Source organism: Pseudomonas sp. FBCC-B1667 (assembly GCF_059133255.1).
In genome coordinates this window covers 1613229-1726330 of the sequence record NZ_CP101437.1, presented here as the reverse complement: position 1 = coordinate 1726330, position 113102 = coordinate 1613229, and the positions used below count along the sequence as shown (strand labels likewise).

The window sequence follows — 113102 nt, the reverse complement described above, 5'->3', positions numbered from 1 at the left end:
ATGAGCAACTTCGGCCAGACCCTGCGCGGGCGCAACATGCTGGTATTGATCGACGGCGTATCGCAGAACGCCACACGCGACAACTTCCGCCAGCTCAACAGCGTCACCCCGGCAAGCGTCGAACGCATCGAAGTGGTTTCCGGCGCCAGCAGCCTCTATGGCGCCGGTGCTTCAGGCGGCATCATCAATATCATCACCAAGCGCAATCAGGGTCAGGACATTGCCTACAGCAGCAAACTGGGCCTGACCAGCGGCAACAACCTCAACAGCAAAGGCTTCGCCTACGAAACTTTTCAGAGCGCGACCGGGCGCAAGGATGCCCTGGACTGGTACGTCGCCGCCGACCTGATCCAGCGTAACGATATGTACGACGGCAACGGCAACCGCATCCCTCAGGACACCTCTCAGGGCAGCAGCATGGACACCGAAACCTATGACTTGCAAGGTCGTTTCGGTTACGAACTGGATGCCGACAAAAAACTCAGCCTGTCGCTGCAGGACTACAAGGATCAGCAGGACACGGGTTACACCAAAGACCCGAAAAACCTGCAGCAGGCCGTGGCAGTCAAGGGATTGAAGCTGGATGAGCAACCCTACACCCACAACCAGGCGGTCAACCTCAACTACACCGACGCGGACTTCTACGGTCAAGGCCTGCAATTGGAAAGTTACTGGCGCCGCGCCGATGCCCTGTTTTTCCCTGATCTGTCGCGGGGCAAGGCCGGTATCTCCGACAACAACAGCGTGCAGGATGTCTACGGCCTGCGCGCTGCCATCGACACACCGCTGCCGGCCATCGGGAGTGCCACGGGCAACCTGGTCTGGGGTGCCGATTATGACAATGAGCGCTCCCGCCAACGAGGTGATCAATACACGCTCAATGGTCTGACGTACTCCAAAACCGGCAACACCTACGAGCTGGGCCCGGACATCGAAACCACCACCAAGTCGCTGTTCGGGCAGATGTCCTGGGACATCGGTGACTGGACCTTGCGTGGCGGTGTGCGCCGTGAATGGATCGAAAGCGACGTCTCCGACAGCATCGCTTATGGTGAGATTGTCCAGACCGGCGTACGCGCAACGCTGCCCGGCGACACCCTCAAATACGATGCCACGCTGTACAACCTGGGGGCGGTTTATCACCTGAGTGAGAGTCAGGACGTATTCGCCAATTTCAGCCAGGGGTTTTCGTTGCCGGATATCCAGCGCTTCATGCGTGACGTCAACAGCACCTTTGACATCCAGAGCCTCAACGCCCAGGCCATCAAGGTCAACAGTTACGAGCTGGGCTGGCGCGGTAACTGGGACCAGTGGCAGGCCGACGTCACCGTGTATGAAAACACCTCGGACGTGACCCAGTTCTACGATGCCAATGATCGCGTATTGCGTCTGATCAATCAGAAAGAGCGCGTTCGCGGCATCGAAAACAACCTGACCTACCGCGTGACCGATCAATGGTCGGTGGGTGGCACTTACGCCTGGGCCAAAGGCGAGACCGAGCAGAACGGCAAATGGATCGATCTGCCGGCCACGCGCATCTCACCGGCCAAGACCACACTGTTCGTCGGTTATATCGAAGACGATTACAACCTGCGCCTGCAAGGCATGCATTTGGCCCGTTATGACGCCGCCGCCAAGGACAACAACGGACGCGACATCGACGGTTATACGCTGCTGGACCTGCTCGGCTCCGTGCAACTGCCGGTCGGTCGTCTTGAAGGCGGGGTGTTTAATCTGACGAATCGCACGTACGTAAACCTGTTCACCCAGGCCAACGCCAGAATGCCGTTCGCCAACGCCGAAGGCCGCACACTGAGCATGAGCTACTCGGTCGACTGGTAAACGCAGGAGCCGGTTTGTCAGCGATGCGATCTGCCAGACATACCTGTCGCGGCAATCGCCGGCAAACCGGCTACAGGGTTACAGGCCTCGAACATCCCGGTCTTCAATCGGCCGACTCTGGCGCAGGCGTTTGCCGCCCAGCACCACCCAGTCGATCAAGCGGAACAGGCATTCGATGCCGAACGACAGCAGCATGGCGCCGCTCATGCCCCAGATCATCGCTTCCGGTGTCAGCAGGATCTGGTAGCTGTAGCCATTCCAGGTTTCCTTGCGGATGTCCGGGTCGGCGGCCAGTACCACTTGCAGGAAGCGGATGTACCACGGGCCTTGCATGGCATGGAATTGCTTGTCCAACGCCAGTTGGCGGGTCAGCAGGTTGCTCAGGCTGTCGGCATCGCTGCGAAAGATTGGGTCTTCGCTGGCGCGGTAATGGGCGACCAGCGCCTGCATGTCACCCTTGAAAAACTCGTTGGCCGTGCCCTGAAAACCGCTCAAACCGGTCTGCGCCTCAATCAGGTGTGCTTCGACCCGCTTCGCGTAATCATTGATAAAACCCGGCACCTGGACACCGATCAACAGGCCCGCCGCAAACAACACCAGCCGTAGATAACTGAGCAACATCGGGGGAGATCCTTATTCGGTCTTGCCCTGACTGACGCATTCGCCGCGTCGCCAGAGGCTCCATTGGCCCGGTTCGTAACGGGTCCAGGTTTCGTTTTCGGTCAGGGGTTCGGTGGCAATCACCGTCACCACGTCGTTGGGCGTGGTTTCGGCCTGGAAGTCGACGATCACATCGACATCCTTCAAGCGCGCCGGACCGAATGGCGCCCGACGGGTGATCTGGGCCAATTTGGTCGAGCAATAGCAGAACAGCCAGTCGCCGTCACTGAGCAGGCAGTTGAACACGCCTTTGCTCCGGTATTCGGCGCAAGCCGCCACCAGGTCTGGCAGCAGCTTTTCAACCTCGACCGGCTCCGGGAACGCGGTGCGTATGCGATTGAGCAAGTCGCAGAACGCCGCCTCGCTGTCGGTATCGCCGACCGGGCGGTAAAAACTGGCGGCCGGTTGAAAGTCCGCGAGTTGCCCGTTGTGAGCGAAACACCAGTTGCGCCCCCACAGTTCACGTACGAACGGGTGGGTGTTGGACAGGCAGACCTTGCCGACATTGGCCTGGCGGATGTGCCCGATCACCACTTCACTTTTGATCGGATAGCGCTGCACCAGGTTCGCGACTTCAGACTCGGAGCTGGCGGCGGGGTCCTGAAACAACCGAAGACCGCGCCCTTCATAGAACGCGATTCCCCAGCCATCACGGTGCGGCCCGGTACGGCCGCCCCGCTGCATCAGCCCGGTGAAGCTGAACACGATATCGGTCGGCACATTGGCGCTCATGCCCAATAACTCACACATGCTCGGATTCTCGATGAAAAGGCAGGGGCAAGGTTATAAACGCGGCTCGACGCGCAATCGTTGCGGATTGCTCGGCACCGGTGGGCGACCGTAACGATCATCGCCGGCACCGCCAAAAGGATGATCATCGTCCGGGTCTTCGGCTTTGGCCGCGGCCTTGGCGGCGGCGGCCTGTTCCTTGCGAGCGTTGGATGCGCGCTCGATAGGGAAGCGGATCACAACCATGACCAGATAAAGACCGAAGGCGATCATGCCGTACATCAACAGATCGGAAATCGCCCGCCAGGCGTTGTTGCCGACCTTGAACAACAGGTCGAGCGCCGTGATGGCGATGGCCGGCGCGACTTTATCCTTCACTGGATCGATGATGGTCGGGCTGAATAGCAAGACAGCCACCAGCAGCCGCAGCGGCTCGCGTAGCCAGCGCCACATCCAGCGGGTCAAGCGCATCCACACCAACAGGCAGCCAAAAGCGGCAAAGGCGTAGAAGCCCCAAGCGATCAGATAGTCGTTCTCGGTCATGGTGTCCATGGCAAGGCAGGCAAAGAGGCGCTTATAGTAACGACTTTTCGCCCATCAGGCTTGCCCCAATACCAGCAGGTCAAGGCACCCAACCTGTGGGAGCGAGCTTGTGTGGCGAGGGGGCTTGCCCCCGTTGGGTCGCAAAGCGGCCCTAAAATCAGTCAATGCGGTATTTAGTCAACACTGCAGTGTCTGAATTACGTCTGCTTCGCAGCCGAACGGGGCGATGCGGCGTTCCGACAAGCCCCTCGCCACACAAGACCGACTCCAGAGGTTGCGAGCGTTCCTATTTCGTACATTCCACGAGAGCCATCCATGCCCTTATCCGCCAACGTTTCCGCTGCACCGATTGCCCTCAAGGCCGAAGGCGATGACCCGTATGCCTGGCTGCAGGAGCGCGACACCGACGCCGTGCTCGACTACCTCAAGGCTGAAAACAGCTATCAAGAGGCGCTGACCGCTGATCAGGCCGGCCTGCGCGAAACCCTGTTCGAAGAGATCAAGGGCCGTATTCTCGAGACCGACCTGTCGCTGCCCTCCCCCTGGGGCCCGTACCTGTATTACACGCGGACCACCGCCGGTGACGAATACGCCCGGCACTATCGCTGCCCGCGTCCGCTCGATGACAGCTTGCAGCTCGACGAAAGCCAGGAACAGTTGCTGCTGGACCCGAACGAACTGGCCAACGGCGGCTTCTTTTCCCTGGGCGCGTTCAGCATCAGCCCCGACCACCAGCGTCTGGCCTACAGCGTCGACTCCACCGGCGATGAGATTTACACGCTGTTCGTGAAGGAGCTGTCCGACGGCCGCGTCAGCGAGCTGGAATTCCAGGACTGTGACGGCAGCATGACCTGGGCCAATGACAGCCTGACCCTGTTTTTCGGCGAACTGGACGACACTCATCGTCCGCACAAACTGTTCCGCTATCGACTGGACGGTACAGCCGCCGAAGAAGTGTTCCATGAACCGGATGGACGCTTCTTTCTGCATTGCTACCGCTCAAGCTCCGAACTGCAACTGCTGCTGTCCCTGGGCAGCAAGACCACCAGTGAAGTCTGGGCGCTTGACGCCGCCCTGCCGCATCAGGCCTTCACCTGCCTGGCGCCACGGGTCGAAGACCATGAATACGACGTCGACCACGGCGCCCTCGACGGCCAATGGGCCTGGTTCATCCGTACCAATCGCGACGGCATCAACTTTGCCCTGTACAGCGCCATCGATACCGGCGTGGCGCCAAGCGAAGCCGATTGGCAAAACCTGATCCCCCACAGCGACAGCGTGATGATCGAGGGCATGAGCCTCAACACCGGCGCCATGACCCTGAGCCTGCGCGAAGGCGGCTTGCCAATCATCGAAGTCCACCCACAAGACCTGGCGCCTTATCGCGTGCAATTACCGGATGCGGCCTACAGCCTGCACGTCCAGAACAGCCTGGAGTTCGTCAGCGACAGGATCCGCCTGCGCTACGAAGCCCTGAACCGTCCGGCGCAAATCCGCCAGCTCGACCTGAGCAACGGCGAACAGAAAGTGCTCAAGGAAACCCCCGTGCTCGGCCCGTTCGACGCCGATGCCTACGTCAGTCAGCGCCTGTGGGCCACCGCGCCGGACGGCACACAAGTGCCGATCAGTCTGGTGGTCAAACGCGAACACCTGGGCCAACCCGTGCCGTTGTATCTCTACGGCTACGGCGCCTACGGCGAAAGCCTCGACCCGTGGTTCTCCCACGCCCGCCTCAGCCTGTTGGATCGCGGCATGGCCTTCGCCATCGCGCACGTGCGCGGCGGCGGCGAATTGGGCGAAGCCTGGTATCGCGCCGGCAAGCAGGAACACAAGCACAACACCTTCAGCGACTTTATTGCCTGCGCTGAACATTTGATTGCCAACGGCTTCACCACCGCGCCGCAACTGGCGATCAGCGGCGGCAGTGCCGGTGGTTTGCTGATTGGCGCGGTACTCAATCAGCGACCGGAATTGTTCGGCGCGGCGATTGCCGAAGTGCCGTTCGTCGACGTGCTCAACACCATGCTCGATCCGGACCTGCCGCTGACTGTCACGGAATACGACGAATGGGGCAATCCGCAGGAGCCGGACGTTTATGATCGGATCAAGGCCTACGCCCCGTACGAAAACGTCACTGCGCAAGCCTATCCGGCGACCCTGGTGATTGCCGGCTACAACGACAGCCGTGTGCAGTACTGGGAAGCGGCCAAGTGGGTGGCAAAATTGCGCGCGACCAAAACCGACAGCAACACCCTTCTGCTCAAGACCGAACTGGGTGCCGGGCATGGCGGGATGAGCGGTCGTTATCAGGGATTGCGTGACGTAGCGCTCGAATACGCATTTTTGTTCAAGGTTTTGCGGATCGCCTGAGGAACTTGGCGCGGCGTTCCGGTCTTAAGACCAGACCGTGGGCCCGGCACAACACCTACCCCCTGTGGGAGCGAGCTTGCTCGCGATAGCGGTGTGTCATTCAACATTGATGTTGAATGTGATGGCCTCATCGCGAGCAAGCTCGCTCCCGCAAGGAATAGCGGTGAGCTCAGGACCTTGACCAGCAACAGACACAAGAAAAAGACCGTGACGACATGTCAGAACCGACCTTACTGAACAACGAAATTCGCGATTGGCTGATGGACTGCGGCCTGTTCGACCAATTGCTGCCCGCCGACTTCGCGGCGGCCTCGGGTTACTTCAGCATCAGCACCGTGGCGCAGGGCGAGGAGATTTTCCACGAGGGCGATGCCGGCAGCTTCATGTGCATCATCCACACCGGCCAGGTCGCGGTACAAAAAACCAACGGTGACGGGCAACTGGTGACCATGGCCACGTTGCGCAGCGGTCGCTCGTTCGGCGAGATGGCGGTGCTGGATGGCGAACGACGCTCAGCCAGTTGCGTGGCCGCGAGCAACTGTCAGTTGCTGAACCTGGGCAAGGACTCCCTGGAAAAGATGATCAATGACGCGCCGAAAATCGCCGCCAAGATCATTCGCGCCCTCGCCGTTTCCCTTTCCAAACGCTTGCGCATGGCCGACGGGCAACTGCTTTCGCAGCAGGTTTAACCGCCCGGCGACTTGGCTTTCGACGGGTTTTGCTCGATCCCCGGCACGGGCTGGTCCTTGGTTGGCGGGCTGGGCATTTCAATCGGCACCAATGGCGGACCACCACTGCCAGGGCCGGTTCTTGGCAACGACGGCGCGGTGATTTGCGGGTACGGCGTCGGCGTCGCGGTGCCGGGCGAACCCGGCATGGGTGCGGGGCTGACGGGAATGGATTGCAACTGTTGCGCTTGTACAGCAGTAATCGAGAGCGCGGCCAGAGCAATGGCCGTTAGAATAGTGCGCTTCATCAATGGCTCCGTTGGCCTTGTTGTCACTTTCAGGCTACTCCCAACGGCGTCCGTTTGCTTTCACCGTTTATGCCAATCCTTCTCAAGAGAGCCCCATGAAACGTTTCGTTCTGCTCGACACTGCCCCTATCCCTGAAAACGGCGGTGCCCTGTGCCTGTTCGAATACGGTGAGGATTTCGTCATCAAGATCCAGGGTGGCGACGGCGGACAACTGATGAACACCCGCATGCACGGCTCCGAGGATGCATTGGCCGAGATTCCGTGCCGCAAAGTGGCGGGCCGGCCGAATTCGCGGGTGCTGATCGGCGGCTTGGGCATGGGTTTCACCCTCGCCTCGGCGCTCAAGCATTTGGGCAAGACCGCCGAAGTGGTGGTCGCCGAACTGGTGCCCGGCGTGGTGGAATGGAACCGCGGCCCGCTGGGCGAGAAAGCCGGCAATCCGCTGCAGGACCCGCGCACCGTGATCCGCATGGAGGACGTCGCCAAAGTCCTGCAAGCCGAGCCCCAAGGCTTCGACGCGATCATGCTCGACGTCGACAACGGCCCCGAAGGCCTCACCCAGAGAGCCAACAGCTGGCTCTACTCCGCCGGCGGCCTGAATGCCTGCGCCAAGGCCCTGCGGCCAAAAGGCGTGCTGGCGGTGTGGTCGGCCAGCGCCGACAAGCAGTTTTCCGACAAATTGAAGAAGGCCGGTTTCAAGGCCGAGGAAGTCCAGGTCTTCGCCCACGGCAACAAGGGCACGCGCCACACCATCTGGATTGCCGAGAAGCTCAAGGGCTGAGCTAAACTCACGTCATAACCGTCATTAGTCTTTTTACAAAGGTGAACCCATGAGTTCGTCCACCCCGACCAACACTTCGAAGCTGGACCGTATCCTCGCCGACAACCAGCGCGACAAAGAAATGGGCTACCGCGACAAAGCCCTGAAGATGTACCCGCACGTGTGCGGCCGCTGCGCCCGTGAGTTTTCCGGCAAGCGCCTGAGCGAACTGACCGTGCACCACCGCGATCACAACCACGACAACAACCCGCAAGACGGCTCTAACTGGGAACTGTTGTGCCTGTACTGCCACGACAATGAACACTCGCGGTATACCGATCAGCAGTATTTTGACGAAGGCTCGCTGAGCACGCCGAAAATCGCCAAGGCGACGCATAACCCGTTTGCGGCGTTGGCTGGGTTGATGAAAAAAGAAGACTGAAGATCTTCAGTGCCTGACCCGGCCCCTTCGCGAGCAAGCTCGCTCCCACAAGGGATCTTCTGTGGACATAATATTTGTGTGCACCCTAGATCCCCTGTGGGAGCGGGCTTGCTCGCGAAGACAATCGTCCGGACACCACCAATCTCAAACTGAACACCCCTCCCCCAATCCCCGTATAATCGCCGTTTTTTCCCCGAAGGCACCCCGCTCGTGGCAGACAAACGGTACAGCTGCATTGGTTTGTATAACCCCAAATCACCGGAAAACGTCGGTTCGGTCATGCGCGCCGCCGGCTGCTATGGCGTGGCGTCCGTGTTCTACACTGGCAAGCGTTATGAACGCGCCGCCGACTTTGTCACCGACACCAAGCGTGTCCACTATGACATCCCGCTGATCGGCATCGACGACCTGAAAAAAATCCTGCCACTGGGTTGCGTTCCGGTCGCCGTGGAACTGGTCGAAGGTGCGCGCTCTCTGCCGGAATACACCCACCCCGATCGCGCCCTCTACATCTTCGGCCCGGAAGACGGCTCGCTGGATAAAGAGATTCGCGACTGGTGCGAAGACGTGGTCTACATCCCGACCACCGGTTGCATGAACCTGGCGGCCACCGTCAACGTCGTGCTCTACGACCGCATGTCCAAAGGGCTCAACACCCGTTCCGGGGCGAAATTTCGCTGATTCGACGCATATCCAATGGAACAAGCCGCCCGCCTCGGCAGTCAGCTTAACTATCCACGATGACGCAGCCCTTCCTGCCAGGAGAACAATCATGAGCGAACTCAAACGCGTAGAACGCATCGAATCCACCCCGTTCCAGACCCGCTCCGAGCACAACGTTCACGGTTGGGAGCGCGCCGGTTCCGTGGCCGGTGGCGTGGTGATGATGGGCAAAGGCCTGCGGCGCGGCGGGATTCTCGGCTTGATTCAAGTGGCGATCGGCGGGGTGGCGCTGGCGCGCGGGATTACCGGGCACAGTTCGGTCAAAAGCATGATCGAGAAGAGCCGCCAGGACATGGACAACGTGCGGGCGAAGATTGAGCGGGCCGGGGAAGAATTGCGCACGTTGAAGGCGAATGCCGAGGCGGCGACCAACACGGCTACGGTGACAGGGAATGATTCGTTGAAGTCGCCGAAGACTGGGGTTTGATCCCAGAGATGAAGTGGGGCTTAGGGCCTCATCGCGAGCAGGCTCACTCCCACCGTTGATTTGCGGTGGACTGCAGGAGTGAGCCTGCTCGCGATGGCGGTGTCACTGAAGCAACTCGGTATCAAGCACTTTAGAGGGCTCGCCTATGACGCTCTCGGCGAGTTGAACAAATACCTTGGTATCGACTTTCTCCAGATGCATCGCCCCGCGCAACACATCATCCAGTGAACGCTTGTTACGCGTCTTCAAGCGGATCTCGCGATCCAGTTCCTGTAACAACACCACCGCTTTCGACACCTGCGCCGGACTGATCTGGTCGCCACGCACGGTCGTGACCTGCTGGCTGTCCTTGACCAGCTTGGCGTGCAAGCTTTCATACCGTTCATCACTCATGCCACCGGCACGGCGCACCAGTTCGATGGCGTAGTACTCGGCAAACCCTTCGCTGATCCATTCGCTGCGCGGTTGATCGTTGATCCGTGCGAACACCTGCGCCAGTTCACGCAACAGCGCGCTGCTGCCGCTTTCGCTCACCAGCGGCAGGCGCGTGTTCAAGTAGATCGAGTCGTGCGCAGCCAGGCTGCCGCGCCACATCGGGTCATTGGCGCCGACTATCAGCAGCTTGCCCGGATGACGCGGGAACACGGTCTGGACTTGCGGCCAGACAAAGGTCAACAGCGTCAGCACGTCCATGCGGCGCATGCCTTGTCCCTGAGGCGAAGCAACAGTGACTTCGGTTTCCCCCAACCGCGTGCGACGACTGCCAAGATGACCGGCGAGCATCCAGCCGGTGGGTCGGTCGAACAGCCGGGAAACGTTGTCGATGCGGAATTTGTTTTTGCCGATTCGCGGCCAAGCGGTTTCGACGCTTTTCCAACCGGTCGGCAATTCGAACTCCAGGCGCGAAACCAGCTCGATACCGTCCTCCTGGTCGAGTTTGGCAGCAGGCACCAAATCGTCACCGCGCATCAGCGCCCAGGCTGGCGTCATACGCGTGTCGAAGCTGCCGTTTTTGCGCCCATGGCTGATGCGCACGCGATAGGTCAGGCTGGCCTTGTCGGCGGCGGGATGCCAGACGCCCCGCGTCGATTGGCCCGGCGTAAGTTGCCATTGGCCGTCGGCCTTGAAGTCGCTGTAGTGGCTGCCGTCGCCCAGGTCAAAATCCAGGCTGCGCACCGCCGAACCCTGTGACAGCGTCAGGCGAACTTCCACCTGATCATTTTGCGGTAACAGGCGCACGTGATAATCCAGATCGACTTTCTTCGCTGCCCACACGGAAGAACTCAGGACCAGAAGCCCAACCGCCAATCCCAGCCGCCATCCCACAGCCATACACACTCCCTCGTGACGCTAAATCTGTCAGCCATTCAACCTGCGCGGAATATCAGGTGATCTTCCCAATCATCTTCAGGCACGCTGCCTTCGGCAAGCATGCGACCGGATTGTGAAATCCGTTGGTGGTGCACCGCATCACGGTCACCGCACACCAGATGGTGCCAGAGCGGCAGGTCCTTGCCTTCACTGACCAGGCGATAGCCGCAGGTCGGTGGCAGCCACTTGAACGCGTCGGCCTTGCCCGGCGTGAGCTGGATGCAGTCCGGAACGAAATCACGCCGGTTGGGATAATCGGTGCACTGGCAGGTTTTCAGGTCCAGAAGCTTGCAGGCGATGCGCGTGTAATAGACGCTGTTGTCGTCTTCATCCTCGAGTTTTTGCAGGCAGCACAGGCCACAGCCGTCGCACAGCGACTCCCATTCCTCTTGATCGAGTTGATCGAGGGTTTTGCGTATCCAGAACGGTTCGACTTTGGCGGCCATGGCTCAAGCATCAACATCAGGTGGTGAAAAGGCCGCCAGTCTAGTGCCAAGGCCCTTGCGGGCCAAGCATTGGCGACTGCCGGTAGAACGGACTTGTCAGTTTTTGCGCCGCCCAGTAGGGTTTTGCGTCGCTCCCTCACTTCAAACGTAGCAAGGAAACTCTCGATGAGTGCCAATCCACGCGTTGCCGACTATGCCATCCACCCACAATTCACCGATCGCTGGTCGCCCCGGGCGTTCACCGGCGAAGCGATTCCTGAAGAAACCCTGCTGAGTTTCTTCGAAGCTGCCCGCTGGGCGCCGTCGGCCTATAACTCGCAGCCTTGGCGGTTTCTCTACGCGCGTCGCGACACGCCAAACTGGGAGCGCTACCTGGGGCTGCTGAACGAATTCAACCGCAGCTGGGCACAACACGCCTCGGCGCTGGTGATCGTGATTTCGAAAACCACCTTCGTCGCACCAGGCGCGACCGAAGAAACCCCGGCGCTGTGGCACACCTTCGACACGGGTTCGGCGTGGGGGCACCTGGCGTTGCAAGCCAGCCTTAGCGGTTGGCACACCCATGGCATGGCCGGTTTCGATCAGGATCTGACCCGCAAAGAGCTGAATATTCCCGAGGGTTATGCCCTGCACGCGGCGGTGGCGGTGGGCAAACTGGGGGATAAAGCGACGCTGGCGGATTACCTGCAAGCGCGTGAAGAGCCAAGCCCGCGTCGCCCGTTGAGCGAACTGGCCGCTGAAGGCGACTTCACCCTTTAAGCAACACCAGAACCCATGTGGGAGCGAGCTTGCTCGCTCCCACAGCTTTTTTGCAAACCATTCGAGTGAGCGGTGGGGCTCAGTAACCGCGTTCGAAATCCACTTCCCCGCGCAACGCTTCGCCCGCTTCATACGCCCGCAGATTCTCGACAAACAAATTCACCATCATCGACGGCGAGGTCGGTGCCGAGCTGTGGCCGGTCAGCAGCAAGCCCCAGGCGGTCCAGAACGGATGACGTTGCGGCAGCGGTTCCTGACGGCAGACATCAATCACCGCGCCCGCCAGATGCCCTTCTTTCAGAGCTTCGACCAGGTCGGCGTCGACCACCGCCACGCCACGACCGACGTTGATGAACAAGCCGGTCGGCTTGAACTGCTTGAACAGTGCCGCGTCGTACAGATCGTGGGTGTTCGGGGTGTTGGGCAGCAGGTTGATCACGTAATCCACCTCGCCGACCAGACGCGGCAGGTCCGCCAGCGCACCGACTTCGACAAACGGTGCCTGCTCGCGAGCTTCGCTGGCGATGCCGTACAGTTCGACGCCAAACGGCAGCAGAAATTTCGCCACCGTCTGGCCGATATCACCGGTGCCGACGATCAATACTTTGCGACCCGCCAGGCTTTGGCCATGGCGGCTGTCCCATTTGCGCTCGACCTGGCTGACCAGGCGCGCCAGCACTTCGCGTTCGTGTCCGAGCATGTAGGTCAGCACGTATTCGGCCATGACCTGACCGAAAATGCCGACCGCACGGGTCAGGCGATAGTGACGTGGCAAGCCATCGGCGAGCAGCGGCGTGATACCCGCCCAAGTCGACTGCAGCCATTGCGGCTCATGGCCCTGACGCAACAGGGTGGCCAGCAAATCCGGTTGACCCAGCCAGACCGGGCAATCAGCTGCCAGACGTGCCAGTTCAGCGGAGTCGCCACTGGTGAGCACTTCCAGCTCAGGCGCCGCCTGACGCAACAATTGTGCATACACCGGGTGGTCGTGTTCAGCAATCAGAACGCGCATGTTTCAAACCTTTCAAAAACCGTGCAGACGACCACCGAGTGAGTACGGCTCCCTCGTCGCGGTCATCGCCAAAAATCATTCCAGTGTTTCACACCGACTCTGAACAGAGCCTGTCTGCCGCTTACATCGGGTCGTTGCGGCGCAGCAATTCTTCCGGCAAGTGTTCGATGTATTCGTCTTCGGCCGGTGGCATTTGCAGGTGGTAGCCCTGCTTTTCGAGGTTTTCCAGGACCACCGTGATGTCCTCGCGCGACAGTTTGCGTTCGGGGGTCAGCACCAGATCGAAGGCGTGGTGCGGTTTGCCGAAGGCGGCCATCAATGATTCCGGTACGCGCTCCAGTGCATCGCTTTTGAGCACATAGAGGTACATCTCGTTTTTCTTCAGGCTTCGGTAGATCGAGCAAATACGTTTCAAGGCTGTTCTCCGGCGGTGGCCAGGCTGTCGAGCAACGCCTGGCCCATCAATTCGCGGCGCCAGCCACGCAGCGAATCAGGCAATTGATAAGGACCATTGGGGAAGCCGCTCTTGAGCAGCGCTTCCAGGGTTTTCTTGCGCAGCATCAGCTCCGGCGCGATGTTCAAGCGTTCGGCTTCGGCCTGACCAATGGCGCGCAGCTGTTTGACCAGCACGGCAGCATCCACCGGTAGCGGCTCGGGCACGGCGGGCGGCCATTGATCGGGCGACACACTGCCTGCGCGCTTGATCAGATCCAGCAGAAACTCGCCATCCTGACGCACAGTGCGCGGGTGCATGTCTTCGATTTTCGCCAGCGCGCCAAGGTTGTCCGGCTGAGTCCGCGCCAGCGGCCACAGGGAGTGCTCACGGACAATGCGGTTGCGCGGCAGATCACGGGCACGGGCCTCGCGCTCACGCCAGGCGCACAGTTCACGCAACACGGCGAGTTGGGCGCGGGACAGCTTCCAGGCCAGCTTGGCCTCGCGGTAGACCTCGTACGGGTCGACCTCGCGGCGCAGGTTGGCTACCAACTCGGCGCCGTCATCCAGGACCCAGTTGTATTTGTCTTCAGACAGCTTCGGACGAAGCTGTACGAAAACTTCCGCCAAGTGCAAGGCATCTTCGGCGGCGTAGCTGATCTGGGTGTCCGATAGCGGACGTTGCAACCAGTCGGAACGGGTTTCGCCTTTGGGCAGGTCGATACCGAGCACCTCTTGCACCAATCGCGAGTAGCCCATGGAGAAACCCAGGTTCAGGTAGGCAGCCGCCAGTTGCGTGTCGAACAGCGGCGCCGGCAGGCTGCCGGTCAGGCGCAACAGGACTTCGAGGTCTTCGCTGCACGCATGGACGACTTTGACCACCGCCGGGTTTTCCAGCAACGCGGCCAGGGGCTGCCAGTTGTCGATGGTCAGCGGATCTATCAGGTAAGCGCGTACGCCATCACCGATCTGCAGCAGGCCTGCAATCGGGTAAAAGGTGTCGACCCGCATGAATTCGGTGTCGAGGGCAACGAATGGCAGCTGCTGCCACTCGGCGCAAAACTGACCGAGGCTATCGTTGTCGCGAATCCAGTGAATATCGATGGCCACACGGCTCTCCCTTGAAGAATGGCGCGCAGTATATATCGCCCCCGGCGATTTCCGCGCATCACTCAACAAGAGCTTTAGCGAAAAGACCTGCCCGACAGCAAGAAATGTCTGACAAGCGGAGACTAACTGGTCTTACTGAGTACATAGACCCGCATCCACGTGCAGCCCGGCAGGACATCCTGATGGCTCAGCACCCGGAAACCGGCTTGCTTGAATTCTGCTTCAATCTCGACCTTGCTGACCGGGTGCGGGGCATGAGATGCCTCCGTCTCGGGTCGGCGCAGGTTGAAATAGCCTTTGACCCGAGCCGCCACGATCACAGTATCGCGGCTGACCCGGTGGAACTCCTGGAGCATGGCCAACCGATGCTCGGCGCAGGTGATGTGCTGAAACAGTTGCATGCAAAAAATGCAGTCCACCGCGTTAACGGACAAGCCCAGGCTGAAGGCTGAGCTCTGGAAGGTCTTAATCCGCTTGAGCAGGCTCTGCGGATGGTGAGTCTGCGCGTGGTTGAGCATGTCCTGCGACGGGTCCGACGCGAGAATCACGCGGTTCGCGTGCTCGGCCAGCACCGGCCAGAGGCGCCCGGCACCGCAGGCCACGTCAAGGATCAACCCCGGTTCGCCCGCCACCTTGAGCGCATTGCGCACCAGGTTTTCTTCGCGCCAGAACGCCAGGCGCCCCATCAGGCTACGCGGTTGCGGCTGACGGCAGACGCGAGCGTGTTCCTGATCGTAGCGCCGGGCGAACTCAAGTTCGATGGCGGATGTGGGTTGCGCAGACATGTGCAATTGACCCTTGGTGATGACTCTTGCGGCCGCCAGTTAGCGGCCAGTGCCTGAAAAAGTTGACGCGTTCAATCCTTGGCCAACACGCCGTCAACCGCCGTACCGCGACAGCCGGAAAACATATCCAGATTCTGGTTGTAGACCTTGCTGTTGACTTCCAGCAGACCCAGCATCGAATGAAACAGGTTGTCCTGGCTCAATGGCTTGTCGCGATTCTGCTGCAGGCAATGTGTGTCCACCGAGAACGACTTCTGATAACTGTCAGAGAACCACGCCAGCATGGCCACGTGCTTCTGTTGTTCCGGCGCCAGCATGTAAGGCGTGCCGTGCAGGAACAGGTTGTATTCACCCAAAGATTCGCCGTGGTCGGACAGATAGAGCATCGCGGTGTCGACTTTCTCCTGGTTCTTGCGCAACAGATCGATCAGGGTCGAGAGTACGTGATCGGTGTAGACCAGCGTGTTGTCGTAACCATTAACGATACTTTCGCGACTGCAATTATTCAGGGCATTGCTTTCACACACCGGTGTGAAATGTTCGAACTCTTTTGGATAACGCTTGAAATATTCAGGGCCATGGCTACCCATTTGATGCAAGACCAACACGGTGTCTTTATCGAGCGTGTCGATGAAATGTTGCAAACCTTGCAGCAGAATTTCATCGCGGCATTCGCTGTTGGCGCACAGCACCGGGTCTTTCAGGTTGCTCACATCGTCGATGGTCACCCGATCGCACGTGCCTTTGCAGCCCGACTGGTTGTCGCGCCAGATCACGTCCAGGCCGGCCCGTTTAAGCACGTCCAGCAGACCTTCTTCATTCTTCGCCTTGCTGGCGTTGTAGTCCTTGCGGCCCATGTTGGAGAACATGCACGGCACGGACACGGCGGTTTCGGTGCCGCAGGAATGCACATCGGTGAACGCGATCAAGCCGGCTTCTTTACTCAACTTCGGCGTGGTGTCGCGGCCATAGCCCAAGATGCCGAAGTTCTCGGCCCGGGCGCTTTCGCCCACCACCAGTACGGTCAGGGATTTACGGCCATGGGACTGCCAGACCGAATTCTTCTGCGCGTCTTCGCCGATTTTGACAAAAGGTTGATGGGCGGAAGCGACTTGTTCACGCAAGTAGCCAGCGGAGGCACCGATGTAGTTGCTCGGCACGACCATCAGGCGTAACTCGTGGTGATTGCGGAACAAAGAGGACAGGCCCTGGTAATTAATCAGTGCGACGCCGCCGATGACAGCAGCCGACGCAACACTGACTAATACCTTACTTAATAACTCATGGTGCCAGCGACGATAGTTAATCGGTGTTTTCCACAACAACCACGACGGCAAAATTCCCAAAAAGAAGATATAAGCCAGTAGTTTTAACGAGAGCAAGTCTCGAACTTCCGTCGCATTGGTTTGCGCGAAGTTACGCAACATACCGGTGTCAATCAGTACGCCGTATTGGCTCATGAAGTAGGCCACCCCGGCGCTGATCATGAAGATCAGCGTCAGGACCGGCTTCAGAACCCGCTTGAACGCCAGCAACGTCAGCACAATGTTGAAAGCCGCCAGAATCATCGCCCCGAACGCCACGCGCATAACGATGCCTTTGCCATCGGCCGTGGTGATTTCAAACAGGTGCTGCCACAGCACGAAATTGAAGGCAGTTAACAAAAAGGCGCTGGCAATCAGTGTCACCCATTCCGGGCGCACGGCTTTAATCTTCAACATGGTGATCGGCTGTTCCTGAAAAGAAGTGCCTGCGGCAAATGTGAAAATTTCATTGACCGTGACAACACTTATGTTAGGCACTCAACCATCAATTTTTTGTGAAAAAGAAGCCAACGATTAGTTGGCTAATAAAACCCGCGACCCACGTTTTGATTATTTGAGAATAATTCAGGCCTGGTTCAGGTACCAGCGCCAATCCTGCTCACTCACCTCGCCCATGAACTGTCGGTACTCGGCGCGTTTCACGGCCAGGTAGACGCCGAGGAAGGGTTGGCCAAATGCTTCACGCGCCCAGCTCGAGCCTTCCAGCGCCCGTAACGTGGTCAGCCAATCGGTGGGCAACAACTCCTTGGCCTGAGCGTAACCGTTGCCCTCCACCGGCGCACCCGGGTCGAGTTGTTCGCGGATACCGCGATGAATACCGGCCAGGATCGCCGCGGCAGCCAGGTAAGGGTTGGCATCAGCCCCGCAAATACGGTGTTCGATATGCCGGGAAAACGCCGGCCCGCCTGGCACGCGCAAACTCACCGTGCGGTTGTCCACGCCCCAGGTCGCCGCCAGGGGCGCGTAGCTGTTGGTCTGGAATCGACGGTAGGAGTTGGCGTTCGGGCAGAACAACAGCAACGAATCGAGCAAGGTACTGAGCATGCCGCCGACCGCTTGCCGGAGCAACGGCGTACCGTCCGCGGCTTCACTGGCAAACAGGTTGTTACCCTCCTTGTCCTCCAGGCTGACGTGCATGTGCATCCCGGTACCCGCCAAGTCGTCGAAGGGTTTGGCCATGAAGCAGGCCGTCATCCCGTGCTTGTGGGCCACGCCCTTGACCAGCCGTTTGTATCGCACCGCTTCGTCCATCGCCTGTAGGGCATCGGTGCGGTGCTCGAGGGTAATTTCCACTTGCCCCGGTGCATATTCGGAAATCGCCGTGCGCGCCGGAATGCCTTGCAGCTTGCAGGCGCTGTAGAGGTCGGCCAGAAACGGCTCGATCTGCTCCAGTTCACGCAAGCCATAGACGTGCGTCGTGCGCGGCCGCCCGCCATCGACATCGCGTGCCGGTTGCGGCCGCCCGCTGCTGTCGCGCTGCTGATCCAGCAGATAAAACTCCAGCTCCGCCGCCATCACCGGGTAGTAACCGTCAGCCTGCAAGCCTTCGATCACTTTCGCCAACAGGTGCCGGGGATCGGCGATCGTCGCCGGCATGCCTTCCTTGGGGTGCATGCTGACCTGCACGGCCGCCATCGGAATCAATCGCCACGGCATGCGCGTCAGACTGCCGCTGATCGGGTAGGCACGGCAATCAATGTCGCCAACGTCCCAGACCAATCCGGAGTTTTCCACGTCGTCGCCATTAATGGTCAAGCCCAGAATGGTGCTCGGCAGCGGCCGCCCGCTTTCGTACACGGCCAGCAGTTCATCGCGGTGCAGCAACTTGCCCCGGGGCACGCCGTTATTGTCCAGGATGAACAGCTCGAACATTTCAATGTCCGGGTTCTGTTCGAGAAAGATCAGGGCTTCTTGCGGGGAGGCGAACGAGGTCGTGGCACAACTCATGGGAATTCTCTTTTTTCCGCGTCAGGCAAACGCGCAGGCGTCGCCAATTCAATCCAGCGCATGGCGCGGGATCTGTCAGACCAATCAACGGGAAATGCAGGAATCCGGGGGGCGTGCGTGACGACAATGCCACAGCGCCCAGAAGGCCAACTCGGAGGGAAGTGCGACGGGACAATCGCCCATAGGTAAAACCGTAGAAGACAGATGAGTGGCAGCGTCACACGGGCGGTCAGGTCTTTAAATCGGGATTTGAAGAACCTTGGTTGCAGAGAGACTAAACAATCATCCCCTTAACACTGAATCTCCCACAGGGGGACGCGGGCGCGGCTGGGTTATTTAATTTTTAAATAGCGCTGCGGATTATCTGGTTTGTGTCCGCCAGCCTTGGCGCGCCTAATCGGGGCCTTGTTCTGGAAGGCCTGTTTGATGGAAAACGTGCGTGCAACGACCCGCCCTGCCCTCTGGCTGATGTTTAGCATCATGCTCGTCGCCCTCAACCTGCGTCCGTCGATGGCAGCGGTCGGGCCTCTGCTTTCGTCCATTCGCGCGGACATTGCGCTGAGTTTCAGCATGGCCTCACTGCTGACGATGCTGCCGGTCATGACCATGGGCCTGGCGATGTTTTTCGGTTTGCGGGTGTGCCAACGTTTCGGTATGCAGCGCACGGTGGTGCTGTCGCTGTTGATCATTGGCGCGGCCACGGCGTCGCGGTTGTTTCTCGATTCAGCCGCCGAACTGATCCTCAGTGCGGTGCTGGCCGGTATCGGTATCGCGCTGATCCAGGCCTTGATGCCGGTGCTGATCAAAGCCCGGTTCAATGACAACGTCGCCCTGTGCATGGGGCTCTATGTCACGTCGATCATGGGCGGTGCAGCGATGGCCGCCTCGTTCGCGCCGCTGGTGATGAATCAGAGCGGCAGCTGGCGCATCGGTCTGGCGATCTGGGCGGCGCTGGCCGTGGTGGCCCTGCTGCTGTGGTCTGGCCTTCGCGATGAATCAAGGGCACACCCGACGCAATCAGCCCACCAGTCGAGCTTCTTTGCCAATTCCCGCGCCTGGTTACTCGCCATCTTCTTCGGCCTGGGCACTGCGTCCTACACCTGTGTGCTGGCCTGGCTCGCGCCGTACTACGTGGAACTGGGCTGGAGCGAACAGAACGCCGGGTTGCTGCTGGGCTTTTTGACGGCCATGGAAGTGTTGTCCGGGCTGGTGACGCCCGCCATTGCCAATCGCAGCCGTGACCGACGCGTGGTGCTGGTGGTGTTGCTGGCACTGATCATGACTGGTTTCTGCGGGCTGATTCTTCGCCCGCAACAGCTGAGCCTGCTCTGGCCATGCCTGCTGGGGCTGGGCATCGGAGGATTGTTCCCGATGAGCCTGATAGTGTCGCTGGATCACTTGGATGATCCGCAACGCGCCGGCGCGCTGACCGCATTCGTGCAAGGCATCGGGTACTTGATTGCCGGCCTCTCGCCGCTAATGGCCGGGATGATTCGCGACCAACTGGGCAGTTTCGAATGGGCGTGGTGGGCGCTGACCGCGGTCGTTGGGTTGATGATCCTGATGGTCCTGCGCTTCAACCCGCGGCATTACCATCAACACATCCGCTGATCAGAGTAGAAACTTCCTGCAAGGCATTCTCCTGGCACCATCGTTCCGTTAGGATCTTTCGCACACGATGCGCATTGATCGCGCACGGAACACAGCGAGACAGAACGGATGCTGAACAGTAACTTGCTTAGAAAGCTCGACATGCAAGACCTCATGGTGTTTGTCGCCGTGTACGAGCAAAGCAGCGTCACCAGCGTGTCGGAGGCGCTCTGCGTCAGCCAGTCCACGGTGAGTTACTGCCTGAAAAAGCTGCGCACCAGTTTTGAAGACGAGTTATTCCTCAATACCCGCACCGGCATGCGTCCCACCTACAAAGCCAGCACCATGTACACGCATGTGCGGAAAATTCTCGAAAGCATCAACCTGTGCCACGCCGGCGCCCCAGCCTTCGACCCGACCTTGCAAGCGGTGACGTTCAATATCTGCGCGCCGGAGTACTTCGAGCAGCTGATTCTGCCGCGACTGCTCAAGCGCTTCGATTTCGCCGACCTGCCGGTGATAGTCAACATGCACAAGTTTGAAACCGACATCCCGGCCGATGAGTTGCGTGATGGCAGACTCGATCTGGTGATCTGTTTCGGCCCGAATCACCACCGTAGCCACACCGATTTCAAAACCCGGAAGTTGCTGGGAGATGATCTGGTCTGTGTATTCGACAAGCGCGCCACGCCACTGGAGCCGCGTTTAAGCCTGCAAGCCTTTGTGCAACGCCGGCATGTGTTTCCAACGCCATGGACGTCCACCACCAACATGGTCGACGGCTGGCTGGCGCAACAGGCGCACAAACGGCAGATTGTCGCGCGTTCCAACAGCTACAGCGCGGCATTGAAGACGATCACCGGCACCGATTTCATCCTGACCCTTCCTCGTCGCATCCAGCAATTGCTGGCCAACGAGGCGATCTTCAATCATTGCGAAGCCCCCACCGGCCTGCCGGGGTTCACCCTGGACATGCAATGGAGTCAACGCGCCGATCAGGACAGCGCCAACACCTGGCTGCGCGAGCAGGTCATCGACGTTTGTGCCGAGCAGGCACTTGCCTGAGGTTCAGAGGCTAATGGCGGTCTTGGCGTAAGAGTCGCGATCGATATCGAGAATTTCCACGCACAGCTGCACGTCGACGCCGGTTGGCCATTCACACAGGTCCTGCACCACCGCCAACAGGCTTTCCGAGAGCTGCTGTTTGATCTGCGGTGAGCGACCACTCAACAGTGCCAGTTTCACATGCACAAACGCCCGTTCATTCAACGCAGTGCCAACCTTGAAGGTCTCCACCTTCAGCGCCCGACTCTTGATATCGAACTCCGCCGCAAATTGACCGGAAGCCACCAAGGCATTATTGAGCCGGATCAACGCCACGTCGGCGTTCAGCCCGGGCAGATTAGCGGTGTATTCCATGTGCAGGTGTGGCATGAGGCGGCTCCAGGTAGAGGGCAGAAAGATCCTACATATAACACAGCGCCGTCTGACTCACTCCGGCAGCGGCAGGGGTGGACGTTCACTCATGAACACCTCCAGGCGCGAACGCAGCCAGCGTTCGGCAGGGTCGGTATCGACATGGCTGAGCCAGACCATCGACAGGTCCAGGGTCGGGGTCTTGAACGGGAACGGTTCTTTGAACAGCAGACCGGTGGCCGCCATGGCGTCGGCCGCGTAATCCGGCAGACTGGCAATCAGATCAGTGCCCGCGAGCAAGGCCGGCAACGAGCTGTATTGCGGCACCGACAGGACCACCTGGCGTGTACGGCCAATCTCTGCCAGCCACTCATCGGCGTAACCACTGACATTCGCGGTGTGGGAAACCAGCACATGAGGGCGTGAGCAATATTCATCGAGCGTCAGCGGTGTGTCGGACGCATCGGCGCGCAGGATACTTGGTTGAATGTGGCGCAACAATTTGCGCTTGGCGTTGGCTGGCAGTCCGCGGGTCTGGCTGATGCCGACCGTGATGTCGCCGGACGCGAGCAAGTCCGGAATGCGCCAGTAATCGACGTGCTGAACCACGAACACCACCTTCGGCGCTTCCTGGCGCAAGGCACGCAGCAACGGTGGCAGCAGGCCGAACTCGACGTCATCCGACAGCCCGATGCGAAAGGTCATGGTGCTGCTGGCCGGTTCGAAACTGTGGGTCAGGCTCAACGCGACCGACAACGAATCCAGCGCCGGCGACAGGTACTGGATCAACTCCTCGGCGCGGGCCGTCGGCTCCATACGGTGGCCGACGCGGATGAACAGCGGATCGTTGAACATCGCCCGCAAGCGGTTGAGCGCCGAGCTGATGGTCGGCTGACCGAGAAACAGCTTCTCCGCCACCCGTGTCACGTTGCGCTCGAGCATCAACGTTTCGAACACCACCATCAGGTTGATGTCCGCCTTGCGCAGTTCATTACGATTCATTCCTTGTCCCCGTTCCCCGACACTTGAGGCAGTGTAGAAAGGCCCGACGCAAGCGTCTATGTCCAGCGGGCATCAATTAACGGTCAAGGACTTCAACCCAAATGCAAGCGGTCGAACGTCCGGCCCCATCCCGACCTGTTTCGGGCTGACGGCATCGGCGAACTGCAGTTGCACAATCAACACCCCCTCACTGGACACCCGTTGCTGCATCTCGGCCGTGAGGGGCACATCAATGATGTTGCCATCAGCCTGCTCAAGCCGGGTATTCATGGCCGGTATGCCATTGATGTTGATGACGACACGTTGCCGCGCATGCCCTGGCGGCAGGAACGCCGTGGCTTCCATACGCAAGGCATGCACGGGCGCCGGGACGCGAAACATGACGTCGGCGTCGGGACCTTTGGACCAGGTGCCCCAGAGTTCTGGCTCGGACCACCCATTGGCGAGCAGCGCAGCCCCCGTGCCGCCGTAATTGAACAGTATCTTTTGCCCTGGCTCGACGGAGGGCACCTGTTCCAGCGGATTAAGCTGCGAGGCCAGCTGCAAGCACGTGCTGCATTGTTTCCAGCCCGGAGCCAGCACGGTGAATCCGTCGATCCTGGCGAAGAGGTCCGTCCGGGTATCAACGTTTCTCGCCGACTGGATCACCGCCCGCTCATCAAGCAGGTACAACGAGTCGGCGGCATATTTACCCGAGGCCATTTCACTCGCCGCCTGCTGCTCGGATTTGATGGCGTTGGCGGTGTCCACCCGTCCAAGGTAAACGGCATTCGTTGCCAGGCCATGGGCACCGGCAAAAGCAGCCACTGACACCCACTGCGGGGACTGGTTTTGCGGAACAATCCAGCGAATGTTCCGGTAATGGGCCGCAGCACTTTTCCAGAATGGATCGACCATGGGCGACGCCCACTGCGACGCCGGTTCAACCATCAACTGCTTGCGCACGCCCGTCCAGCCGGCGTGTGTGTCCAGCACCTGGATTACCAACGCCAGGGACAACAGGCTTACGGCAGTGCGGGGCGTATTGGCACGAATCACCAGGAAAATGATGGCGAAGATAATCGCGTAGTAGACCGGCCAGAACATCCGCCCCGAAGCCCGGAAAATGTTGGCGATCGAAAGCACCCACTGCGGTAACGCCAATGTCCATTCAACCGAGCCCAGCGCTATATGGTTCGACATCGAGAACAGGCTCAACCCCAACAGCGCCGCCAGTAAAACCGGCCGCTGCGCCAATCGCTGAGCAAAACCGGTATGACCGCGCAGCAGCCCCACCAGTGCACACAGGCCAAGCATGATCAATCCGAGCCCCAGGAAGAGAAACCCTTCGACGTCACCTAATCCTTGAACCCCGGGCACATCCTTCAATACGTAGGACCACTGCCCTGCCCAGTTGCCTGGATCGACCAATGACAGCAGGTTCATGGCGTACAGGCCAAAACCATTCGATACCGCGCCACTGCCCACTGAAAAATAGCCGGCCTGCCAGCAGCAGACACTGACCAGCGAAAACAGCCCGATCAGTTCGATGGCAGCAGACTGCAGCGTCAGTTTCTTCCTGAAAAAACCGGCCGTGAGGTCAGCGATCCAGATCATGGCCACCATCGCCAGAAAGTACGCGTGAATCAGCGCGGCCGCCGCCAGCAATGCACCCCAGGCCAGTCGTCGACGGCACAAATTCGGGTGCAGCCCCAGGTACAAAGAGGCCAGAACCAGAAATTGCCCACCGAGGGACAAATGGAACGGCAGGCGCATGATCATCGGTGGCGCGAAGAGAAACAGCGCCGTACTGACGGTGCGTATACCCACGTGCGAGGACACCAGCCCCACCAGTTTCCAGGCAAACCAGGCCTGCAAGACGAAGCAGGCGAGAAACCACAGCCCGAAATACTGGAAAGGCGTCGGCAACACCGAGGCGAACGGTTTGAACAAGAGGGCCAGCAGCGGATTGGAATCAGAGAAAATGATGCCATTACCCAATTCCAGCCCGTAGGAAGGATTGAGCCCGACGGGAAAGGACCACGGCGACTGGCGGAAAAACACCCACCCCAGATAATGAGTCGACGGATCACCGCTCCCTAGCCACGCAATGTTTTGCGGATTCAACGCCCTCGGCCCGACCACGATGAAAAAAGCCACAACACCGATCAACAAGGGCAACAGGTTAAGCGGCAGGCGTTTAACCAGATCCTTCATCGATACGTCCAGAAGTTATGGAGTACGAAGGTGAAGGCCGGAATCGTCAGCGCCACGGCGCCAATCCCCATCAAGTAATGCAGCCCGGCCATCTGTGCAACCCAGGCCACCAGCATCGCCAGCAGGAAACCGGCAACGGACACCATCATGAAGCGCAGCAGCGTGCGGCCATGCACGCTCGCGGAAAAACTCCAGGTGGTATTGATCACGTAGGACACCATGGTCGCCACAGCAAATGCCACACCATTGGCCAGCGGCGGCAACGGCGACACGTAGTTGATGAACAGCACAGCCACCAGCGCATGCAGGGCGGTGACGAACAGCCCCGTGACGGCAAAGCGCAGGCCGCGCTTGATCAGGGCGGATTTTTCGGCCGGCGTCACGGCTTCTGCGCCAGGACAAACACCGTCAATCCGGCCAGCCGATTGGCGTTCATGAACGGCAACTCAATGCGGCACAAGGTCTTCAACACCGAGTTCACCAGCGGGTGATGACGCTTGAGCTGCGAACGTGGCGGCGACGAATGCGCTCCTTGGGGCAGCAGTCGCAGGATCGCGGCAATCGGGAACACCAGGCCGAAATAGTAAGCACCCTGCTGCACCGTCAAACCGGCCGTCCGGGCCACATGTTCCAGTTGTGCCAGGGTGTAGCGGCGTTTGTGTTCGAGAAAATCATCGTGCCCGCTCCAGAGAAACGTGAACGCTGGCACCGTCATCAGGAATCGGCTGCCGGAGGGGACTTTGTCGACATAGGCCTTGAGCAATCCGACGTCATCGTCGACATGTTCCAGCACGTCCATCAGCAACACCAGGTCGGCGTCCACCGTGCCGATGGTGCGACGGTAATGCACCGGTTTGCCGGCGGTGATGGCGTCCGAGTCGACGTCATAACTGATGTCCACGCACCATGCTTCGCTGGCCGATGAATGACTCAGCAGATGGTGAGTGAAGAACCCGGAGCCTGCGCCCACATCGAGAATTTTCCTGATCGGAGTGCTGCCGAGCAACCGTGTGGTCGCCGCCGCTTTGGAGGCGTAATACCAATGCTGATTGATGCTTGAACCGAGAATGTCGGTTTCCTTGAGATCCACGGTTCAGTCCTTGGGGTCATAGACACGCCGCACCAGATACACCGGCCGGCGTTTCGATTCGATGTAGGTTCGGCCCAGGTACTCACCCAGCACCCCGATGCCAATCAATTGCAGGCCGCCCAGAAAGGTGACCGCTACCATCAGCGAGGCATAACCCGGAAGGTCAATACCGGAAATCAGGGTGCGCACGATGATGAAGATGGCGAACGAGAAGGAAATCAGCGAAACGACCAGCCCGAGGTAGGTCCAGATCCGCAGCGGTTCGGTGCTGAAACTGGTGATGCCCTCCAACGCGAAGTTCCACAAGCGCCAGCCATTGAACTTGGTCGCTCCGGCCGCCCGCTCCGGGCGTTCGTAGTTGACGTGGGTGGTGCGAAACCCGACCCAGGCGAACAAGCCTTTCATGAACCGCCGGGACTCGGGCAGGGTCTGCAGGGCATCAATCACGCAGCGATCCATGAGGCGGAAATCACCGACGTTCTCCGGCAAGTGTTGCTCGGCGATTTTGTTGTGCAGGCGGTAGAACCAGTTGGCGGAGGTCTGCTTGGCCCAGGAATCGGTTTTACGACTCACGCGATGACCCAGCACCACTTCAAAGCCTTCACGCCAGCGGGCAATCATCTCGAGAATGACCTCCGGCGGGTCCTGCAAATCCACGTCGATCGGCACCACGACCTGGCCGGTAGCGGTCTGCAAACCCGCGGTCAACGCGGCTTCCTTGCCGAAATTGCGGCTCAGATCAACGATGCGCAGGCGCGGATCCGTCAACTGGCGTTCCAGCAACAGCTCCAGCGTTTCGTCGGTACTGCCGTCATTGACGAACACCAGTTCCAGACCGATCAGCGCCTCATCCTGGAAGACGTCATTGATCCGCGCGAGGAACAAGTCGACGGCGGCGGCTTCATTGAACACCGGGATGACGAGCGATAACGCCAAATGCCCGGCCAGTTGCGTTCCGTGCTGATGAGTCAATTGATTGCTCTTTTTTAGAGTGATCTTTCTACAATCCGGGGGCATCGCCGGTTTCTCGACGCCATGAGCCGAGTCGTATTAAGCAGGACCGAGGGTGGTGATGCAAGGGCGAATCCGAGGGGGTTTTGGCCATTTCCATGGGGCCGCGGGTGCAGGCAGAAATATTTTCAAATGCCTGGAAACAAATGCCCGGTGGCCAAAACAACCTGCTCCGCTAGGCTTGCCCCTGATGCGTCACACAGGTTGTCGCAATAACCCATCGCATGGAGCGAGCAGTATGTATTTCGAGATTTACAGGCAATCCAAAGGCACCCCGAGCACTGGTAAAGGACAGTGGCGCTGGCGGTTGAGGGCGGGGAATCACGAGACCATCGCCAGCGGCGAGTCGTATGTGAACAAGGCCGATTGCCTGCATGCCATCGGGCTGATCAAAGGGGTTGAGGGTGAGACGCCGGTGAAGGAGATTTAAGCCTGACCGCCAATGCCCGGGCTGTTCGGCTTGGGCATGTGGCTAGCCATTGGTTTTTCGGTTGGGTTCACTGGCCTCATCAAAATGTCGGGTAAATCACCGGCTCAGACCGGCAACGGATACAGCCCCTCGTCAAACTGCGCCAACCGCGGAAACTGCATCGGCTGGTCATCGCTCAAGTGGATCAGTCGCTGCTGGTAGCTCACCAGAAATTCCTTGCGCGCCTCGTCGCTGATGTAGGGTACATGCCACGCCACAAACGGCTCCAGCACATCAAAACCAACATACGCCAGCGTGCCACGCAGGATCGGCCGCAGCATGTCTTCCAGCGGACCGTGAATCGCGCCCTCACCGAACATGTGCTCGCGCCCGCCCAGGGTCACGGTTACCAGCGCCTTCTTGCCGCTCAAACCGCCCTGATCGTAAAAACGCTTGCCACCGTAGCAAATCCCGGACACCAGCACCCGGTCGATCCAGCCCTTGAGCATGGCCGGGGCCGAGAACCAGAAAATCGGGAAGTTGAGGATCAGCAGGTCCGCCCACAGCAACTTGTCGAGTTCTTGCCGAATGTCCGGCGCCAGCGACTGGCTTTTCACACCCAGCCGTTGTTCCAGCGCATACACCAGGTACTCCGGGTTTTCCCGCGAAGAAAAGTCATCCGCACTGGCTATCGGGTTCCAGTTCATCGCGTACAAGTCGCTGACCTGAACCTCATGCCCTTGGGATTCAAGGGTCGCGACAGCCTGGTCACGCAGGGCGGCGGTGAAGGATTTTGGCTCCGGGTGAGCGTGGACGATCAGTACTTTCATGACAATTCCTTAAACCATTGAGCAGTAGTGAGTCTGGAGTGGGTAACGCGGACATTCAATCAGCGATCACACCTGAATCGCCTTCACTGCAACAAACTCGTTGAGCCCTTCCTCGCCCCACTCGCGGCCATTGCCCGATTGTTTGTAGCCACCGAACGGCGCCTGATAATTGAACGCCGCGCCGTTGAGAAAACACTGCCCGGCACGCAACTGCCGCCCAAGCGCCAAGGCGCGTTCTGCGCTGCCGGCCCAGACACCGCTGGACAGGCCGAACGGCGAATCGTTGGCGAGCTGAATCGCCTGCGCTTCATCGGCGTAGGGAATCAGGCACAGCACCGGGCCGAAAATTTCTTCCTGGGCGATGCGCATCCGGTTGTCGACATCGGCGAACAGCGTCGGGCTGACATAGAAGCCACGCTCGAAGGCGTCGGTCGTGTCGCCGCCGCACACCAACCGGGCGCCTTCCTGCTGGCCGACCTGAATGTAGTCACGCACGGTGCGCCGTTGCGCCGCCGAACACATCGGCCCAAGGAAGCTCTGCGGGTCCAGAGGATCGCCCATGCGCAGGCTGTGGGTCTCGGCGATGGCCAGTTCCACCGCTTCGGCGTAGCGACTGGCCGGCAGCAACATGCGAGTCAGCGCGGTGCAGGTCTGCCCGGAGTTGATCATCACGTCTTGCACGCCGTAGCGCACAGCGGCGGCGAGGTCGGCGTCTTCGGCAATCAGCAGCGGCGACTTGCCGCCCAGTTCCAGGCACACGCGCTTCACCGACGGCGCGGCGGCTTGTGCCACGCGAACCCCGGCGCCGGTGGAGCCGGTGAACGACACCATGTCGACGTCCGGGTGTTTGGCCAGCGCTTCACCGACCTTCGAACCCGGCCCGCTGACCAGGTTGAACACCCCGGCCGGCAAGCCGATGGTGTCAATCATCTGCGCCAGCAAAAAGGCGTGCAGCGGGGTTTCCTGGCTCGGCTTGACCACCACCGTACAACCGGCGGCCAGCGCCGGGGCGAGCTTGCCGATCAGTTGATGCAGCGGGTAATTCCAAGGATTGATGAAGGCGCACACGCCCACCGCTTCGCGAATCACCAGCGAGTTACCGACCTCACGCACTTCGTCCATCAGGCCGGCGAGTTCGACGTACTGCTCAAGCCCGATGATCGGGCCGTCGACCTGCACCGAGCGGCACCATTGCACCGGCATGCCCAGTTCAGCGGTGATGACCGAAGCCATCTCGTCAGCCCGCGCGCGCAACTGCTCGGCGAGGGAGCGGATGTAACCGGCACGTACACTCGATGGCGTGCGCGACCATGAACTGAACGCCTTGCGAGCAGCGGCCACCGCGTTATCGACATCACGCTCATCGCCCAGCGGCACCGAGCCTGCGACTTCTTCAGTGGCCGGGTTGATCACTTCGGCGATACCTTGCCCCGACGGGGTTTGCCAGCGGCCATCGATGAACAGCGTTGTGTGGTTATGCATAAACCTGAGACTCCAGCAATTCAGTGGCGCAACGGGTGATGCGCTGGCAAGCGTCACGCAACGGTTCCGCGCCTAATACCAACCCCAGGCGAATGTGCCCGGCCGCGCTCGGACCGAAGGCTTCACCGGCCAGCACCGACACGCCATGGCGGTCGAGCAAGCGGTCGGCAAACGCCTGCGCACTGAGCCCGGTGTCGCGGATATCGACCATCACGAACATCCCGCCATCGGGTTTCAAGGCGCGCACGCCGGGGCAATCGGCCAGGCATTCACAGACCAGATCACGGCGTTGGCGATAGGCTTCACGCATGGCTTGCAGCTCGGGCAAATTGCTTTCGAGGGCGACGACGGCGGCGTCCTGCACGAAATCCGGCAAGCCGTAGAGCATGCACAGCGCGAGGTTTTCCAAGTGTGCCGCGAGGGCCGGCGGCGCCACTGCCCAGCCGATTCGCCAGCCGGTCATGGCGTGGGATTTCGACAGGCTGTTGAGCGTCGCGGTGCGCTCGGCCATGCCCGGCAAACTGGCCGGGATGACGTGCTCGCCGTCGAACAACAGCTCGCTATAGACCTCATCGGAAATCAGCCACAAGTCGTGGGCAATGCACAGATCTGCCAACGCCTGCCAGGTGGCGCGGGACAAACTGGCGCCCGACGGGTTGTGCGGGCTGTTCAGCGCCAATGCCCGAGTGCGCGGCGTGATACGGGCGGCGACGTCTTCGGGCAGCACGCGGAAACCATTCTCCGAACGCACCGGCACCGGAATCACCACGGCACCACAGGCACCGAATACGGCTTCATAGGTCACGTACATCGGTTCGGCGACGATCACTTCATCGCCGGGGTTGAGCACGCATTGGGCGACGCTGAACAATGCGCATTGCGCGCCGGCCAGGACGATCACCTGATCGGCCGAGACCTGCTGGCCGCTACGCCGTCCGTAGTGCCTGGCGATGCTTTCACGCAGGGCGCGTTTTCCACGCACGTCGGCGTAGTGGGTGTTGCCGGACAACAGGCTGTCGATGGCCGCCTGTACGATCGGCGCCGGCGTGTCGAAATCCGGGTCGCCGACCGACAGCAGCAGAATGTCTTCACCCTGCTCCTGCAGCGCGAGTGCACGGTAATGAATGTCCCATGCAGCCGCGCCGTCACCGGCGATACGTTGAGTCAGATCGGAAAAGCGCATGGCGGTACCTCTGCCAGAAAATGAAAATCAGTGCGCGTACGCCTGCTTGAGTTCGATCAGGGTCACGCCGTTGCGCTTGAAGCCGTGGCGCAGATCGGTTTGCAGCTCGGCCAGGCTTTGCGGCTGGCTCACGGTGCAGCCGAACGCGCGGCCGAGGGCGGCGAAATCCGGGTTGCGTGGCAGCACGCCAATCGGTTCGATGTCGAGCCCGAGCATGTCGTCGCGGATCTGGCCCAACGCGTCGTTGTTCCACAGCAGCACCACCAGCGGGCTGTCGAGTTCTTCGACAGCGGTCGCCAGCTCTTGAGCGGTGTAGAGGAAACCGCCGTCGCCGACCAACACCAGCCCCGGCCGCTGCGGTGCACCGAACTTGGCACCGATGCCCGCCGGCAAGCCATACCCCAACGTGCCGTAACCGGTGGGGTGCAACCAACTGCGCGGGGCCAGGCTGTTGAAGGCGTAGTTGCCGGTGTAGGCCAGTTGGGTCATGTCGGTGCTGATGAACGCACCCTCCGGCAACTCGGCGGCGATACGCTCGAGAATGGCTTGGTGGATCGACTGTAACGGGCCATGGCTTGCCTTGACGGCTTCGCGCAATGCCGCGACGGCAGTCGTCGCTGCACTGGCATCACGCGCAGCGGACGGCAGGCGATCCAGCAACGCGGCGAGGGTTTGCTGCGCATCGCCGTGCAACGCCACCGCGCACGGGTAGAAGTCGTTGAACTTGCGCGGGTCGATGTCCACGCGCAGCAACGCTGCGTTCAGCGGCAAGCGCTCGCGCCAGAAATCGGTGTCGGCCATTTCAGTACCGACCGCCAGCACCACGTCGGCCTCGGCGATCAGGTTCCAGCCGGGTTCGACGCACAGGGTCGAGCCCGCGTTCAGCGGTGCATCCGGCGGCAACAAGCCTTTGCCGGCGACGCTGGTAAACAGCGGCGCAGCGAGTCGGGTGCTGATGTCCTGCAGTGCTTGTTGCGCATTCAACGCGCCGCCGCCGGCAATGATCATCGGCCGCTTGGCGTTTTTCAGCGTGGCCACGGCATTGTCCAGCGCGGTGGTTGAGGCTGCACCGCGCCCTGGGCGACGTACGACGTCGTTGCTCCAGTCACGGGTAATTTTTGCCGACAACACGTCCAGGGGCACCGAGATGTGCACCGGGCGTGGACGCTCGCTGTCGAATACCGCGTAAGCACGGGCGATCAATTCGGGCAGGTCTTCGGTACTTAATGCGACCGCCGAGAACGCGGTGATCGGCGCAGTCATCGCACGCTGGTCCTGGGTTTCGTGAAGGCAACCCCAGCCTTTGCCGAGGCTGGCGGTGTGGTTGACGCTGGAAATCACCAGCATCGGAATCGAGTCGGCATAGGCTTGACCAATACCGGTTGCGGCGTTGGTCACGCCGGGGCCGGTGATGATGAAGCACACGCCCGGTTTGCCGCTGACGCGCGCGTAGCCGTCGGCCATGAAACTGGCGCCTTGCTCGTGGCGGGTCAGGACGTGGCGAATGCCGCTGCCGGGCAGGCCGCGATACAACTCCAGCGTGTGTACGCCGGGAATTCCGAACACGGTGTCGACGCCGTAGTTGGCCAGCAGACGCACCAGGGCCTGGCCGCCGGTCAATGTTGTGGTTTGCATGTTCACATCCTCACTCGTGGCCAAGGCGAATCAACGCATCGACCGCAGTCGTGCCAGCGGCACCGACCAACAATGGGTTCACATCGAGTTCCAGCAACAGCCCGGCGTTCTCGCAGGCGTAATCGGCCACCGCACGGATCGCCGAGACCAGTGACTCCAGGTCCGCCACTTCGCGACCGCGAAACCCTTGCAGCAACGCGGCACTGCGCAGGCTCAATACGGCCTTGCGAATGGCCCCGTCGGTGGTTGGCAACAGCAGGCTGCAACTGTCCTTGAGCAACTCCACCAGAATGCCGCCAGCGCCGATAACCAGGGCGAGGCCGAAGTCGTTTTCGCGCTTGATGCCGACGATCAATTCAGCCAGCGGCGGTTTAGCCATCGGCTCTAGCAGAATCTGATCGAACGGCACCTGCGGTGCGTAGTCGGCAATGCTGGCGCGCATTTTTTCCAGGGCCGCGCTCAGGGCGGTGGCGTCCTTGATATTCAACGCCACGGCACCGGCTTCGGTTTTGTGTGGCAGTTGCGCGCTGACCGCTTTCAGGACCAGCGGATAACCCAGTGCGTTGGCGTCACTCAGGGCTTTGTCCGGCGTGCTCAGTACGCCGTTGGGCGTTGGCAGGCCAAACGCGCGCAATGCCGTTTTGGAATTCCACTCGTTGAGCAGGCGTCCTTCGCCGACCAACGCATTCGGGCAATGCGGTACCAGCGCCGATTCACCGAGCGCCAGCAGCGCCTGACGATTGCGCTGATAACCGGCGATCCGGCCCCACGCCGCCAAGCCATCCTCCACACCTTGCAACGCCGCCACGCCTTGCGCATGCAGACGTTCGCGAGCGTGGGCCGGCAGCAGTTCCGGAAACGCCGAGGTGACGAAACCGGTCTTGCCGTGGCGCAGCAGTGCGGCGCAAAACAGCTCCAGCAGCAGGTCGCACTCCTTGCGCTCACCGGTGAACTCTGCCGGGTAATCAAGCACCAGCATCGCGGCATCGGCTTCGGTGCGCAGGGCGCTGTCGAGCATGCGGTTCAAGGCTTCGCCGTCGCCCCAGATCGCCGTGGTGAAATCCAGCGGATTGACCAGGTTGGCGTAGGTGGGCAGCACCTGCGCCAGCTCCCCGACTTGACCTTCATCGAGCGTGGGCAGACTCAAGTCGTTGCGTTCGGCGTAGTCGGCGATCAACCCGGCGTCACCGCCGGAACAGGCCAGTGCGATCAGGCTGTTGCCCGCGGGCAATTTGCCGCATGCCGCCGCTTTCAGGGTTTCGACAAAACTCACCGGACCACTGACGCGGATCACGCCAAGGCGCGCAAACAGGCTGTCATACAGCGCATCCGAGCCGGACAGCGAACTGGTGTGACTGAGCGCCAGTTCGGCACCGATCTGCGACACGCCGGTTTTCAGGGCGATGATCGGGATGCCCTTTTCCAGCGCCTTGTGGGCGGCCCGAGCGAAACCCGGCACGTTTTTCAGGCCTTCGAGGTGCAAACCGATGGCGGTGACGCGTGGCTCATCGAGCAACACGTCCATCAATTCGGCGATGCCCAGTTGTGCCTGATTGCCGACCGAGGCCATGTAGGCCACCGGCAGCGAGCGGTCGCTCATCGACAGGTTATAGGCGAAGTTGCCGCTCTGGGTCAGCACGGCGACGCCCTTCTCTACCGGTTTGCCGCCATGGGCCACCGGCCACAGCGCGGCGCTGTGCAGGTAGTCGAGCAAGCCGTAGCAGTTGGGGCCGAGCAACGCCATGCTGCCGGCCGCTTTGAGTAATTGTTGCTGCAAGGCCTGGCCCTCGGCGCCGGTTTCGGCAAACCCGGAGGCGTAGCAAATCGCCCCGCCCGCGCCCTTGGCCGCCAGTTCGGCAACACAAGTCAGGGTCAGCTCGCGGTTGGTCGCGATGAACACCGCGTCCGGGCCGCACGGCAGTTCGGCGATGCTGCGCACACACGGCACGCCTTCAAGCGTGTCGTGCTGCGGATTGACCAGCCACATCTCGCCCAGGTAGCCGCCTTCGGCGCAGCGCTTGAGCGCGCGGGCCATGCTGCGGCCTCCTATAAACGCCAAGTGGCGCGGTGCGAGCAGGCGTTTGAGGTTGTCACGAATCGTCTGCGACATAAAAATTCTCCGGGCGATCAGCGCAACAGCGGCCGCAGCAATTCGCGGGAAATGATGTGGCGCTGGATCTCCGAGGTGCCTTCCCAGACGCGCTCGATCCGCGCGTTGCGCCAGATGCGTTCCACCGGGCATTCATCCATCAGGCCCATGCCGCCGAAAATCTGCACCGCCTCATCGGCGACCTTGCCGAGCACTTCACTGGCGAACAGCTTGGCCATGCCGGCCTCGCCATCGGTCATGCTGCCCTGGTCCATTTTCCAGGCGGTGTGCAGGGTCAGCAGTTCAGCGGCGCGGATCTGCGTGACCATGTCCGCGAGCTTGAACGAGATGCCCTGATAGGTGCCGATCGGTTGGCCGAACTGCTTGCGATCCGCCGCCCATTGCAGCGATATATCCAGCGCCCGTTGCGCCTGACCGACGCAGTTGGCGGCGACCATGACGCGCCCGGCGGTGAGCCAGGCGTTGGCCACGTCCCAGCCCTTGCCGACTTCGCCGAGCACTTTGGAAGCAGGGACGCGGCAGTCGTCGAAGAACATTTCAAAGGTGTGGTAACCGCGATTGCTCACGCACTTCGGACCGCGGCGGATGGTCATGCCCGGCGTGTTGCGGTCGACCAGGAACGAGGTCACGGCGTTACGCGGTTTGCCATTGTGTTCGTAAGTGTCAGTGACGGCGAAAACGATGGCGAAATCGGCGTGGCCGGCGTGGCTGATGAAGTGTTTGCTGCCATTCAGAATGAAGTCATCGCCGTCGCGCACGGCGCGGGTCTTGATCGCGTTGGCATCGGAACCGGCGCCCGGTTCGGTCAGTGCGAAGCAGTCGATTTTCTCGCCCTGGATGCACGGCAACAGGTAGTCGTTGATCTGGTCGCCGGTGCAGGCCATGAGGATTTTCGACGGCCGTGCGACGAACACATGCAGCGCCCAAGACACCTTCGACAGTTCACGCTCGATCAGCGCCTGGGACAGGTAGTCCAGACCGCCGCCGCCGACTTCTTCCGGCATGTTGAAGGCATAGAAACCAGCGGCGATGGCCTTGCCGCGAATCTGTGCCGCCAGCTCCGGGGACACTTCGTCGGCACGGTCGACCGCCTCCTCATGGGGCAGCAGTTCCTTGGCGACAAAACTGCGTACCGCGTCCACCAACATGTCTTGTTCTTGGGTCAGTTGGAAATTCATGGGGCTACCTGTTGTTCGTGTGCTGAAGGTGGTGTCGGGGTTTAACGACCGATGAAATTGGCCGGGCGTTTTTCGAGGGCGGCGCGCAGGGCTTCGTTGCCGTCTTCGCTGCGACCACACAACAGGCCGGCGGCGAGTTCGGCTTGCAGTTGCTCGGGAAGGCTGCGCCGGGCACCTTCACGCATGAGTTTTTTGGTCTGGGCAAACGCGAACGTCGGGCCGTTGGCCAGGCGGTTGGCCAGTTCAGTGGTGACATCGAGCAGTTGCTCATCAGCGCAGACTTCGCCCACCAGGCCGGCAGCCAACGCACGATCGGCGCCCCACAATTCGTCGAGGAACAACAGGCGTTTGGCTTGTTCGGTACCGATCAGCCTTGGCAGATGCCAACTGGCGCCCGCGTCCGGCGAGTAGGCCATGCTCGTGTAACCGGCCTTGAAGCGCGCCGATTGCGCAGCGATGCGCACATCGCAGCACAGCGTCAGGTCCATCCCGGCGCCGACGGCGGTACCGTTGATGGCGGCGATGGTGGGTTTTTCCAGGCTGTACAAACGGCTCATCAAGGCGTGAGCGGTCTCGGTCCAGCCGTAGGTTTCGAGGGCACCTCGGGCTTCGGCTTCGGCCCACTCGGCAAGGTCAGCACCAGCGCAGAAACTGCGACCGCTGCCCGTCAGCACAACAACTCGCACGGCGGGGTCGGCGTCGAATTGGTCCAGCAAGGCATGGAGGTTTTTCAGGGTCGGAATGTCCAGCGCATTGCGCTGGGCGGTGCGGTTTAGGGTGATCCAGGCAATGCCGGCTTCGACCTGACTGAGCAGAGAAGATTGAGTAGTCATGCGAATCCTCGAATTATTGTGATGGGCCTGAGGTGTTGCGACTTGAGGCCATACTAAACGAGTGTTCAGCAAGGCGGCAATCGGCAGGAAAATTGGCTGTAACAGCACAAAAATTTATCTATCTATCTGTATTTAAAGGATTTATTTGATCAAGCCTGTGCCCTGAAGATGGCGCTGTTACAACTTCGAACAACTGCCTACAGCCCACCGCAAAACAACTGTGGGAGCGAGCTTGCTCGCGATGAGGGCTTCACATTCAACATCTCTGTTGACTGATCGTCCGCTATCGCGAGCAAGCTCGCTCCCACAGGAGTACGCGTTGAATCAAGGATTTAGACGGTCGGCAGACTCGGCGCCAGCACCGCTTCGCGTTTGCGATGAATCAGGAAGTACGCGCCATAACACAACGCTATAAATCCAAAACCCCAGTACAACGAAGGCCGTTGCGTTTCATCCAGCGCCAGGAACACAAACAGCGAGCAGCACAACGCAATGCACGTCAGCGGCAGCAGCGGGAACCACGGCGCACGGTATTTCAGATCGCTGAGCTTGCCGCCATCACGCAGATACGCCCTGCGGAATTTGTACTGCGCCAGCGCAATCACAATCCAGGTCACGGTGCCGGACATGCCGCTCACGGCCATCAGCACCATGAACAGCGTGTCTGCCGCGACAAAACTGGTCATCAGCGACACCAGCGCAAAGCACAGAGTGATGCTCAGCGCCCGTAACGGAACGCCGCGCTTGCTCAAGGTCGACAGGCTTTTTGGCGCCATGCCGGTCTTCGACATTGCCCACAGAATGCGTGTCGAGGCATACAAGCCGGAGTTGCCCACCGACAGAATCGCGGTGAGGATCACGAAGTTCATCAGGTCCGCGGCATAAGGGATGCCGACCATGTCGAACACCTGCACAAACGGACTTTCCATCAACCCGGCCTGCCGCCACGGCACAATCGCCGACAACACCACAATCGCCAGCACATAGAAAATCAACACGCGAAACACCACATTGCGTACCGCGCGCGGGATGCTTTTTTCCGGTTGATCGGTTTCGCCGGCGGCCACGCCCATGATTTCGCAGCCCTGAAACGCGTAGACCACCGTCATCATCACTGCGAACACCGCCGACAGGCCATTGGGGAACAGTGAGTCACCGATCAGGTTGTTCATCATCGGCGCCGGAGCACCACTGGTCAGCGGAATGGCGCCGAAAATCACCAGCACACCGACGACGATGAAGCCAAGGATCGCCGCGACCTTGATCCCGGAGAACCAGTACTCCGCTTCACCGAAGGCGCGGGTCGCCAGTGCGTTCAAACCGAACAGCACTACCACGAACAGCGCCGACCAATACCAGATCGGCACCGCAGGAAACCAGCGCGTCATCAACATGCCCGCCGCCGTGAATTCCAGGCCCACAGTGGTCGCCCAGCTCATCCAGTACACCCAGCCGATCATGAAGCCGGTGGCCGGCCCGATGAACTGGGTCGCGTGGGCTTGAAAAGAGCCGGACACCGGCATTTGCACGGACAGTTCGCCCAGGCAGACCATCACCAGGTACATCAGAAAACCGGCGACCAGATACGCCAGAATCGCGCCCACCGGCCCGCCCTGGTTGATGGTCACGCCGGAGCCCATGAACAGCCCGGTGCCGATCACGCCGCCCAGCGACAACATGAAAATGTGCCGGCTTTTCAGGGCGCGGGTGAGTTGGATGCCTTTGGTTTCAGTAGATTCGCTCATGTCCGCCCCCTCAATAGTCAGCAAGGTGTGCGGCATGGCGCGGGGAAGAATCAGCTTTACGGCAGTTCATTATTATTATCTCCAATAAGCTTCGAAGACCGCGCTGTGGCGGTTGCCTCGATTATTGGAAGCGCATGTAAGGTCCGGTTGACCGTAAAGATCGAAGTTGTAAAAAGTCGTAACGAACTTGTATCTCAGCGGTGCAAAAGGTCCGCCAGCGTCTGTTGCGAGTCCCGCAATTGCGCCTGAACCTTGGGCGCCAACGTCCGCAATGCCAACTCGTCGTTGACCATCGCGGCCGCCTCCAAGTCTCGCAGCACATTGGCCAACGCACGAAAGCCCAATGAGTCGCTGCTGCCTGCCAGTCGGTGCGCCAGGTGGGCGACTTCAGTGCAGTCGTCGGCCTGGATGGCTTCGGTGATTGCGTCGCGATGCTGATTGATCGAGTCGCGCAAGACCGCCAGCAACCCCTGAAGTTTCTGTTCACCGAGCAAGGTGCGATGGGTGTCCAGCAGCGGCCAGTCCATCGCCTCGTCATCCGGTTGTGGCGTGGGCACCGACCGTTGCCCGGCCAGCACTTGTCGCAGGTTTTCGAGCGTCAGCGGCTTGGCGAGAATGCCGTCCATCCCGGCCTCCAGATAGCCGCGCATCAAGGCCGGCTGCACGCTGGCGGTCAAGGCGAAGATCCGCGCCTGACGGTTCGGGCCTTGGTTGTGACGGATCAGTTTGCACAGCTCGACACCGCTGATGCCCGGCAGATGCACGTCGAGCAAGATCAAATCGAAGGCCTGCCCGGCACATTGCACCAGTGCCTGTTCGCCTTCTTCGGCAAGCCAGACTTGATGCCCGTCGCGCTGCAACAGACCGCTGACCACTTCGCGGTTCAACGCCACGTCCTCGACCACTAACACTTTCAGCGCCTGCACGGATGCGCTGCTCTGCGCCACGGTGGTGATGCCGGTAGACGCCTGCAACGTCAGTTCGAACCAGAAACAACTGCCCCGTCCGACGTCGCTTTCAACACCGATGCGTCCGCCCAGTTGCTCGACCAGATGTTTGCTGATAGCCAGTCCGAGCCCGGTTCCGCCAAAGCGTTGCGCCACTTCTTCGCTGGCCTGGGTGAAGCGCTCGAAAATCTTTTCCTGCATGACCGGGGCGATGCCGATGCCGTTGTCCGTCACGCTCACGCGCAAACGTTGCCCGGCCTGTTCCGGGCCTTGGGCCAACAGCGCGATGTCGACCTCAACCTTGCCGCCTTCGGTGAACTTGATCGCATTGGCCAGCAAGTTGCTCAGCACCTGACGCAAGAATTGCTCGGCGCCGTGGTGCCGTTCGGCGACCTGCGGATCGATTCGACAGCTCAGCGTCGTGTCGTTGCTCAACGCCCGCGGCTCCAGCAGCGTCAGCACTTCGTCGAGCAGTTGCCGGATCGAGAAATCGACCGGTTCCGGGTGGCTGACGCCCTCCTCCAATCGGGCGAAATACAGCACTTCATTGAGAATCGACAGCAGCCCTTCCCCGGCCTTGTACAGCGCATCCAGACGTTTGCCGTCACGCTCATCCAGATGTGCGCCGCGCAGCAATTCGGCCATGCCGAGAATGCCGTTGAGCGGGGTGCGCAACTCGTGGCTCATGGTCGCCAGAAAACGCGACTTGGCGAGGTTGGCCGCCTCGGCTTCGTCCTTGGCGCGCATCAGGCTGGCGGTGCGGCGCTCGACCAGCCGCAGCAGTTCATCGCGGTTGTCTTGCAGGGCGAGCCGATCGGTTTCTCGGCGGTCAATGTCACTGAGAATCGCCCGGCGCATATCGTCCAGTGCATGGGCCACGGTGTCGATTTCGTCTTCGTGGGCGTGACGGCGTTTGTCCAGGTGCAACGGCTCGTGCCAGTCACCCGCAGCGATGCGCCGGGCAAACTCGGCCATGACTTGCAGGTGCCGGGTGACCAAGCGGTAGAACAGCCCCGACAACGCCACGGCCAGACCGCACAGAAACACGCTCATCCACAGCAGGCTGGTCAAACCGGTGGCGAACAGGCGCTGATGCACCGCGCCCAGATCGGTGCTGACTTCCAACTGGCCCAAGTGCCGTGAAGGCCCGGTCGGCGGTTGATAATCCAGTTCAAAACGCTCGACGCGCAATGGCCCGACCGGCTCGGAGTTGCCTTGCAGCAGATCGAAATCAGGGCTGATCAGGTGCACCCGCGCCACGTCGGAAAAGTCCACCAGCCCCCGCAACTGCACGTTCAGTTGTTCCTGGTTCAAGTCCCAGAGACTGCGCTCGAGGCTGGCCAGGTAACCGGCCCGAATCAACTCCATGCGCGAGTCGATGTCGCGCATTTCGCGGCGGTATTCGAAGTACAGCTGCACGGTGCTCGCCAGCACGGTGAAACACAGGCTGAACAACAGAATGAACAGCAGCAGACGCCGCAACAGGCCACCCGGACGTGCGCGGATCATTGGGAATTCGCCGGCAGGTTGATCATGTCGCGGTAGGTGACTTCGCTTTCATTCAACAGACGCTCGACCTCCCCGGACTCGACCATGCGTTTCAGTTGCGCGTCGATCTCCGGCATGCGATTGGCCAAGGGGGATTGGCGTGAAACGGCCACTCGCAAATAGTCGACGCTCAAGGCATTGGGCAGCGCGACGATGTCTTGCGCGCCCGGCAGGCTCTCGACATACAGCTGGCCGGTGCGCCGTTCCGAGGTGATGAAATCGATGCGCCCGCGAATCAGTTTGCCGAAGTTCTGGCCGCTGTCAGAGACCCATTCGATGTTCTGGTGCTGGGCGACCAAACGGTCGAAATCCACGCCGTAACTTTCACCGAACAGCAACCCACCACGGTAGTTGGCCAGGTCTTCAAGACGCTCGAATTTCACCGGGTGCTGACGGTTGATGAACAACGCGACTTCCTCGCGCAACACTGGCACCGTCGAAAAAACCATGCTCTGTTCACGTTGCGCGGTGCTGTAGGCCAACACCACATCGACCCGGCCTTCGGCGGCGTCGAGCAGGCAGCGTTTCCAATTGCCGAGCACGATGATGTCGACGTCATAGCCCAAACGACCGAAGAGGTTTTTCACCACGCTTGGGGCCAGTCCGCGCACTTGCTTGCCGTCGCTCCAGGAAATCGGCGGGTACACCGGATAGTCGCAATAGCGAACGCTTTCCGCCGCCATCGCGCTGTTCGCGGCCAGCGCCAACAGCAGGCCAAACACCCGCAGCATCGGGCTCAGGCCGCCACGCTGGCGGTAAACAGATAACCGGCACCGTGAATGGTAATGATCAATTGCGGCTCGGCCGGGTCGTCGTGCAACTTGCGGCGCAAGCGTCCGACCAGCACGTCGATGGAGCGATCGTTGGGCACCCATTCGCGATTGCGGATCTGGTCCATCAGTTGATCGCGGCTCAAGGTGTGACCGCTGTTGCGCAGGAACACGCTGAGCAATTGGTATTCGCCGTGGGTCAGCAGGGTTTCGCTGCCGGCCGGGTCGATCAGCCGTCGACGGTCGGTGTCGAGCGCCCAGTCGGCGAACTGTTTGACCGGTTTGGCGATGACCGCTGCCGGTTGCGGCGTTTGCGCGTGACGCACCCGACGTATCAGGTTTTTTGCCCGGGACACCAGTTCGCGTGGATTGAGCGGTTTGATCACGTAGTCATCGGCGCCGCATTCAAGGCCGACGATGCGGTCGATTTCGTCGTTGCGCCCGGTGATCAGAATGATCCCGACTTCTGAACGCACCCGCAGCTCCCGGGTCAGGGTCAGGCCGTCCTTACCGGGCAAGCGGATATCGAGCATCACCAGATCGACCGTCTGGCTCGCCAGGAACGTGTCGGCCAGCTCCGCCGTGGCGGCGCAATGCACCTCGTAACCCTCCCGGGACAAGTAGGCCTGCAGCAGTTCGCGAATCAACGGATCGTCGTCGACGATCAATACCCGAGGAGTCATCGCATGGTGTCCCGCGTGTGCCCGAAGGCCTGTTTCTTATTAGAGTGTTTTGTTGCTGTGGCGCCAGAGAGTATCGACAGCTGAACGACCGATCAACAACCCGTCGTCTGGACGCAAAACCGCTGGCGACCGCCTGCTTGCAATCCGTCGACCCAGGCTTCGCAAATCTGGATGCCTTGCTCGGGGGTGAAGGTGCCGGGGTTGAGGCCCGACTCCAGCCACAAACCGTCGAGCAAGGCGCTGAGGCTGATAGCGGCCAGGTCGGCGTCGAAGTTTTCCCAGTTTTCTTCTTGGGCCAGTTCGGTCAGGACCTTGCGCAGGATGCCGCGGTATTCACCATAGGAGTGTTCGTGAGCGAGGTTGATTGACTCGGCCGTGCGCACTGCGCCCCAGAATGCAAGCCAGGCGTCGATCAATTGCGGGTCGAGCAATTCAGCGGAGAACGAACCGCGGAAGAACGCCGACAGACGCTCGCGGGGATTGGGGGCCGCATGGGCCATGGCGTTGCGTAAAAGGCTCATGACCCGACCGGTGATTGCCCGGTAGGCTTCGGCCACCAGCTCATCCTTGCCGGAATAGTGATGGCTGATCAGCCCGACCGAGACACCGGCCTCGGCAGAAATCTTGCGGATCGAGGCGCCCTGGAAACCGTGGCGCTTGAGACACACCAGCGTCGCCTCGATCAGATTGGCCTTGCGCAGCTCCGGCTCCATGCGGGAAAAACGGGCTTCCTGACTCATGCGCGACACTCTCCGTGGTTCAATCGTTAGGGGCGCGGCGGGTTAATACGCGCGCTGAACGACTGTACAGCAAGCGGATGGGAAGTCTCTAGTCGGTTGCATGGGTCTGAGACCGAGTCGACCCCATCGCGAGCAAGCCACGCTCCCACATTTGATCTGTGTGTTTTCATTTTTTGCGTCCAACACATAACCCTGTGGGAGCGAGCTTGCTCGCGATGGGGCCGTCACATTCAACATTGTTGCCGCCTGACCGTCCGCCATCGCGAGCAAGCTCACTCCTACATTTGATCTACGTTTCACCCGGTTATTTGTGCCCAACGCATAACCCTGTGGGAGCGTGGCTTGCCCGCGATGGCGCCAGCCGATTCACTCAGGAACACAGGTCAATCCCGATAACCCGGTGCCACCCGATCAAGCAATCGCAGCATCGCAGCCCAAGCTAACTGCATGGCGTCCGGGTCACTCAACTCGCCCTCTTCCAGCGGCCGGCCCGGATCATTGAATTGCCGCTCGGTGTGTTCGCAAACCTCAGCCGACGGCAACACCAACTCACCCGCTGCCTGCGCGGCGAGCTGGATTTCGCAAGCTTTCTCCAGGTAATACATGCGCAAAAACGCCTGGCTAACGGTCTCCCCCACCGTCAACAAACCGTGGTTGCGCAGCATCAACACCGGCTTGTCAGCGAGGTCCTGCACCAGACGTTCTTGCTCACTCATGTCCAGCGCCACGCCCTCATAGTCGTGGTACGCAACTCGGCCATAGAACTCCATCGAGATCTGGTTCACCGGCAACAAACCACACTTCAATGCAGCGACCGCGCAACCGGATTTGGTGTGAGTGTGCAGCACGCAATGCGCGTCTTCACGAGCCCCGTGAATCGCGCTGTGAATCACAAACCCCGCCGGATTCACCGGGTACGCAGACGCCTCCACAGCCCGGCCATCCAGGCCGATCTTCACCAGATTGGACGCGGTGATTTCATCGAACATCAAGCCGTACGGATTGATCAGGAAGTGATGCTCAGGCCCCGGTATGCGCACCGAGATGTGGGTGAAGATCAGATCGGTCATGCGAAAGTGCGCGATCAATCGGTAACAGGCGGCCAATTCCTCACGCAGGTGTTGCTCGGTGGCGCTGCGCTGAGAAAACGTGGCGATCTCGTTCATTGTTTTAGGTCTCCAGGCTGATCGACTGGGCGAAACAGTAAGGCTGGGCGCGCTCCCACGTCCAGCCGTTTGCGACTACTTGCTGGCCCAGGCATTGAATCGCTCTTCAAGCTCTTCGCCGTGATCCACCCAGAACGCCACGTCCATCGACAGCGCACCCTTCAGGTTTTGCGGCGAGGTGGGCACCCATTGCGCGAGTTTGCTGTCCAGTTTGGCGGCGGCTTCAGTATTGGTCGGGCCGTAAGGGATCTGCTCGACGTACTTGACCTGAGCGTCCGGCTGATTGGCGAAGGCGATAAAACGCTGGGCCTGATCGACATGTTTCGAGCCTTTGATGATCGCCCAGTAATCCATGCCATACAAACTGCCCGGCCAGACCAATCCAAGGTGACTACCACTTTGCGCAGCAGCGGCTACACGTCCGCTGTAGGTCGAGGTCATCACCACATCCCCCGCCGTCAGCCATTGCGCCGGTTGCGCCCCGGCTTCCCACCACTGGATGTACGGCTTGAGCTGGGTGAGTTTGGCGAAGGCGCGGTCGACACCTTGCGGGGTGTTCAGCACGGAATACACGTCCTCGACCTTCACGCCGTCGGCCAGCAAGGCGAATTCCAGGTTGTACACCGCGCGTTTACGCAAGCCACGCTTGCCGGGGATTTTTTGCACGTCCCAGAAGTCCGCCCATGATGTCGGGGCCTGAGCCAGCTTCTGCGTGTCGTAGGCAATCGCCACGCTCCACACCAGCGCCGCCGAACCGCACGTCTGCGCCGCATCGGGTATCAGTTGGTCGGCGTGACCGAGTTTGGTCCAGTCGAGTTTTTCGTACATGCCTTCATCGCAGCCGCGCATCAGGTCCGGGCCTTCGATCTGCACCACGTCCCAATCGGCATTGCCGGTGTCGACCATCACTTTGATCCGGGCCATCTCGCCGTTGTATTCGCTCTGGATCAACTTGCTGTGATCCGCGACGCTGAACGGCTGGAAAAAAGCCACATCCTGGGCTTTCTGGCCGGCACCGCCGTAACCCACCACCACCATGTCCGGTGCTGCCTGCGCGCTGCCCAGGCCCATGGCCAAGGACAGCATCAAGGGATAAAAACCGTGCTTGAGCGTGTTCGATTTCATCAGTGGTTCCTCTTGCAGGTGCCACGCGACTCAACGCCGCCGAGACCCATTTTTATTGTTGTGAGGTTCGCCCCAGGTGCGGGCGCCAAATGAATCTACTGCGAGCGCCAGTAAAAAAACAAGTTGATTTTTTACTGAAGGTAAATTTCTATAGGTAAATAATAACAACGCCGAAAACCCGGCCTTTCGGCTTCAGCCCGCCTGGAGTACCCGCACCATGCCGTCCTCTTCCGCCGCTTTTGCACACCTGTTCGAACCCTTGCAGCTGCGGGGCAAACGCCTGAAAAACCGCATCATGTCCAGCGGTCACGACACGTCGATGCCCACCGACAACCTGGTCAACGAGCAGCTGATCGCCTATCACACCGCGCGAGCCGAAGGCGGTGTCGGGTTGATCGTTTTGCAAGTGGCCGGGGTACATGACAGCGCGCGGTACACCTCGCACGTGTTGATGGCGACCGATGACGCGTGCATCGAGGGTTATCGGAAAATCGCTGACAGTTGCCATGCTCACGGCACGGTGGTGCTGTCGCAGATTTTCCATCCGGGACGCGAAATCATGGAGTCCAGCGATGGCCTGCTGGCCGTCGCGTACTCACCGTCGGCAGTGCCCAACGAGCGCTTCCGGGTGATGCCGCGTGCGCTGGATCAGGCAATGATCGACGAGATCGTCGCCGGTTACGGGGCGGCGGCCCGGCGCTTGTATCAGGCCGGAATCGACGGCGTGGAAGTGGTCGCCAGCCACGGTTACCTGCCGGCGCAATTCATCAACCCGCGGGTCAACCGCCGCACCGATGGCTACAACGGCGAACTGGAACAGCGCCTGCGCTTTCTGCGCGAAGTGATCGTCGCGGTACGCGCCAACACCGATGAGCATTTCATCATCGGTCTACGCATCTCCGCCGACGAGCGCGATCCCGAAGGGCTGACCGAAGACGAATCCCTGGCCGCCGTGCAATCGCTGCAACCATTGCTGGATTACGTGCACATCGTCGCGGGCACCTCGGCTTCATTGGGGGGCGCCGTGCACATCGTGCCGCCGATGGCGATTGAAGCCGCGTACCTGGCCAAGGAGGCCGGAACGTTCAAGGCCGGCCTGTCGATTCCGCTATTCGTCACCGGGCGCATCAACCAGCCACAGGAAGCCGAGCTGATTCTGTCGCGCGGTCAGGCCGATGTCTGCGGCATGACCCGCGCGCTGATCTGCGACCCGCAAATGCCCAACAAGACCGACACCGGCCACGTCGAAGATGTGCGCGCCTGCATCGCCTGCAATCAGGCGTGCATCGGCCACTTCCACAAAGGCTTGCCGATCTCCTGCATCCAGTACCCGGAAACCGGGCGCGAATTGATCTTCGGCCAACGGCAACCAGCGAAGCAACGTAAACGCATCATGATCGCGGGCGGTGGTCCCGCCGGCATGAAAGCCGCCGCCGTTGCCGCCCAGCGCGGACACGACGTGACCCTCTACGAAGCCAGCTCGCAACTCGGCGGCCAGGTTTTGCTCGCGCAACTCTTGCCGAAACGCTCTGAATTCGGCGGCGCCAGCACCAACCTGCAACGCGAAATGGAATTGGCCGGCGTGCGCGTGGTGCGCAACACCCACGTCGACCGGGCATTGGTGGAACGCGAACGGCCGGACAGGGTGATCGTCGCCACCGGCGCCGAACCGTATTGGCCAGCGTTCGAGCGCGGCGGCGAATTACAGGTGGTCGACGCGTGGCAAGTGCTGCGTGACGAGGTGCAAATCGGCCGTTCGGTGGTGGTGGTCGACTGGCGCTGCGACTGGATCGGCCCCGGCATCGCCGAACGCCTGGTCCGTGCAGGGCATCAAGTGCAACTGGCGGTCAACGGCACCCATTGCGGGGAAAACCTGCCGCTGTACGTGCGCGATCAACTGGCCGGCGAACTGCACAAGCTCGGCATCCCGATCACCCCCTACGCCCGCCTGTATGGCTGCGACGACAACACCGTCTACCTGCAACACACCGCCAGCGGCGAACCGATGATCTTCGAAAACATCGACACCCTGGTGCTCTGCCAGGGCCATCAACCCGTCGACACCCTCGGCGCAGAGCTGCAAGGCCTGGTGGAGTTTCGCCGCATCGGCGACTGCCTCGCCCCACGCACCGTCGAAGAAGCCATCTACGAGGGTTTGAAAGTCGCGTGGGAGCTTTAAGGCTGTTTATACTCCGGGGTTTGACAGACCCCGGGTTGGAGCACGCCATGAGCAACCGCAGCAAGATGCAGCCTGCCAACGGCGCGCCCACACAGGACGGCGCCGCCGCGCCGCACTTCCTTGGCACCCGGATTCGTGGCCTGCGTAAACGTCGGGGCATGACCCTGGCCGAGTTGGCGCAGATGAGCGAATTGACGGCGGGCTACATCAGCCAGCTCGAACGCAACCTTGCCTACCCTTCCATCCCCGCCCTGTTCAACATCGCCCGGAGCCTGGGCGTGACCATTCAATGGTTCTTCGCCAGCGAAACGCAAACGGCGCCGGAAGATGACGGCATTGTCGTGCGTAAAAACACCCGCATGAGTGTGCATTACGAAGACGGCATTGTGGATCACCTGCTGACGCCGCAGCCGAATCGGCAGCTGGAGATGCTGCACTCGCGGTTTCCACCGGGGGCGTATAGCCAGCAGAGTTACAGCCATGAAGGCGAAGAGGCTGGGTATGTGCTGTCGGGCAGTTTTGAATTGTGGGTGGGGGAACGGCATTTTTTGCTGGGTGAAGGGGATAGTTTCAGTTTTTCCAGCCAGGAACCGCATCGGTATGGGAATCCGGGGGAAGTGGATGCGGTGGTGATTTGGGTGGTGACGCCGCCTACGTTTTGAGGGTTTGGCATTGGCCGCCGAATGTCAGCTCACAGGCTCTTCTGTTGAGTTGAATCATCAGCAGACAGGATGAGCGGCGGCTGCGCTACCAGCTCTGAATCGGTGTCAGCGTTCGCTTGAGGTTGGGGTTTGGCGGTGAACAATGGGGCTAATAGTCGCCGTATACCTCCTTCAATGATTGAGAGGAGCCCGAAGGTGATGAAGCCGAAGATCAGCCCGGCAACCAGAATACTCAGCGGGTGTATTCGGGAGGCGTCAGTGCTGTCCATCATGTAAAAGAAGGCCTGAACACCGGCGGCTACGCAGGCCGCTACGGCAGCTATGAGCTTTACAGACAACCAAAGCCGTTGCCATCTGTTCATGCGTCCTCCGTCATCCGGTTACTTGTTGTGTATTGCATGATAGCTAATGACGTGGATTTGCCTTCGAGCAGTCGCTTCCTGTTTTGGCGTTCAGGTTTTGCGATGCTCGGTTAGCAGACTATCCGGGTGACTCTTGATGAAGTTGTAGGCAAAATCCGAGAGTTGCGTAAGAGGGTACGCTTGCTCTGCTTTTGGGCAAGTTGCCTCCTTGTTGGTCATATCTACGTCGGGATACTCTCCAGACGTCGCTGCACATTCAGCGATCGGGCGTGAGACCCCGGATACCAATCAAGGCGCAAAGCGCCACAGAACCCATCGCGGTGTTTTTTTCGACTGCGATACGGTTTTATGGCGGCTGTGCGTGGAAGGCCTTCGGGCCTACCGGTTGCCTTGATTGCCGGGTCTCACACCACGCATGGCTGCCACCCAAGCTTTTGAGACGGCTAAGTGGCAGTTCCTCAAATCAAGGGAACTGATAATGAACAAAGTAAATCCGCCTAAAAATCATCCTTTCGCTCACCGCTGCTCTGCGCAATATAGCTTCCCGCTTCGTCGCCTTCACCTGTGCATCAATGGAGGTGGCAAATGAGCGAACCAACGGAAGCAAAAACCATTGGCTTCACCCCTATCTATTGCTCAGACAATGCAATGTTCCACGTCAGCGCGGGTGTGCCCATCAGTGTTGCATTGGAACAGGCCTCGGATTTCCTGTTCCTGGCCAAGGTGCTCACAGAAGATGCAGCTTATGCAAAAGACACCGACCGTCATGCTTGGGCTGCGCACTATTTGACTTCGATGGGAAAAGCGCTGATCGATGATGTGGTAAAGGCTGTTTCGCCACGGCCTGTTCGGAAGAGTGAAAAGACAGCAAGTTAGTGCCCCGCCACTCTGAGTATTCGCCCGAGATATCAGGGGGCCTTCAACTCTGGTTGAAAGCGCAACTAAAAAACACCCTGAGCGAAACGTCAGAAACGAAAAAGCCCCGTAACTTTTCAGCTACGGGGCTTTTTCTATGTAATGGCGGAGAGATAGGGATTCGAACCCTAGGTACCGGTGAAGGTACAACGGATTTCGAATCCGTTTTCGCCCAAATAATCATTGGGCGCCCTTCCTCACAACCCCTTCAGGGCCTCATTTGAGACGCAGACCAACACAACGTGATTCCACATCATTTGGGGGAATGTTTCCCCGTTTTTCCCCCACCATCGAAATTCCGAGTCAGCCGCCATTTATGAATGCCTGCAGCGCCGTTTGGCTTCCCTCATAGAACTTCCAAAAGGAACCAAGGACCAGAAAAACTCCAACCCAGCGCAACCATTCCCCGATCTTTTCGCTGTGCTTTCCAAGATCGCCGCCGAATGCTGCTTGGCAGAGATACGCCACGCCCGCTCCAACACCCGTGAACATAACCCCTATAACGAAATGCTCAAGCGACAAGGCCAAAAGTTCCTTGACCGCTGCGCTACTGAATCGCGACCAAGCCGTTCCCAGAAATGCCAGGAATGCTACAGCAGCGCCACCATTAATCAGCAAGGCACTCTTGATAGCTAAATGTGAGGTCGAAATAGTCGCCCGCAACATCTCCATCCGACTTTCATGATTGCGCTGATTGTCATTTTGCCAATCCACCAAGCTAGACTTGAATTGCTCAATGCGTGCCTGTAAGTGCTCAACATTTTCTGGTGATCGTTGTGACTCTGCATCAATCATGTCTACCAGTTTAGTAAGGCTGTCGAGCGAAACGTCAGATAAACCGCTCCCTTTTGCGGAATCAATTTCTTTGCGTAAAATCGATACAACGTCCGATGCCAGCATTGAGTAATATTCTCTAAATGGGTGGAGAAAGTTTGTCGGGACACAGGATTTTAGGCAATGCCCCTCAACTGGACCTGCCGCAGGTCATGCCAAGGCCGCCCGTGGGCGACTACGAATAGCCAACCGATCGGCCTGGCCATTCAAGCCGCCATTCACCTTCCGAGTGATCGCCTCGAGCTTCTCAGCGTCCGCCAGTTCGCTCAGGCTATTGCTCGACCAGAGCCAGGCGACAGACAGCGCAGCATAGAAAGGCTGCTCCAGCAATCAGGTTTGGTCAGCAGGTCAAGGCTCAGGGCCGAGCCGCACGCCTGATATTTGACTCAGCCAGTAATCTGAATCAGCCCCCCCTGCCCCGGTACCACCAGCCGTCACCGGTTGCAGCAGGCCCATTGCCCAGCCGCGAGGCGTAGACGATGTTCGAGATCTGCTCGGGCCTAGGGGCAACAGAAGTTGCCGTCAGCAGATTGAACCGCTTCGACCAATCCCTGACCAAGCCCTGGCGCTGTAGTTCAGGCTCGACCAAGTTGCGCAGATGACCAGACTCATGACCGACCTGAGCCAAGAAGACAGCGACACGTAGCCGCCCCTGAATCTGGAAGCGCGCCATCGCGCCGTTTAGCGCGGACACAAAAACGCCGACAACTGGGCCGACGTTTGGAAGGATCTGCAGCAGTTACTGTTGGGTGATAGGCAACACTTTTCTCCAGGCAAAAAAAATACCCGCTCATTGGCGGGTCGGATGTCGTCGTCAATCTACACGGGCGAATAGGCTGAGTGGTGATGTCAAGAAAGCCTGCGGCGCCCTCCTAAGCCCGCGGAAGCGGGCTACAAATTCAACTTCTACTTATAGGCAGCTTTGCAGAGCGTCCAGTCGCATCTCAGATATCCAATTGTTCAGTACAGCGTATTACTTGCCGACTAGGCCAGATGCGCCCGGCTCGATGTGGACGAAATACTCGGAGCCTGCCGTGAAGATCGTATAACCGCTATCCCGGCCTAGCTGAAGGGTGGTTTCAGGTGTTACCCCAAACAAAGACTGGTTCTGCCACTCATACTGCACGCACTGGGCAACTGCCTTGTCTGATTTTTTCGAGTAAAGAACTTTGCGCGGACCTTCCTGCCTGGCCTCATTCATCGTGGAGCTATGTACCCCGCCAGCAGCATCACCGCCATCTTCCCTATCAAAATCTGCATGATTCTTCCTCATCCTGATAGGGGTGAAAGAAACGAAAAGGCCCAGCGGGTAGGCTGGGCTCTGTTGCGATCAGGCTGCGCGGGCTTCGATCCAGTGATCTCCGCAGAGCTGGAATGTAGCACCTTCATCTGGCGGGATATCGGCTTCTACCTTAACCGGCCCATAGTTCGCATGAATATATGCCGAGTACCATGCACGCATAGCAATGTCGGAAGCACCTGGCACAGGGTCGCTGCCCTTCTTTTCCCAATTTGCAATTGTTTGCACGTCAACTCGGAAAAGCGCCGCCGCTTCCTCTTGAATCAGATCCTGCTCTTTCCTTAGAAAACGGAACTGATGCCCTGTCATAGGCTTCTTCTGTTGGACAATGTCCATTGCAATCGCGCGGTGCAGGCCCTCAACGTCCCGAATCTTCACGCCACTGCCGTACGACGTCTCAACAATCGTATAGCCGTTTTTCAGGTAGATGCCTTCCAGGCCGCTCCCTGTATATTCAAACATTACTTCACCTCCCATACGGTGATGGCGATCGTCTCGCCGGGGTCAGGAACTGGCTTTACTGCCGCGACAACGCAAACGATATCCCGCGGCGCAGGCTCGCACATCCTGAACTCAAAGCTATTGTGTTCCGCGCTGTACGTTGGACCTTTGATTATGGCACCGCGTTGCAAGCACCTCAGCGCCTCACCTACAGTCACTCCTCGCTGCGCAAGCCTTTCGAGGAAGTGATCGGTCATAACCACTCTCGCTGAGTCCCGCGCAAGCACGTGGATCAGGTTTTCGAGCTCCTGTGGCGACCATAACGGTGGAATAGTGCTCATACATACCTATAAGATTTATAGGTAGCGCAATACTAGTGCGCAACCCCATATTGTCAACACGTGCGTAAATCATCGATCTTTACTGGCGTACAAGGTGCCCAAGATCAGCGGCGCTCATCATCATCAACCAAATACTGAAGCGACAAACGGTATAGCGGCAGGGATTAGGATAGTCAAAATTTTTATCGCGCTGCACTTGTACTCTGATTTGTGCCGCGGTGCCTCAAAATCAAACGTGTGCGCTAATGCCAAGGGCCACCGTATACGATGATCTCGTCGGGCGCCCATACAGGTGGTGCAGCAGGAAAGGACCGGGGCCGAATGTGTTCGACTCTTCGCCTGGTAGCGCCGGATCGATGCTGAGGTAGATCCCCGCATGGTTCGGGTGAACCGTGCAGCCAACCGTCATGACGATTATGCCGCCGTGCGGGGGCCGGTCGACCTTGTAAAATCCGGCCGCCGCATAGTTCGATTCGTATAGGCTGACTGCGTCCGCACTTTCCCACCAACCGTCTTTACGCTTGAACGCCTTAACTCAAGGCCGCATCGCGCTTATACCCGTCGGCGCAAACCTGCCGGCAATCCCGCGCGCCGTAAGGTTTGTTCCCTCGCCCTCCGCCTTGGCGTTCGCCTCAATTTGAGCTTTGGACCGTTTGGGTACGGCGACCTTTTGGGGCGAAGGTCAGGACGCATATCCTTTGCGACGGATCTGGGCTCGCCAGGCGTCACCGCGTTTTTCGTAAAAGGCCAATTGCGGATAGTAGCGTGTGTCTGCGGGAATGGCACGGAGAGCGATTCCCCCATATCTCCCCCAAATGCAAAAAGCCCCGTAACTTTTCAGCTACGGGGCTTTTTCTATGTAATGGCGGAGAGATAGGGATTCGAACCCTAGGTACCGGTGAAGGTACAACGGATTTCGAATCCGTCCCATTCGGCCACTCTGGCATCTCTCCAACGGCGCGCATCATAACAACACTTTCGCAGGAAGCGAACCCCCTAAGCAAAATAATTCTGTGCTATCAGATGCTTGCGTCGATTAAAGCGGTACGCCCAGACGATTGGCGACTTCTTCGTAGGCTTCGATGACATCACCGAGGCCCTGGCGGAAGCGGTCCTTGTCCATTTTCTTGCCGGTGGCCTTGTCCCACAGGCGGCAGCCGTCCGGACTGAATTCGTCGCCCAGGACGATGGAGCCGTCGTGGAATACGCCGAATTCCAGTTTGAAGTCGACCAGCAGCAGGCCGGCGTCGTCAAACAGTTTGCTCAGGACTTCGTTGACCTTGAGCGACAGTTCTTTCATGCGAACCAGTTGCTCGGCGGTGCCCCAACCGAAGGCCACGACGTGGGATTCGTTGATGAACGGGTCGCCCTTGGCGTCGTCCTTCAAGAACAGTTCGAAAGTGTAAGGGTTGAGCTTCATGCCTTCTTCGACGCCCAGGCGCTTGACCAGGCTGCCAGCGGCGTAGTTACGCACGACGCACTCGACCGGGATCATGTCGAGCTTCTTCACCAGGCATTCGTTGTCGCCCAGCAGTTTGTCGAATTGGGTCGGCACGCCGGCAGCTTCGAGTTTCTGCATGATGAAGGCGTTGAACTTGTTGTTCACCATGCCTTTGCGGTCGAGCTGCTCGATGCGCTTGCCGTCGAACGCCGAGGTGTCGTTGCGAAACAGCAGGATCAAGCGGTTAGCGTCATCGGTCTTGTAAACCGATTTGGCTTTGCCGCGGTAGAGTTCTTCACGTTTTTCCATGATGGGCTCCGCTTGCTAAGTAGATGGGCTAGGCGATGTGTCGCCAGTCGAGCCCTGAATTTTGATCGGCCAGTTGCAGCCAGTCCGGGTCGCACCCGAGGGTGTCGACAAAACATTGCCGGGCCAGCTGCGGCAGGTTGTTCTTGCTGCTCAGATGGGCCAGGACCAAATGTTGCAGGCCTTGCCAGCCCAACTCAGACACCAGGAATGCCGCCTGGTGGTTGTTCAGATGTCCCAGTTCACCGCCTACCCGCTGTTTGAGAAAGTACGGGTAGTGACCGCGAGCCAGCATGTCACGGCAATGGTTGGACTCGATCATCAACGCATCGAGGTCCCGATAGCCGTCCAGCACCGTGTCGCAATACGAGCCCAGGTCGGTCAGCAGGCCGAAGCGTCGCTCACCGTCGCTGAAGACGTATTGCGTCGGCTCCTGTGCATCGTGGGCCACGGCAATGACGCCGATGCTCAGAGCGCCGATCTGCAGTTGCTCGCCGCCGGCCAGAAGGCCAGCCGGTTCAATCGGTTTGCGCATCCCGCGCAGGGTCCCGCGACTGAGGTAGACAGGCAGATTGTAGCGCCGAGACAGCAAACCCACGCCATGCACGTGGTCGGCATGTTCGTGGGTCACGAGTATCGCGCTCAACTGCGCCGGATTCACACCCAGGCGCAGCAGGCGTTTTTCGGTTTCTCGCAGGGAGAAACCACAATCCACCAGCACGTACGTGTCATCGCTGGCTACCAGCGTGCCGTTCCCTTGGCTACCGCTGCCGAGAACGGCAAAACGCATGTGATCAGCCCAGTTTGTCCTGAATCTCACTCAATACCTTACGCGCCACGTCTGCTGGCGCCACGGTGTTGATGTTTTTCTCGACGGTTACCTGGACGTTTTCACCGACCTTGCTCAGGCGAACCTGATAACGCTCGGCACGGGCTTCAACTTCTTCCTTGCTCGGCGCACTGCCGAACAGGCCGCTGAGGAAGCCAGGCTTCTCGTCTTTCTTCTCGGCTTTTTCAGACAGGTTGATGTAGTACAGGCCCAGGCTGCGGTTGATGTCTTCAACGCGCCATTCGCCTTGCTCCAGCGCACGACCGACGCTCGACCAGGCACGGTCCAGGTCGTTGCCGACGTTCAGAACCGGGTTGCCGCTACCGTCTTCGCTCAGGCTGATACGACTTGGCGTATCGAAATCACGCGAAGCCAGCATGGAGACCGAGCCGCCCTTCTCCGAAATGCGGCTCATGCTCGCGAGCATGTCGTCGACCAGTGCTGCGTCCAGGCCGGTGTTGACCGAACGGTTGGTGAATTCCACATCGGCGGTGCTGCCGGCAGGACGCTCGGCACTGACCACATAGATTTCACTGGTGTTGCGCTGCACGCCCGGCTCGATTCGCACTCGCACGCGGGTTTCGCTGTCGGTGCTGACGCCGGCTGCGCTCAGGCGTTTGGCCATCGCCGCAGACAGTTCGTCGGAATGCTGCCAGGTGGTAGTGAATTCGCCGGTTTGCGGCTTCTGTTCATCCAGACGGAAACCATTGTCCTGGAAGAACTGCACAGCCACTGGCCAGGCTTCGGCCGGAGGGTTCTGCGCCAGGATCGAACGCGAATCGCCAACTTTCTGCAGGGTGTATGGGCTGGCATCGGCGGACGCCGACAACGGCTGCGGACGAGGAACGATGTATTCGCCCTTGACGGTGTCATCGGCCACGTTGCGCGGGATCGGCAGCAGAGGATCCAGACGTTTGGCGTCTGTGATATTCGCTGGCAATTGCATCGGTGCAGTCTGTTGCGCTTCCAGGTAATCGCTACCACGGTCACGAAAATAACCTTCCGGGCCCCAGACCCATCCACAGCCACTGGTGCTGGAGATAATCAAGGCAAGTGCGGAAAGTCCGGCCATTCGCTTCATGCGTTGTACTTCCTCAATTAAACCAGGACGCCGCACTGGCGCAGGGCCGAGCGAAGCGTTTCATGACAAGGTGCGCTCAGCCAGGTCAACGGCAGGCGAATGCCTTCGTGCATCAGGCCCATTTCGACCAAAGCCCACTTCACCGGAATCGGGTTGGCTTCGATGAACAGATCCTTGTGCAGCGGCATCAGTTTTTCGTTGATTGCCCGTGCAGTCTCGGCGTCGCCCTTGAGCGCGGCCTCGCACAGGACAGCCATTTCGCGCGGGGCGACGTTGGCGGTGACGGAGATGTTGCCCTTGCCACCCATCAGGATCAGCTCGACAGCGGTCGGATCATCGCCGGACAGCACGATGAAGTCCTTGCTCACGCCATCAAGGATTGCCTTGGCACGCTTCAGGTCGCCGGTGGCTTCCTTGATACCAATGATGTTCGGCACGGTGGACAGGCGAATCACGGTCTCGGCCTGCATGTCGCAGGAGGTGCGGCCAGGAACGTTGTAGAGGATCTGTGGGATGTCGACCGCTTCAGCGATGTGCTTGAAGTGCTGGTACAAGCCTTCCTGAGTCGGCTTGTTGTAGTACGGAACGACCAGCAGGCAGGCATCGGCGCCGGCTACTTTGGCGTTGCGGGTCAGTTCGACGGCTTCACGGGTCGAATTGGCGCCGGTGCCGGCGATCACCGGAATACGGCCATTGACCTGCTTGACCACGGCCTTGATGACCGCGATGTGCTCATCGACATCAAGGGTTGCCGACTCGCCGGTAGTACCGACCGCGACAATGGCATGGGTGCCGTTTTCAAGGTGGAAGTCCACGAGTTTGCTGAGGCTGTCCCAGTCAAGACGCCCTTGTGCATCCATGGGTGTGACCAGTGCCACCATACTGCCCGCAATCATGAAACCGCTCCTGCCGGAAAAAGAGAGCGGTAATGGTACTGGCGCCAAGATGCTTGCACAAGCAAAGTACTGCGCTGCTGCCATTCCCCTTGGCGTTGCTTTTCGCTACCCTTCAGACTTTGATCGGTACTGACAAGCTCGTACGCCAGGTTCCAGCCTCCATTTACGGCATCACAAGCCCGATCCAGCGTTGCCACCCCTCGCTCCCGCCTCACTGGAGCACGTTGCAACTTGTGGCTCGGGTTTTCTGAATTCGCATCCGCAGGCTCGTTCCGGGAATAGCCCTTAGTCGTACCGACCGCTCATCGCTTTAGGAATGCTGCATGTCCACCCCCACAGTTCGCGAACAATTCCTTGTCATCAGTGCCCTCGGCGCCAACCCCATGGAGCTGACTAACGTCCTGTGCCGCGCCAGCCATGAAAATCGCTGCGCCGTGGTCACTTCCCGCCTGACCCGTCATGGCGAGTGCAGTGCGTTGATCCTCGAGATTTCCGGTAGCTGGGACGCCCTGGCGCGCCTGGAAGGCAGCTTGCCGAGCCTCTCCAAAAAGCATGCGTTCACCGTCAATGTGGTGCGCAGCGCGGCCCTGGAGAACCGTCCTCAGGCACTGCCCTACGTGGCTTACGTCAGCTCGGCCTACCGGTCTGACATCATCAATGAGCTGTGCCAGTTCTTCATGGACCACAACGTCGAGTTGGAAAACCTGACCTGTGACACCTATCAAGCGCCACAAACCGGCGGCACCATGCTCAATGCCACGTTTACCGTGACCTTGCCGGCCGGCGTGCAAATCAGCTGGCTGCGCGATCAGTTCCTGGATTTCGCCGACGCGCTGAACCTGGATGCCCTGATCGAACCGTGGCGCCCACAAAACCCAATGTAAGGAAGCTTTCATGGCCGTTGCCATCGACCAACCGGTTGCCGACTTCGAAGCACCCGCCACCAGTGGACAGACCGTCAGCCTCGCGGGCCTTAAAGGCAAGCAAGTGGTGATTTACTTCTATCCAAAGGACAGCACGCCGGGTTGCACCACTCAAGGTCAGGGTTTTCGCGATCAGCTTGAGGCGTTTAAAGCGGCCAACACCGAAGTGTTCGGCGTGTCGCGTGACAGCCTCAAGTCCCACGAAAACTTCAAGGCCAAGCAGGCGTTCACCTTCGAGCTGATTAGCGACAAGGAAGAAGCGCTTTGCCAGCAGTTCGATGTGATCAAGCTGAAGAAGCTGTATGGCAAGGAATACATGGGCGTTGATCGCAGCACGTTCCTGATCGACAAGAACGGTGTGCTGCGTCAGGAATGGCGCGGTGTGAAGGTGCCAGGGCATGTGGATGCGGTATTGGCGGCCGCTCAGGCTTTAAACAAGGCCTGATTCATCGGGCGCCTGTTCGGACGCCTTCGCGAGCAAGCCTGCTCCCACATTAGACCGAGTTTTTCCTGAAGGAATCCGATCAAATGTGGGGCTTGCTCGCGAAGAGGCCGTCAGCCTCACAAAAGGGCTAAAGCAATGGCGCGACTTCCGGCTCCTTGCGCGGCCACGCATCCAGCACAGCCTTGAACAGCGTTGCCAGAGGGATTGCAAAGAACACCCCCCAAAAGCCCCACAACCCGCCAAACAACAGCACCGCGCAGATGATCGCGACCGGGTGCAGGTTGACTGCCTCCGAGAACAGCAACGGCACCAGCACGTTGCCGTCCAGCGTCTGAATGATCCCGTAGACCGCCATCAAATAGATGAACTGATCACTCCAGCCCCACTGGAACAGCGCAATCAGCATGACCGGCACGGTCACCACCACGGCGCCTACGTAAGGCACCACCACCGACACGCCCACCAGTAACGCCAGCAGCGCGGCGTAGTTAAGCCCCAGCACGACAAAACCGATGTAGGTCACGCCACCACAGATGAAAATCTCGATGACCTTGCCACGAATGTAATTGGCGATCTGGCGGTTCATTTCGTGAGCGACGCGGGTGATCAGCGCCCGTTCGCGGGGCAGGTAACCGCGCACCCACTGACCGATCATCTCCCGGTCCTTGAGAAAGAAGAACACCAGAATCGGCACCAGAACGAGGTAGATCATGATGTTCACCAGCAGCGGCAGACTCGACAGAGAGAACGTCAGCGCCCACTGGCCGAATTTACCGATCTCGCCCCGCGCCACTTCGATGGCCTGCAACACCTGCTCATCGGACACCAGATGCGGATAGCGCTCCGGCAGCAGCAATAAAAGCGACTGCCACTTGGCGAGCATGCCCGGCAATTCGTTGAACAGCGTAATCAGCTGATGCCACAGCAGCGGCACCAACACAATCATGAAGACCAGCAGTGCCCCCATGAACAACGCAAACACCAGTCCAACGGCTACGCCACCGGGCATGCGCAGGCGTTCGAGGGTGACCACCAGGCCTTGCATGAGGTAAGCCAGCACCATCCCGGCCAGTACCGGCGCGAGCATGCCGCCCAAGGTGAGCACAGCGGTGAATGCCAAAACCAGCAGCACCGCCAGTACCACTGCTTCTTCATCGGAAAAGTAGCGCTGAATCCAGTTGCGTAACACCTTGAACATCAATATTCCTTAGAAACGAACGCAGCAGGTTTCAGGCTTTTTTTAACCAGTAGCGGTAAACGCCCGCCTCATCTTCTTCACGAAGCAGCGTATGACCGGCCAATCGGGCAAAGGTGCGGAAGTCGCGCTGGGAACCTGCGTCCGTGGCGATCACCTTGAGCACCGCGCCGCTGGCCAGTCGATTGAGCTCCAGCTTGGCCTTGAGCAACGGCAACGGACAATTAAGGCCGCTGGCGTCCAGTTCGGCGTCATGGGCTACAGCGTCGATCATTGTTTCACTCCGGGGTGGTTGAGTTGCCTAGAATATCTGGTCCCAAGCACAGTGTCCGGCTACAGTAAGGTCTTTGTCGACTAAGGCTTTGTGCATGACTTTTTTGCGCCCTACCCTGCTGACGCTCGCTTGCCTGCTCGCCTCACCGGGCTTTGCCGACGACCTGCCGTCACTCGGCGACGCCAGTTCTGCCATCGTCTCGCCGCAACAGGAATACCAGTTGGGCCGCGCCTGGCTGGCGCTATTGCGCAGTCAGGTCCCACAGCTCAACGATCCGCAGCTCAAGGATTACGTCGAATCCAGCGTTTACCGACTGGTGGAAACCAGCCAAGTCAATGACCGGCGCCTGGAATTCATCCTGATCAACAGCCCGCAACTCAACGCCTTCGCGGCGCCTGGCGGGATCGTCGGGGTCAACGGCGGCTTGTTCCTCTATGCGCAGACCGAAGGCGAGTACGCGTCGGTTCTGGCTCACGAATTGGCTCACTTGTCACAACGTCACTTTGCCCGTGGCGTTGAAGCGCAACAGCGCATGCAAGTGCCGATGATGGCCGCCTTGCTGGCCGGGATCGTGATTGCAGCAGCCGGTGCCGGCGATGCCGGGATTGCCGCCATTGCAAGTACGCAAGCGGCGGCGATTCAGGAGCAGCGGCGTTTCTCACGCCAAAACGAACAGGAAGCCGACCGCATTGGCATCGTCAATCTGGAAAAAGCCGGTTACGACCCGCGTTCGATGCCGAGCATGTTCGAGCGCCTGGGACGCCAGTACCGCTTCGACGCCAAGCCGCCGGAATTCCTGCTGACTCACCCGGTTACTGAATCGCGGATCGCCGACACCCGCAACCGCGCCGAACAGGCCCCACAGGGCGGTATCGAAGACACTCTGCGCTATCAGCTGATTCGCGCGCGAGTCCAGTTGTTCTATGAAGAAACCCCAGGCCTTGGCGCCAAGCGCTTCCGTGCCCTGCTTGAAGAAAACCCGAAAAACGACGTCGCGCGCTATGGCCTGGCAATCGCCCAGATCAAGGGTGGCCAGTTGAATGAAGCTCGGGAGAATCTCAAGCCGCTACTGGCCAAGGCGCCGAACGAGATCATCTATAACCTGGCGGAAGTCGATCTGGACATCACCAACAATCGCCTGCCGGATGCTCAATCACGCGTCGACCGGATGCTCACCCAATACCCTGGCAACTACCCACTGAATCAGATGCGTGTCGATCTGCTGCTGAAACAGAACCGCACCGCCGAGGCTGAAAAGGCGCTGGAAGGCCTGCTCAAGTCACGCCCGGATGATCCGGACGTGTGGTATCAGGTGGCCGAGACACGCGGCCTGTCGGGCAACATCATCGGCCTGCATCAGGCTCGCGCGGAGTATTTTGCATTGATCGGCGACTACCGTCAGGCCATCCAGCAATTAGACTTCGCCAAGCGCAAGGCCGGCAGCAACTTTCCGTTGTCTTCGCGTATCGATGCACGTCAGCGCGAGTTGATGGAGCAAGAACGCATGATCAAGGACATGATGGGCTGACGGCTCGGTTGTAAATTACGCGCACAAAAAAACCGCCTCTTTCGAGGCGGTTTTTTATTTAGCCAACAACCGGTTTATTCAGCCAGTTTGAAGGTGATGAAGCTGGCCCGACCTTGACGCAGAACCCGCATCGATACCGAACGGTTCTTCGGCAGAGCCTTGGCAATCTCGGTGAACTCCTTGCTGGAGCCGATAGCCTGATTGTTCAGGTGAGTGATGATGTCACCTGGTTGCAAACCAATCAGCGAGGCAGGACCGTCCTGAACTTCCTTGATCACCACACCACCTTTGAGGTCGTAGGTTTTCTTCTGTTCATCGGACAGCTCGGCGACGGAAACGCCGAGACGATTGCTGCTGATCTCAACGCCCGATTTAGGCAGTGTATCCAGCTCCTTGCCTTCGTCAGGAATCGCGCCGACCGTCAGTTCGACGTTCTTGCGCTTGCCTTCACGAATCACTTCAAGATTTGCCTTGGCGCCAGCCTTCAGTGCGCCTACAAGGTGTGGCAGATCAGCGGACATGACGATCGGCTGACCGTTCATGCTCAGAATGACGTCGCCAACTTGCAGGCCACCCTTGGCAGCCGGGCCGTCGTCCTGAATCTGTGCCACCAGCGCACCGGCCGGTTTCTCAAGACCAAACGACTCGGCCAGGTCCTTGTTCACTTCCTGAATTACCACACCCAACCAGCCTCGGCTGACTTTGCCACCGTCTTTGAGCTGATTGGAAACGTCCATGGCGACATCGATAGGGATCGCGAACGATACGCCCATGAAGCCCCCGGAGCGGGTGTAGATCTGCGAGTTGATCCCGACCACCTCGCCATTCAGGTTGAACAACGGGCCACCGGAGTTGCCCGGGTTGATCGGCACGTCGGTCTGGATGAACGGCACATAGTTTTCATTCGGCAGGCTACGCCCGATGGCGCTTACGATACCTTGCGTCACGGTGTGGTCGAAACCGAACGGCGAACCGATGGCTACCACCCACTGACCGGCTTTCAGGTCCTGGGATTTCCCGAGTTTAAGCACCGGCAGATCCTTGCCCTCGATCTTCAGCAGCGCCACGTCGGAACGGGGATCGGTGCCAACCAGTTTCGCTTTCAGCTCACTGCGATCAGCAAGACGCACGAGGATTTCATCGGCGTCGGCAATCACATGGTTGTTGGTCAGGATGTAGCCATCAGGCGAAATGATGAAACCCGAACCCAGTGACTGGGCTTCACGCTGGCGATCACCACGAGGGGAACGCGGTTGAGGCATGCCCCGCTCGAAAAACTCGCGCAGCTGTGGCGGCAGGCCTTCAAGGTCCGGCATTTGCCCGGAGACTTTGCGGTCCGGCAGTTTCTGGGTCGTACTGATGTTCACCACGGCAGGCGAGGCCTGCTCGACCAACTGGGTGAAATCGGGCAGCTCGACCGCTTGCGCAGTGACGGCCTGACCGAGTACCAGCACGGTGGCGAAAATGGAAAGGTAAGACTTCAAGCGTGGTATCGACATACGGCTCCCGTTACGACGAGCATGGTTAAGCGATATGGAGCAAGGAACACCGGGAACAATACGCCGGTATTTTTGTTCCGGGAACAAAAAACAAGGCCAGAGCCGTGAGGCTCTGACCTATAGAAAGATTCACAATTTTTTGCAAATTGAAATGCTCACCAAACATTTCGACAATGACTCACTACTTGGTTGCAGTGACATCGGTGCGCATGGACAGCGCAATCCGTTCTGCAGTGCCTATCGGAATCTCACCGACCACCGTCACCATCATTTCGCCCTGAGGCGTGGTCAGACGGCGGGATACAGCAACGGTGGGGCCCAACTGTGTACGGGTGTCCGTCACGGTTGCGCCATTCAATGGCTCAAGGAAAACCGAAAAACGCGCCAGGCCGTCGTCATACATCAGACTGTTAACCTGGGTCTTGGTCTCCGGATCCTTACGAGCACTGCTGCTGGTCAACTCGAAACCAGGTGGCAACCAGTCCGAATGCCAAACCTGTGCGGCCTTGATGGCGGAAGCCTTGTCGCTGTCGAGGGTGACAGCCTTGCAATCATTGCCCGCCTGAAGGTCTTTGTCAGACGGCACGTCAGCGGTGTCCAGTTGTGTGAACTGGAATCGCTCCAGCAACTGCCCTTTGTCATTAAGCAGCAATGACTTCAGCGGCAGGCCGGTTTCTTTATCCAGATGAAGCTCAAAACCGTATCGGTGCTGATCACGTGGCGTCAGCGATACAATCACCGCCGCACGCCCAGCCACACGCGACTTGCCGATGACGGCAAGGTCATACCAATTCTTTAACTTTTGTGGATCCAGTGCACGAGCCGCAGAATTCGGTGAATCTCCCAATCCTGCTATCAGGGTGCCGCTGACGCATTGAGTACGCCCATCAATGCGCACGACTTCCTGAGCGGAGCCATCGAGCTGGAGTAAACGCTCTCGGACTTTGCCATCCTGGACGCGATGCCAGATGTTATGGGTAGAAAAACTACCGTTACGCTCGTAAACGAATGTACCGAAAAAGCTTTGCTGTTGCTCGGCCCGGCCCAAACGGGTCAGCCAGTCCTGGGCGTCATCAGCGTGGGCTGGTACGACAAACCAGCCTGCGAGCAGAAGCGAAAGTAGAGGTAGGGGGCGCATGATCCTCCTTAGCGGTTTTCCAGGCTTGCTGCACGAGCATAAGGCAGAGCACTTTCAGTGCCTTTTAATGCAGCTTGTTGAGCATGTTGGCGCAAGTAGCTTGGCAGACGCTGATCGTGCCAGCCTGGCTGACCTTGCAATACACCGCTGGCCATAGGGCCAGTAGCATCCGAACTCTCATTGTAGCCTGCCAATACAGCTGGACCTTTGACCTGAGGAACGGCCAGACCTGGCTGATTGGATTGCTGAGCCAGCTCGACACCCGCGATCTCGTCCTGATTGTACAAACGAACACCCGCCAACACGGCCAGTGTGACCGAAGCGGCTACTGCCAGGCGACCCAGGCTGCGCCATGGACCACGGGAGGCTTTTGCCGGTACGGCTTCGTCGGCCAATGCAGCAGACACTGCCGCAGCGATATCCAGGCGTGGAAGCAGCAAGTCCTTGTGCATGACTGCCCGAGCGATTTGATAACGAGCCCAGGTTTCCCGGGTTTCAACATCGTCAAAGGCATTCAATACCCGACGCAATTCCAGTTCGTCCGCTTCGTTATCCATCACTGCGGACAGCGATTCCTGCAGGGCTTCACGACTCATGGCGTTCCTCTCTTGGCTATCGCCGCTGTCTCAGTTTTCCTGCAACAACGGCTGCAGGGCTTTATCGATGGCCTCCCGAGCGCGGAAAATCCGGGAGCGCACGGTACCCACCGGACATTGCATGACGGCCGCAATGTCCTCGTAACTCAGACCATCGAATTCACGTAAAGTTAAAGCGGTACGCAAATCTTCTGGCAGTTGCTGGATGGTCCGATGGACGGTGCCTTCGATCTCATCCCGCAGCAATGCCCGTTCTGGCGACTCGAGATCCTTGAGGCCGTGATCGCCATCATAGAACTCTGCATCCTCGGAACTAACATCGCTATCCGGCGGCCGACGGCCGCGTGAAACCAGATAGTTTTTCGCCGTGTTAATGGCGATGCGGTAAAGCCACGTATAAAACGCGCTGTCTCCGCGAAAATTTCCAAGGGCTCGGTATGCCTTGATAAAGGCTTCCTGCGCCACATCCTGGGCTTCATGGGTGTCGTGCACGAAACGCACGATCAACCCGAGAATTTTGTGCTGGTATTTCAGCACTAGCAGATCGAAAGCTCGCTTGTCGCCACGTTGAACGCGCTCGACCAGCTGCTGATCCTCTTCCTGGGTTAGCATGAACACTCCTCGATAAGCTCGGAGGAAGCTTGCATAACTAAACGACCAGACTTGCAAACATAGACTCGGGCTTTTCGCAAAAGTTCTCCCCTCCAAGCAAGTTTCCTGCGGACTCTGATTTGGCACGCACGAAAAGCGCAGCGCGGGTTACCCGGCTGCGCGAATAATCTTGTCGTCGGAATCGCCAGCAAGGATCAAACTGCAGATCCTGCCCTGAAGCCGACACTGTTCCTTGAATCAGGCAACCGTCTATTGATCTTGAGCCTTTGGCAAAAGTTCCATTATTTATAACCAATCAGCGCCAACACTGTGCAACCGTGAATAGAAAAATACTGTTAAATCCACGATACAGTCGCCTTCTCATCGAACTGGTCAAAAAACCATCCGACGAAGCGTCGAGTTTTTCCCGTCACAGTAGTTTCACAATGCCATATGCGCTCGGGTATTGTGCCGCTCCCCCCCTCTATATACTAGTGGGCTGTGTGGCCGACTTGACTCGCCGTTCCAGCAGTCTTGCGCCAACCCCGACCCGGGTCGCTTTGAGCGGAATCCTGAAATGAGCCAACAGTTTCAACACGATGTTCTGGTGATTGGCAGCGGCGCTGCCGGTTTGAGTCTTGCGCTGACCTTGCCCGGTCACTTGCGCATCGCGGTACTGAGCAAAGGCGACCTCGCCAATGGCTCGACATTTTGGGCCCAGGGCGGCGTCGCTGCCGTGCTGGATGACTCCGACACTGTTGAGTCCCACGTCGATGACACCCTCAATGCCGGCGGCGGCCTGTGCCATGAAGACGCGGTGCGTTTTACCGTCGAGCACAGTAAAGAGGCGATCCAATGGCTCATCGACCAAGGCGTACCGTTCACCCGCGATGAGCAATCCGGCACCGAAGACGGCGGGTTCGAGTTTCACCTGACCCGCGAAGGCGGCCACAGCCATCGGCGCATCATTCATGCCGCCGATGCCACCGGCGCCGCGATATTCAGAACGCTGCTGGCCCAGGCCAGACAACGGCCCAACATCGAACTGCTGGAGCAGCGCGTTGCGGTCGATCTGATCACCGAAAAACGCCTCGGGCTGGAAGGCGACCGCTGCCTCGGCGCCTACGTACTCAATCGCGGGACCGGTGAAGTCGACACTTACGGCGCACGCTTCGTCATCCTCGCGTCCGGTGGCGCGGCCAAAGTTTACCTCTATACCAGCAACCCCGACGGCGCCTGCGGTGATGGCATCGCCATGGCCTGGCGCTCCGGCTGCCGGGTGGCGAACCTAGAGTTCAACCAGTTTCACCCCACCTGCCTTTACCATCCGCAGGCAAAAAGCTTCCTGATCACCGAAGCCCTGCGCGGCGAGGGTGCGCATCTAAAGCTGCCTAACGGCGAACGCTTCATGCAGCGATTTGACCCCCGCGCAGAACTGGCACCACGGGACATCGTTGCCCGGGCCATCGACCATGAAATGAAGCGCCTGGGTGTCGACTGCGTCTACCTGGACATCAGCCACAAACCTGAAGCGTTCATCAAGACGCACTTTCCGACGGTGTACGAACGCTGCCTCGAGTTTTCCATCGACATCACCAAGCAGCCGATCCCGGTAGTTCCGGCGGCGCACTACACCTGCGGTGGTGTGATGGTCGATCAGAATGGTCGCACCGACGTGCCGGGGCTGTACGCAATCGGCGAAACCAGCTTCACCGGCCTGCACGGCGCCAACCGCATGGCCAGCAACTCGCTGCTGGAGTGCTTCGTTTACGCGCGTTCCGCTGCGGCGGACATTTTGGAACAATTGCCACACGTGTCGATTCCAGCCGCCCTGCCCATCTGGGATGCGAGCCAGGTCACCGATTCCGACGAAGACGTAATCATTGCGCATAACTGGGATGAACTGCGGCGATTCATGTGGGACTACGTCGGTATCGTGCGCACCAACAAGCGCTTGCAGCGCGCTCAACACCGCGTGCGGCTGCTGCTGGACGAAATCGACGAGTTCTACAGCAACTATAAAGTCAGCCGTGACTTGATCGAATTGCGCAACCTGGCTCAGGTGGCAGAGCTGATGATTCAGTCAGCCATGGAGCGCAAGGAAAGCCGGGGCCTGCATTACACCCTCGACTACCCGAACATGCTCCCGGTTGCCCTCGACACTATTCTGGTGCCGCCCACCTACGTCGACTGAACGTCAATCGAACCCGCAGGCGTCGGTGCACATCCGCCGTCTGCGAGTCGTGGGGCACGCAGATCGATCTGACCTGTCGTTCACCGCGCAGGCGAAACCGCAGCACCACGATCAAAGGCAGCGCCAGGCTGTCCGGTCGCAGTTGCACCGGTTGCCAACCCCGCGCCTGATTCCACAACTGCCAGCCCTCGACATCACGTCGCAAGCCGCGAAATGACAGCGGGTGTGTCAGCAGAATCTGGCGGGGCAAAACCCAAACGCCGTGCGCCAGACAGCAAAAAGCGCCGAGCACACTGGCCCAGACCGGTATAGACAGAAGAAACAACGAACCCAGCGCGAACAGCTGGGCCAGAACATACGCCGCCAGCAACTGCCGCGAGGCATGCCAGCGACATTCGAACGTATTACTTGGGCTGGACACGGTCCAGGATCATGCGAACCATGCGCTGAAGCTCCGGATCTTCCGATTCGGCGCGTTCCATGAACCAGCCAAACATGTCCTGATCTTCGCACTCAAGCAGCTTGCGGTAGCAATCGCGATCGACATCATTGAGGTGCGGGTAGACTTCTTTTACAAACGGCACCAGCAATACGTCCAGTTCAAGCATGCCGCGGCGGCTGTGCCAGTAGAGGCGATTCAGTTCAACATCTTCGACCATGGAGCGCTCCTCAAATAGGCGGCAAGTATACAGCCCCGCGCTTCGTCGAACAGTCGGCTTTGGTCGGGCACTGTCTTCCTTTTGTGAACTACCCATTTCACGGGCGCCCCCTTATGATGTCCCCCAGACTTTTTATCCTGCGATGACCCATGGCCGATTCTGCTTTTTTCTGCACCCTGTCTCACGAAGGCGTTCTCGCGGTCCGCGGCGCGGATGCCGGCAAATTCCTGCAAGGCCAATTGACCTGCAACCTCAATTACCTGAGTGAAACCCAGTCCAGCCTTGGCGCCCGCTGCACGCAAAAAGGCCGGATGCAGTCGAGTTTCCGCATCCTGCTGGAAGGTGACGGCATTGTGTTGGCCATGGCCACCGAACTGCTGGAGCCGCAACTGGCGGACCTGAAAAAGTACGCCGTGTTCTCCAAATCCAGATTGACCGACGAAAGCACCGCCTGGGTCCGCTACGGCGTCGATCATGGCGATGTCGCGCTAAGCAGCCTCGGTCTTGAGTTGCCGGCAGACACCGACAGTGTCGTGCGTCACGAGGGCCTGATTGCCCTCCGGGTCTCGCCGGATCGCGCTGAACTATGGGTCGCCGCCGATCAGGCCGACGCAATCAAGAGCAGGCTGTCCGCCATGCTCGCCGAAAGCAGTCTGAACCAATGGCTGCTGGGCCAGATCCGCGCAGGGATCGGTCAGGTCATGCCACAGACACGCGAACTGTTCATCCCGCAGATGCTCAATCTGCAAGCCGTTGGCGGCGTAAGCTTCAAGAAAGGCTGCTACACCGGCCAGGAAATCGTCGCGCGCATGCAGTACCTGGGCAAACTCAAGCGCCGCTTGTACCGTCTTATCCTGGATGCCAGCGAACTGCCCGTCCCTGGAACGCCGCTGTTTTCCCCGAACCACGGCAGCTCCATTGGCGAAGTAGTCCTGGCGGCCAACGCAGAGCAACACATTGAACTCCTGGCCGTACTTCAAGCCGAAGCAGCCGAGGGTGGCGACATTCATCTCGGCACCCTCGAAGGACACGCCCTGAACTTGCTCGACCTGCCTTACTCACTGGACCGCGATCGCGAGATCCAGCGTTAACCGCAGCATTTGTGGCAACACCTAGAGAAACGAAATGAGCGATCTGGCGGAAAAGGTCCAACAGGATTTGGTTGAGGCCATCGATAACGATGACCTGGTTCTGCCAACATTACCGGAAGTGGCCATGCAGATTCGCAAGGCCGCCGAAGACCCGGAAATCAGTGTCAGCACCCTGAGCAAAGTGATCGGCCGCGATACGGCGCTGTCCGCGCGCCTGATCAAAGTGGTCAATAGCCCGCTGCTGCGCGCTACTCAAGAAGTCAACGACCTGCACACGGCTATCACGCGGCTGGGCGTCAACTACAGCAGCAATCTGGCGATCGGCCTGGTGATGGAACAGATTTTCCACGCCCGCTCCGAAGTGGTCCAGCAGAAGATGCACGATGTCTGGCGCAAAAGCCTGGAAATCGCCGGGGTCAGCTATTCACTGTGCCGCAGCTATACGCAACTCAAGCCCGACCAGGCCGCCCTGGGTGGGCTGGTGCATCAAATTGGCGTGTTGCCGATTCTGACTTACGCCGAAGATCACTATGAGCTGCTGTCCGACCCGGTCAGCCTCAACCATGTGATCGACCACATTCACCCCTTGATCGGCGACAAACTCCTCAGAGTCTGGGAGTTTCCGGAGAAACTGGTGAAGGTTCCTGGGCAATATCTGGACTTCAAGCGTGAGTCCGAGCGGATTGATTATGTGGATCTGGTGCAAGTGGCCAGCCTGTATTGCCACAAGGACAGCGACCACCCGCTGGCCCGTTTCGACCTGACCAGCGTGCCTTCATTCAAGAAGCTTGGGATTGATCTGGAGAACGAAGCGGTGATCAAGGATCTGGAAGAATCGCGGTCGATGTTTTACTGATCAGACCACGTCGCGCCCTTCGCGAGCCCGCTCATGACGGGCCATAACAGGCCCCTCACTCTCCGGCAATAAAACTCACCCGAACCTTCAAGCCCGCCGACGTACCATCATGCAGGCTGATCTGCGCCAGATGCGCGCGACAGATCTCGCCGACAATCGCCAGCCCCAGCCCCGACCCGGCCACCTGCTGGTTGCGTCGATAAAAGCGCTCAAACACTCGTTCCCGCTCATCAACCGGAATCCCCGGCCCGTCATCCTCAACCTCCAGGACCGCCGGGGCCGTAACCCGCAGAATCACATTGCCGCCCGACGGCGTATGAGCCAATGCGTTATCCACCAGGTTGCTGAGCAGTTCGTTCAACAGCGTCGGTTCACCGCGCAGCCACACTGGCTCGTCCGCTTCCAATGCCAGGGCCACGCCTCGGGCATGGGCCAGCGGTGCCATGGCCATGCCCAACTCACGGGCCAACTGACTCAAATCCAGCAACTGCGCACCGCCTTCGGCAATTGCGCGGGCACCGTTTTCGACCCGTGCCAGCGACAGCAACTGATTGGCCAGATGCGTCAATCGATCCGTGCCCTGGGCCGCGGTTTCAAGAGTACTGCGCCAGGTTTGCGGCTCACTTGACCGCAGGCCGAGCTCAAGTCGTGCCTTGAGCGCCGCCAACGGCGTACGCAGTTCATGAGCGGCATCGGCGATGAATTGAGCCTGACGCTCGAACTGCCCGCGCAGTCGTTCGGTAAAGTGATTGAGCGCCCTTACCAGTGGCCATAACTCGTGCTGCACTTCCACCAACGGCAATGGCCGCAGATCATCCGACTGGCGCTCTTCCACCGCCGTGCGCAAGCGTTCCAGCGGACGCAACGCCGCACTCACCGCGAACCACACCAGCAGCAGCGCGCCAATCGCCAGCATGCCCAACCGCAACAACGTATCCGCCGCCAGGCTGCGCGCCATGCTGACCCGTGCCTCATCGGTTTCCGCCACGCGAATTTCCGCCATGCCATTCATGTTCGGCTCGCTGACGGGCTTGAGCAGGCTGACCACCCGCACGTTCTGCCCCCGATACGTAGCATTGTAAAACCGGGCAAGCGCCGGGTAATCGTCGGTACGCGGCGTTCCCGGCGGTGGCGCGGGGAGATTCTCGTAACCGGAAATCAGATTCTGGTGGATGTCATTGACCAGGTAAAAAATCCGCCCTGCACTGTCGTAGGCAAACGTATCCAGCGCCACGTAAGGCACGTCGGCACTGAGCGTGCCGTCACGCTGGGAAACCCCCGCCGCGATGGTTCGCGCCGATGCCAGCAAGGTGCGGTCATACGCCGTGTCCGCCGCTTCGCGACCATTCCAGTACGCGCTCAAACCGCTGGCGAGCATCAACACCACCAGCAATAGCGCGAGGTTCCACAACAACCGCCAGCGCAGGCTGCTGGGCTTATGCATCGCGGCTTTCCAGCAAATAGCCAAGACCGCGGAAGGTCACGATAGCGACCGGATGGCCATCCAGTTTTTTGCGCAAGCGATGTACGTAAATTTCGATGGCGTCAGGGCTGGCTTCTTCGTCGAGACCGAACACCTGGGAGGCCAGCTGTTCTTTGCTCATCACCCGACCGGGCCGGGCGATCAACGCCTCGAGGACGGCCTGTTCGCGGGAGGTCAGGGTCAGCAGTTCTTCACCGAGGGTGAAGCGCCGGGTGTCCAGGTCATAGGCCAGCACGCCGCAGCGCTGCTGACGCTCACCGCCCAGCACACTGCGGCGCAACAAAGCTTTGACCCGTGCTTCGAGTTCGGTCAGTTCAAACGGTTTGGCGAGGTAATCGTCAGCGCCAAGGTTCAGACCATGCACCCGATCCTTGACGTCGCTGCGCGCGGTCAACATCAGCACCGGCAGGTTTTTCCCCCGGGAACGCAAGCGCGCGAGCACTTCAAAACCGTCCATGCGCGGCAGACCGACATCGAGAATGGCCATGGCGTATTCCTCGCTGCTCAAGGCCAGGTCTGCGGCCACGCCATCGTGCAGCACGTCCACGGTCAGCCCGGTGCTCTTGAGCGCTTGGGCGACACTTTCGGCCAGCTGCAAATGGTCTTCGACGAGCAGGACGCGCATGGATTATTACCTCATTCAGGGGATGGTCGACGCCATTCTTTGGCGCGGAGTTTACAGCCGCATCCGCTGCTGTGAAGTCCGAAAACCGTGAAAGCCTGCTGAAAGGTTAGTGAAAGGTTGGGCCGTTAGAGTCGGCACACGGAGGGTCTCGACTGCCGACGTTCCAATCGTGCTTTGAAATGTAGCTCCCGAAAAACGCCATGACGCGTTTTCGTCAATAAGAACAATAAATGAGGTACTGCACCATGCTGTCCATACAGCTTCAGGCTTACCCGCCCCACTCTTTTTTCGAAATCCCGTCGTTGATGCTTGCCCGCGCCGTTGTCGGCTGCACGACGCGAAATCGCCGCACCTGAAACATCCCCAAAAACAAAAACTCCCGTGGAGACAATAATGAATCGATCACTGCGCCGTTTCGCCCTCGCCGCCAGCTGCATGCTGTTCGCCGGTCAATTGATGGCCGAACCCAAACGTCCGGAATGCATCGCCCCAGCCTCGCCGGGCGGTGGTTTCGACCTCACCTGCAAACTGGCGCAGAGCGCGCTGGTCAACGAAAAGCTGCTGACCAAACCAATGCGCGTGACCTACATGCCCGGCGGTGTCGGCGCTGTGGCGTATAACGCAGTGGTCGCTCAACGCCCTGCCGACGCCGGCACGCTGGTCGCCTGGTCCAGCGGCTCTTTGCTGAACCTGGCGCAAGGCAAGTTCGGGCGTTTCGATGAAACCAATGTGCGCTGGCTGGCTGCCGTGGGCACCAGTTACGGCGCCATCGCAGTAAAAAGCGATTCGCCCTACAAGACCCTCGACGATCTGGTCAAGGCGCTGAAAGAAGACCCGAGCAAAGTCGTAATTGGCTCCGGCGGCACCGTCGGCAGCCAGGACTGGATGCAAACCGCACTGATCGCGAAGGCCGCCGGAATCAATCCGCGTGACCTGCGTTACGTTGCTCTTGAAGGCGGCGGTGAAATCGCCACTGCCCTGCTGGGCGGTCACATCCAGGTCGGCAGCACCGACATCTCCGACTCCATGCCGCACATCCTGAGCGGCGACATGCGCTTGCTGGCCGTGTTCGCTGAGAAGCGCCTGGACGAGCCGGAAATGAAAGACATCCCGACCGCCAAAGAACAAGGCTACGACATCGTCTGGCCGGTGGTTCGCGGTTTCTACCTCGGGCCGAAAGTCAGCGACCAAGACTACGCCTGGTGGAAAGACGCTTTCGACAAACTGCTGGCGTCCGAAGACTTCGCCAAACTGCGCGATCAGCGTGAACTGTTCCCGTTCGCCATGACCGGCCCGGAGCTGGACACCTACGTGAAAAAGCAGGTAGCGGACTACAAAGTGCTGGCCAAAGAGTTCGGCCTAATCCAGTGATCGCCTCTGTCTAGCGGCTGCGGCCCCGTTTCGCGGGGCTGCGGCACAGGAGTTCCCCATGCTCTTACAACGCATTTTTGCTTCGGTGCTGTTGCTGGCCTGTGTTGGCCTGGCGCTGATGGCGTGGCCGTATCAAGCGGCTTTTTCCTACGAACCAGTGGGGCCGCGAGCCTTTCCTCTGCTGATGCTCGGGCTGATGGGCCTTGCGCTGCTGTACATGGTATTTCGTCCCGCACCGATCAAGCACGACGCTGACGAACCTCCGATGGACCGCGAGACCCTGAACAAAATCGGCATTTGCGTGGTGCTGTTGCTGGTGTTTGCCGGCACCTTCGAACCCCTTGGTTTCATCGTCGCCAGCATCCTGATCGGCATTCCGATGGCACGCCTGTACGGCGGTCGCTGGGTGCCCAGCATTGTGATCATCACGCTAATGGCCGTCGGCCTTTACCTGCTGTTCGACAAGTTGATGGACGTGCCACTGCCCTTGGGCGTGCTTGACGTTCTGGAGAACTGATATGGATACGCTTGGCTATTTGGGTCAGGGTTTTGGCGTCGCGCTGAGCCCGTACAACCTGGTGACTGCTTTGTGCGGCACCCTGATCGGCACCGTGGTCGGCCTGTTGCCGGGCCTGGGCCCGATCAACGGCGTGGCGCTGTTGATCCCGATTGCGTTCGCCCTGGGCCTGCCACCGGAATCGGCATTGATCCTGCTGGCGGCGGTTTACCTGGGCTGCGAATACGGCGGGCGAATCAGCTCGATCCTGCTGAACATTCCGGGCGAAGCCTCCACCGTGATGACCACTCTCGACGGTTACCCGATGGCCCGCAAAGGCCTGGCCGGTGTCGCGCTGTCGTTGTCGGCATGGAGTTCGTTCATCGGTGCATTTATTGCCACCTGCGGCATGGTGCTGTTCGCACCGCTGCTGGCGAAATGGGCGATAGCCTTCGGCCCGGCGGAATACTTCGTGCTGATGGTGTTTGCCATTGTCTGCCTCGGCGGCATGGCCGGCGACCGACCGCTCAAAACTTTTATCGCGGCGTTGATCGGCCTGTTTCTGTCGACGGTCGGCATCGACGCCAACAGCGGCGTATACCGTTTCACCGGAGATAACATCCACCTTACCGATGGCATTCAATTCGTCGTATTGGTGCTGGGCCTCTTCTCCATCAGCGAGATCCTGCTGCTGCTGGAAAAAACCCACCACGGCCAGGAAGCGGTAAAAGCCACCGGCCGCATGATGTTCAACTTCAAGGAAGCCTCGGCGGTGTTCGTGGTGAACATTCGATGCGGCGTGCTGGGCTTCATCATGGGCGTGTTGCCGGGTGCCGGCGCGACCCTGGCCAGCGCCGTGGCCTACATGACCGAAAAACGCATCGCCGGTGCCAAGGGCACCTTTGGCCAAGGCGACATGCGCGGCCTTGCGGCACCGGAAACCGCCATCGGCGGCGCAGCATGCGGCGCACTGGTGCCGATGCTGACCCTCGGTGTTCCGGGATCGGGCACCACGGCGGTGATGATCGGCGCCCTGTCGCTGTACAACATCACGCCAGGGCCACTGCTGTTCCAACAGCAGCCCGACATCGTCTGGGGCCTGATCGCGTCGTTGTTCGTCGCCAACATCATGCTGGTGATCCTCAACATCCCGATGATCCGCATCTTCACCCGTATCCTCGCCGTGCCGAACTGGGCGTTGGTTCCGGTGATCGCCATCATCACCGGGATCGGCGTCTACGCAGTGCACGCCACCACGTTCGACCTGTTCCTGATGATCGGCATCGGCATCTTTGGCTACATCCTGCGCAAGCTGGACTTCCCGTTGTCGCCACTCTTGCTGGGGTTCATCCTCGGCGGCCTGATGGAGCAGAACCTGCGTCGCGCCCTCTCGATTTCCAACGGCGCACTGGAAATCCTCTGGTCCAGCCCGATCACCTTCGGTTGCTGGGTGTTGACCGCGATCATGCTGTTGATGCCGATCATCCGCATCTGGCGCAAGCGTTCGGCCGCTCAGCGCGCGATCGCCGATGTCTGATCGAACACCGCTCAACGCCTGGTGGGGTACGCCGCTGGTCGGAGCGCTGGGCGGTTACCTGGCCAGCCAGATTGGCTGGCCATTGCCATGGATGGTCGGCTCGTTGCTGGCGATCATCCTCGTGCGCTGTCTCACGCCGTGGCAGTTGGCGGAAATCCCTGGCGGCCGCAAGTGCGGCCAGTGGATTGTCGGCATCGGTATCGGCCTGCACTTCACCCCGGTGGTGATGGAGCAGGTGTTGAGTCATTTCGGTTTGATCTTCTTCGGTGCGCTGGTCACCAGCCTGTCGGCCGTGGTCGGGGTCTGGTTGATGCGCCGTACCGGTGAGGATCGCGCCACTGCATTTTTTTCCAGCATGCCCGGCGGCTCCGGGGAAATGGTTAACCTTGGCGCCCGCAATGGCGCGGTGCTCAGCCATGTGGCGGCGGGGCAAAGCCTGCGGGTGCTGGTGGTGGTGCTGTGTGTGCCGGCGGCGTTCAAGTATTTGTTGGGTGACGGTGCGCCGGTTGCTCATCCGACAGCCGTCAGTTGGTGGTGGCTGGCCCTTTTGTTCCCCGCAGGTGCCTTGGCGGCGTGGCTCTGGGAGCGTCTTCGTCAACCCAACCCGTGGCTGTTCGGACCGTTGCTGGTGAGTGCAGCGGTGAGCATCGGTTGGGATTTGCACATCGGTTTGCCACACGGCGGCAGTCAGATTGGCCAATGGCTGATCGGCAGCGGCCTGGGGTGTCACTTCAACCGACAGTTTTTCCGGCGTGCGCCTTCGTTCATGGGCCGGACCTTGATCGGCACGGTGTTGACCATGTTGATCGCCACGGCGGCGGCACTGGGATTGAGTGCGTTGACCCATCTGGACCTGCGCTCGCTGACGCTGGGCATGATGCCCGGCGGAATTGCGGAGATGAGCCTGACGGCGGAGACGCTGCAATTGTCGGTGCCGCTGGTGACGGCGATGCAGGTGATGCGGTTGTTGTTTGTGTTGTTTCTGGCGGAGCCGTTGTTCAAGTATTGGAACCGGATGCCTGAGTCCTCTTGAGACCTGGGTGCCGCCATCGCGAGCAAGCTCGCACACACTGGATCTTCAGCGTTCACAAAAACCCTGTGGGAGCGAGCTTGCTCGCGAAGCTTTTAGAGCGGCGGCAACCGCCACTCAATCGGCGTCTCGCCATTCTGCTCAAGAAACTTGTTGGTCCGGCTGAAGTGCCCACAGCCCAAAAATCCGCGATACGCGGACAACGGCGACGGATGCACCGACGTCAGCACCAGGTGCTTGGTCGCGTCGATCAGTTTCTGCTTGCTCTGGGCATGCGCGCCCCACAGCATAAACACCAGATGCGGCTGCTGCTGGCTGACGACCTCGATGATCCGGTCGGTGAAAAACTGCCAGCCCTTATCCTTGTGCGCATTGGCATTGGCGCGCTCGACCGTCATGGTGGTGTTGAGCATCAGCACGCCCTGGTCGGCCCAGCTCTGCAAATAGCCATGGCTGGGAATATCGATGTTCAGGTCGCGCTTCAACTCTTTATAGATGTTCACCAGCGACGGCGGCGCCGGCACACCCGGTTGCACCGAGAAGCACAAGCCGTGGGCCTGGCCCGGGCCGTGGTAGGGATCCTGACCGAGGATGACGACCTTGACCTTGTCCAGCGGCGTGGAGTTGAGTGCATTGAAAATCATCGGGCCCGGTGGATAGATCTCCTTGCCCGCCGCACGCTCCTGTTGCAGGAACTCACGCAACTGCGCCATGTACGGCTGGTCGAATTCGGCACGTAGTGCTTCCTTCCAGCTCGGTTCGAGTTTGATACGGTCGTCAGCAGTCATGGTTACATCCGGCAAAAACAATGGGGCGAACCCTAGGAAAGCCCATCACGCTTGTCAATTGATCTGACGCACATCCAGCACTTTCCTCAACAGCGATCATACTGAACGCTCAAATTCTCGATCGAGGTCACGATGAATCTGCACTTCGAAGAACTTACCGGCACCGACGGCGCGCGCATCGGCATCGCCAGCCTCGATGCCGAAAAGTCTCTCAATGCCCTGTCCTTGCCGATGATCAACGCCTTGCGCGATCAAATGGACGCCTGGGCCAAGGACCCGCAAATCGTCTGCGTCTTATTGCGCGGCAACGGTGCCAAAGCCTTCTGTGCGGGCGGTGAAGTGCGCAGCCTGGTGGAAGCCTGTCGCGCGCATCCCGGGGAGGTGCCGCCGCTGGCCGCGCACTTCTTTGCGGCGGAATATCGCCTGGACTTCAAATTGCACACCTACCCGAAACCGTTGATCTGCTGGGGCCATGGTTATGTGCTCGGTGGCGGGATGGGGCTGTTGCAAGGCGCGAGCATCCGGATTGTCACGCCGAGCAGTCGGCTGGCGATGCCCGAGATCAGCATTGGCCTGTACCCGGACGTTGGCGCCAGTTGGTTCCTCTCGCGACTGCCCGGCAAACTCGGACTCTTCCTGGGCCTGACCGGCGCACACATGAACGGACGCGATGCCATCGACCTGGACCTGGCCGATCGCTTTCTGCTCGATGAACAACAGGAAGAATTGATTGAAGGGTTGCTGCAACTGAATTGGCAGGAGCAAACGCCGATGCAACTCAACAGTTTGCTCAAGGCCTTGCAGCAGGAAGCGATTGCGCAAATGCCCGAGGCCCAGTGGCTGCCACGGCGCCGGCACATTGATGAAATGCTGGATGTCAGTGACGTGAGTTGTGCCTGGAAAGCCATCAACCTGCAACGCGACAGCGCTGATCCGCTACTCAGCCGCGCCGCAAAGACCATGAGCGAAGGCTCGCCACTGACCGCGCATCTGGTCTGGGAGCAAATCGTTCGGGCCCGGCATTTGTCACTGGCTCAGGTTTTCCAGATGGAATACACCCTGAGCCTCAACTGCTGCCGTCATCCGGAATTCAGCGAGGGTGTGCGGGCAAGGTTGATTGATAAGGACCAGAAACCGCACTGGCATTGGCCGGATATCAATAATGTGCCGGATGCGGTGGTGGAAGCGCACTTTCAGAAGGCTTGGGAAGGTCGGCATCCGCTGGCCGACTTGACGGAGTACTGAACAAAAATGTGGGAGCAAGCTTGCTCCCACAGGTTTTGTATTTAACTCAAATTAACGGTGGCCATCGTGATCGCCACGACCATTGTGATCCCCGCGTCCACCGTGGTTATTGTTGCGTCCACCACCCCGGTAGTCATTACTCCAACTGCCTCGGTTACGCCCCTCCCACCCATGATTCGAATAGCCCCGGTAATCGCCTCGGGACTGGTAATAACGCGGTGCCGGTTGATACACCCTGGGCTGAGAGTAATAGCGCGGCGTCGGCTGGTAATACCGCGCTGGCGGTGAGTAGTATCGGGGCGGTGGTGAGTAGTAACCGCCGCCACCGGAATAGTAAGAACTGCCACCGGCGTAATAGGTGGGCGCTGGTGAGGAGTAGACCTCGGAACTGTAGTAGCTGTCTCCTCCGTCCGAATAGGGCACGCACGCCCCAAGCGACAATCCGGACAGAGCAATCAGAAGCATTCGGCTGAGCTGTTTTCGACAGTTCATGGCGGCCTCCTGGACCGCGAGTGAGCCACACCAGCGACGCTGGCGAGCGACAGTCAATTTTCGGTGACTGTCGAAAGATCAGACATCGATTTCGAAATCTGGTGCGTTCTTGAAACACATTGAAACATCTGCCCGATGAAAGGTTTTTCATCTATTTACACGCTGATCAGTGGTGCCAGCCGTGATATCCACCGCCGTAATAGCGCGCCCCGTGACCTGCGTAAATCGGCGGTGCGGCCATCGCGGGCAAGCCGCGCTCCTACTGGGGGTATGCATTCCAACTGTGGGAGCGTGGCTTGCCCGCGATGACGGAATGACAGGCATAAGCAAGGCGATCCATTGCGGTGCAGGCGCGCACCATCAGAAGGCAAACCGTCTCCGCTTCCAGCGACAGCCCGCACCTCATCTCCCGCGCTAGAGCGCTCACGCCGACTTGGCACGCCTCTCGCTTTAGCAACAGTGTGCAGGAGTTCATCACAGGTTCGCGGCACCACAATTTGCAATGGCTGACTAGGGTTCCGGCTCGCTTGTGCGAGTGGCTGGTCCGAGAGTTGGCGACCTCCAGTTGAGGTTACACGGCGGGACAAAAGCCCGGGAGACAAGCCACCGTTCGCGGTGCCGCGTTGACTCCTGCCCGCCCCTGATCAACTGGAGAATCACCATGTCCCAGCTTCGTTTACCCGCCCTGCTCGCCGCTGCGTTCGCAGCCTTCGTGAGCTTCTCGTCCCAGGCCGCCCAGAAAGACCACTTCAGCGTCTGTTGGACTATCTACGCCGGTTGGATGCCGTGGGAATACGCCGGCAGCCAAGGCATCGTCGACAAATGGGCGAAGAAGTACGGCATCAAGATTGATGTGGTGCAACTCAACGACTACGTCGAATCGATCAATCAATACACCGCCGGCCAGTTCGACGGTTGCACCATGACCAACATGGACGCGCTGACCATTCCGGCGGCAGGCGGCGTCGACAGCACCGCGCTGATCGTCAGCGACTTCTCCAACGGCAACGACGGCATCGTGCTCAAGGGTGACGGCAAGAAAATCACCGACCTCAAGGGCATGGACGTCAACCTGGTCGAGCTCTCGGTTTCCCACTACCTGCTGGCCCGCGCGCTGGATTCGGTCGACCTCACCGAGAAAGACCTGAAAGTGGTCAACACCTCCGACGCCGACATCTCGGCCGCCTTCAACACCGAACAAGTCAACGCCGTCACCACCTGGAACCCGATGCTCTCGGACATCAAGGCCAAGCCCGACGTGACCGAAGTCTTCAACTCCAGTCAGATCCCCGGCGAAATCATGGACATGATGGTGGTCAACAGCGCCACCCTCAAAGACAACCCGGCCTTGGGCAAAGCGCTGACTGGTGCCTGGTTCGAAGTGGTCGAGTTGATGAACGCGAAAAACGCCGCCAGTAAAGCCGCACTCGAACACATGGCCAAGGCGTCCGGCACCGACCTGCCGGGTTTCCAGGCGCAACTCGACACCACCAAATTGTTCGCCACGCCCCAAGAAGCGCTGGACTTTTCCACCAGCAAGCAACTGCCGGAAACCATGCGCAAAGTCGCCGAGTTCTCGTTCCAGCATGGTTTGCTCGGCGAAGGCGCCAAGGACACCAGCGCCGTTGGCATGGCGTTCGCCAATGGCGTGACCAGTGGCGACAAGTCCAACCTCAAGCTGCGCTTCGACCCGACTTACGTGCAGATGGCGGCCGACGCCAAGCTGTAATCACGAGGAGCTGGCCATGCGCCTGATCAATCGCCACCCGGATCGCCCGAGTCGCCTTTTGCTGGTGATCCTGCCGTTCGCCCTGGTGCTGTTCGCCTACTTCATGGGCTCGGCCGAGCGGCTGACCGACAACCCCAACGACAAGCTGCTGCCGAGCGCCGTGCAGATGACCGACGCGGTCAAACGCCTGGCCTTCGTCGCCGACACCCGTACCGGTGAATACCTGCTCTGGCAGGACAGCGCGTCGAGCCTGCGCCGTTTGGCCATCGGCCTTGGCATCAGCGCATTGGCGGGGCTGTGCCTGGGCATGGCGGCCGGGACGTTGCCGTTGTTCGGTGCTCCTTTGTCACCGTTGCTGACGGTGCTGTCGATGGTGCCGCCGCTGGCGATCCTGCCAATTCTGTTCATCGTGTTCGGCTTGGGGGAGTTGTCGAAAGTGATGCTGATCGTGATCGGCATCACCCCGGCCCTGGCCCGTGATCTGGAACAGCGCGCCCGGGAAATTCCGGTCGAGTTGCTGATCAAGGCCCAGACCCTCGGCGCCTCGACCTGGACCTTGATGCTGCGCGTGGTGCTGCCTCAATTATTGCCCCGTCTGCTGATCTCGTTGCGGCTGATGCTTGGCTCGGCGTGGCTGTTCCTGATTGCCGCCGAGGCCATCGCTTCGACCGACGGCCTCGGCTACCGGATCTTCCTGGTGCGCCGCTACCTGGCGATGGACGTGATCCTGCCGTACGTGGTGTGGATCACTCTCCTCGCCTGGCTGATGGACTGGGGCCTGAAGCGCCTGACCCAACGTGCTTTCCCTTGGTATGAAGGAGCGCGCGCATGAGCTTCATCACGGTGAAAAACGTCTGGCAGCAATACGGCGATCAGGTGGTGCTCGAAGGCCTGAACCTGAACGTCAACGAAGGTGAGTTCTGCACCCTCGTCGGCGCCTCCGGGTGCGGCAAATCAACCTTCCTGCGCTTGCTGCTCGGGCAGGAACGCGCCAGTCGCGGCGAGATTCTGCTCGACGGCCAGGCGCTGGCCGGCGAACCGGATTCCAGCCGTGGCGTGGTGTTCCAGCGCTATTCGGTGTTTCCGCATTTGACCGTGCTGGACAACGTCGCCCTCGGCCTCGAATTGCCGCGCTCGCCCTTGCTGGGGCGCCTGTTCGGCAGCGCCAAACATGATGCGCGGGAACAGGCTTCGGTGTTGCTGCACAAAGTCGGCCTCGGCCATTCGCTGGACAAATACCCGGCGCAGCTGTCCGGCGGCATGCAACAACGGCTGGCCATTGCCCAGGCGCTGATCATGAAACCTCGCGTATTGCTGCTCGACGAACCCTTCGGCGCACTCGATCCGGGTATCCGCAAAGACATGCACGCCTTGCTGCTGGAGCTGTGGCGCGAGACGCAACTGACGGTGTTCATGGTCACCCACGACCTGTCCGAAGGTTTCAGCCTCGGCACACGCCTGCTGGTGTTCGACAAAGTCCGCGTCGACCCGCACGCCCCCGGCGCCTATGGCGCGCGCATCACCTACGACATCCCTTTGAACAGCGACCGCCGCACCCACCGTGCCGTCGTCGACGCCTTGCCGATGCCACTGGCAGGCACGCTTCGTATCGCTTAGAGGACTCTGCACATGACTGATTCGACCCAACTGTTCACCCCCTTCGCCGAAGAATTGCTGCCCGGCGGCGGCCATCGTTCGTTCGTGTTGAAACGCGGCCAACTGCTGCGCCTGACCGACCTGCGCGGCGGCGCCAACGTCAGCCTGACGCTGCTCAATGCCAATGAAAAAACCGAGCGCCTGAACCTGCCCGACAGCCTCAAATGCCAACACACCGCCAAGCTCACCCGCGGCCATTGCCTGTACTCGGACATGGGCCGCGTACTGGCCGCGATCACTGCCGACACCTGTGGCTGGAGTGACAGCCTCGGCGGTGTGCTCTGCGCTGAAGAAGTCGCGGAAAAATACGGCGCTGGCCGCTATCAGGAGCTGCGCAACGGCTTCTTTCGCAATGGCACCGACAACCTGTTGGTGGAACTCGGCAAGTGGGGGTTGGGCCTGTCGGACTTGCTGATGACCCTCAACCTGTTCAGCCGCGTCGACGTCGACGAAGCCGGACGCTTCCACTTCGTCGAAGGCAATTCCCGGGCCGGCGACTACATCGAGTTGTACGCGCCGATGGACACGCTGGTGGTGCTCACCGCGCTGCAACACCCGATGGACCCATCGCCCGACTACGCACCGAAGCCACTGAAGCTCAGCTGGATGAACGCCGACGCCAGCGTCGCCGAACACTGCCGCACTTCGCGCCCGGAAAACGAGCGCGGCTTCATCAACACCGACCGTTTGTTCGCCTGAGGATCGCTGCCATGTCACTTGCAATCGCTACCGTTCATAAAGAAGCCGACACCGCGATCTACCGGGCAACCATTCCGGCCGGCGAACCGTGGCTGATGGAAGTCAAGGCCGGTCAGACCTTGCGCATCCTCGACCTGGAAGGCAATCAAGCCGTCGACACCTTGTTCTACAGCGTGGCCAATCCCAAAGAACGCTACGACGTGCAGCGCACCTTGCGCCGGCAAAACAGCGTCTATCTGAGCACCGGCAGCGTGCTGTATTCGAACCTCGGCAAGCCGATGCTGACCATCGTCGCTGACACTTGCGGCCGTCACGACACCCTCGGCGGCGCCTGCGCGCAAGAGAGCAACACCGTGCGCTACGCCCTGGAAAAACGCTACATGCACAGCTGCCGCGACAACTACCTGCGCGCCTGCGTCCACGACGGGCGACTGGGCAAGGGCGACATCGGGCCGAACATCAATTTCTTCATGAACGTGCCGGTCACGGCGGACGGTGGATTGACCTTTGAAGACGGTATTTCGGCGCCGGGCAAATACGTCGACCTGCGGGCCGAGATGGACGTCATCGTGCTGATCTCCAACTGCCCGCAACTGAACAACCCGTGCAACGCCTACAACCCGACACCTGCGGAGTTACTGGTATGGAACTGAAAATCGCGCGGTTGCGCAGATGGTTGTTCGCTCTGTGCCAGGCCCGCTCCGGGCAGTGCCTGAAAAAATAAAACCACCACAACTCGAATGTGGGAGCGGGCCTGCTCGCGAAGAGGCCATCACATCCAGCATTGATGTCGACTGACACTCCGCTTTCGCGAGCAAGCCCGCTCCCACATTTGATCAACGGTGCTTTCAAGATTAGTGATTCTGCCGTCGGGGACGACCCCGGCGCTTATCGAAAAACTGCGGGACGGCCCGCATCCCAGGTCGAGGCTGATGCGCAATCGCCTCCGGGGGTTATGCCATGTTCGAAAAAGTCCTGATTGCCAACCGTGGCGCCATTGCCTGCCGCATCCTGCGTACCCTGCGTGAATTGCAGGTCAACGGCGTCGCGGTGTACTCCGAAGCCGATGCCGCCAGCCTGCACATCCTGCAAGCCAATGAAGCCCACAGCCTCGGTGAAGGCGCGGCCGCCGGCACCTATCTGGCGGTCGACAAGATCCTCGCCATCGCCAAAGCCACCGGCGCCACGGCGATCCATCCCGGTTACGGTTTCCTTTCGGAAAACGCCGCGTTCGCCGAAGCCTGCGAAGCCGCCAACATCGCCTTCATCGGCCCTACGCCGGAACAGCTGCGCGTGTTCGGCCTCAAGCACACCGCCCGCGCCTTGGCCAAGCAACACGGCGTACCGATGCTCGAAGGCACCGAGTTGCTAGACAGCCTCGACGCCGCCCTGATCGCCGGCGAACACGTCGGTTACCCGGTGATGCTCAAAAGCACTGCCGGCGGTGGCGGTATCGGCATGCGCGTGTGCCGCAGCGCGGCTGAACTGAGCGAATCCTTCGAAGCCGTGAAACGCCTCGGCCAGAACAACTTCAGCGACGCGGGCGTGTTCATCGAGAAATACATCCAGCGCGCGCGGCATCTGGAAGTCCAGGTGTTCGGCGATGGTCGCGGCGAGGTGATTGCCCTCGGCGTGCGCGACTGCTCGGTACAGCGCCGCAACCAGAAAGTCCTCGAAGAAACCCCGGCGCCGAACTTGCCCGAAGGCATGGCCGACGACCTGTGCGCAGCGGCGATCAAACTGGCCAAAGCGGTGAACTACCGCAGTGCCGGCACTGTGGAGTTTGTCTTCGACAGCGAAGACCAGCGTTTCTACTTCCTTGAAGTGAACACCCGTTTGCAGGTCGAACACGGCGTCACCGAACAAGTCTGGGGCGTGGATCTGGTGCGCTGGATGGTCGAACTCGCCGCCGGTGATTTGCCGCCGCTGCGTGAGTTGAGCCAAGGGCTGAAAGCCGAAGGGCACGCGATTCAGGCGCGGCTGTATGCCGAGGATCCGGGCCGTGATTTCCAGCCAAGCCCGGGCTTGCTCACTGCGGTGAATTTCCCCGCCGCCAATGGCATCCAACTGCGCATCGACACTTGGGTCGAGGCCGGTTGCGAGATTCCGCCGTACTTCGACCCGATGATCGCCAAGGTCATCAGTTGGGCATCGACCCGCGAAGAAGCGCGCGCCGATCTGCATCAGGCATTGGGCGACAGCCTGCTCTACGGCGTGGAAACCAACCGCGATTATCTGCGGCAGATTCTGCTGGATGCGCCTTTTGCCAACGGCCAGCCGTGGACGCGTTGCCTCGAAGGTCTGGTGTATCAGGCCAACACGTTTGAAGTGCTTAGCGCCGGGACGCAAACCAGCGTTCAGGACTATCCGGGCCGCCTCGGTTACTGGGCGGTGGGTGTGCCGCCGTCGGGTCCGATGGACAGTCGTGCGTTGCGTCTGGGCAATCTTTTACTGGGCAACGAAGAAGGTGCCGCCGCGCTGGAAATCACCATGAGCGGGCCGTTGCTGCGCTTCAATTGTGATGCCGTGGTGGCAGTGACCGGGGCGGTGATTCCGCTGACGCTGAACGGTGAAACCGTCGCGATGAACACCACGCTGTTGATTCCGGCCGGCGCCACGTTGAGCCTCGGCACCATTGCAGGTGCGGGCGCGCGCAGCTATTTGTGCCTGCGCGGTGGCTTGCAGGTTCCGGATTATCTGGGGAGCAAAAGCACCTTCACCCTCGGTCAGTTTGGCGGGCACGGCGGTCGTGCGTTGCGAGCGGGGGATGTGTTGCATCTGCCGGCGTTGGGCGACCGTAGCGCGGGTGCGGAACTGTCTGAAATCGCTGAGTTGCCTGAGGTGCGGACAATCCGCGTGATCTACGGCCCGCATGGCGCCCCGGAATACTTCACTGAAAACTACATCGGCAGGTTCTTCGCGACCCAGTGGGAAGTGCATTTCAACTCCAGCCGAACCGGTGTGCGCCTGATCGGGCCGAAGCCCGAATGGGTGCGTGCCGATGGGGGCGAAGCGGGACTGCATCCGTCGAACATTCATGACAATCCGTATGCCATTGGCGCGGTGGACTTTACCGGGGATATGCCAGTGATCCTGGGCCCGGACGGCCCGAGCCTTGGTGGGTTTGTGTGCCCGGTGACGGTGATCGAGGCTGACCTTTGGCAGTTGGGCCAATTGAAGGCCGGGGACAACGTGCAATTCATCCCCGTCGATATCAAAACCGCCCGCGCCCTCGCCACGAGATGGAACTCCCCTTGTGGGAGCGAGCTTGCTTGCGATGACGGCAGTACAGCCAACATCGATGTGGCTGACACACCGCTGTCGCGAGCAGGCTCACTCCTACAGGGGGTTGTGTCGCCTGTGGTGCTGGATTTGGGTCAGCGGGATACGCGGCTGGTGGCGAGGCTGTCGGGGGATACTCACCTGCTGCTCGAAATCGGCGCGCCGGAGCTGGATCTTGTTTTACGCTTCCGCGCCCACGCCCTCATGCAAGCGCTGGAAAGCAAACACCTGCACGGCGTGATCGACCTCACCCCAGGCATCCGTTCGCTGCAGGTGCACTACCAACCCGAGCAACTGCCACTGGCCGACCTGCTCGGCATCGTGGCCGGTGAATGGGACGCCGTGTGCGCCGCCAAGGACCTGCAAGTGCCCTCGCGCATCGTGCACTTGCCACTGTCCTGGGACGACCCGGCCTGCCAGCTGGCCATCGAAAAATACATGACCACCGTGCGTAAAGACGCGCCGTGGTGCCCGAGCAATCTGGAGTTCATTCGTCGCATCAACGATCTGCCCAACCTCGACGAAGTGCAGCGCACGGTGTTCGACGCCAGTTACCTGGTGATGGGCCTGGGTGACGTTTACCTCGGCGCGCCCGTCGCCACCCCGCTCGACCCGCGCCATCGTCTGGTCACCACCAAATACAACCCGGCCCGCACCTGGACCGCCGAAAACTCGGTCGGCATCGGGGGCGCCTACATGTGCGTCTACGGCATGGAAGGCCCCGGCGGTTATCAGTTTGTCGGGCGCACTTTGCAGATGTGGAACCGCTATCGCGAGGTGGCCGCGTTCGATGGCAAACCGTGGCTGCTGCGCTTCTTCGACCAGATCCGTTTCTACCCGGTGAGCGCCGACGAACTGCTGCGCATCCGCAAGGACTTCCCGCTCGGGCGTTTCGAGCTGAACATCGAACACAGCCAGTTGAACCTCGCGGAATATCAGGCATTCCTGGCCAAAGAAGCCGAGACCATCGCCGCGTTTCGCGATCAGCAGCAAGGCGCTTTCCACGCCGAGCGCGAACGCTGGATCGCCAGCGGCCAGGCGCATTTCGACAGCGAGGAATGGGTCCCGGAGGCGACCGAAGACGCCGCCCTTGCCCACGGTGAAATGAGCGTCGACAGCCACATTGCCGGCAACCTCTGGCAAGTTCAGGTGGAGACCGGCAGCCGCGTGGAAGCCGGCGATGTGCTGGTGATTCTGGAGTCGATGAAGATGGAAATTCCGCTGCTCGCGCCGACGGCTGGCGTGGTACGTGAGATTCGTGTGCAGCCCGGTTCCGCCGTGCGCGCCGGACAGCGCGTCGTGGTGCTGGCACTCGACTGACCCTCTTTCAAAAAGGATTAACGCCATGAACATGAATCTGCAACTCGACGCCCTGCGCAGCGCTTATCGCCTCGGCAACATCACGCCCCGTCAATTGCTGCCAAGTCTGCGCGACAAAGCCGCAGCCCTGAACCCGGACTATCACCTGTTCATTCACTTGCTCAGTGTCGAAGAACTGGAACCGTACCTCGCTGCGCTCGACGGCCGCGACATCGACAGCCTGCCGCTGTACGGCGTGCCGTTCGCGATCAAGGACAACATCGACCTGGCCGGAATTCCGACCACGGCGGCGTGTCCCGACTTTGCCTATGTGCCGGAGCGATCGGCGACCATCGTCGAGCAGTTGCTGGCGCTGGGGGCAATCCCGCTGGGCAAGACCAACCTCGATCAATTCGCCACCGGCCTCAACGGCAGCCGCTCGCCGTATGGCGCGTGTCCGAACAGCGTGTTGCCGGAGTATCCGTCGGGCGGTTCCAGTGCAGGGTCTTCGTTGGCGGTAGCGTTGGGCGTGGCGAGTTTTTCGTTGGGCACCGACACGGCGGGATCGGGACGTGTGCCGGCGGGGTTGAACAATCTGGTGGGATTGAAAGCCACCAAAGGTTTGATCTCCACGGCGGGTGTGGTGCCGGCCTGTCGCACGCTCGATTGCGTCACGACCTTTACCGCGACCGCTCGCGAAGCCAGCCAGTTGCTCGCGCTCACCGCCCACCTCGACCCGCGCGATGAATACAGCCGTAGCAATCCGCAGTGGAATGACGGCGCAGCGTTCGGTACACCGCGCCCGTTCCGCTTCGGCGTGCCGCGCGCGCAAGACCTGGAATTCTTCGGCTGCTCCGAAGGCCCGCTGTTGTTCGGGGAGGCGATCGACCGGCTCAAAGCCTTGGGCGGTGAAGCGGTCGAACTGGATATGTCGCCGTTTCTCGAAGCGGCACGCTTGCTCTACGAAGGACCGTGGGTGGCCGAGCGCTACAGCGTGGCCGGGGAATTGATGGCGCATAATCCACAAGCCGTGTTGCCAGTGATTCGCGCAGTGCTGGCCAAGGCACCGGCGGTGACGGGCGTACAAACCTTCCGCGCCCAGTATCGGCTGCAAGCCTTGAAAGCGTTGTGCGACAAGGCGCTGGAACAACTTGACTGCGTGCTCACGCCGACCATCGGCCGCCCGGTGACACTGGCGCAGCTGGACGCCGAACCAGTGCCGCGCAATTCGGAACTGGGTTACTACACCAACTTCATGAACCTGCTCGACTACGCCGCCGTCGCGGTGCCAAGCAGCTTTATGGGCAATGGCCTGCCATGGGGCGTGACGTTGTTTGGCCGGGCGTTTACCGATCAGTATTTGCTGAGCGTGGCGGACGCTTTCCAGCGCCAACAAGGTCCGAGCGCGGTGGCGTCAACGACGGTTGCGCGCAACGATCGGGCGCGGCTGGTGGTGTGTGGCGCACATCTCGATGGCTTGGCGCTGAACGGGCAATTGAAACGCCGAGGGGCCCGGTTGGTCGAGACGACGTTCAGTTCGCCGGACTATCAACTGTATGCCTTGGCCGGCGGTCCGCCGTTTCGTCCGGGGATGGTGCGGGTGAAGGATGGCGGCGTGGCGATTGCGGTAGAGGTTTGGGAATTGCCGAGCAGCGAGTTGGGCTCGTTCCTGACTGGGATTCCGGCACCGCTGGGGTTAGGCAAAGTGCAACTGGCGGACGGACGTTGGGAGAGCGGGTTTATCTGCGAGGCGTATGGATTGGAAGGCGCCGTGGATATCAGCCACCTCGGCGGATGGCGCGCCTACCTGCAATCCCTTGCCTGAACACCGTCCCCTTGTAGGAGTGAGCCTGCTCGCGATGGCGTCAGCACATCCAATATCGATGTCGACTGACCTACCGCTATCGCGAGCAAGCTCACTCCTGCAAAGTGCGAGTCCGACGCAATGCAGCAGTTATTTCCCGGCAGTGCCGTTAGAATGCCTGCCTTTGGCGCACTGCCAGACAATCCGGCCGTAATCGCACCTGCGTGGAAAGGTCTCACTCCAGCTATGAATAATCCTGCATGAACACGCCTGACTTCTGCCCGGCCTGTGGCGCGTCCAACGCCTGCACCCTGGCCGATCCGAAAACTGCCGATCGCGCCTGTTGGTGCTACGGCGTCAGCATTGACCCGGCCGTGCTCGAAGCGCTGCCGCCGGAACTGCGCGATAAATCCTGCCTGTGCCCACGCTGCGCACAAGTCGAGGCGCAGCTGTAAGCGAGCGTCCGGCCGATCACGTAAGATACGCGGCCCTTTTCCCACGAACCCTTGCCATGCGCGTTGACCGTTTCCTCAGCAACCTGCCGCGCTTCAACCGTAAACAGGTGCGCCTGTTGCTGGTGGAAAAGCGCGTGCGGATCGACGGAACAATCGTCAGCGACCCGCACGCCGAGGTGCTCGAGTTCAGCCGCGTCGAAGTCGACGACGAAGTCCTGCAAGCCGGCAAACCGGCGCGCTACTTCATGCTGCACAAGCCACCCGGCTGCGTCAGCGCCACCCGCGACCCCGAGCACCCGACGGTCCTCGACCTGATCCACGAGCCGGACAAGGACGAGTTGCACATCGCCGGTCGCCTCGACTTCAACACCACCGGTCTGATGCTGATCACCAACGACGGCAGCTGGTCGCGACGCCTGACCCAACCGACGACCAAACTGCCCAAGGTCTACTACGTCGAGACCGAGCAGGACATCGGCCCGGAATATGCGTTGAAATTCATTGAAGGGTTGTACTTCGCTTTCGAAGACCTCACCACCCAGCCCGCCGGGCTGGAGCTGCTAGGGCCGAAATCGGCGCGACTGAGCATTGTCGAGGGCCGGTATCACCAGGTGAAGCGGATGTTCGGCCATTTCGACAACAAAGTCCTGCGCCTGCACCGCGAACGCATGGGCCCGCTAGAGCTCGATAACGCGCTAAAACCGGGCGAGTACCGCGCATTGCGCACCGAAGAGATTCAATTGATCTAAGCCGGCGACCGCTCAGCAGAAGTTGTCGAACAATTTACCAATGACACTTGCGCGAAGACGTCGCCCCTGCTTGAATCAGGTCGTCAGCCGAAATGTGACTGACGAGTCACAACATACTTCTAAGAAACTTTTTGTCGGTTAGAGAACCCTCAGGTTCCGCCTCAGACCGGCAGACTGCCCGCCAATAATAATACCCGTCGACCTGCTGTACGGATCGACATGGGCCTCCAAATTCCAGGCGTATGCCTACCTGTCACAAAGCTCGTGCAATCTCATTGCGCGCATACCCGCTTGCCAGGAGTCTTATGACATGAGGCCAGAAATCGCTGTGCTGGATATACAGGGTCAGTATCGGGTTTACACGGAGTTCTATCGCGCAGACGCCGCAGAGAAGACCATTATCTTGGTCAACGGCTCGATGGCCACGACTGCGTCGTTTGCACAAACCGTGAAAAACCTTCATCCGCAGTTCAACGTGGTCTGCTACGACCAGCCCTACGCGGGCAAGTCCAAGGCGCACAACCTGCACGAGAAATTGCTGACCAAGGAAGTCGAAGGGCAGATCCTCCTGGAGCTGATCGAACACTTTGGCGCCGAACATGTGCTGTCGTTTTCCTGGGGCGGCGCCGCGACCCTGGTCGCCCTCGCCCACCGGCCACGCCGGATCGAAAAAGCCGTGATCAGCTCGTTCTCCCCGGAGATCAACGCGCACATGCTCGATTACCTCGAGCGCGGCGTCGACTACCTCGGCAGCCGGGACGGTGACCGGGTCGGTAACCTGGTGAACAGCACCATCGGCAAACATTTGCCGACCCTGTTCAAACGCTTCAACTACCGGCACGTCAGCAGCCTGGCCGATCATGAATATGGGCAGATGCACTTTCACATCAACGACCTGCTGCACAGTGATCGTCAGTGCTTCCTGAAGGCGGCGGAAAAAATCAGCGTGCCGGTGCTGTTCATGAACGGCGAATGGGACGAATACACCGCCGCCGATGGCGCGCGATTGTTCGCCAACCACGTGCAACACGCCACCTTCACGACACTGGAAGCGACCGGCCACTTTCTCGACATGGAACACAAAGCCGCCTGCCGAGACAGCCGCAATGCACTGCTGGGGTTCCTGAAACCTGAACCACAGCCCAGCCGAACGCGTTACCACTACGTCCAGGATCACCATGCACTGGCAATCTGAAACAGCGTCCTCGCGAGCAAGCGTCGCCCTACAGTAGTTGAACGCATTCCTGTAGGCGCGAGGCTTGCCCGCGATAGACCGTTTTGCGGTGCGTGCCGTATTGCATCTGAGCTAAAGCTGTCCAGCGCAAAGAAAAACTTCATTTCCACGCGCACATCTGGTACAAAGTCAGCCGCTCTGAGCGGGTGTCGTATAATGGCATTACTCCAGCTTCCCAAGCTGATAACGAGGGTTCGATTCCCTTCACCCGCTCCACTATTTTCAAGGCTTCCAGCGCAGTCCACGGACATCCAATCGCGTCTGGTGACAGTTTCAGTGACAGTTTCCAAGAATCCACCGCCCCCCATGCTAGCGAACCAGCCGCATGGTCGGAGCGTGAGAGCCTCGCCCATCAGATAGCCTCCCTCTTCCGGACAGAATCGATTTTCCGGTTGAAGTTTAAAATGACTATTAAAGCTATTTAATTCTCTTCTCTCTACTACAACGCAGACAGAGAAAGGCTTTCAGCGCTTTCAACAATCCTCTTTTTCAGGTTACCCCAGCTATTTATAGGGCAATTAGGGAAGCTATTTACCCACACCTTTCAAACTGTTGATTTATTAGGGTTTTGTATTTGAATACCTTTTTAAATAGCCCACCCGTGCGCCTGATCGCCACCCCCTCAACGCCACGACTTACGCGGGCTGCGGAGCTTTTGTCACTCGGTTTCGCGGCACTCCGTGAAATAGCCAGATGCCTCACAGGCCCTGCAGCTGGCTTGGGCGCCGCCTTGTTTTGCACCACCACCCGCTTTGCACAGAAAAGGAACCCAAAGCCCGTCGGCGGGAGGGGGATAAGTGCTTTTTCCGATGATTTTTTTGAACCGGGGAATTTTTCAGGCTTTGGTGTTCCAACAGCTGGACACGAGCTATTTGCGTAGTCGAGTTTGGGAAACGTCTGATTGTTTTCTACTTATGAGTGTGGGCAAGGTACTGCCTCTATGAAATCTGATATGGAAGTCAAAAATGTCTGGCAAGCCTGCTGCACGCAAGACCGATACCGTGAGCTGTCCTCGCTGTGGCGGAACAGCCATTGAGTCCGGATCACCCAATGTATTTTTTGATGGTCTACCCGCTGCCCGGGTTACTGACTGCACCACCTGCGGCAGTATTTTGACCATGGCCGCCATGTCCTCGGTACAGATCAATGGCCAGGCAGCACTGGTCACCGGCTCACAAGGAACGCATGGCGACACCATTACGGGTGGGTCATCGAGCATCATCATCGGCAACAACTTCACACCCGCACCTGTTTCGCCGGTTGGTCCGATGCTCGCGCATCTGATTGAGCCTTCCAGCTACCAACCCCCGGTCACTGTACCTGCGCCTACCCTACCGCCGGCCGTAACTGCTGATGTCTCGGTTTTAGAGGAGGAAGAAGAGGAAGAAGAGCTGGATGATGAAAAACCGGTGGGCATTACTTTACGCATTGGCGTGTTCTTTGATGGCACATTGAACAATGCGAATAACAGCGTGATGGGGCAGCTGTGTGGTGCAACCCACGCCATCAAGCCTGAGGACCTGGACGCCAGTTGCAGACCGTATATGGCTGATCCGGAAAGCAGCTACGCGAACGATACGTCGAACATAAAAAAACTCAGCGATTTGTATTATGTAAGTGAAGAGATTGACGAGTCCTCGCACCAGGGCAGCTTGTCCCAGATGCTTTACGTTGACGGAATAGGTACGTCGACCGGTCAAGCAGACAGCATGTTAGGCGCTAGCATGGGGCGCGGGACAGCGGGCGTAAGCGGTAAAGTTGAGGATGCTTTCCGTGAAATTGGGAAAAGGATTTTCCGGCTTTTCCAAACCTCCCCCGATTCTAAAATCGTAAGCCTTACTTTTGATGTTTTTGGTTTCAGCCGAGGCGCAGCTGCTGCACGTCACTTTGCCAATGAGGTGGCTCTAGGTCAGCAAGGCCCCTTGGGGCAAACCATTAAGACGTTTCGACGAGCCTTCCACGAAGCATTCAGCGGTGAATACCATCACGATATCAACGTTGGATTTATTGGCTTGTTTGATACTGTGCCGTCAGTAGGTGGCTTGGCCAATCTGGGCTATATACGTAGCCAAACACAACCAGGGCTCAAACTGTACCTATCTCGCAGCTCGTTTCCCAATGTCGTCCAATTGGCTGCTCGGGATGAAATCCGTGCCAACTTCGCCTTGAATCGAGTAAAACCCGATCACCTGGAAATCACATTGCCCGGTGTCCACTCGGATCTTGGCGGCGGGTACTTTCCTGAATCCGAAGAGAACCTGCTGATCAGCCCGATGCAGGCGCTGGATGTTCCCGTCACGACAGACGTGAAATACACCTCGATCTACCGCGACGCGCAACAGGTGAAGGCGCAGTGGGAAGCCAAAGGCTGGCCATCCGAAATGCTGGAGGTCGTGACTCCCTATGTTCGGGGTTTACCTCCATCTCAACAGGATCGTTTGAACCCTTACAAACGTGTCTATGCGGCGTTGCAGCTCAAGAAATCCGTGCGTGGCGAGCTGTCGCGGGTTTACCTGCGAGTCATGTACGAGTTGGCCAAGCAACGAGGAGTTAAGTTTGAGCACCTTGATGAGCAATATCCAACTTACGCCATCCCATCGGAACTTCAGGCGCTGTGTGACCGCTTCGTCGCGGGTGACTACAGTACAACTCCCGCCGAGGAGCAACTGCTCAAATTGAAGTACATTCACACCTCGGCCAGCTGGAACCCACCGACAATCTTGCAAGGTTCAACACCTCGGACCAGTGCGGGTTTACTCTACTTTAATGCCCCAACCACGGACGGGATTCGCGTACAACATCCCCATGTACCCGACTAGGAGTCAAAATTTTGCGATCACTATGGATCTTGTTGGGGGCTTTGCTTATGGGTGCCTGCCAAGCGAAAGAGCTTTCGGGAGAGCATCTGGACCCAGACGCAGTGCCATGGGAACTCGGTTTTACCGAACCCAATTTTATGAGGGTTTGGGTAGAAGACAGTGCGGTAGTTGATATCGATGGCGTCTTGTATCGTCGAGTTGGTAGCGGTGTAGCAGCGGGAGGAAAAAGCAGTAAAGCAGACGCCGCTCGTGGTTGGCGCAAGGGGATTGGTGGTAACGAAAAAACCGTAGTAGGGGCCAAAATTCCTGTTCGCATCTATGTGCGCTGGCAATCGCTTGTCGAGCCGCAAACCTACCAAGGTTGGTTTGAAATACCGGAAAGTGCGCGTCAGATTTTGCGCGATGCAGTGACAAAAGATTGCCTGGAATACCCGAAAGTAAAGGACTTGCGTGCGGGAGGGTCTGTTCAGCTTGGTCTTGCCCCTGGCGGTGTGGTGCAGATCTGGGTGCGAGATCAGTGCCAACGGCCAATTAAAGTCGCACGCGGCCAAGCCACGATTGAACCCAAGGGGCCTGCTTTAGGACTCTCGGGAGGAAGTTATTTCCCTTTGGAAGAAGATTCCAAACGCTATATCGAAAAGAACGGCATACCCTACGGAAGCTGGTGAATTACCGGTTGTTCAGCCCGCCCAATGGCGGGCTTTTTTCTGTCCGGTCTTTTTACATCAGGCCGTAGGCTCGATGCAGCTCAACTGAAGCGGCCTCAATATCGGAGTTGTTAAGCGCTCGATCGTAAGCCCTGATAAACGCGTAACCACCCACCAGCCCGCTGTGGCCAACGCCGATCCTTGCCAGCCCAAATATTCCGCCCCCTCGCACCAGGTGCGAACGGCTTCTACGAAAGTATCTCGGCGGCCAGTCGACTGCCCCGATCAGTTGTGCACGGTAGATAGCCGACAAGCGCTAGTTGGTGGGAGGTTGCCAGGAGGGCACAGCGATGAGGTTTGTTTCAGCGCCTCCGATAGTACGAAAAAGGTATCTGAGCCGACAGAGAATTAAAGATGTTTTGCGACAAAAGCGACGGCGACAAACAGGGTCAGCGCGAATGCAGCACCGATGCTGAACGGCAACAACGTAGTGCGGATTTTGGTCGGGGCCGGGCGTCTCATCTCTTCAGCTAAAGCCTCCATTTCACGATGCAATTGCTCGATGTTTGCTCGATTACTACGATGAGTGGACATGTTTCTTTCTCCTCTCGCAGACCGTGTTGAGTCCGTGAACTGTTCCTGACAATGTGAGCCGTGTGGTTGCAAAGCTCAAGTACCAGCGATGTATGTTGAGTATCGGCGACCAATAGCTTATCGAGTTCTAAATTTTCGCGATCGTTCTGGTGCATTGATCATCCTTCTCGGCTTTTAGCCGCCATCCTAAGCGTCGTTGTCTGCGAAGCCGGCAAAATCTGTCGGACGTCAATCACTCATCACCTATCGTGCAGTCCGTTCTGCGGAGCACTATGTCTCGTCTACCCACCAGTGGATAGCGGGTGATTCACGCTTAGGTCGTAGGCAAAATCCGAGAGCTGCGCATGAAACAGCGTTAACTGTTTTCGCTCAGTTGGTCGTCTTGTTGCCCCTTGTTTCTTCGGGATACTCTCGCATTTTCGCCATCTCCAACGCCCCCTCCCCCCGCGCGACCATCAACGAATACGCGCCACAACGCTTCGAGGGAAACCAATCGGCGCGGCCCAAATTCCGCCCACCAACGATCTCAACGAGAGCAACCCGACATGACTCAAAACATCTACGACGATCCGGAATTTTTCCACGGCTACAGCCAGATGGGCCGCTCCCTTGGAGGCCTCGACGCAGCACCGGAATGGCCAGCACTCAAATCAATGCTGCCGCCGATGAAAGGCTTAAAGGTAGTGGACCTCGGCTGCGGTTACGGCTGGTTCAGCCGCTGGGCCAGTGAACAAGGCGCCGATAGCGTGCTCGGTCTGGACGTCTCGGAGAAGATGCTGGAGCAGGCTCGTAAAACTACATCGGCGGATAATATCCACTATTCACGGGCAGATCTGGAACAGCTTGATTTACCCAAAGGCGTTTTCGACCTGGCGTACAGCTCACTGGCGCTGCACTACATCAAGGATTTGCCGGGTTTGTTCGCCACGATCCACGCGGCCCTTAAACCCGATTCGCGCTTTGTGTTTTCCATCGAGCATCCAATCTTCATGGCCCCGCGCAATCCGGGATGGCTGATCGACGGCGAGGGCCGCAAGCGGTGGCCTGTGGACAGCTATCAGCGGGAAGGCGAGCGGGTGACGAACTGGCTGGCGGAAGGCGTGATCAAGCAGCACCGAACCCTTGGCACGCTGTTCAATACGCTGATTGCCGCGGGTTTCAGCATCGAGCATGTCAACGAATGGGGGCCGAGCGATGCCGAGGTCGCGGCGCAACCGGCGCTGGCCGAAGAGCTGGAACGGCCGATGATGTTGCTGGTTAGCGTTCATCGCTAAGAGCCACGCCGGGTTCTTGTATATTTTACGTATAGGTCTTTGAAATCCGGTAAAGAAGCCGTAGTGCGGCGTTGGACCTGACTACAGGTGCTTTACTCTGTCAGCTCAACATTCACCTAGAGATCGACATGGACAATTCAGAGTTGGGGATCATGATCATTTCGATGATCGGGTTGTTCGGCTTTGCTTCGTTTGTTTTTGAATACTTGAGTGCCAAACACAGGGACAGATAACGCTCAGCGCGATCCGTCCCTTTTTGCACTATCGGGTTGCGACAATAAACAACCGCGGAAACGGCAACAGCACCGAACCATCGCTCAACGCCGGATAAGCCTGCTCAATCGCTGCGTGGTATTGCTTGAGGTATTGCGCCTTTTCCGCGTCATCCAGTGGTTCGAGAAACGGCCGCAAACCGCTGCCCTTGAACCACTCGACCACACCCGATGCGCCACCCGCCAGCGGGTGATGGTAAGTGGTGCGCCACACATCGACGCGCGCACAGTGTGGCCGCAGCATCGAGTAGTAATCGCTGGCACTGGCCATCTCGGTGCGTTGCCCGGCGGCGTCCGCCAGTTTGCTGGCCCATGGGCCTTCGGCGGCTACTTCACGCATCAGGCGATGGGACGGCTCGTTGAGGTTGTCGGGCATCTGGATGGCCAGGCTGCCGCCCTCGGTCAGTCGGGAGGCCAGCGACGGCAATAACGTCGCGTGATCGGGCAGCCATTGCAACACAGCATTGGCGAAAATCACGTCGAACGGGCCGTTATCGTCCCAGGTTCCGATATCAACAGTGTCGAACTGCACGTTTGGTAAGCGCTTACGAGCGGCCTCGATCATGTTGCTCGAACTGTCGACCCCACGCACCGTGGCGCCGCTGAAGCGCTCGACCAGCAATTCGGTCGAATTGCCGGGACCGCACCCGATGTCGATGGCTGAACGCGCATCCACCGGCGGGATAGCGGCGAGCAGGTCTCGTGCAGGGCGGGTGCGTTCATCTTCAAAAGCGACGTATTGCTTGGCGGACCAACTCATTGCGTTCTCCTGTCAATGCGTAGTTGTGGGCCAGAAGCAGACAACTGGTCCGATACGATACCTCGGCAGGAGCTGCCTGCCCTATCCCACCTTTGGCCAGCGCAGTCGTTGGTCGTTTGAATGTAAGTCGAATTTTCAACATGACGTCGCTGTCACACATTCAGGCGCATCCCAATAAGGAACACGGCAATGAAATTCGCAAAAATCTCGCAGAAACTCGCCCTGTGGGCCGGCAGTCCCATGACATTTATGGGCGCGCTGATTCTTATTGCTTTGTGGGCCCTGAGCGGTCCGATTTTTGGTTTCAACGACACCTGGCAACTGGTCATTAATACTTCAACCACGATCATCACGTTCCTGATGGTGTTCCTGATCCAGAACACGCAGAACCGCGACACCGACATCCTGCATCTGAAAATCGATGAGTTGCTGCGAGTGAACAAGGAGGCGCAGAACGCGATGTTGGGGCTGGAACTACTGGACCTCAAACAACTGGAGGCGCTGCGCCGCCACTATCGCGCTATGGGCGAAAAAGATGTGCATGACCTGGCGGGGTTGGCGACGACGAGCCAGCGCAAACAGGGTTTGAATAAGTGTTGAACACAAACAAAACGGCGCGTGATGTAAAGCACGCGCCGTTTGCTTTGAACGTCGTTAATAACCGGGTTATAGACCGGCCTGCAACGCCCTGGCCATTTGCAGATGGTTTTGCAGTTTGGGCAGGGTTTCTTCGGCGAACGCTTTGATTTGCGGAATGTCCGTGGTTTGCGCTTCCTGCTGAAGTTGCTCGATGGCTTGCTGCGTGGTTTTCACCTGACTGGCGGCGTAGGCCTGGTCAAAGGTTGCGCCGTCCATCGCTTGCGGCATCAAGGCTTTGGCCTTGTCGACCACTTCTTCGCGGGGGGCCACAGGCAGATCCAGTTGCCTGGCGATCTTCGCCAGGTGCTGGTTAGCGGTGGTGCGGTCGTTGATGACGACGATGGTGTAGTCCTTGACCTCTTTGGATTCGGTTTTCTGGTGCGCCAGGCGACTGGCTTCGATGTCGGCCATGCCTTGGGCCGAGGCGTCGTTGATGAATTCGGCGGGGGACTGGGCAAAGGCACTGCTGGCACACAATCCCAGTAACGTGGCAAAACCTGCATGACGTATTCGGGTGGCCATCCGGCTCATGGTCGCGCCCTCCTTGTTAAAAAATTCAAGCGGGAGCTTGCGCCCCCGCCTCTCGATCAAAACCACCTGCAATCACTACTTGGACTTCTGAGGACCTTTGCGGCCCATTTCGGGTTTCGTAGAATCTTTATCGACAGTCGTCGTGGTGGTTTTCCCACCTTTGCGACCGGCTTCAGACGCCTTCGTTCGATCGTTGGCGAAGTTTCCCGAGTTCGAGTTTCTTGAATTAGGCATGATTCTCTACCTCATGGTGAATGGCCCAAACGAGCAACAGCCCGCATACATTCAGAATGAACGAGCCCCAAAAGGTTTAGAAAACCTGAAAACGCCGCGACGAATGGCGGCGAATTATCAGACGTCGAGTCGCAGATGATGTTGGCGTTTGGCGGCATACATGGCCTCGTCGGCATGCCTGAACAACTGCTTTTCTTCGATGCCGTGCTCGGGGTAATGAGCCACGCCGATACTCGTGTGGATGTTCAGGTTATGCCCGTCCAGACGCAGCGGCTGAGCGAGGACCTGCAGGATTTTTTCCGCCACGCTGTCGGCGTCTTCCTGGCCATGGATGCTGTGCAACAACACCACAAACTCGTCCCCGCCAATACGCGCCACGGTGTCGGTTTCGCGCACGCATCCCTTGATCCGATTGGCCACCGCTTGCAACAGCATGTCGCCCACCGCATGGCCATGGGTATCGTTGACGTCCTTGAAACGGTCGAGGTCGACGTACAGCAACGCCATCCGCCCGCCATTGGCCCGAGCCAGCGCCAGCGACGCCTTGAGACGTTCACGCAGCAATTCGCGATTAGGCAGTTGAGTCAGCTGGTCGTACTGCGCCATGCGCTGTAATCGAGCATGCAATTGCTTGCGCTCGATGGCGGTCGCGACTTGCGCGCAGACGTACTGCAACAGTTCCTTGTCCCGCTCGGTGTAGCGCTCACCACCCGGAACGCTTTTGACGATGAGCGCGCCAATGGTGCCGTTTTGCGAATTCAGGGGCACGCCCAGCCAGCAAGGTGAATTCGTACCGGCGACCAACATTTGAAAGCCTGCGGGCGAATGGTCCTGGTCCGGGGTCAGCAAAATCGGTTGGCCACTGCGGATCACTTCCGCACACAGGCGCCCGGTGATGGTGCCCGGCTGCTCGGGTTGCAGTTCGTGGTCGTTGACGTGATAGGGGAAATTCAGCTGCGCGCAATGCTCGTCATACAGCGCCACGGAGAAATTCAGCGCGGGCAGCCATTCGCCGATGATCAAGTGAATGCGCTTGAACAGCGCCAGCAAATCCTCCGCCGCGTGGGCCGCTTCGGAAATTGCATACAGCGCCGCTTGCCGAGACTCGGCCTGCTTGCGTTCGGTGATGTCCCGGGCCACAGCAATGCGCAGCTGATCGACTTCCGACCAGCGTGCCGACCAGAGGATATGCACAACTTGGCCGTCCTTGCGCAGGTAGCGGTTTTCAAAATTGAGTTTAGGCTCGCCACCCATGATTTCCCGAGCGGCGTCGAGCGTGCGCTGGCGGTCGCCAGGATGCACCATGTCGATCATCGCTTGGCCGATCAGCTCCTCGGGGGTATAGCCGAAAATACGCTCGCACGCCGCACTGACAAAAACGAAGCGACCTTGCTTGTCGACCGCACAAACGGCGTCCAGCAACAGATCAATGTAGCTCGCCAACGGCGCGGAATTTCTGGATGCCATGGTGTCCTGCATATGGCCTCAAGCCTTGTTTGTGACCAGCCCCGGCAACGCGTGCGCCAGGGTATTAATGGCAAAACCGATAAACATGACCCCGCACAACCGCGTGATTGCCAGTTCGTGGCGCTGATACAACATACGAACCTGCCGCGCACCGACGATGCCGATGAGAATAGCGTAAGCGATCAGGCCGCCGACGAAGCTGAGCACAATCAACCACGGCAGCATCGACCAGTGCAGCAACTCCGCGCGGCTCGACAGCAGCGCCGTGAACGTCGCCACTGCCACCGGGTAAGCCTTGGGATTGGTCAGACCGAACAGAATGCCGTGCCAGAACGGCTGGCGAGCCGGGCCTTGAGGCGCTTCGGCACTGCTGCGCTTCGCCCGCACGGCACGCAAACCGAGCCAGAACAAATACAACCCGCTGAACACGCCCAACACATCAAACGCCGTGCTGCCGATTTCCCGCGCGCCGACAATCGCAATTAATGCGGTACTGCACCAGACCACATCGCCCAGCAGATGCCCACACAAAAACCCCGCCCCCGCCCGCCGACCCCGCGCCGCGCCAATGCCCAATACCGCCAACACACCCGGTCCCGGCGTGATGCCGTAGATAAAGCCCGAGGCGAGAACAGCCATTAGCAGCGATGGGGTCATCGGGAAATCCTTTTGAACGGTGTGGTGAATGGGCGCCAGTCTATATCAGGTCCCGGCGCGCGGACTTACTGATCGTCGAAGAACTTCATTCCGGCATAGGGCCGCAGCCGACAGGCCGCCAGCCGTGACGCGAGATCGCCGACATGGGCTTCAAGCTTGTGGCCGTCCGGATCGACGACAATCAGCAAGCCCTGAGTGAGGCGGGCGATGGTGATTTCGCGGGCCAAAATGAACTGCAAGCAGTCATTGGCAAACGGGTAACTGATATCAGCTGATAGATGAATCTCAAAATCGTATTGCTCATCTCGACCACAATACAGTTCGCTTGAGCGAAAAAACCGTCGCGAGTAAGCATGCAGGAACTTCGCGATTAACCGCGCGCTATTGCGCCCCCAATCCGCCCATTCAACCAATTCAACGCCTGATCCCCACCTCGCCGCTTGTGCCACGCCAACACAAACGTAAACGACGGAATATGAAACGGTGGCGGCACCACGACCAATGATCGCTCATCAACATCGCGCAGCCCACGCGACGCCACCGTCAGAACCAAATCCGTACCACTGATGAATTCCGGCGCAACGCTCCAGTGCGGCAGGCTGACAGCCACGCGACGGCGCTCGCGCAACGCTGTCAGCGCCCGTTCGATTTCCGGCGTGCCGCTGCCGCGCATTTCCAACAGGACACGCGGGCGGGCGAGATAGCCCGGTTTTAGCCCACAACCTCACACGCCATCGCCCTACACCTAAATCTCTTGTAACACTCAACCGAACAGGAAACGGCCGATTCAGCGCCAACGCCGCACTCTGTAAAGTCTGGCAACACACGGACGGTTTCATCACTCAAGGACAGACACCTCAAATGGACCAGACAACGCACGCGGCAAACACCTTCACCAACTATCGCAAACTGATCTCGCTGGCCGATCACGACTGGGACACCGCAGAAGCCGGAAAGGTCGCGGGGCTGAATGTCGACATCAGAAGCAGCAACCGCATGGTTGACCAGCACGGGCGCGCCTTTCATCACTTCTGCACCACCTCCTACCTGGGCCTGGATCACCATTCCGATCTGCTCGACGGCGCCATGACCACCTTGTGGGAAAGTGGCACCCTGCGCGTTGCCAATTCGAAAAACCGCTGCAAGCTGGCGATCCTCGATCAGTACGAAACCGAACTGTCAGCGTTGTTCGGCACTACGTGCCTGAGCACTTTGTCGTGCAGCGCGGCGAGTGCCGGCATCCTGCCGCTGCTGGCCAGCGGCGTGTTCACCGAAAACCGGCCGCCGGTGATGGTGTTCGACCGCTTGGCGCACTGTTCGATGAGTCACCTCAAAGCCGCCTGCGCCGACGAAACCAGGGTCGTGACCAGCCCGCACAACGATATGGATTTTCTGGAAACACAGTGCCAGCAAAACACCAGGGTCGCGTATGTGGCCGACGGCGCCTACAGCGTGGGCGGAGTCGCCGACCTGGACAGTCTGTTGTACCTGAAGGACCGTTATGGCCTGTTTCTTTACCTCGACGATTCTCATTCACTGTCCGCCGTTGGCACGTTCGGTGCGGGTCTCGTGCGCCCCAGGTTGCAGGCCTTGGAGGATGACGCCTTGATTGTCGCCTCATTGGCCAAATCATTCGGCGCCAGCGGCGGGCTGGTAATGCTGGGCAACGAACGGCAGAAAAAGCTGATTCAACGCTACGGCGGTCCCAGCAACTGGTCGCAAGGCCTCAACAGCGCGTCCATCGGTGCAGGTAGAGCGTCGATCCAGCTGCATCACACGCCTGCATTGGCTGCGTTACAGGAAAAACTTCAGGTTAATATCCGCCTCTTCGACAGCCTGATTCGAACCGCACAACACGGCAGCAACATGGCGATTCGCTTGATCCACTGCGGTGAAGCGAGGCTCGCCAACCGTATTGCCATCGAATTATCCAATCTTGGTTTCTTTACCTCGGCGGTGTTTTTCCCCGTGGTTGCACAAGGCAAGGCGGCGATCAGAATCACGCTGCGCGCCGACATGGAGCCGACGCTGATTCGACATTTTTGTGAACTCGTCACCGAGCTTTTTCGCACATGCACCGGGGACGCCAGTTAGACATCCAGGGATGATTCCATGAAGAGCAGCACCACCCTCCTCGTCACCTGCAGCACGGTTTTTCTCGCTCAACTGGGTATGAGCATTTACCTGCCGGCGCTGCCGGAGATGGCCCGGCATCTGTCCGCCGACGTTTCGCAGGGGTCTTGGGGACTGGCGGTGTATCTGATCGGCATGGCGCTGCCGATGTTGTTCTGGGGCAGCCTCGGTCAACGCATCGGCCGCAAACCGGTATTGCTCGCGGCGCTCGGAATCTACGGGCTGGGCAACCTCGCCTTGCCGCTGGGCCATACGCTGGATTCGTTTCTGTTTTTTCGGTTGCTTCAAGGCATTGGTGCCGGCGGGATTTCAGTCATGGCACGGGTGTTGATCCGCGACAGCTTTCGCGGCGACCTGTTGGCCAAGGCGTTGTCGTGGATTTCGATTTCGTTCGTGATTGCGCTGGGCATCGGCCAGTACCTGGGGTCGGTCATCCAGGTGGCGCTGGGCTGGCCGGCGATTTTCTATCTGCTGGGTGGCGCGAGTCTGCTGATGGCGGCGGTCGTGGCACGGGTGCCGTTTGCGGTGTTGTCTGAGGACAATGTTCAGTCCTCGGCATGGCCGAGTTACTGGCACATTCTGCGCGATCGAGCTTTCTTGCTGCCGGCGCTTACCGGAGGCCTCGGTTATGGGGTAATCATCGCTTTCAATACCGCCGCACCGCTGATTCTGCAAGGGCCGTTCAACTGGTCGGCCGTCGAATACGGCCTGTTGGGCTGGCCGATCAGTGCGGCGTATTTTCTGGGGGCGCTGGGGGTCAATGCCTTGGTAATGCGCACCGGTCAGCGCCGATTGATGACGGCGGGCGTCGGCCTGGTGCTGACCGGGAGCGCGGTGATGTTGCTGGGCAGCCTCGTCGGTGCCTCCATTGCGCTACTGCTCTGGCTGCCCTATTGCGTAGCGGTGTTCGGGCAGTCGTTGACGTACCCGATCAGCCTGTCGCTGGCCAACGACGGTTCACCGGTCGGAGGTGCGTATGCAATGGCGCTAAGTGGATTTATTCATCAATTGATGGCTGCCGTTATTGGCGGTATCGCCAGCCTGATCACCAGTGAACAGGCATGGCCATTGTCGTTGCTCTGCACCTTGCTGGCGTTGGGCGCGATGCTGTGTGTCATGCTCGCGCCCGGTCGTAAAACGGCCTAAAAGGCGCTACGGAAAATCTCCTCGATCTGGCGCTGATCCGCCGCCCGGGGATTGGTAAAACCGCAGGCGTCTTTCAGCGCATTGGTGGCGAGCATGGGGACGTCGTTGAGTCTGGCGCCGAGGTCACGCAACCCGGCAGGGATTTCCACATCACTGGACAGGCGACGGATTGCTGCAATAGCCGATTGAGCACCTTCTTCAGGGCTGAAACCACGGACATCGGCGCCCATCGCATGGGCCACATCCGTGAGGCGCGGGGCACAAACCTGCGCATTGAAGCTTTGAACGTGGGGCAGCAGCACTGCGTTACAGACACCATGAGGCAAGTCGTAGAAGCCGCCCAATTGGTGAGCCATGGCATGGACAAAGCCCAATGACGCGTTATTGAACGCCATGCCAGCGAGGAACTGCGCGTAGGCCATGTTTTCCCGGGCCGCCATGTCACCGCCGTCGCGCACCGCCAACCGCAGGTTGTTGCTGATTAATGTAATCGCCTTCAGTGCGCAGGCATCGGTGATCGGGTTGGCGGCGGTGGAGACGTACGCTTCGATGGCGTGGGTCAAGGCGTCCATGCCGGTGGCTGCCGTCAGCCCTCGGGGCATGGCGACCATCAATGCCGGGTCGTTGACCGACAGCAGCGGCGTGACGTTGCGGTCGACAATGGCCATTTTCACGTGGCGCGATTCGTCGGTGATGATGCAAAAACGTGTCATCTCGCTGGCGGTGCCGGCAGTGGTGTTGATCGCGATCAGCGGCAACTGCGGTTTGCTCGATTGATCGACACCTTCGTAGTCGCGGATCTGCCCGCCGTTGGTCGCACATAACGCGATGCCCTTGGCGCAGTCGTGGGGCGAACCACCCCCGAGAGACACCACAAAATCGCAGCGACTTTCCTTCAACAAACCCAGGCCGAGTTCGACGTTGGCCATGTTCGGGTTGGGTTTGGCGCCGTCAAAGATCACCGAGTCGATGTCCTGCATCGCCAGTTTTTCCGCAATCAACTTTGCCACGCCGGCCTTGGCCAACCCGGTGTCGGTGACAATCAGCGCTTTGTGAAAGCCATACTTGCCAATGGCGTCCATGGCTTCGTCGAGGCACCCGGTGCCCATGATGTTCACCGATGGAATGAAAAACGTGCTGCTCATGAACGATTCTCCTGGCGGGGCTGAATCGGCGACGTCGATCCAGCGGGACGCCGATAGAATCAACCCTTCGTTCACGCGGTAACTTGATCTGGCTCAAGGCTTGGTCGTGATAAAGTCGCCGCCCATCAGACCCTTTGCTTTGAGACTTTGACCGCAATGACCGATTTCCAGGATGTTGATGCCCAACTTGAAGACTGGAACGCCTTGCGCGCTACTGCCTCGTTCAGCGGTCTGCTGGTGGGCAACGGCGCCAGCCGCGCGGTGTGGGATGACTTTGGCTACGACTCGCTGTTCGAGAATGCACGCACTGTCGAAGAAAAGCCGCTGAGTCAGTCCGAGCTGAGCGTGTTTGACGCGATGCAGACGCGCAGCTTCGAACAGGTGCTGAGCGCGCTGAAAACCACCAGCCGCGTGAACAAGGCGTTGGCCGTCAGCTCTGCCGCACCGCGCAATCGCTACTACGCGATCAAGGAAGCGCTGATTAACACCGTGCACGCGGTGCATATTCCGTGGCGACTGGTGGTGCCTTCGACGCTGGCGACCATCCGCTCAGAGCTGGGCAACTATCGGACGGTGTTTACCACCAACTATGACTTGCTCAATTACTGGTCGATTCAGCATCAGCCGGACGCGATCACCGACCTGTTCCAGGGCGCCGAGCCGGGCTTTGACCTGAGCGCCACGGCGACCGATAAAACCCGTTTGCTGTACCTGCACGGTGGCTTGCACCTGGTGCGCAATCAGGACGGCACGGCGCGCAAACTGATGTCGACCGAGGGCACGCTGCTCGGCAGTTTCGCGATCAACAACACGATCAAGACCCTGGATGACGTACCGCTGTTCGTGAACGAAGGGCCGGCGCAGGACAAGCTCAAGACCATTCGCAGCTCGGATTATCTGTCGTTCTGTTATGACCAGTTGTTGGAGCATGGCGAGGGGTTGTGCGTCTTTGGGCATGCGTTGGGTGAGCAGGACAGCCATATCGTTCATGCGTTGCGCCAAGCGAAACCGTCGGTGGTTGCGATCTCGATTTATCCGCGCAGCAAGGCGTTTATCCAGCATCAGAAGCGGCATTACGCGAAGGTGTTTGAGGGGACGGGCTCAGCGCTGCGGTTTTTTGATTCGAAGACGCATGCGTTGGGGAATCCGAAGCTTACTGTCCCGGTTGAGGTTTAGCGGCGAGGCGGCTGACGCCTTCGCGAGCAAGCCCGCTCCCACATTGGACCGCGATTGAATGTGGGAGCGGCGTGACTTAGAGCACCGGCAGGGTCTTGTCCTTGATCACCGTGGTCGGCCCGTTGGCCTTCACACTGGCAATGCCCTTGTCCATCGCGACAACGGTGGAGTACGACTCGCTGCTGCCGATAATCTCGTGGTTACCGGCCTTGAGGTTGAAATAAGGATGGCCATCCTTGGTGGTCTTTTTCTCGTAGCGCTCATCCAGCGGGCTGTTGGATTGAACCGATGCAATGCCTTTGTCGGCAGCAGCGCGGGTGGTGTACAGCTCGCTGGTCAGAATGGTTTCGGCGTTGGCGGCCTTGAGGACAAACCTGAACTGGCCACTGCTGCTTTTGCTCACTTCGTACCATCCGGACATGCTCTTTCTCCTTGGCGATTGAGAGGTTTAGCGCTTCAGAGTAAAGACCAGTCCCGGACATCTGTCGCCTCTCCCGGCCCCATCGCGAGCAGGCTCACTCCTACAATGGAAATGCGATCCCCGGTAGGAGTGAGCCTGCTCGCGATCGGGTCAACGCGGTATTTGCTGCTTCACCACCGCCCGAACCACCGATAACTCCGGCACAGCGACCCGCCGCTGACTCAGATACCGCATGCAACTCACCCGCAAGAACGACGCAAAATTCACCACTTCCCCCCGGTAATCCATCACCTCTTCATACAGCTTGGCGATCAAATGGTTGGTGGTCATGCCATCGACTTCGGCGATTTCGCTGAGGATGTCCCAGAACTGATTCTCCAGCCGCAGGGTGGTGACCACCCCGCAGATGCGCAGCGAGCGGGAGCGCGATTCGTAGAGGATCGGATCGGCCTTGACGTAGAGCTCGCACATGGACAGGTCCCTCGTTTACAGCGTGATTTTGGTGCCCAGCAACCCAAGGAAACCAGCAAGCCAGTTCGGGTGCGCCGGCCACGCCGGGGCAGTGGCCAGATTGCCCTGAACGTGGCCTTGCGTCACCGGGATGTCGATGAACGTACCGCCCGCCAGGCGCACTTCCGGTGCACAGGCCGGGTAAGCGCTGCACTCGCGACCTTCGAGGATTCCGGCCGCCGCCAGCAATTGCGCGCCATGACACACCGCAGCAATCGGCTTGCCGGCCTTGTCGAAGGCGCGCACCAGGTCCAGGACTTTTTCGTTCAGGCGCAAGTATTCTGGCGCACGGCCACCGGGGATCAGCAGGGCGTCGTAGTCGGATTCGGCAACCTGGGCGAAGTCGAAGTTCAGGGCGAACAGGTGGCCGGGTTTTTCGCTGTAGGTCTGGTCGCCTTCGAAGTCGTGGATCGCCGTGCGCACGGTCTGACCGGCGGACTTGTCCGGGCACACGGCGTGGACGGTGTGACCGACCATCAGCAGCGCCTGGAACGGCACCATCACTTCGTAGTCTTCAACGTAATCGCCGACCAGCATCAGGATTTTCTTGGCAGCCATGGGGAGGACTCCTCTGGGGGAACATTGGCAGGAGTATTCAAGGTAGTCCTTATCCAGAGGGGCGGGTAATAACCAGCTACTACCTGATGGACCGCGATGGGGCCTTCAAACTGTACGGATAACTCTGCGCCTAGCTGTAACAGCGCAGCCAACGCGGTTTGTGGCTAGATGAAGACTCTTCCCTTCCCCCTGAATTGTGGTCACCCATCATGTCCTCGCGCGAAAACACAGGCATGGCCCTCGGCCTGCTCGGCGTTGTGATTTTCAGCCTCACCCTGCCCTTCACGCGAATCGTCGTGCAGGAACTGCATCCCTTGCTCAATGGCCTGGGCCGGGCGCTGTTCGCGGCGGTGCCGGCGGCGTTGCTGTTGCTGTGGCGGCGGGAAAAATGGCCGACCTGGACACAGGTCAAAGGCCTGACGCTGGTGATCGCCGGGGTCATTCTCGGTTTTCCGGTGTTGTCAGCGTGGGCCATGCAAACCCTGCCGGCTTCCCACGGTGCCCTGGTCAACGGTCTGCAACCGCTGTGCGTGGCGCTGTACGCCGCGTGGTTGTCCCATGAACGACCGTCGAAAGCCTTCTGGGCCTGCGCCGCGTTGGGCAGTGCATTGGTGCTGGGTTATGCGCTGATCAGCGGCGCCGGCAGCATTCAGGCTGGTGACTTGTTGATGCTTGGGGCGATTGCCGTGGGCGGTTTGGGCTACGCCGAGGGCGGTCGATTGGCCAAGGAGATGGGCGGCTGGCAGGTGATTTGCTGGGCGCTGGTGCTGTCGACGCCGCTGTTGATCGGACCGGTTGTGTATTTGGCCCTGCAACATCAAGGCGAGATTTCGGCGAAGACTTGGTGGGCGTTTGGTTATGTCTCGCTGTTTTCGCAGTTCATCGGTTTTTTTGCCTGGTACGCGGGGTTGGCGATGGGTGGAATTGCCCGGGTCAGTCAGATCCAGTTGTTGCAGATTTTCTTCACGATTGCTTTTTCGGCGTTGTTCTTTGGTGAACACATCGAGCCGATCACCTGGCTGTTTGCTGCCGGGGTGATCGTGACGGTGATGCTGGGGCGTAAGACCGCTGTGAAGCCCGCTCTCACAGGGATCAGAGGTAGCCGTCGGCCCGCAGTAGGGTTTCGAGGCAATGCTCGGTGATGTGATAGAAATCCTTCAGCTCCTGAATCTTCACCAACAGCTGAGCCGGGTCCACCGGCTCGGCGCGTTTGACCGCCAGGATCATCTTGTTCTTGTTGGTGTGGTCCAGCGAGATGAACTCGAACACCTTGGTCTCGTAACCGCAGGCTTCAAGGAACAACGCGCGCAAACTGTCGGTGACCATTTCCGCTTGCTGACCCAAATGCAATCCGTATTGCAGCATCGGCTTGAGTAGCGCCGGGCTCTGGATTTGCAGGCGGATCTGTTTGTGGCAGCACGGCGAGCACATGATGATCGACGCGCCGGAGCGGATGCCGGTGTGGATCGCGTAGTCGGTGGCGACGTCGCAGGCATGCAGCGCGATCATCACGTCCAGCTCGCTCGGTGCCACGCTGCGCACATCACCGCACTTGAACACCAGCCCCGGGTGCTCGAGTTTCGCCGCAGCGGCGTTGCACAGGTTGACCATTTCTTCGCGCAGCTCGACGCCCGTCACCACGCCTTCGGCGTTCAAGGTATTGCGCAGGTAGTCGTGGATGGCGAACGTCAGGTAACCCTTGCCCGAACCGAAATCCGCCACCTGCACCGGCTTGTCCAGCGCCAGCGGTGAGGTGGTCAGCGCATGGCTGAAGACTTCGATGAACTTGTTGATCTGCTTCCACTTGCGCGACATCGCCGGGATCAGCTCGTGCTTGCTATTGGTCACGCCAAGGTCGGCGAGGAACGGCCGGCTCAGGTCGAGGAAGCGGTTTTTCTCGCGGTTGTGCTCGGCGGACGGCACTTCACGCAATTGCTGAGGTTTGCTCTTGAACAGCGAAGATTTGCCCTTTTTGCTGTATTCGAGCTGGGCTTCGTCAGTCAATGACAGCAAATGCGCATTTTTGAACGAAGCCGGCAGCAGCGCGGCAATGGTCGCGACGCCTTCGGCCAGCGGCAGGTTCTTGGTGATGTCGCGGGTTTTGTAGCGGTAGACGAAGGACAGGCAAGGCTGATCCTTGACCGTCAGCTGCTTGATGATCAAGCGCTGCAAATCCATTTCGGTGCCGACGTACTTGGCCAGCACCAGTTTGATGAAGGCATTGGCGTCGAGGCTGGTTTGCAGCAGGTCGATGAACTGGGCGTGGTGATCCGGCGCGAGGCTGGCGGGAGTGGCGGTGACGGACATGAGCAAAACGGCCTCGGGCGGAGCGAATCGGGGAATGAAGGGTATTTTAGGGGGGATGGCCGTTCGGGACACGCAGTTATTTACCGAACGGCTGGATTGCTGGGGCAAATAGGTTCGTGTGGCGAGGGGGCAAGCCCCCTCGCCACAAGAGCTCAGTTGCTACAACGGGTGTATGAATTCGATCGATGCAATTAGCCTAAAACCACCAACCGATTCGGCAGTTCATTGCGCACCTGCGTCACCGGCACATGCACTTTGAGCAACTCGCCACACGCCTCGATGCACGTCACAAACCCTTGCAACGTCTGGCCCTGCTTCACCTGTTGGGTGAACGCCGCCACAATCGCATCCCAGTTCTTGTTGTCCAGCCGTTTGGAAATCCCTTCATCCACCAGGATCTCCACATAGCGCTCAGCCTCGCAGACAAAAATCAGCATCCCGGTGCTGCCGACCGTGTGGTGCAGGTTTTGCTCCAGGAATTGCCGGCGCGCCAGGTTCGAGGCGCGCCAGTGCCGCACTGAACGCGGAACCAGATGGGTCGTGACTTTCGGCAGGCGGAACACCAGGCACAGCACAATAAAGCTGATCCATTGCACCAGCAGCAGACTGTGCAAAGTCAGCCAGCCGCTGAGGTAATGCACGATCCCCGGCACCATCAGCGCCAGCAGGCTGGCCCACAGCAGCGGGATGTACGCGTAGTCATCGGCACGGGCCGCGAGCACGGTCACCAGTTCGGCGTCGGTGTCGCGCTCGACCCGGGCAATCGCCTCGGCGACTTTGCGTTGTTCGTGTTCAGTCAGTAATGCCATGTTGAAAAGTGCCTGCTCATTATTGTTATCACCAGCCGCCCGACGAACCGCCGCCCCCGAAACTGCCCCCGCCGCCGCTGAATCCGCCGCCTCCACCGCCGCCACCAAATCCACCGCCGCCGAAACCACCGCTGGAACCACCCGAACCCCCTCGACCGGCGGGCAGAAGTCCAAGAATCTGCAAGACGAAAATCGTCAGGATGAACAGCATCACCAGGAACACGAAGACCCCGGGATGGCGCGCCACGAAGTCGCTGTCCTCATCGCCTCGCGGTTCGTAGACCGTCGAGGGTTCATCCAGCGGGTTGCCGCCCAACACCACCAGCATCGCCGCGACCCCGTCGCTGATGCCTTTGCTAAAGTTGCCTGCCTTGAATGCCGGGGTGATCACCTGATTGATGATTACCGAACTTTGCGCATCGGTCAGGCGGTCTTCGAGGCCATACCCGACTTCGATGCGCAATTTACGTTCATCGCGCGCCACGATCAGCAGCGCGCCGTTATTTTTATCTTTCTGGCCAATGCCCCAGGCACGCCCCAGTTGGTAGCCGAAGTCCGCAATGTCGGTGCCTTGCAAGTCCGGCAACGTCACCACCACCAACTGCTCGCCGGTGGCGGTTTCATGGGCCTGAAGTTGCTGCGTCAGTTGCTCGCGCACCGACGGCTCGATCATTTGGGCGTTGTCGACCACCCGCCCGGTCAGCGGCGGAAACTTCAACTCGGCCTGCGCCGTCAGGGCATACACCCAGAGCAACAACATCAGCCCCACTTTCAACACGCGCATTGGCAACCTCATCCGTGGTGATGCTTTTAGCCGGTCAGAACTTTACCTGAGGCGCCTTATCGGCATCCGGCGTGGTCGCCTCGAAGGTTTCGCGGATCGGCAAGTCGCTGTACATCACGGTGTGCCACAAGCGACCGGGAAAGGTGCGAATTTCCGTGTTGTATTTCTGCACGGCGAGGATGAAGTCCCGACGCGCCACGGCAATGCGGTTCTCGGTGCCTTCAAGTTGTGACTGCAAGGCGAGGAAGTTCTGATTGGCCTTGAGGTCCGGATAACGCTCGGACACCACCATCAAACGACTCAAGGCACCGGTCAGT

At 59.5% G+C, this 113102-nt stretch carries 109 protein-coding genes, 3 tRNA genes, 4 pseudogenes and 1 riboswitch (2 of these 117 cut by a window edge); of the genes and pseudogenes, 44 read left to right on the top strand and 72 right to left on the bottom strand.

Features of this window, described 5'->3' with window-relative positions:
* Nucleotides 1-1842: the 3' portion of a TonB-dependent receptor gene (locus NL116_RS07675; RefSeq protein WP_494376659.1), read on the top strand. Its footprint begins 267 nt before the window's first position; the window shows 1842 of its 2109 coding nt (coding positions 268-2109); its start codon lies beyond the left edge, outside the window; the stop codon is at nucleotides 1840-1842.
* Nucleotides 1843-1920: 78 nt separating this feature from the next.
* Here NL116_RS07675 and NL116_RS07670 read toward each other — a convergent pair whose 3' ends face one another.
* From NL116_RS07670 to NL116_RS07660, 3 genes are read right to left on the bottom strand one after another with little or no spacing between them, the layout of a single operon-like run.
* Nucleotides 1921-2463: a DUF2937 family protein gene (locus tag NL116_RS07670; protein ID WP_494376658.1), complete on the bottom strand. Its 543-nt coding sequence runs from the start codon at nucleotides 2461-2463 to the stop codon at nucleotides 1921-1923.
* Between the two features lie 12 nt (nucleotides 2464-2475).
* On the bottom strand, nucleotides 2476-3252 hold the full coding sequence (locus NL116_RS07665; RefSeq protein WP_494376657.1) for a class II glutamine amidotransferase: 777 nt from the start codon (nucleotides 3250-3252) through the stop codon (nucleotides 2476-2478).
* A 33-nt stretch (nucleotides 3253-3285) separates the two neighbouring features.
* Nucleotides 3286-3783 carry an MFS transporter gene (locus NL116_RS07660; protein WP_494376656.1) on the bottom strand — a complete coding sequence of 166 codons (498 nt, stop codon included), beginning with the start codon at nucleotides 3781-3783 and terminating at the stop codon, nucleotides 3286-3288.
* 306 nt (nucleotides 3784-4089) lie between these two features.
* Here NL116_RS07660 and NL116_RS07655 point away from each other — a divergent pair, with 306 nt between their 5' ends.
* Both NL116_RS07655 and NL116_RS07650 read left to right on the top strand, forming a co-directional pair.
* The gene (locus NL116_RS07655; RefSeq protein WP_494376655.1) at nucleotides 4090-6144 is read left to right on the top strand and encodes a S9 family peptidase; all 2055 of its coding nucleotides are present in this window, start codon (nucleotides 4090-4092) and stop codon (nucleotides 6142-6144) included.
* 215 nt (nucleotides 6145-6359) lie between these two features.
* Nucleotides 6360-6833, top strand: coding sequence for a cyclic nucleotide-binding domain-containing protein (locus NL116_RS07650; protein ID WP_140665865.1), 474 nt, complete (start codon nucleotides 6360-6362; stop codon nucleotides 6831-6833).
* Here the strand turns inward: NL116_RS07650 and NL116_RS07645 are convergent.
* The gene (locus NL116_RS07645; protein WP_494376654.1) at nucleotides 6830-7120 is read right to left on the bottom strand and encodes a hypothetical protein; all 291 of its coding nucleotides are present in this window, start codon (nucleotides 7118-7120) and stop codon (nucleotides 6830-6832) included. The two genes, NL116_RS07650 and NL116_RS07645, sit on opposite strands and share 4 nt — an antisense overlap.
* A gap of 95 nt (nucleotides 7121-7215) precedes the next feature.
* Here NL116_RS07645 and NL116_RS07640 point away from each other — a divergent pair, with 95 nt between their 5' ends.
* From NL116_RS07640 to NL116_RS07625, 4 genes are all read left to right on the top strand, one after another.
* Nucleotides 7216-7902, top strand: coding sequence for a spermidine synthase (locus tag NL116_RS07640; protein WP_494376653.1), 687 nt, complete (start codon nucleotides 7216-7218; stop codon nucleotides 7900-7902).
* A gap of 49 nt (nucleotides 7903-7951) precedes the next feature.
* On the top strand, nucleotides 7952-8323 hold the full coding sequence (locus tag NL116_RS07635; protein ID WP_007898702.1) for a YajD family HNH nuclease: 372 nt from the start codon (nucleotides 7952-7954) through the stop codon (nucleotides 8321-8323).
* A 210-nt stretch (nucleotides 8324-8533) separates the two neighbouring features.
* Nucleotides 8534-9004 (top strand): RNA methyltransferase, encoded by a 471-nt coding sequence (locus NL116_RS07630; RefSeq protein WP_008153126.1) that lies wholly within the window; start codon nucleotides 8534-8536, stop codon nucleotides 9002-9004.
* 91 nt (nucleotides 9005-9095) lie between these two features.
* The gene (locus NL116_RS07625) at nucleotides 9096-9473 is read left to right on the top strand and encodes a YgaP family membrane protein (RefSeq protein ID WP_494376652.1); all 378 of its coding nucleotides are present in this window, start codon (nucleotides 9096-9098) and stop codon (nucleotides 9471-9473) included.
* A gap of 102 nt (nucleotides 9474-9575) precedes the next feature.
* Here the strand turns inward: NL116_RS07625 and NL116_RS07620 are convergent, their stop codons facing one another.
* Nucleotides 9576-10805, bottom strand: coding sequence for a hypothetical protein (locus tag NL116_RS07620; RefSeq protein WP_494376651.1), 1230 nt, complete (start codon nucleotides 10803-10805; stop codon nucleotides 9576-9578).
* 35 nt (nucleotides 10806-10840) lie between these two features.
* On the bottom strand, nucleotides 10841-11290 hold the full coding sequence (locus NL116_RS07615) for a YcgN family cysteine cluster protein (RefSeq protein ID WP_494376650.1): 450 nt from the start codon (nucleotides 11288-11290) through the stop codon (nucleotides 10841-10843).
* A gap of 165 nt (nucleotides 11291-11455) precedes the next feature.
* Here NL116_RS07615 and NL116_RS07610 point away from each other — a divergent pair, with 165 nt between their 5' ends.
* A complete protein-coding gene (locus NL116_RS07610) occupies nucleotides 11456-12049 on the top strand; it encodes a nitroreductase family protein (RefSeq protein WP_494376649.1) in 594 nt (197 codons plus the stop codon).
* 79 nt (nucleotides 12050-12128) lie between these two features.
* Here the strand turns inward: NL116_RS07610 and NL116_RS07605 are convergent, their stop codons facing one another.
* The 6 genes from NL116_RS07605 to NL116_RS07580 all read right to left on the bottom strand — a co-directional run bounded on the left by NL116_RS07605 (nucleotide 12129) and on the right by NL116_RS07580 (nucleotide 18663).
* Nucleotides 12129-13061, bottom strand: a complete 933-nt coding sequence (locus NL116_RS07605) for a D-2-hydroxyacid dehydrogenase (protein WP_494376648.1) — start codon at nucleotides 13059-13061, stop codon at nucleotides 12129-12131.
* A 121-nt stretch (nucleotides 13062-13182) separates the two neighbouring features.
* Entirely contained in the window at nucleotides 13183-13476 is a 294-nt protein-coding gene (locus NL116_RS07600; protein ID WP_007898694.1) for a YcgL domain-containing protein, read from the bottom strand.
* Nucleotides 13473-14606: a ribonuclease D gene (gene rnd / locus NL116_RS07595; RefSeq protein ID WP_494376647.1), complete on the bottom strand. Its 1134-nt coding sequence runs from the start codon at nucleotides 14604-14606 to the stop codon at nucleotides 13473-13475. Before rnd ends, NL116_RS07600 begins: the two co-directional genes overlap by 4 nt.
* A 122-nt stretch (nucleotides 14607-14728) precedes the next feature.
* On the bottom strand, nucleotides 14729-15391 hold the full coding sequence (locus tag NL116_RS07590) for a class I SAM-dependent methyltransferase (protein ID WP_494376646.1): 663 nt from the start codon (nucleotides 15389-15391) through the stop codon (nucleotides 14729-14731).
* Between the two features lie 71 nt (nucleotides 15392-15462).
* Complete coding sequence (locus tag NL116_RS07585; protein WP_494376645.1) at nucleotides 15463-17112, bottom strand: phosphoethanolamine transferase; 1650 nt, start codon at nucleotides 17110-17112, stop codon at nucleotides 15463-15465.
* 168 nt (nucleotides 17113-17280) lie between these two features.
* Nucleotides 17281-18663 (bottom strand): glutamine synthetase family protein, encoded by a 1383-nt coding sequence (locus tag NL116_RS07580; RefSeq protein WP_494376644.1) that lies wholly within the window; start codon nucleotides 18661-18663, stop codon nucleotides 17281-17283.
* A 426-nt stretch (nucleotides 18664-19089) separates the two neighbouring features.
* Between NL116_RS07580 and NL116_RS07575 the strand changes: the two genes are divergently transcribed.
* Nucleotides 19090-20274 (top strand): cyanate transporter, encoded by a 1185-nt coding sequence (locus NL116_RS07575; RefSeq protein WP_494376643.1) that lies wholly within the window; start codon nucleotides 19090-19092, stop codon nucleotides 20272-20274.
* Nucleotides 20275-20382: 108 nt separating this feature from the next.
* Nucleotides 20383-21318 carry a LysR family transcriptional regulator gene (locus NL116_RS07570; protein WP_494376642.1) on the top strand — a complete coding sequence of 312 codons (936 nt, stop codon included), beginning with the start codon at nucleotides 20383-20385 and terminating at the stop codon, nucleotides 21316-21318.
* 3 nt (nucleotides 21319-21321) lie between these two features.
* On the opposite strand, the gene NL116_RS07565 is transcribed toward NL116_RS07570, so the two are convergent.
* From NL116_RS07565 to NL116_RS07540, 6 genes are all read right to left on the bottom strand, one after another.
* Nucleotides 21322-21687 (bottom strand): 5-carboxymethyl-2-hydroxymuconate Delta-isomerase, encoded by a 366-nt coding sequence (locus tag NL116_RS07565; protein WP_494376641.1) that lies wholly within the window; start codon nucleotides 21685-21687, stop codon nucleotides 21322-21324.
* Nucleotides 21688-21744: 57 nt separating this feature from the next.
* On the bottom strand, nucleotides 21745-22671 hold the full coding sequence (locus NL116_RS07560) for a LysR substrate-binding domain-containing protein (protein WP_494376640.1): 927 nt from the start codon (nucleotides 22669-22671) through the stop codon (nucleotides 21745-21747).
* Nucleotides 22672-22743: 72 nt separating this feature from the next.
* Complete coding sequence (locus tag NL116_RS07555; RefSeq protein ID WP_494376639.1) at nucleotides 22744-24867, bottom strand: DUF6311 domain-containing protein; 2124 nt, start codon at nucleotides 24865-24867, stop codon at nucleotides 22744-22746.
* Nucleotides 24864-25250: a GtrA family protein gene (locus tag NL116_RS07550; RefSeq protein ID WP_494376638.1), complete on the bottom strand. Its 387-nt coding sequence runs from the start codon at nucleotides 25248-25250 to the stop codon at nucleotides 24864-24866. Before NL116_RS07550 ends, NL116_RS07555 begins: the two co-directional genes overlap by 4 nt.
* Nucleotides 25247-25957: a class I SAM-dependent methyltransferase gene (locus NL116_RS07545; RefSeq protein ID WP_494376637.1), complete on the bottom strand. Its 711-nt coding sequence runs from the start codon at nucleotides 25955-25957 to the stop codon at nucleotides 25247-25249. The genes NL116_RS07550 and NL116_RS07545 overlap by 4 nt, the downstream gene beginning before the upstream one ends.
* A 3-nt stretch (nucleotides 25958-25960) precedes the next feature.
* Nucleotides 25961-26974: a glycosyltransferase family 2 protein gene (locus NL116_RS07540; protein ID WP_494376636.1), complete on the bottom strand. Its 1014-nt coding sequence runs from the start codon at nucleotides 26972-26974 to the stop codon at nucleotides 25961-25963.
* A gap of 232 nt (nucleotides 26975-27206) precedes the next feature.
* On the opposite strand from NL116_RS07540, the gene NL116_RS07535 reads away from it, so the two are divergent.
* Nucleotides 27207-27398, top strand: coding sequence for a YegP family protein (locus NL116_RS07535; RefSeq protein WP_010462174.1), 192 nt, complete (start codon nucleotides 27207-27209; stop codon nucleotides 27396-27398).
* Nucleotides 27399-27502: 104 nt separating this feature from the next.
* Here NL116_RS07535 and NL116_RS07530 read toward each other — a convergent pair whose 3' ends face one another.
* From NL116_RS07530 to NL116_RS07465, 14 genes are all read right to left on the bottom strand, one after another.
* Entirely contained in the window at nucleotides 27503-28207 is a 705-nt protein-coding gene (locus NL116_RS07530; protein ID WP_494376635.1) for an NAD(P)H-dependent oxidoreductase, read from the bottom strand.
* A gap of 66 nt (nucleotides 28208-28273) precedes the next feature.
* Nucleotides 28274-29689 carry an aldehyde dehydrogenase family protein gene (locus tag NL116_RS07525; RefSeq protein ID WP_494376634.1) on the bottom strand — a complete coding sequence of 472 codons (1416 nt, stop codon included), beginning with the start codon at nucleotides 29687-29689 and terminating at the stop codon, nucleotides 28274-28276.
* A complete protein-coding gene (locus NL116_RS07520) occupies nucleotides 29682-30872 on the bottom strand; it encodes a pyridoxal phosphate-dependent aminotransferase (RefSeq protein ID WP_494376633.1) in 1191 nt (396 codons plus the stop codon). Before NL116_RS07520 ends, NL116_RS07525 begins: the two co-directional genes overlap by 8 nt.
* A gap of 27 nt (nucleotides 30873-30899) precedes the next feature.
* Nucleotides 30900-32507 carry a 5-guanidino-2-oxopentanoate decarboxylase gene (locus tag NL116_RS07515; RefSeq protein ID WP_494376632.1) on the bottom strand — a complete coding sequence of 536 codons (1608 nt, stop codon included), beginning with the start codon at nucleotides 32505-32507 and terminating at the stop codon, nucleotides 30900-30902.
* A gap of 10 nt (nucleotides 32508-32517) precedes the next feature.
* The gene (locus NL116_RS07510) at nucleotides 32518-34617 is read right to left on the bottom strand and encodes an acetate--CoA ligase family protein (protein WP_494376631.1); all 2100 of its coding nucleotides are present in this window, start codon (nucleotides 34615-34617) and stop codon (nucleotides 32518-32520) included.
* 17 nt (nucleotides 34618-34634) lie between these two features.
* Nucleotides 34635-35795 carry an acyl-CoA dehydrogenase family protein gene (locus NL116_RS07505; RefSeq protein ID WP_494376630.1) on the bottom strand — a complete coding sequence of 387 codons (1161 nt, stop codon included), beginning with the start codon at nucleotides 35793-35795 and terminating at the stop codon, nucleotides 34635-34637.
* A 41-nt stretch (nucleotides 35796-35836) separates the two neighbouring features.
* A complete protein-coding gene (locus NL116_RS07500) occupies nucleotides 35837-36628 on the bottom strand; it encodes an enoyl-CoA hydratase/isomerase family protein (protein WP_494376629.1) in 792 nt (263 codons plus the stop codon).
* Between the two features lie 332 nt (nucleotides 36629-36960).
* A complete protein-coding gene (locus tag NL116_RS07495; RefSeq protein WP_494376628.1) occupies nucleotides 36961-38373 on the bottom strand; it encodes an amino acid permease in 1413 nt (470 codons plus the stop codon).
* A 194-nt stretch (nucleotides 38374-38567) separates the two neighbouring features.
* Complete coding sequence (locus NL116_RS07490) at nucleotides 38568-40829, bottom strand: ATP-binding protein (protein WP_494376627.1); 2262 nt, start codon at nucleotides 40827-40829, stop codon at nucleotides 38568-38570.
* Nucleotides 40826-41599, bottom strand: coding sequence for a substrate-binding periplasmic protein (locus tag NL116_RS07485; RefSeq protein ID WP_494376626.1), 774 nt, complete (start codon nucleotides 41597-41599; stop codon nucleotides 40826-40828). The genes NL116_RS07490 and NL116_RS07485 overlap by 4 nt, the downstream gene beginning before the upstream one ends.
* 5 nt (nucleotides 41600-41604) lie before the next feature.
* On the bottom strand, nucleotides 41605-42321 hold the full coding sequence (locus tag NL116_RS07480) for a response regulator (RefSeq protein WP_494376625.1): 717 nt from the start codon (nucleotides 42319-42321) through the stop codon (nucleotides 41605-41607).
* A 92-nt stretch (nucleotides 42322-42413) separates the two neighbouring features.
* Nucleotides 42414-43061 (bottom strand): TetR family transcriptional regulator C-terminal domain-containing protein, encoded by a 648-nt coding sequence (locus NL116_RS07475; protein WP_494376624.1) that lies wholly within the window; start codon nucleotides 43059-43061, stop codon nucleotides 42414-42416.
* A gap of 383 nt (nucleotides 43062-43444) precedes the next feature.
* Nucleotides 43445-44227 carry a class II aldolase/adducin family protein gene (locus NL116_RS07470; protein WP_494376623.1) on the bottom strand — a complete coding sequence of 261 codons (783 nt, stop codon included), beginning with the start codon at nucleotides 44225-44227 and terminating at the stop codon, nucleotides 43445-43447.
* 75 nt (nucleotides 44228-44302) lie between these two features.
* Entirely contained in the window at nucleotides 44303-45352 is a 1050-nt protein-coding gene (locus tag NL116_RS07465; protein ID WP_494376622.1) for an ABC transporter substrate-binding protein, read from the bottom strand.
* 217 nt (nucleotides 45353-45569) lie between these two features.
* Between NL116_RS07465 and NL116_RS07460 the strand changes: the two genes are divergently transcribed.
* Together NL116_RS07460 and NL116_RS07455 are read left to right on the top strand one after the other, a co-directional pair.
* A complete protein-coding gene (locus tag NL116_RS07460; RefSeq protein ID WP_494376621.1) occupies nucleotides 45570-47531 on the top strand; it encodes an oxidoreductase in 1962 nt (653 codons plus the stop codon).
* Between the two features lie 65 nt (nucleotides 47532-47596).
* Nucleotides 47597-48193: a cupin domain-containing protein gene (locus NL116_RS07455; RefSeq protein ID WP_494378018.1), complete on the top strand. Its 597-nt coding sequence runs from the start codon at nucleotides 47597-47599 to the stop codon at nucleotides 48191-48193.
* A 29-nt stretch (nucleotides 48194-48222) separates the two neighbouring features.
* On the opposite strand, the gene NL116_RS07450 is transcribed toward NL116_RS07455, so the two are convergent.
* Nucleotides 48223-48555, bottom strand: coding sequence for a hypothetical protein (locus tag NL116_RS07450; protein ID WP_494376620.1), 333 nt, complete (start codon nucleotides 48553-48555; stop codon nucleotides 48223-48225).
* 585 nt (nucleotides 48556-49140) lie between these two features.
* On the opposite strand from NL116_RS07450, the gene NL116_RS07445 reads away from it, so the two are divergent.
* Nucleotides 49141-49431 carry a DUF3077 domain-containing protein gene (locus NL116_RS07445; RefSeq protein WP_494376619.1) on the top strand — a complete coding sequence of 97 codons (291 nt, stop codon included), beginning with the start codon at nucleotides 49141-49143 and terminating at the stop codon, nucleotides 49429-49431.
* 142 nt (nucleotides 49432-49573) lie between these two features.
* On the opposite strand, the gene NL116_RS07440 is transcribed toward NL116_RS07445, so the two are convergent.
* The 11 genes and pseudogenes from NL116_RS07440 to dapA form a co-directional block, all read right to left on the bottom strand.
* Nucleotides 49574-49667, bottom strand: a tRNA-Ser gene (locus tag NL116_RS07440).
* Nucleotides 49668-49773: 106 nt separating this feature from the next.
* Nucleotides 49774-50370, bottom strand: a complete 597-nt coding sequence (locus NL116_RS07435) for a hypothetical protein (protein WP_494376618.1) — start codon at nucleotides 50368-50370, stop codon at nucleotides 49774-49776.
* An 84-nt stretch (nucleotides 50371-50454) separates the two neighbouring features.
* A pseudogene (locus tag NL116_RS07430) lies at nucleotides 50455-51043 on the bottom strand (glycoside hydrolase family 19 protein).
* Between the two features lie 591 nt (nucleotides 51044-51634).
* A complete protein-coding gene (locus NL116_RS07425; protein WP_494376617.1) occupies nucleotides 51635-52066 on the bottom strand; it encodes a helix-turn-helix domain-containing protein in 432 nt (143 codons plus the stop codon).
* Nucleotides 52066-52302, bottom strand: coding sequence for a DUF4258 domain-containing protein (locus tag NL116_RS07420; RefSeq protein ID WP_233098942.1), 237 nt, complete (start codon nucleotides 52300-52302; stop codon nucleotides 52066-52068). Before NL116_RS07420 ends, NL116_RS07425 begins: the two co-directional genes overlap by 1 nt.
* 326 nt (nucleotides 52303-52628) lie before the next feature.
* Nucleotides 52629-52982 (bottom strand): annotated as a pseudogene (locus tag NL116_RS07415) (phage tail protein); the annotation flags it as partial.
* 267 nt (nucleotides 52983-53249) lie between these two features.
* A tRNA-Ser gene (locus NL116_RS07410) sits at nucleotides 53250-53339 on the bottom strand.
* Between the two features lie 83 nt (nucleotides 53340-53422).
* On the bottom strand, nucleotides 53423-54136 hold the full coding sequence (purC, locus tag NL116_RS07405; RefSeq protein ID WP_007944067.1) for a phosphoribosylaminoimidazolesuccinocarboxamide synthase: 714 nt from the start codon (nucleotides 54134-54136) through the stop codon (nucleotides 53423-53425).
* Nucleotides 54137-54164: 28 nt separating this feature from the next.
* On the bottom strand, nucleotides 54165-54923 hold the full coding sequence (locus NL116_RS07400; protein WP_494376616.1) for an MBL fold metallo-hydrolase: 759 nt from the start codon (nucleotides 54921-54923) through the stop codon (nucleotides 54165-54167).
* Nucleotides 54924-54927: 4 nt separating this feature from the next.
* Nucleotides 54928-56043: an NlpB/DapX family lipoprotein gene (bamC, locus tag NL116_RS07395; RefSeq protein WP_494376615.1), complete on the bottom strand. Its 1116-nt coding sequence runs from the start codon at nucleotides 56041-56043 to the stop codon at nucleotides 54928-54930.
* A gap of 17 nt (nucleotides 56044-56060) precedes the next feature.
* Nucleotides 56061-56939, bottom strand: coding sequence for a 4-hydroxy-tetrahydrodipicolinate synthase (gene dapA, locus NL116_RS07390; protein WP_494376614.1), 879 nt, complete (start codon nucleotides 56937-56939; stop codon nucleotides 56061-56063).
* Nucleotides 56940-57262: 323 nt separating this feature from the next.
* Here dapA and NL116_RS07385 point away from each other — a divergent pair, with 323 nt between their 5' ends.
* Nucleotides 57263-57823, top strand: coding sequence for a glycine cleavage system transcriptional repressor (locus tag NL116_RS07385; RefSeq protein WP_027925530.1), 561 nt, complete (start codon nucleotides 57263-57265; stop codon nucleotides 57821-57823).
* Between the two features lie 10 nt (nucleotides 57824-57833).
* Nucleotides 57834-58307: a peroxiredoxin gene (locus NL116_RS07380; RefSeq protein WP_494376613.1), complete on the top strand. Its 474-nt coding sequence runs from the start codon at nucleotides 57834-57836 to the stop codon at nucleotides 58305-58307.
* Between the two features lie 127 nt (nucleotides 58308-58434).
* On the opposite strand, the gene NL116_RS07375 is transcribed toward NL116_RS07380, so the two are convergent.
* Nucleotides 58435-59505 carry an AI-2E family transporter gene (locus tag NL116_RS07375; protein WP_494376612.1) on the bottom strand — a complete coding sequence of 357 codons (1071 nt, stop codon included), beginning with the start codon at nucleotides 59503-59505 and terminating at the stop codon, nucleotides 58435-58437.
* Between the two features lie 31 nt (nucleotides 59506-59536).
* Nucleotides 59537-59776, bottom strand: a complete 240-nt coding sequence (locus NL116_RS07370; protein WP_078473189.1) for a sulfurtransferase TusA family protein — start codon at nucleotides 59774-59776, stop codon at nucleotides 59537-59539.
* Between the two features lie 94 nt (nucleotides 59777-59870).
* Between NL116_RS07370 and NL116_RS07365 the strand changes: the two genes are divergently transcribed.
* Nucleotides 59871-61304 carry a M48 family metalloprotease gene (locus NL116_RS07365; protein WP_494376611.1) on the top strand — a complete coding sequence of 478 codons (1434 nt, stop codon included), beginning with the start codon at nucleotides 59871-59873 and terminating at the stop codon, nucleotides 61302-61304.
* Between the two features lie 74 nt (nucleotides 61305-61378).
* On the opposite strand, the gene NL116_RS07360 is transcribed toward NL116_RS07365, so the two are convergent.
* From NL116_RS07360 to rpoE, 4 genes are all read right to left on the bottom strand, one after another.
* Nucleotides 61379-62803: a DegQ family serine endoprotease gene (locus tag NL116_RS07360; protein ID WP_494376610.1), complete on the bottom strand. Its 1425-nt coding sequence runs from the start codon at nucleotides 62801-62803 to the stop codon at nucleotides 61379-61381.
* Between the two features lie 181 nt (nucleotides 62804-62984).
* The gene (locus tag NL116_RS07355; protein ID WP_494376609.1) at nucleotides 62985-63941 is read right to left on the bottom strand and encodes a MucB/RseB C-terminal domain-containing protein; all 957 of its coding nucleotides are present in this window, start codon (nucleotides 63939-63941) and stop codon (nucleotides 62985-62987) included.
* A gap of 8 nt (nucleotides 63942-63949) precedes the next feature.
* On the bottom strand, nucleotides 63950-64537 hold the full coding sequence (locus NL116_RS07350; RefSeq protein ID WP_123433861.1) for a sigma-E factor negative regulatory protein: 588 nt from the start codon (nucleotides 64535-64537) through the stop codon (nucleotides 63950-63952).
* Nucleotides 64538-64567: 30 nt separating this feature from the next.
* The gene (rpoE, locus tag NL116_RS07345) at nucleotides 64568-65149 is read right to left on the bottom strand and encodes an RNA polymerase sigma factor RpoE/AlgU (RefSeq protein WP_007944079.1); all 582 of its coding nucleotides are present in this window, start codon (nucleotides 65147-65149) and stop codon (nucleotides 64568-64570) included.
* 556 nt (nucleotides 65150-65705) lie between these two features.
* On the opposite strand from rpoE, the gene nadB reads away from it, so the two are divergent.
* Nucleotides 65706-67322 (top strand): L-aspartate oxidase, encoded by a 1617-nt coding sequence (gene nadB, locus NL116_RS07340; protein ID WP_140666010.1) that lies wholly within the window; start codon nucleotides 65706-65708, stop codon nucleotides 67320-67322.
* On the opposite strand, the gene NL116_RS07335 is transcribed toward nadB, so the two are convergent.
* Nucleotides 67291-67743 (bottom strand): protein YgfX, encoded by a 453-nt coding sequence (locus tag NL116_RS07335; protein ID WP_494376608.1) that lies wholly within the window; start codon nucleotides 67741-67743, stop codon nucleotides 67291-67293. The two genes, nadB and NL116_RS07335, sit on opposite strands and share 32 nt — an antisense overlap.
* Nucleotides 67727-67981: an FAD assembly factor SdhE gene (locus tag NL116_RS07330; protein ID WP_007944081.1), complete on the bottom strand. Its 255-nt coding sequence runs from the start codon at nucleotides 67979-67981 to the stop codon at nucleotides 67727-67729. The genes NL116_RS07335 and NL116_RS07330 overlap by 17 nt, the downstream gene beginning before the upstream one ends.
* Nucleotides 67982-68130: 149 nt before the next feature.
* Between NL116_RS07330 and ygfZ the strand changes: the two genes are divergently transcribed.
* Both ygfZ and NL116_RS07320 read left to right on the top strand, forming a co-directional pair.
* Nucleotides 68131-69072: a CAF17-like 4Fe-4S cluster assembly/insertion protein YgfZ gene (gene ygfZ / locus NL116_RS07325; protein WP_494376607.1), complete on the top strand. Its 942-nt coding sequence runs from the start codon at nucleotides 68131-68133 to the stop codon at nucleotides 69070-69072.
* Nucleotides 69073-69106: 34 nt separating this feature from the next.
* Nucleotides 69107-69928 carry an HDOD domain-containing protein gene (locus NL116_RS07320; protein ID WP_494376606.1) on the top strand — a complete coding sequence of 274 codons (822 nt, stop codon included), beginning with the start codon at nucleotides 69107-69109 and terminating at the stop codon, nucleotides 69926-69928.
* A gap of 55 nt (nucleotides 69929-69983) precedes the next feature.
* On the opposite strand, the gene NL116_RS07315 is transcribed toward NL116_RS07320, so the two are convergent.
* Both NL116_RS07315 and NL116_RS07310 read right to left on the bottom strand, forming a co-directional pair.
* A complete protein-coding gene (locus tag NL116_RS07315) occupies nucleotides 69984-71372 on the bottom strand; it encodes a sensor histidine kinase (RefSeq protein WP_494376605.1) in 1389 nt (462 codons plus the stop codon).
* On the bottom strand, nucleotides 71365-72036 hold the full coding sequence (locus NL116_RS07310; RefSeq protein WP_494376604.1) for a response regulator: 672 nt from the start codon (nucleotides 72034-72036) through the stop codon (nucleotides 71365-71367). Before NL116_RS07310 ends, NL116_RS07315 begins: the two co-directional genes overlap by 8 nt.
* Before the next feature lie 393 nt (nucleotides 72037-72429).
* Here NL116_RS07310 and NL116_RS07305 point away from each other — a divergent pair, with 393 nt between their 5' ends.
* Genes NL116_RS07305 through NL116_RS07290 form a run of 4 tightly spaced genes read left to right on the top strand, consistent with a single transcriptional unit; the run spans nucleotide 72430 to nucleotide 76473 of the window.
* Nucleotides 72430-73407, top strand: a complete 978-nt coding sequence (locus tag NL116_RS07305) for a Bug family tripartite tricarboxylate transporter substrate binding protein (protein ID WP_494376603.1) — start codon at nucleotides 72430-72432, stop codon at nucleotides 73405-73407.
* Between the two features lie 58 nt (nucleotides 73408-73465).
* Nucleotides 73466-73924, top strand: a complete 459-nt coding sequence (locus tag NL116_RS07300) for a tripartite tricarboxylate transporter TctB family protein (protein ID WP_123433854.1) — start codon at nucleotides 73466-73468, stop codon at nucleotides 73922-73924.
* Nucleotide 73925: 1 nt separating this feature from the next.
* Nucleotides 73926-75440 carry a tripartite tricarboxylate transporter permease gene (locus NL116_RS07295; RefSeq protein ID WP_494376602.1) on the top strand — a complete coding sequence of 505 codons (1515 nt, stop codon included), beginning with the start codon at nucleotides 73926-73928 and terminating at the stop codon, nucleotides 75438-75440.
* The gene (locus NL116_RS07290) at nucleotides 75433-76473 is read left to right on the top strand and encodes an AbrB family transcriptional regulator (protein ID WP_494376601.1); all 1041 of its coding nucleotides are present in this window, start codon (nucleotides 75433-75435) and stop codon (nucleotides 76471-76473) included. Before NL116_RS07295 ends, NL116_RS07290 begins: the two co-directional genes overlap by 8 nt.
* A 92-nt stretch (nucleotides 76474-76565) precedes the next feature.
* Here the strand turns inward: NL116_RS07290 and ung are convergent, their stop codons facing one another.
* The gene (gene ung / locus NL116_RS07285) at nucleotides 76566-77258 is read right to left on the bottom strand and encodes a uracil-DNA glycosylase (protein ID WP_494376600.1); all 693 of its coding nucleotides are present in this window, start codon (nucleotides 77256-77258) and stop codon (nucleotides 76566-76568) included.
* Between the two features lie 132 nt (nucleotides 77259-77390).
* Between ung and dspII the strand changes: the two genes are divergently transcribed.
* Nucleotides 77391-78503 (top strand): enoyl-CoA hydratase/isomerase DspII, encoded by a 1113-nt coding sequence (gene dspII / locus NL116_RS07280; protein WP_494376599.1) that lies wholly within the window; start codon nucleotides 77391-77393, stop codon nucleotides 78501-78503.
* Nucleotides 78504-78554: 51 nt separating this feature from the next.
* Here dspII and NL116_RS07275 read toward each other — a convergent pair whose 3' ends face one another.
* Entirely contained in the window at nucleotides 78555-78995 is a 441-nt protein-coding gene (locus NL116_RS07275) for a hypothetical protein (protein WP_494376598.1), read from the bottom strand.
* A gap of 499 nt (nucleotides 78996-79494) precedes the next feature.
* Nucleotides 79495-79595: riboswitch (guanidine-I (ykkC/yxkD leader) on the top strand.
* A 61-nt stretch (nucleotides 79596-79656) separates the two neighbouring features.
* On the opposite strand from NL116_RS07275, the gene NL116_RS07270 reads away from it, so the two are divergent.
* The 13 genes from NL116_RS07270 (at nucleotide 79657) to NL116_RS07210 (ending at nucleotide 95389) form a co-directional block, all read left to right on the top strand.
* Nucleotides 79657-80724: a putative urea ABC transporter substrate-binding protein gene (locus NL116_RS07270; protein ID WP_494376597.1), complete on the top strand. Its 1068-nt coding sequence runs from the start codon at nucleotides 79657-79659 to the stop codon at nucleotides 80722-80724.
* 16 nt (nucleotides 80725-80740) lie between these two features.
* Nucleotides 80741-81556 (top strand): ABC transporter permease, encoded by an 816-nt coding sequence (locus tag NL116_RS07265; protein WP_223511309.1) that lies wholly within the window; start codon nucleotides 80741-80743, stop codon nucleotides 81554-81556.
* On the top strand, nucleotides 81553-82341 hold the full coding sequence (locus tag NL116_RS07260) for an ABC transporter ATP-binding protein (protein WP_494376596.1): 789 nt from the start codon (nucleotides 81553-81555) through the stop codon (nucleotides 82339-82341). The genes NL116_RS07265 and NL116_RS07260 overlap by 4 nt, the downstream gene beginning before the upstream one ends.
* Before the next feature lie 12 nt (nucleotides 82342-82353).
* Complete coding sequence (locus tag NL116_RS07255) at nucleotides 82354-83079, top strand: urea amidolyase associated protein UAAP1 (protein ID WP_027925558.1); 726 nt, start codon at nucleotides 82354-82356, stop codon at nucleotides 83077-83079.
* 11 nt (nucleotides 83080-83090) lie between these two features.
* A complete protein-coding gene (locus NL116_RS07250) occupies nucleotides 83091-83732 on the top strand; it encodes an urea amidolyase associated protein UAAP2 (RefSeq protein ID WP_494376595.1) in 642 nt (213 codons plus the stop codon).
* Nucleotides 83733-84039: 307 nt separating this feature from the next.
* The gene (uca, locus tag NL116_RS07245; RefSeq protein ID WP_494376594.1) at nucleotides 84040-87681 is read left to right on the top strand and encodes an urea carboxylase; all 3642 of its coding nucleotides are present in this window, start codon (nucleotides 84040-84042) and stop codon (nucleotides 87679-87681) included.
* Nucleotides 87682-87706: 25 nt separating this feature from the next.
* Nucleotides 87707-89485 carry an allophanate hydrolase gene (atzF, locus tag NL116_RS07240; protein WP_494376593.1) on the top strand — a complete coding sequence of 593 codons (1779 nt, stop codon included), beginning with the start codon at nucleotides 87707-87709 and terminating at the stop codon, nucleotides 89483-89485.
* Nucleotides 89486-89724: 239 nt separating this feature from the next.
* Nucleotides 89725-89919: a cysteine-rich CWC family protein gene (locus NL116_RS07235; protein WP_494376592.1), complete on the top strand. Its 195-nt coding sequence runs from the start codon at nucleotides 89725-89727 to the stop codon at nucleotides 89917-89919.
* Between the two features lie 56 nt (nucleotides 89920-89975).
* Complete coding sequence (locus tag NL116_RS07230; protein WP_494376591.1) at nucleotides 89976-90668, top strand: pseudouridine synthase; 693 nt, start codon at nucleotides 89976-89978, stop codon at nucleotides 90666-90668.
* Between the two features lie 310 nt (nucleotides 90669-90978).
* Nucleotides 90979-91863: an alpha/beta fold hydrolase gene (locus NL116_RS07225; protein ID WP_494376590.1), complete on the top strand. Its 885-nt coding sequence runs from the start codon at nucleotides 90979-90981 to the stop codon at nucleotides 91861-91863.
* Between the two features lie 181 nt (nucleotides 91864-92044).
* Nucleotides 92045-92118 (top strand) — tRNA-Gly (locus NL116_RS07220).
* 749 nt (nucleotides 92119-92867) lie between these two features.
* Nucleotides 92868-94721 (top strand): PAAR domain-containing protein, encoded by a 1854-nt coding sequence (locus NL116_RS07215; RefSeq protein ID WP_494376589.1) that lies wholly within the window; start codon nucleotides 92868-92870, stop codon nucleotides 94719-94721.
* 101 nt (nucleotides 94722-94822) lie between these two features.
* Complete coding sequence (locus NL116_RS07210; protein WP_494376588.1) at nucleotides 94823-95389, top strand: DUF2931 family protein; 567 nt, start codon at nucleotides 94823-94825, stop codon at nucleotides 95387-95389.
* A 387-nt stretch (nucleotides 95390-95776) separates the two neighbouring features.
* Here NL116_RS07210 and NL116_RS07205 read toward each other — a convergent pair whose 3' ends face one another.
* Nucleotides 95777-95962, bottom strand: coding sequence for a hypothetical protein (locus NL116_RS07205; protein ID WP_494376587.1), 186 nt, complete (start codon nucleotides 95960-95962; stop codon nucleotides 95777-95779).
* 545 nt (nucleotides 95963-96507) lie between these two features.
* Between NL116_RS07205 and NL116_RS07200 the strand changes: the two genes are divergently transcribed.
* Nucleotides 96508-97236, top strand: coding sequence for a class I SAM-dependent methyltransferase (locus NL116_RS07200; RefSeq protein ID WP_494376586.1), 729 nt, complete (start codon nucleotides 96508-96510; stop codon nucleotides 97234-97236).
* Nucleotides 97237-97497: 261 nt separating this feature from the next.
* Here NL116_RS07200 and tam read toward each other — a convergent pair whose 3' ends face one another.
* A complete protein-coding gene (gene tam / locus NL116_RS07195; RefSeq protein WP_494376585.1) occupies nucleotides 97498-98268 on the bottom strand; it encodes a trans-aconitate 2-methyltransferase in 771 nt (256 codons plus the stop codon).
* A 189-nt stretch (nucleotides 98269-98457) separates the two neighbouring features.
* Here tam and NL116_RS07190 point away from each other — a divergent pair, with 189 nt between their 5' ends.
* Nucleotides 98458-98868 carry a low affinity iron permease family protein gene (locus NL116_RS07190; protein ID WP_494376584.1) on the top strand — a complete coding sequence of 137 codons (411 nt, stop codon included), beginning with the start codon at nucleotides 98458-98460 and terminating at the stop codon, nucleotides 98866-98868.
* Between the two features lie 66 nt (nucleotides 98869-98934).
* Here NL116_RS07190 and NL116_RS07185 read toward each other — a convergent pair whose 3' ends face one another.
* The 6 genes and pseudogenes from NL116_RS07185 to NL116_RS07160 form a co-directional block, all read right to left on the bottom strand.
* Nucleotides 98935-99438: a DUF4142 domain-containing protein gene (locus NL116_RS07185; protein WP_494376583.1), complete on the bottom strand. Its 504-nt coding sequence runs from the start codon at nucleotides 99436-99438 to the stop codon at nucleotides 98935-98937.
* A gap of 75 nt (nucleotides 99439-99513) precedes the next feature.
* Nucleotides 99514-99672 carry a KGG domain-containing protein gene (locus tag NL116_RS07180; RefSeq protein ID WP_081744010.1) on the bottom strand — a complete coding sequence of 53 codons (159 nt, stop codon included), beginning with the start codon at nucleotides 99670-99672 and terminating at the stop codon, nucleotides 99514-99516.
* Between the two features lie 117 nt (nucleotides 99673-99789).
* A complete protein-coding gene (locus tag NL116_RS07175) occupies nucleotides 99790-101139 on the bottom strand; it encodes a sensor domain-containing protein (RefSeq protein ID WP_494376582.1) in 1350 nt (449 codons plus the stop codon).
* A gap of 18 nt (nucleotides 101140-101157) precedes the next feature.
* Nucleotides 101158-101796, bottom strand: a complete 639-nt coding sequence (locus NL116_RS07170) for a LysE family translocator (protein WP_494376581.1) — start codon at nucleotides 101794-101796, stop codon at nucleotides 101158-101160.
* Nucleotides 101797-101861: 65 nt separating this feature from the next.
* A pseudogene (locus NL116_RS07165) lies at nucleotides 101862-101972 on the bottom strand (glutathione transferase); the annotation flags it as partial.
* A 194-nt stretch (nucleotides 101973-102166) separates the two neighbouring features.
* Nucleotides 102167-102505 (bottom strand): annotated as a pseudogene (locus NL116_RS07160) (type 2 periplasmic-binding domain-containing protein); the annotation flags it as partial.
* A 152-nt stretch (nucleotides 102506-102657) separates the two neighbouring features.
* On the opposite strand from NL116_RS07160, the gene NL116_RS07155 reads away from it, so the two are divergent.
* Together NL116_RS07155 and NL116_RS07150 are read left to right on the top strand one after the other, a co-directional pair.
* Nucleotides 102658-103890, top strand: a complete 1233-nt coding sequence (locus NL116_RS07155) for an aminotransferase class I/II-fold pyridoxal phosphate-dependent enzyme (protein WP_494376580.1) — start codon at nucleotides 102658-102660, stop codon at nucleotides 103888-103890.
* 18 nt (nucleotides 103891-103908) lie between these two features.
* Nucleotides 103909-105075, top strand: coding sequence for an MFS transporter (locus NL116_RS07150; RefSeq protein WP_494376579.1), 1167 nt, complete (start codon nucleotides 103909-103911; stop codon nucleotides 105073-105075).
* Here NL116_RS07150 and yiaY read toward each other — a convergent pair.
* Entirely contained in the window at nucleotides 105072-106220 is a 1149-nt protein-coding gene (yiaY, locus tag NL116_RS07145) for an L-threonine dehydrogenase (RefSeq protein ID WP_494376578.1), read from the bottom strand. The genes NL116_RS07150 and yiaY overlap by 4 nt on opposite strands.
* A gap of 156 nt (nucleotides 106221-106376) precedes the next feature.
* Here yiaY and NL116_RS07140 point away from each other — a divergent pair, with 156 nt between their 5' ends.
* Complete coding sequence (locus NL116_RS07140) at nucleotides 106377-107396, top strand: DUF4917 family protein (RefSeq protein WP_494376577.1); 1020 nt, start codon at nucleotides 106377-106379, stop codon at nucleotides 107394-107396.
* Between the two features lie 76 nt (nucleotides 107397-107472).
* On the opposite strand, the gene NL116_RS07135 is transcribed toward NL116_RS07140, so the two are convergent.
* The 3 genes from NL116_RS07135 to NL116_RS07125 form a co-directional block, all read right to left on the bottom strand.
* A complete protein-coding gene (locus NL116_RS07135) occupies nucleotides 107473-107817 on the bottom strand; it encodes a YegP family protein (RefSeq protein WP_494376576.1) in 345 nt (114 codons plus the stop codon).
* Nucleotides 107818-107967: 150 nt separating this feature from the next.
* Nucleotides 107968-108288, bottom strand: coding sequence for a ribbon-helix-helix domain-containing protein (locus NL116_RS07130; protein WP_494376575.1), 321 nt, complete (start codon nucleotides 108286-108288; stop codon nucleotides 107968-107970).
* Between the two features lie 15 nt (nucleotides 108289-108303).
* A complete protein-coding gene (locus tag NL116_RS07125) occupies nucleotides 108304-108885 on the bottom strand; it encodes a DJ-1/PfpI family protein (protein ID WP_494376574.1) in 582 nt (193 codons plus the stop codon).
* A gap of 209 nt (nucleotides 108886-109094) precedes the next feature.
* Between NL116_RS07125 and NL116_RS07120 the strand changes: the two genes are divergently transcribed.
* Nucleotides 109095-110027: a DMT family transporter gene (locus tag NL116_RS07120; protein ID WP_494376573.1), complete on the top strand. Its 933-nt coding sequence runs from the start codon at nucleotides 109095-109097 to the stop codon at nucleotides 110025-110027.
* Here NL116_RS07120 and NL116_RS07115 read toward each other — a convergent pair.
* From NL116_RS07115 to NL116_RS07100, 4 genes are all read right to left on the bottom strand, one after another.
* On the bottom strand, nucleotides 109978-111192 hold the full coding sequence (locus tag NL116_RS07115; protein WP_494376572.1) for a class I SAM-dependent methyltransferase: 1215 nt from the start codon (nucleotides 111190-111192) through the stop codon (nucleotides 109978-109980). The genes NL116_RS07120 and NL116_RS07115 overlap by 50 nt on opposite strands.
* 191 nt (nucleotides 111193-111383) lie before the next feature.
* Complete coding sequence (locus NL116_RS07110) at nucleotides 111384-112001, bottom strand: TPM domain-containing protein (protein ID WP_123433816.1); 618 nt, start codon at nucleotides 111999-112001, stop codon at nucleotides 111384-111386.
* Between the two features lie 28 nt (nucleotides 112002-112029).
* Complete coding sequence (locus NL116_RS07105) at nucleotides 112030-112785, bottom strand: TPM domain-containing protein (protein WP_494376571.1); 756 nt, start codon at nucleotides 112783-112785, stop codon at nucleotides 112030-112032.
* 34 nt (nucleotides 112786-112819) lie between these two features.
* Nucleotides 112820-113102 carry the end of a LemA family protein gene (locus NL116_RS07100; RefSeq protein WP_494376570.1) on the bottom strand. Its footprint extends 326 nt past the window's final position, so the window shows 283 of its 609 coding nt (coding positions 327-609); its start codon lies beyond the right edge, outside the window — the gene reads right to left on this strand; it ends in the stop codon at nucleotides 112820-112822.

Bases quoted from the DNA above. Each gene is read 5' to 3' on its own strand.
- NL116_RS07670 (WP_494376658.1), bottom strand. From the start codon at position 2,463: ATGTTGCTCAGTTATCTACGGCTGGTGTTGTTTGCGGCGGGCCTGTTG.
- NL116_RS07665 (WP_494376657.1), bottom strand. From the start codon at position 3,252: ATGTGTGAGTTATTGGGCATGAGCGCCAATGTGCCGACCGATATCGTG.
- NL116_RS07660 (WP_494376656.1), bottom strand. From the start codon at position 3,783: ATGGACACCATGACCGAGAACGACTATCTGATCGCTTGGGGCTTCTAC.
- NL116_RS07655 (WP_494376655.1), top strand. From the start codon at position 4,090: ATGCCCTTATCCGCCAACGTTTCCGCTGCACCGATTGCCCTCAAGGCC.
- NL116_RS07650 (WP_140665865.1), top strand. From the start codon at position 6,360: ATGTCAGAACCGACCTTACTGAACAACGAAATTCGCGATTGGCTGATG.
- NL116_RS07645 (WP_494376654.1), bottom strand. From the start codon at position 7,120: ATGAAGCGCACTATTCTAACGGCCATTGCTCTGGCCGCGCTCTCGATT.
- NL116_RS07640 (WP_494376653.1), top strand. From the start codon at position 7,216: ATGAAACGTTTCGTTCTGCTCGACACTGCCCCTATCCCTGAAAACGGC.
- NL116_RS07635 (WP_007898702.1), top strand. From the start codon at position 7,952: ATGAGTTCGTCCACCCCGACCAACACTTCGAAGCTGGACCGTATCCTC.
- NL116_RS07625 (WP_494376652.1), top strand. From the start codon at position 9,096: ATGAGCGAACTCAAACGCGTAGAACGCATCGAATCCACCCCGTTCCAG.
- NL116_RS07620 (WP_494376651.1), bottom strand. From the start codon at position 10,805: ATGGCTGTGGGATGGCGGCTGGGATTGGCGGTTGGGCTTCTGGTCCTG.
- NL116_RS07615 (WP_494376650.1), bottom strand. From the start codon at position 11,290: ATGGCCGCCAAAGTCGAACCGTTCTGGATACGCAAAACCCTCGATCAA.
- NL116_RS07610 (WP_494376649.1), top strand. From the start codon at position 11,456: ATGAGTGCCAATCCACGCGTTGCCGACTATGCCATCCACCCACAATTC.
- NL116_RS07605 (WP_494376648.1), bottom strand. From the start codon at position 13,061: ATGCGCGTTCTGATTGCTGAACACGACCACCCGGTGTATGCACAATTG.
- NL116_RS07590 (WP_494376646.1), bottom strand. From the start codon at position 15,391: ATGTCTGCGCAACCCACATCCGCCATCGAACTTGAGTTCGCCCGGCGC.
- NL116_RS07585 (WP_494376645.1), bottom strand. From the start codon at position 17,112: ATGTTGAAGATTAAAGCCGTGCGCCCGGAATGGGTGACACTGATTGCC.
- NL116_RS07580 (WP_494376644.1), bottom strand. From the start codon at position 18,663: ATGAGTTGTGCCACGACCTCGTTCGCCTCCCCGCAAGAAGCCCTGATC.
- NL116_RS07575 (WP_494376643.1), top strand. From the start codon at position 19,090: ATGGAAAACGTGCGTGCAACGACCCGCCCTGCCCTCTGGCTGATGTTT.
- NL116_RS07570 (WP_494376642.1), top strand. From the start codon at position 20,383: ATGCTGAACAGTAACTTGCTTAGAAAGCTCGACATGCAAGACCTCATG.
- NL116_RS07565 (WP_494376641.1), bottom strand. From the start codon at position 21,687: ATGCCACACCTGCACATGGAATACACCGCTAATCTGCCCGGGCTGAAC.
- NL116_RS07560 (WP_494376640.1), bottom strand. From the start codon at position 22,671: ATGAATCGTAATGAACTGCGCAAGGCGGACATCAACCTGATGGTGGTG.
- NL116_RS07555 (WP_494376639.1), bottom strand. From the start codon at position 24,867: ATGAAGGATCTGGTTAAACGCCTGCCGCTTAACCTGTTGCCCTTGTTG.
- NL116_RS07540 (WP_494376636.1), bottom strand. From the start codon at position 26,974: ATGCCCCCGGATTGTAGAAAGATCACTCTAAAAAAGAGCAATCAATTG.
- NL116_RS07535 (WP_010462174.1), top strand. From the start codon at position 27,207: ATGTATTTCGAGATTTACAGGCAATCCAAAGGCACCCCGAGCACTGGT.
- NL116_RS07530 (WP_494376635.1), bottom strand. From the start codon at position 28,207: ATGAAAGTACTGATCGTCCACGCTCACCCGGAGCCAAAATCCTTCACC.
- NL116_RS07525 (WP_494376634.1), bottom strand. From the start codon at position 29,689: ATGCATAACCACACAACGCTGTTCATCGATGGCCGCTGGCAAACCCCG.
- NL116_RS07520 (WP_494376633.1), bottom strand. From the start codon at position 30,872: ATGCGCTTTTCCGATCTGACTCAACGTATCGCCGGTGACGGCGCGGCT.
- NL116_RS07515 (WP_494376632.1), bottom strand. From the start codon at position 32,507: ATGCAAACCACAACATTGACCGGCGGCCAGGCCCTGGTGCGTCTGCTG.
- NL116_RS07510 (WP_494376631.1), bottom strand. From the start codon at position 34,617: ATGTCGCAGACGATTCGTGACAACCTCAAACGCCTGCTCGCACCGCGC.
- NL116_RS07505 (WP_494376630.1), bottom strand. From the start codon at position 35,795: ATGAATTTCCAACTGACCCAAGAACAAGACATGTTGGTGGACGCGGTA.
- NL116_RS07500 (WP_494376629.1), bottom strand. From the start codon at position 36,628: ATGACTACTCAATCTTCTCTGCTCAGTCAGGTCGAAGCCGGCATTGCC.
- NL116_RS07495 (WP_494376628.1), bottom strand. From the start codon at position 38,373: ATGAGCGAATCTACTGAAACCAAAGGCATCCAACTCACCCGCGCCCTG.
- NL116_RS07490 (WP_494376627.1), bottom strand. From the start codon at position 40,829: ATGATCCGCGCACGTCCGGGTGGCCTGTTGCGGCGTCTGCTGCTGTTC.
- NL116_RS07485 (WP_494376626.1), bottom strand. From the start codon at position 41,599: ATGCTGCGGGTGTTTGGCCTGCTGTTGGCGCTGGCCGCGAACAGCGCG.
- NL116_RS07480 (WP_494376625.1), bottom strand. From the start codon at position 42,321: ATGACTCCTCGGGTATTGATCGTCGACGACGATCCGTTGATTCGCGAA.
- NL116_RS07475 (WP_494376624.1), bottom strand. From the start codon at position 43,061: ATGAGTCAGGAAGCCCGTTTTTCCCGCATGGAGCCGGAGCTGCGCAAG.
- NL116_RS07470 (WP_494376623.1), bottom strand. From the start codon at position 44,227: ATGAACGAGATCGCCACGTTTTCTCAGCGCAGCGCCACCGAGCAACAC.
- NL116_RS07465 (WP_494376622.1), bottom strand. From the start codon at position 45,352: ATGAAATCGAACACGCTCAAGCACGGTTTTTATCCCTTGATGCTGTCC.
- NL116_RS07460 (WP_494376621.1), top strand. From the start codon at position 45,570: ATGCCGTCCTCTTCCGCCGCTTTTGCACACCTGTTCGAACCCTTGCAG.
- NL116_RS07455 (WP_494378018.1), top strand. From the start codon at position 47,597: ATGCAGCCTGCCAACGGCGCGCCCACACAGGACGGCGCCGCCGCGCCG.
- NL116_RS07450 (WP_494376620.1), bottom strand. From the start codon at position 48,555: ATGAACAGATGGCAACGGCTTTGGTTGTCTGTAAAGCTCATAGCTGCC.
- NL116_RS07445 (WP_494376619.1), top strand. From the start codon at position 49,141: ATGAGCGAACCAACGGAAGCAAAAACCATTGGCTTCACCCCTATCTAT.
- NL116_RS07435 (WP_494376618.1), bottom strand. From the start codon at position 50,370: ATGCTGGCATCGGACGTTGTATCGATTTTACGCAAAGAAATTGATTCC.
- NL116_RS07425 (WP_494376617.1), bottom strand. From the start codon at position 52,066: ATGTTTGAATATACAGGGAGCGGCCTGGAAGGCATCTACCTGAAAAAC.
- NL116_RS07420 (WP_233098942.1), bottom strand. From the start codon at position 52,302: ATGACCGATCACTTCCTCGAAAGGCTTGCGCAGCGAGGAGTGACTGTA.
- purC (WP_007944067.1), bottom strand. From the start codon at position 54,136: ATGGAAAAACGTGAAGAACTCTACCGCGGCAAAGCCAAATCGGTTTAC.
- NL116_RS07400 (WP_494376616.1), bottom strand. From the start codon at position 54,923: ATGCGTTTTGCCGTTCTCGGCAGCGGTAGCCAAGGGAACGGCACGCTG.
- bamC (WP_494376615.1), bottom strand. From the start codon at position 56,043: ATGAAGCGAATGGCCGGACTTTCCGCACTTGCCTTGATTATCTCCAGC.
- dapA (WP_494376614.1), bottom strand. From the start codon at position 56,939: ATGATTGCGGGCAGTATGGTGGCACTGGTCACACCCATGGATGCACAA.
- NL116_RS07385 (WP_027925530.1), top strand. From the start codon at position 57,263: ATGTCCACCCCCACAGTTCGCGAACAATTCCTTGTCATCAGTGCCCTC.
- NL116_RS07380 (WP_494376613.1), top strand. From the start codon at position 57,834: ATGGCCGTTGCCATCGACCAACCGGTTGCCGACTTCGAAGCACCCGCC.
- NL116_RS07375 (WP_494376612.1), bottom strand. From the start codon at position 59,505: ATGTTCAAGGTGTTACGCAACTGGATTCAGCGCTACTTTTCCGATGAA.
- NL116_RS07370 (WP_078473189.1), bottom strand. From the start codon at position 59,776: ATGATCGACGCTGTAGCCCATGACGCCGAACTGGACGCCAGCGGCCTT.
- NL116_RS07365 (WP_494376611.1), top strand. From the start codon at position 59,871: ATGACTTTTTTGCGCCCTACCCTGCTGACGCTCGCTTGCCTGCTCGCC.
- NL116_RS07360 (WP_494376610.1), bottom strand. From the start codon at position 62,803: ATGTCGATACCACGCTTGAAGTCTTACCTTTCCATTTTCGCCACCGTG.
- NL116_RS07355 (WP_494376609.1), bottom strand. From the start codon at position 63,941: ATGCGCCCCCTACCTCTACTTTCGCTTCTGCTCGCAGGCTGGTTTGTC.
- NL116_RS07350 (WP_123433861.1), bottom strand. From the start codon at position 64,537: ATGAGTCGTGAAGCCCTGCAGGAATCGCTGTCCGCAGTGATGGATAAC.
- rpoE (WP_007944079.1), bottom strand. From the start codon at position 65,149: ATGCTAACCCAGGAAGAGGATCAGCAGCTGGTCGAGCGCGTTCAACGT.
- nadB (WP_140666010.1), top strand. From the start codon at position 65,706: ATGAGCCAACAGTTTCAACACGATGTTCTGGTGATTGGCAGCGGCGCT.
- NL116_RS07330 (WP_007944081.1), bottom strand. From the start codon at position 67,981: ATGGTCGAAGATGTTGAACTGAATCGCCTCTACTGGCACAGCCGCCGC.
- ygfZ (WP_494376607.1), top strand. From the start codon at position 68,131: ATGGCCGATTCTGCTTTTTTCTGCACCCTGTCTCACGAAGGCGTTCTC.
- NL116_RS07320 (WP_494376606.1), top strand. From the start codon at position 69,107: ATGAGCGATCTGGCGGAAAAGGTCCAACAGGATTTGGTTGAGGCCATC.
- NL116_RS07315 (WP_494376605.1), bottom strand. From the start codon at position 71,372: ATGCATAAGCCCAGCAGCCTGCGCTGGCGGTTGTTGTGGAACCTCGCG.
- NL116_RS07310 (WP_494376604.1), bottom strand. From the start codon at position 72,036: ATGCGCGTCCTGCTCGTCGAAGACCATTTGCAGCTGGCCGAAAGTGTC.
- NL116_RS07305 (WP_494376603.1), top strand. From the start codon at position 72,430: ATGAATCGATCACTGCGCCGTTTCGCCCTCGCCGCCAGCTGCATGCTG.
- NL116_RS07300 (WP_123433854.1), top strand. From the start codon at position 73,466: ATGCTCTTACAACGCATTTTTGCTTCGGTGCTGTTGCTGGCCTGTGTT.
- NL116_RS07295 (WP_494376602.1), top strand. From the start codon at position 73,926: ATGGATACGCTTGGCTATTTGGGTCAGGGTTTTGGCGTCGCGCTGAGC.
- NL116_RS07290 (WP_494376601.1), top strand. From the start codon at position 75,433: ATGTCTGATCGAACACCGCTCAACGCCTGGTGGGGTACGCCGCTGGTC.
- ung (WP_494376600.1), bottom strand. From the start codon at position 77,258: ATGACTGCTGACGACCGTATCAAACTCGAACCGAGCTGGAAGGAAGCA.
- dspII (WP_494376599.1), top strand. From the start codon at position 77,391: ATGAATCTGCACTTCGAAGAACTTACCGGCACCGACGGCGCGCGCATC.
- NL116_RS07275 (WP_494376598.1), bottom strand. From the start codon at position 78,995: ATGAACTGTCGAAAACAGCTCAGCCGAATGCTTCTGATTGCTCTGTCC.
- NL116_RS07270 (WP_494376597.1), top strand. From the start codon at position 79,657: ATGTCCCAGCTTCGTTTACCCGCCCTGCTCGCCGCTGCGTTCGCAGCC.
- NL116_RS07265 (WP_223511309.1), top strand. From the start codon at position 80,741: ATGCGCCTGATCAATCGCCACCCGGATCGCCCGAGTCGCCTTTTGCTG.
- NL116_RS07260 (WP_494376596.1), top strand. From the start codon at position 81,553: ATGAGCTTCATCACGGTGAAAAACGTCTGGCAGCAATACGGCGATCAG.
- NL116_RS07255 (WP_027925558.1), top strand. From the start codon at position 82,354: ATGACTGATTCGACCCAACTGTTCACCCCCTTCGCCGAAGAATTGCTG.
- NL116_RS07250 (WP_494376595.1), top strand. From the start codon at position 83,091: ATGTCACTTGCAATCGCTACCGTTCATAAAGAAGCCGACACCGCGATC.
- uca (WP_494376594.1), top strand. From the start codon at position 84,040: ATGTTCGAAAAAGTCCTGATTGCCAACCGTGGCGCCATTGCCTGCCGC.
- atzF (WP_494376593.1), top strand. From the start codon at position 87,707: ATGAACATGAATCTGCAACTCGACGCCCTGCGCAGCGCTTATCGCCTC.
- NL116_RS07235 (WP_494376592.1), top strand. From the start codon at position 89,725: ATGAACACGCCTGACTTCTGCCCGGCCTGTGGCGCGTCCAACGCCTGC.
- NL116_RS07230 (WP_494376591.1), top strand. From the start codon at position 89,976: ATGCGCGTTGACCGTTTCCTCAGCAACCTGCCGCGCTTCAACCGTAAA.
- NL116_RS07225 (WP_494376590.1), top strand. From the start codon at position 90,979: ATGAGGCCAGAAATCGCTGTGCTGGATATACAGGGTCAGTATCGGGTT.
- NL116_RS07215 (WP_494376589.1), top strand. From the start codon at position 92,868: ATGTCTGGCAAGCCTGCTGCACGCAAGACCGATACCGTGAGCTGTCCT.
- NL116_RS07205 (WP_494376587.1), bottom strand. From the start codon at position 95,962: ATGTCCACTCATCGTAGTAATCGAGCAAACATCGAGCAATTGCATCGT.
- NL116_RS07200 (WP_494376586.1), top strand. From the start codon at position 96,508: ATGACTCAAAACATCTACGACGATCCGGAATTTTTCCACGGCTACAGC.
- tam (WP_494376585.1), bottom strand. From the start codon at position 98,268: ATGAGTTGGTCCGCCAAGCAATACGTCGCTTTTGAAGATGAACGCACC.
- NL116_RS07190 (WP_494376584.1), top strand. From the start codon at position 98,458: ATGAAATTCGCAAAAATCTCGCAGAAACTCGCCCTGTGGGCCGGCAGT.
- NL116_RS07185 (WP_494376583.1), bottom strand. From the start codon at position 99,438: ATGAGCCGGATGGCCACCCGAATACGTCATGCAGGTTTTGCCACGTTA.
- NL116_RS07180 (WP_081744010.1), bottom strand. From the start codon at position 99,672: ATGCCTAATTCAAGAAACTCGAACTCGGGAAACTTCGCCAACGATCGA.
- NL116_RS07175 (WP_494376582.1), bottom strand. From the start codon at position 101,139: ATGGCATCCAGAAATTCCGCGCCGTTGGCGAGCTACATTGATCTGTTG.
- NL116_RS07170 (WP_494376581.1), bottom strand. From the start codon at position 101,796: ATGACCCCATCGCTGCTAATGGCTGTTCTCGCCTCGGGCTTTATCTAC.
- NL116_RS07155 (WP_494376580.1), top strand. From the start codon at position 102,658: ATGGACCAGACAACGCACGCGGCAAACACCTTCACCAACTATCGCAAA.
- NL116_RS07150 (WP_494376579.1), top strand. From the start codon at position 103,909: ATGAAGAGCAGCACCACCCTCCTCGTCACCTGCAGCACGGTTTTTCTC.
- yiaY (WP_494376578.1), bottom strand. From the start codon at position 106,220: ATGAGCAGCACGTTTTTCATTCCATCGGTGAACATCATGGGCACCGGG.
- NL116_RS07140 (WP_494376577.1), top strand. From the start codon at position 106,377: ATGACCGATTTCCAGGATGTTGATGCCCAACTTGAAGACTGGAACGCC.
- NL116_RS07135 (WP_494376576.1), bottom strand. From the start codon at position 107,817: ATGTCCGGATGGTACGAAGTGAGCAAAAGCAGCAGTGGCCAGTTCAGG.
- NL116_RS07130 (WP_494376575.1), bottom strand. From the start codon at position 108,288: ATGTGCGAGCTCTACGTCAAGGCCGATCCGATCCTCTACGAATCGCGC.
- NL116_RS07125 (WP_494376574.1), bottom strand. From the start codon at position 108,885: ATGGCTGCCAAGAAAATCCTGATGCTGGTCGGCGATTACGTTGAAGAC.
- NL116_RS07120 (WP_494376573.1), top strand. From the start codon at position 109,095: ATGTCCTCGCGCGAAAACACAGGCATGGCCCTCGGCCTGCTCGGCGTT.
- NL116_RS07115 (WP_494376572.1), bottom strand. From the start codon at position 111,192: ATGTCCGTCACCGCCACTCCCGCCAGCCTCGCGCCGGATCACCACGCC.
- NL116_RS07110 (WP_123433816.1), bottom strand. From the start codon at position 112,001: ATGGCATTACTGACTGAACACGAACAACGCAAAGTCGCCGAGGCGATT.
- NL116_RS07105 (WP_494376571.1), bottom strand. From the start codon at position 112,785: ATGCGCGTGTTGAAAGTGGGGCTGATGTTGTTGCTCTGGGTGTATGCC.